Raw genomic sequence first — 115343 nt, 5'->3', positions numbered from 1 at the left:
ATACCGCTTTCCACCAGTCGATGCCCCGCCATGCGTTTATCTACGCCCTGCCCTACAGCCTTTACCGGGACCACGGTATCCGCCGCTACGGAATGCACGGCACCAGCCACCGCTTTGTGACCGAGCGCGCCGCCGAACTGCTCAATTTGCCGGTAAATGAGGTCAATATCATTTCCGCGCACCTGGGCAACGGCGCCTCGATTACTGCGGTACGCGATGGCCACAGTGTGGACACCAGCATGGGCCTGACACCGCTGGAAGGACTGGTCATGGGCACCCGCAGTGGCGATGTGGACCCGGGGCTACTAATGCACCTGGGCAGCCGCATGGATTTCTGCCTGAAAGAAATCAACGACCTGCTCAACAAGAAAAGCGGTTTACTCGGCATTTCCGAGCTCAGCAACGACTGCCGAGCCCTGGAGCAGGCGGCCGCCGAAGGCCACAGTGGCGCACAACTGGCGCTGGATATTTTCAGCTATCGGCTGGCGAAATATATCGGTGCGTACCACGGCATACTGCCGCAGGTGGATGCACTGGTGTTTACCGGTGGTATCGGTGAAAACTCCAGCCTGATCCGTGAAATGGTGCTCGCCCACCTCACAGGTCTCGGCTATGAAATCGACAGCGAGCGCAATACCCGTGCTCGCTTCGGCGAAGAAGGTCCCATCTCAAGCGATCAGTCCGCCGTCACTTTGGTCATTCCCACCAACGAAGAGTGGGTCATCGCCCGGGATGCGGCGGAACTGGTGCCCCCGGATACCCCCAACCACGACCCCAGCATCCGGGAATGACGAAGGAATAACCCATGTCACGCACAATTATGCTGGTGCCCATCAGTGTCGGGGTAGGTATCACCTCGGTCAGTATCGGCATACTGCGCGCCCTGGAGCGCAATGGTGTCGGCGTCAGCTTTTACAAGCCGATTGCGGAAAGCGTGAAGCAGGAAAAAAATCGCGATCGCAGCAACGAAATATTGCGCAAGGCATCCAGCCTGAAAGTGCCGGATTCCTTCAGCATGAACCATGTGGAATCACTGATCGGCCGCGGTGACCTTTCCGACCTGCTGGAAGAGATACTCGCGCGCTACCAGGAGGGTGCCAAGAAAGCCGATGTCACCATCGTTGAGGGACTGGTACCCAATGCGGAAAATCAGTTTGCCAGCCAACTCAATCTACAGATCGCAAAAACCCTGGATGCAGATATTGTGCTGGTGGTCTGCCCCAATCTGGATTCCACACAGCAATTGAAAGACCGCCTGGAAGTGGCCATGGCTACCTTTGGCGGCGCCAAGGCTGGGCGCGTTGTCGGTTGTATTGTCAACAAGGTAGGCGCGCCCTCGCAGGTACCGGATGCTCCCGGTGCGGATATTACCGGCGTGTTTGAAGGCCCCAGGGTGCGCCGCGGCAATCTGGAGATTCTCTCGCTGTTTGGCAAAAGTCCATTGCCGATTATCGGCTGTATTCCGTGGAACGCCGATCTGGTGGCGCCGAGGGCGAAGGACCTGGCGGATCATTTCCAGGCGGAAATCATCAACTACGGAGAGCTGGATACCCGGCGTTTGCACAGCGTGACCTTCTGCTCGCGCTCTCTGGGCAATATGATCTATCGCTTTGAGCCCGGCTCCATGCTGGTGACTTCGGGCGACCGCCCGGATGTGATCGTCGCTGCCTGCCTTGCCGCGATGAACGGTATCAAGATCGGCTGCCTGTTGTTGACCGGTAGTTATTACATAGAACCCATGGTGCGCAAACTCTGCGCACCCGCGATGGAAACCGGGCTGCCGGTAATTCTGGTCAATACCAATACCTGGCAGACGGCGCTGCAATTACAGTCCTTCAATACCGAAACCCCCACCGACGATATGGAGCGTATCGAACGGGTGCAGGACTTTATTGCCGGTCACCTGGACAATCACTGGGTGGAGTCCCTCGGCCGCGATTCCAATCGCCCCAAACGATTGTCGCCCCCGGCCTTCCGCTTCCACCTGACCGAACTCGCCCGCCGCGCCAACAAACGCATCGTACTGCCCGAGGGCGACGAGCCGCGCACGGTAAAAGCCGCGCTCATCTGCGCTGAGCGCGGCATTGCACGGCCGGTACTCTTGGGCGACCCCAAGGAAATCCACCGGGTTGCGGAACAACAGGGACTGTCGCTCAACGACAAAGTGGAAATCATCGACCCGAAAAACGCCCGCAACAAATACGTCGACCCTATGGTCAAGCTGCGCAAAAGCAAGGGGCTGACGGAAATCGTAGCCAAGGAACAGCTACAGGATAACGTGGTGCTCGGCACCATGATGTTGGCAGAAGATGAGGTGGATGGCCTGGTTTCCGGTGCGGTGCATACCACTGCCAATACCATCCGCCCTGCCCTGCAACTGATCAAAACGGCTCCCGGTGCCAGCCTGGTATCTTCGGTATTTTTTATGTTACTGCCGGATCAGGTGCTGGTGTACGGCGACTGTGCCATCAACCCCGATCCCAATGCTGAGGAGCTGGCGGACATCGCCATTCAATCTGCCGATTCTGCAAGTGCCTTTGGGATAGAACCGAGAGTGGCCATGATCAGCTACTCCACCGGAACGTCCGGTACCGGCAGCGATGTGGAAAAAGTGCGTGAGGCAACCAAGCTGGCACAGGAAAAGCGCCCGGATCTGGTGATTGACGGGCCGCTGCAATACGACGCCGCCATCATGGAAAATGTCGCTGAAAAAAAAGCACCGGACAGCCCGGTGGCCGGGCGTGCAACGGTCTTTATTTTCCCCGATCTCAACACCGGCAATACCACCTACAAAGCAGTGCAGCGCAGTGCTGACCTGATCAGTATTGGGCCCATGCTCCAGGGCATGCGCAAACCGGTCAATGACTTGTCGCGGGGCGCACTGGTGGACGATATCGTTTACACCATCGCACTCACGGCGATTCAGGCGAGCCAGCTCAAATAGTCTCGAATCTACACATCGGCTGAGAGGTCGGGACGCCGCTCTGATGGCTCGGCCACCTCTCCCAGCGGTCGGTTGCGATCCACAAACCGCAGCAGCGCCCCGGCAACCAGATATGCTTCCAGCCGGTGCTCAAAGGTATCACCGTACTCAAAATCCATGCGTGCCAGGCAGTCGTGGATGCCCTTGTACTCCGGTGCCCGACTTTTGCAGGCGACCAGTCCTTTGCGCAGTACCGGCCACAAGTCCCAAATCTTGCGGCCCTCTTCCTTCAGCGCTTTGAGGCCGATGGCCAGTTGCGCTTCCTCCCGGGTGAGATCTGTACCCAGGGGGTAGTAAGGCAACAGGGTCAGCCGATGTCCCTGATTGAACACCGCCTGGATATGATCCGGGGTGTTATTGCTAAAGTTTTCCGGGATAACGTAGTCCGCTTCCACCTTGCCGGCTGCCCTGGCCTTTTCGAGCAGCTCCTTCTGAAAGCGTGAATCCGTAATGGCGAGCATGGTGACAATCACATCGCGGTCGGTTTTGCCGCGCAGGTCGGCAACGCCGTACTCGGTTACCACTATGTCACGCAGGTGACGAGGAATGGTGCAGTGGGGGTATTCCCACACAATGTTGCTGCGAATTCGGCCATCGCTAATGCGCGTACTGGCGAGTGCAATCACTGAGCGACCACCGGGCAGTTCATGTGCCTGGGCAACAAAATTGTATTGGCCACCAACCCCACTTACGACCTGACCGTCTTCCAGGCCGTCGGAGATCACCGCGCCGTTCAGGGTGACCATCATCGCGGAGTTCACAAAGCGCGCCTGTTGCCGCTGGGCAACTTTAAGGGCGTGCCCTTTTTGCAACTCGTTAATGAAGTCGATGCCGGTCATATTGATGCCCTCCAGCTCACTCGCCGGCATGGCACGCAGCGCGCGGTACATGCCCGTAGAGCCCAGATAGAAACCACCGTGCAGCCAGATTCCTCCTGACAGTTTCTGCCCCTCACAGCGACCCATCAACTTCTTGCGGCCGACGCTGCTATGCAGGTCACACTCTTCCATCTCACCGTGTTCGTCGAGAAAACGATGGCCACGCCAGCTATAGCTGGGATCCACGATGCCAGCGGACTGGAGAAAAGCCGTATCCGCTTCCGTCAATGGACACTGAATACGGCCAGCCTCCCGCAATGCAATCAACAGGTCTTCGCCAACGGTGTCTGTGGCTTTATCTTCATTCAATATTCGCTGCACGGCCGCATCCGCGTAGACCGCGCGTTTCAGGACTCCGGCGCGGCGCAGATGCAAAAAGCCTTCCGGTACCATTTCGCTGGCGCCGTAGATGCCCCGCTGAAACACGCCGAGTTCCAGCGGCAATTTGCACAGTGCTTTATCAGTATCCAGGTTCAGGGAAGTCAGTATGTCGCGGTAGTCCAGGTTGCTGCAGTGACGCAGGCGCAACACATGGCAAATGGCATCGCCCAGGGCACCGATACCCACCTGCAGGGTACCGCCATCCTTCACCAGGCCGGCGATATGAAAGGCCAGGGCGTAATCCGTCAGGCGAACAGGAGGATTGGGGGCGGGGAAAATTTCGCGATTGAAATCCTCTCCCTCAAGCAGAAAATCGAACATGGCAGGGGCAACCCGGGCGTCGCCACCCATGAACGGCAGCTGCGGATTGACTTCGCCCACCAGGGTGATGGGGGGATAACCCCGCTCTTGCGCCAGCTCCAGTAGCGGCAAGGTCAGATCCGGATTGCCACTCAGGCTCAGATCACCACTGCCGTCCGACGCCGGCGACACCATCTGCGCCACCACATTAACACCTCGGTCAAGCAGATCCCGGGGTACATGGGTGTAATTGGCGCTGACATAACTCTGCTGTGCCGACGGGACTCTCAAGAAGCTGCCGGGCTGGATAAAAAACTCACAAACCTCGATATTTTTTGGCAGCAGCCCCTTGCGGCGCGCCCGGGTGTAAGCCAGATCCTGGTAGTCTGCGTACAATCGGTCGAGCAATGGCTGCACAAAACGCCGCTGTAATTCATTGCCAGCGCCAGGACGCTCCAGTGTCAGCGCGGTAAAGATGGTCAGGGATATCTCAGGATCCTGTTCCGCCCGGGCATAGAGGGCGTTGGCAAACTGGTTGGCTTTGCCGATACCCAGAGGCAAACCGAGAACGATGCGTTTGCCTACTTTCTCCAGTACCGCATCGACGCAATCTACGACTGCATTGAATGTTTCCGGTTGTGCCATTGCAGACTCTTTCCTAGCTGTTACCGACCTTCGCCAGCCGCCATGGATGGATTGCTTATTTCAGTGAGTCGAAGTGATCCACCTGTATCGCCTTGTCCACGGCAGTCGCTGTCACCTTGATCCTGGCCGCTTCCTCTGCAGAGATCAGGTTCTTCTCCACCGCTTTATCGATGGTGGCCAGGTTCAACGGACGCAGGCCACCCTTCTTCATTTTCTCGCGTATAGCATCTGTCTCATGACTGCGGAGAAATGCCTGCTCGACAATATCGATACCGTCGCCACTGGTGCCGGGGAACACCCCGCTGGTCAGGCGGTCCCGGGTTTCCGACGGTGCCATAATCAGTTCCGCGCAAGCCCGTGCCTGGCGATCCGACGCAGAGCGGATGCTATGCCCCCAGGGCATGGTCAAAAACTGCATCAACTGGCCGACAAAGCGCATGGGAAAATTGTGGAACACCTCGATCAGGCTGACCTCGATGTTGTGGAAGCCCGCACGCATGGCAAATTCCAGCAGCGGACGGTCCTCCTTCGGGCTGCCGTCATCGTGAAAACGTTTGAGCGTGGCACTCATCAGGTAAAGCTCACTCAGCACATCCCCGAGACGCGACGAAATGAGTTCTTTGCGCTTTAACTCACCGCCCAGCGACATGAGTGAAATTTCTGTGACCAGCGTGAGTACCGCCGAGTAGCGGTTCATCTGTCGATAGTATTTTGCCGCGTCGCCTACACCATGGGGACTACTGGCAAGTAGCCCGCCGGTCCACCCGTGGAAAACAGCGCGACAAAAAGTTTTAAGCTGGAACAGGAAATGTTTGGGCAGCAGAGCATCCAGTTCTTTGATACCCGCCTCATTGTCCGGGTTGGTGGCGGCCTCCATTTCCTTGAGCAGGTAGGGATGACAGCGGATGGCACCCTGACCGAAAATCATCAGGCTGCGCGTCAGAATGTTTGCTCCCTCAACGGTAATCGCCACCGGCACCGCCCGGTAAACGTTACCCAGATAATTCAATGGCCCATCCATGATCGCCTTGCCTGCGTGAATATCCATGGCGTCGTTGATGGATTGGCGCAGACCGTGGGTCGCGTGCGCCTTCATGATCGCCGAGACCACAGCCGGCTTGCGCCCCTGGTCCAGGGCTCTGGTAGTGGTTTTGTGGGCCGAATCGAGTACATAGGCGATGGCTGCAATCTCAGCCAGGCGGCGCTGTACCCCTTCAAACTTACCGATGGGAATACCAAACTGCTCGCGGATATGCGCGTAGGCGCCGGTGGTGCGCGCTGCCAGTTTGGCGCCGCCGGTCGACAGCGATGGCAGTGAGATGCCCCGCCCCGCGGCCAGCGCACTCATCAGCATATGCCAGCCGTGGCCTATATTTTCCTGACCGCCGATGATCCAGTCCATGGGAACAAACACATCTTTGCCCCAATTGGGACCATTCATAAAGGCCTGCATCGCCGGCAGATGGCGTTGACCAATGGTTACCCCGGCCGTATCCGTCGGCACCAGCGCCACGGTAATGCCCAGCTCCTCTTCCTCGCCGAGAATATGATCCGGATCGTAGAGCTTGAAAGCGAGGCCTAGAATCGTCGCCACCGGCCCAAGGGTGATGTAGCGTTTGTGCCAGTTGACCCGCATCCCCAGTGTTTTCTTGCCTTCGTATTCCTGGTAACAGACCACCCCGTTGTCCACCATGGCCGCCGCATCGGAGCCGGCCTCGGGACTGGTGAGGCCAAAGCAGGGAATCTCTCGGCCATCCGCCAGTCGCGGCAAAAAGTGGCTTTTTTGCGCCTCGGTGCCATGGGCTATCAAGAGCTCACCGGGTCCCAGGGAATTGGGCACCATTACCGTTACACCAACACTGGTGCTGCGAGTGGAAATTTTGGTGACAATCTGCGCGTGGGCGGTGGGAGAAAAGCCAAGCCCGCCAAATTCTTCAGGAATGATGATGCCAAAGAAGCGATTCTTTTTGAGAAAGTCCCAGATCTCCGGTGATATATCGTGATCGACATAGGAAACCTGCCAATCATCTACCATCTTGCAGAGTTCTTCGACGGGGCCATCCAGAAACGCCTGCTCTGCATCGGTCAACTCGGGGGGGCCCATTTTCAGCAACTGATCCCAGTCCGGTTTGCCTGAGAGCAATTGCGCGTCCCACCAGACCTCGCCCGCCTCCATGGCTTCCCGTTCGGTGTCTGAAATGGGAGGCAGAACTTTCTTGATCCATTTCAATAACGGTGCAGTGATCCACTTCTGGCGCAGGCTACTCATTATTTATCCTTGTCTGACGATGACGAATGGCACCTGATGCACAAAACAGCGGCGCAACGCAGGATCACGTTGCAGTACATTCAGGGTTCAAAGAGATGTTTGCCTGCAACTATAGTCCGGAAATAAAGACTGCAACTTGTGGCAACAGCGACCGGAATTTGGCCTCAGGCAAGAGCCAGAGTGCCAATTCCACAGAAAATGATCAATGCCGCGACCATTCGGCGAACAGAAAAACGTTCGTTCAGTAGTAACACCGAGATCACCGAAGCGAAAAGAATACTGACCTCACGGGTCGCAGCAACGGCCGCCACCGGCATCATGGAAGTGGCCCACAGTGCGATGCCAAAACCACCAGACGCCAACACGCCGGAAAATGAACTCCGCACAAAATGGGTCCGGGCAAACGCCAACCCTTTCAGCGGACGGGTGAGTAATACCGCGAAAATGACACCGCCGCCGGACAAGATTTCCAGCCAGGCCACAAAACTGAGGGGGTTGGGTACACTCCGGACCCCCGCGGCCCCAAGGGTGGTGTAACCGGTTATGGCGATACCGGTACCGAGGGAGTAAAGGATTCCGGAGCGGCTGACACGCAGCTCCTTCATGATGAGTGCGAAAATGCCACAGGTCACCAGCAACACGCCGGTGATCTGTAGGGGCTGCAGGGTTTCATCCAGGAACAGGAGCGCCGCGGAAGCCACCATCAACGGCGTGACACCACGGGCGATCGGATATGCGGTGCCGTAATCCAGCGCCCGGTAGGAGCGAGAAAGCAGGAAAAAATACAGGTACTGGAACAAGGCGCCGCCCAGCAGGAACGGCAGTGCATTTTTGCTGGGTAATGGTAGTTGTGTCGCCAGCGCCGCGCCTACGAGCAGGCCAACACTGCGAATCATCGCCAGCTGCAGGAAACCCTCTTCACTGTGCTTGACCACCGCATTCCAGATGGCATGCGCAAGCGCAGATAACAGGACCAGTGCGAATAAAATAGATTCCGTTATTACCAATTTACATAAGTGATTGGGGAGAAACTATCACGCCGTTATTATCAGCGTACAAATACTCTCCAGGTTTAAAGGTGACGCCGCCAAAAGTCACTGCAAGATTGCGTTCACCGATCCCTTTTTTATCGGTCTTCATGGGGTGGCTTCCGAGCGCCTGTACTCCTAACTCTAGTTCAGAAATGGCATCCACATCGCGGATACAGCCGTACATCAGGATCCCCTCCCAGCCATTCTGGCAGGCTTTTTCCGCCAGTAGGTCCCCAAGACAGGCTCGGCGCATGGAGCCGCCGGCATCTACAACCAGCACTTTCCCTCGTCCATCTTCCGCCACCAGCTCCCGCACCAGAGAGTTATCTTCGAAACATTTGATGGTGACTATCTCGCCTCCAAACTGCTCCCGGGCCCCGTAATTTATGAACATGGGCTCAACTACCTGTACCAGGTCGGGATATTCATCACAGAGGTCAGGGGTAGAAATGACGGAAGTGGCCATGATTGAGGCTCCTGTGTAGTGAGAGATCCGGGAGATGAATTTGCACGTTGCGATGACAATACAAAACGGCATCTTAGCCGGTGGCAGGAAGCGGCACAGCCCGACAATAAAAATGCCGGGTATTACCCTGATGGATAATCCCGGCGCAAGGCTTGCCAAATAAAGCAAAAGCGTCTGCGAGCAAGCAATCTGACATTCTGAATAGTTCGCTATCCATGCGGGAATGATGATCCGGCCATCGCCATGCCCAATTCTTTACCCTTCCCTGTGTTCACGCTATCGAATAGCTACGACCTCTTAATAGCTCACGGAAACCGGCATACCGACGCGGGCATATTGGAAAAACTTCCGAGCCATATGCGGGGGCATGCGTACACAGCCGTGGGATGCGGGATAGCGCGGTACATGTCCGGATGCATGCAGACCGATACCGCCGTTGAAACGAATGTAGTGATTCATTTTCGCACCGCGGTAATAAGTACCGGAAGGACGGCGGTGTTTACGGGTATCCACGTCGGCTTTCACCACCCGACCGGTACTGCGATCGACATAACTCCCATAAATACTCGAGCGGTGGTTCGGGCGTTTTGCCAAGACACGGAATTTGCCAGGGCTGGTACTGAAGCCTTTTTTACCGGATGAAATCAGTGAAACACCCACCAGGCGGCCACCTTTGTAGAAGTAGGCTTTTTGCTCCGACAAGTTAATACGGATGGACGGTGAGCCTGAAGAGTTCATGGCCGCTTGATCGTCGAACCAGTTGGCACCGGTGTTTGCATCAGCAAGGGACGGCCAGAGCCCGCCCATCAATGTGGCAATCAATAGAACCAGCATCACCATCCAGGAACAGCGCACACGATGTTCGAAACCACCGTTAAATGCATGGATCGTCGCCGCCATACCACCGCCACCCGGCGAACTGGCGACGGACATCAATTCTCGACTGCCGTTGTTTGGTCTGTACGACGAACTTCTTTGCATCTTGACACCTCTATCACTACCTCAATCAATAACCCCTGCTTGTGTAAAAAAGGCTGGCTAATGGAAAAAAGCTGGCTCGATCAAACACATTGTCATCCTGATGGCCGAAAGGCGCAGGACACAAAGACAGAGACTGTTTCGATTCTATTGATTGGGGGTTAGGTGCTTAGATTGATTTCAATGGGGTCTGCCCGCTTTTATGGAAATTGGCAATCGCCTTAAGGTTTGACCCGTTGAACCACAAGGTTGTGAACCGCAATCCAGGTACCATGGGTTCATCGAAAGTGCCTGTAAAGTAGAAAAATATTTCTGCTACGCCCATAAAAAAAGCGACCAAAATGGTCGCTTTTTTAAGAGTCAAGCCGTGCCGGCATCAATTAACCGGCATTTTTGATCTCAGACTTTCTGGTTGGCGAGATATAACCAGGTATCCACTGCGGTGTCCGGGTTAAGAGACACGCTATCGATCCCCTCTTCCATCAGCCACTGTGCAAAGTCCTTATGGTCAGACGGGCCCTGGCCACAGATGCCTACATACTTGCCGGCCTTTTTACAGGCGCGAATGGCCTGCGACAGCAGGATTTTCACCGCCGGATCGCGCTCGTCAAACAACTCCGCAACCAGCCCGGAATCCCGGTCCAGCCCCAGGGTCAGCTGAGTCAGGTCGTTGGAACCGATCGAGAAGCCATCGAAGTACTGCAGGAACTCGTCCGCCAGCAACGCATTGGACGGCAGTTCACACATCATGATGACCTTGAGGCCATTCTCACCGCGCTTGAGGCCGTTCTCTTCCAGCAGTTCGATAACCTGGCGGGCCTCGTCCGGCGTACGCACGAAGGGCACCATAATCTCAACATTGGTGAGCCCCATTTCGTCGCGTACTTTCTTCAGTGCTTTACACTCCAGCGCGAAACACTGACGGAAATCCTTGGAGCGGTAGCGCGCGGCACCACGGAAGCCCAGCATGGGGTTTTCTTCACTGGGCTCGTACATTTGACCGCCCACCAGGTGTGCGTATTCGTTGGACTTGAAGTCCGACAAGCGCACGATCGTGCGGTTGGGCGCGAAGGCCGCAGCCAGGGTGGCAATGCCTTCCACCAGCTTTTCTACGATGAAGTCTTCCGGGCTGGCGTAACCACCGATGCGATCGCGAATGTTCTTCTGCAGGTCTACCGGCAGGCGATCCAGCTCCAGCAGCGCCTTGGGGTGAATACCGATCATGCGGTTGAGAATAAACTCCAGGCGCGCCAGGCCAACGCCCTGGTTGGGCAGGTTGCTGAAGGCAAACGCACGGTCGGGGTTACCCACGTTGAGCATGATTTTGAACGGCAGGTCCGGCATATCGCTCACTTCCGTGAGAGAACGCTCGAAATCCAGCTGGCCGGCCATCACAAAACCGGTGTCCCCTTCCGCACAACTCACGGTCACCGGAGTCCCGGTGGCCAGCTTCTCGGTAGCGTCACCACAGCCAACGACCGCGGGAATACCCAATTCACGGGCAATAATGGCCGCGTGACAGGTCCGCCCACCACGGTTAGTAACAATGGCACTGGCCTTCTTGAGCACCGGCTCCCAGTCCGGGTCGGTCATATCGGTGACCAGTACTTCCCCGTCCTGCATCTTGGCCATATCTTCCACCGACTCCAGCACCCGTACCGGGCCGGCGCCAATGCGCTGGCCGATGGCGCGGCCCTCACACAAGATGTCGCTACGCTCGTGCAGCTTGTAGCGCTCGATACTGGTACCGGTATCGCGGGAGCGCACGGTTTCCGGACGCGCCTGAACAATAAACAGCTTGCCGCTGTCACCGTCTTTGGCCCATTCAATGTCCATGGGACGCTGGTAGTGCTCTTCGATACGGCGAGCCTGGATCGCCAGGTCGGTCAGCTCTTGGTCGCTCAGGGCAAAGCGCAGGCGATCCTGCTCCGGTACCGGTACGGTTTTGACCGAGCGCCCACATTCGCCGCTCTCGTCGTAGATCATCTTGATCGCTTTGCTGCCACGGTTGCGACGCAGAATGGCGGGACGGCCCGCTTCCAGGGCCGGCTTGTAGAGGTAGAACTCGTCCGGGTTTACCGCGCCCTGAACCACCGTCTCACCCAGGCCATAGGCCGCGGTGATGAAGATGACATCGCGGAATCCGCTCTCGGTATCCAGGGTAAACATCACCCCGGACGCGCCGGTCTCACTGCGCACCATGTGCTGAATACCGGCAGACAGGGCCACGCCCACATCCGCGTAGCCGGTGTGCACACGGTAGGCAATGGCGCGATCGTTGTAGAGTGAGGCAAAGACTTCTTTGACCGCTTCAAGCACCGCGTCGATACCGCGGATGTTCAGGAAGGTCTCCTGCTGGCCAGCGAAGGAAGCGTCCGGCAGGTCCTCTGCAGTGGCAGAGGAGCGAACAGCAACGGCGGTCTCACCGCCACCCAGGGCCTGGTAACCCGCGCGGATCTCTTTTTCCAACTGCGTGGGGAATGGGGTATCCAGCAGCCACTGGCGGATCTCTTCGCCTGCCGCCGCCAGCGCAGTGACATCTTCCACGTCCAGACCCTGGAGTCGCTCGGCGATTCGGGTGTCCAGCTGGGCACTGGCCAAAAACTCGCGGAAAGCGTCTGCGGTGGTGGCAAAACCACCCGGCACGCTGACTCCTGCGCCGGAAAGCGACGAGATCATTTCCCCGAGCGATGCGTTTTTACCGCCGACTTTGTCAACGTCCGCCATGCCCAGCTTCGCGAAATCGAGTGTGTAAGTGGTCAATGGATTGCCCTCTGCAACTGCTGTTTCTGGCGGCAGATTATAAGGATGGGTTTTGTAAATAATACCCCGCAAACTCCGGTAAAAATGCGCTATTTTTGTTGTAATTCTCCTACAAAAATCTGTGAAACTTACTTCGGCGCCCACGCTGTTACTCAGCATAAACTGCAGAAAGTAGCGCCTGTGGCCAGCATTCCGTCTGGGAAAAAACACGACTGCTGATATACCATTGCGCCAGGTCGTACCGCATGCGTGGCAAGCGCCTTAGTAAATACGCAAGAGTAAATACGCAAGGAAGTAACATCATGAATGAGCAAAGCGGCAACAACCCACCGGGTCAGGTGACTCCGTATAAAAAACGCACCGCTTTTTTTATTTCCGACGGCACCGGCCTTACCGTGGAGGGCATCGGCCACAGCCTGCTGGCACAGTTCCGGGATCAGCCGGTTGAGCAGGTGACGCTTCCCTATGTGGACTCCGAGGCGCGCGTCAATCAGGCGTTACAGCGTATTGAGCAGGCCGCTAGCGAGTCCGGTTTACAACCCATCATTATTACCACCATCGTTTCCGAACAGATCCGAAAGCAGTTACACCAGAGCTCGGCCCTGATGCTGGATGTCTTCGAAAGCTACCTGGCGCCGTTGGCCAATTTGTTTGGCAAGGACCCCACGCGGGCGGTGGGACTTTCTCACGGGATCGCCAACGACAGCCGCTACAGCGCGCGTATCGACGCAGTGCACTTCGCCATGGATAACGACGACGGTCGGCGCACCCGGGAGTTTGAAAGTGCCGATGTGATTCTGGTGGGTGTTTCGCGCTCGGGTAAGACCCCTACCTGTTTGTACCTTGCCCTGCAATTCGGTCTGCGCGCAGCCAACTACCCCATTACCGAAGAGGACATGGATTCGACCTCGCTGCCGAAAATACTTCGCCCGTTCCAGCACAAATTGTTCGGCCTGACCATCGACCCGCGACGCCTGATGAGCATTCGACAGGAACGTCGCGCCAATAGCCGCTACGCCTCTCCGGAGCAATGCGAGTTTGAAGTGCGCCAGGTAGAGCAGATGTTGCGGCGGGCACAAGTGCCCTACCTCGACGCCACTGAACTCTCTGTTGAGGAGTTGGCCACCCGCCTGATGTCCCAGGCCGGGATAGAACGCAAAATCAGCTAAATTTAACGGAAGAAATCGGTTAAAGTAGCGCCGCCCAAAAGGCGCACTTTTCAGCCCTGGGGCCCGAAAGAAACCTGAGCGGGGATCCCGCCGGAAGTTTGGTTGACGTTTTGCACATTATCTCCCTGCCCTATTCCACCAATACCGGTGTAGCCTTTGCCGCACTGGCAGACCTTCCCTGTCCGGTTTGGCTGGATTCCGGGCAGCCCGGTGCCCGCGGTGGTCGCTTTGACATTCTGAGCGCCGACCCCATCAATAACCTTACGCTTACCGCGGATGACCCGGCCCCTTTCGAGGCACTGGACGACCTCCTGTGTGAACTGGCTCCCCAGGAAGTGGACCAGCAATTGCCCTTTTGCGGTGGCGCCATTGGCTACGCGGGATACGAACTGGGCAGCAGCGGCAACTACCTTCCCCCAGACACACGCAAAACACCGCTACCCGCCGGCCGGTTCGGGCTCTACACCTGGGCACTGATCGTTGACCACCAGCTGCAGGCGAGCCATCTGGTCTTTCACCCCGCGTGTACGGACATTCAAAAGCGCGACCTGGAAGCCCGTTTTCGCGCGCTAGACTGGCGCCAGCCACCGCGCTGTAGTGAGGCCTTCCAGTTGCGCTCTCCGTTTCGGCATGAGTTTGAGGCGGACAACTACCAACAGAAAATTCGCCGTATTCTCGAATACATACAAGCGGGCGATATTTATCAGGCCAACTTTACCCAGCGCTTTAGCGCCAGTTTTGAAGGCAATCCGCTCTCCGCCTATCTGGCACTGAGAGAAGTGGCTGCAGGCCCCTTTTCCGCATTCCTGTCTCTGCCCGAGGGGCAAATTTTAAGCTTGTCTCCGGAGCGTTTCATTCTCGCGGACGGCACCTTTTTGCAGACGGAGCCGATTAAGGGCACGGCACCGCGCAGCGAGGACCCGGCGCGAGACACGGCACTCGCGCAAGCATTGACCGCGAGCCGTAAAGATCGCGCCGAAAACCTGATGATCGTGGACCTGTTGCGCAACGATTTTGGCAAGGTGTGCCGTCGCGGCACTGTGCGAGTACCGACGCTGTTTGAGCTGCAAAGCTTTGCCAATGTGCACCATCTGGTGAGCACCATTACCGGCCAGATACCGGAAGACTTCGGTTTTGCTGACGTACTGGCAGCCACCTTTCCTGGCGGCTCGATTACCGGTGCCCCTAAAAGACGGGCCATGGAGGTGATACGCGAGCTGGAGCTGAGCCCAAGGGGTGTTTATTGCGGGAGTATTGGTTACATCAGCAGCTGTGGTCGTGCCGATAGCAATATCGCGATCCGGACCCTGACCGCCAGTAATGGCACCATCCATTGCGCAGCCGGTGGCGGTATCGTGGCCGACTCCGACCCTGCAGCCGAACACCGCGAGTGCCTGCACAAGGTGCGTTTACTCCTGGAAACCCTGGAAAAGCGGTTTTCCTGACCATTTGCAGCGGTCTGCCTCTCGCCAGCGCCCTCCTCCCAAGAGCCTGGTGCAGCCAGTTGCTCCGGTTATAAATCTATCGCCCTTGGGTATTTCCAATGGTTTTCCAACTCTGCTAGATTCCGCGCCAACCTATATTGTCTCAACGACAGACACTCCTACCCGGTAACGAATGCCGGGCCGCGAATCATAAGGCCGTGTTTCATGCGCATTACCCTGGTCAAAAAAATACTCGCCGACGGCGCACTCTGTGCCAAGTGCAACGATGTACAGCAGAAACTCCAGGAAAACGATCAGGAAAAATTTCTGGATGAGGTGCTTATCGCCGATGAGCGAGATCCGGAGAGTGCCGGCATGCAATTGGCGCAGCGCCTCAATGTACAACGGGCCCCTTTCTTCGTTGTGGAAGAAGAAGGCAAAGAACCCGAGGTCTATACGGTGTACTTCAAATTCGTGAAAGAAGTGCTGAACCGGTAAGCCGTCGCGCATCTCGGTAAACCCCAAAACAAAAAGCCCGGCTGAAACTGCCGGGCTTTCTAGTTTAATTGTTTACTTTTTGTTTCGAGCTTTTCGCAACCACGGATTCAGGAAACTGAATCAGTAGACGGGCAATTCGATATGCGAGAAGAGCTCGTCTACCTCCGCCCGTGACGAGGCCTGCGCAGCCTGCTCCACCAGTTCACGCGTCAGGTGCGGTGCAAACTGCTGGATAAACTCGTACATAAATCCACGCAGGAAGATCCCTTTGCGGAACCCGATCTTGGTCACGCTGGATTCGAACAGTTCACTGGCATCCAGTGCCACCAGGTCACTGTCTTCGTCTTCCACGGCGGCCATATCCGCGACAATACCGATACCCAACCCCAGACGCACATAGGTCTTGATCACATCCGCATCCGCTGCGGTGAAGACCACCTTGGGAGACAACCCTTTTTCCAGAAAGGCTTCGTCCAGCTTGGAGCGGCCGGTAAAGCCAAACACATAAGTGACGATGGGATACTTGGCGACCTCCTCCAGCGTGAGCTTGGAAAGCTGACACAGTTCGTGGCCGCGAGGCACGAGAATGCAACGGTTCCAGCGGTACACCGGCATCATCACCAGATCACTGAACAACTCCAGGGCTTCGGTGGCAATTGCGAAGTCTGCCGTCCCGTCTGCAGCCATCTCAGAGATCTGCATCGGCGTCCCCTGATGCATATGCAGGGACACTTCCGGATAGCGTGCGATAAAGCTCTTGATGACCGTGGGTAACGCGTAGCGTGCCTGCGTATGCGTGGTGGCAATGGCAAGGCTACCGCGCTTGTCATTGCTGAACTCCTGCGCCACCTGCTTGATGTTTTCCACCTTGCGCATGATTTCGCCGGCGGTCTTTAGAATGGCCTCTCCCGCAGGTGTCACTCGCGTCAGGTGCTTGCCACTGCGCGCAAAAATCTCCACACCCAGTTCGTCCTCAAGCAACCGGATCTGTTTACTGATTCCCGGCTGCGAGGTGAACAGACTTTGTGCCGTGGCAGATACATTGAGGTCGTGGTGAGCCACTTCCCAGATATAGCGCAGCTGCTGCAGCTTCATAGCCTCTCCCTGTCGAAAACTGGCAATGGCCTGTTAATACGCAACAATGCTCATTTTTGCGCCAGCAGTTGGTTATAAAAACTTGGTGACATTATTCGGGAAAAGCATAGCAGCGAAACGACTGGTGAGCCAATAAGGGTCTGCACCAGCATTTCAAAAGCGAGGAATTGGTTACGAAAAGTGACTTTTCGGGGAGAGAAGCACGCCAACCTGCAAGGATTACAGAAAATAGTTCTCAATTCCGCCAGGATTTACCCCAGACTCAGTCTTCCAGATTGGCAACGCCGTGGGGAACATGGCCGGTGGCGACATGGGCTGCCGCAGAGGCACAGTGATTGGGCTGGTCGTCAAAAAAGACATCGGCACCAAATGCCCCCAGAAACTCCCCTTTTGGCAGTCCGCCCAGGAAGATGGATTCGTCAATACGGATATTCCAGGCGCGCAGAGTCCGTATCACCCGCTCGTGTGCAGGGGCTGAACGGGCAGTGACCAGAGCCGTTCTGATCGGGCATTGTTCCGGCCGAAACTCCGATTGCAATTGCTGCAGCGCCTCAAGGAAGCCCTTGAAAGGCCCGCCCTGCAAAGGCAGGCGCGCCGAGGCGCGCTCTGCGGTCGTAAAGGCGGCCAGGCCATCCCGCTTGAAGATCTGCTCTGCTTCATCAGAAAAGATCACTGCATCGCCATCAAAAGCAAATCGCAGGGTGTCATCGCCGCGTTGGCGGGCACCTCCGGGGATCAGGGTCGCCGCAGCAATCCCCTGCTCCAGCGCCCGCCGCACATCGCTGCCATCGGTGGACAAGAACAGGTGGCAGCCGAAAGGCGCGATATAGCGGTAAGGGCTACCGCCGTTACAGAAGGCCGCGCGACTGATATTCAGCCCATAATGTTCGATGGAATTGAAAACACGCAGCCCGGTATCCGCACTGTTGCGCGACAGGAGGATGACTTCCACCCTGGGCTCGCCGTCCAGTCGGCTGTTGATCTGAAGAAATTTCTCCACCAGGGAAAAGGCTTCCCCCTTGGGCAAGACGTCGTTCTCTCGCTCTATTTGGTAGGCTGAAAACGCCTCAACACCCTGCTCTTCGTAGATCTGGTGGCTTTCACGCAAATCGAACAGGGCCCGCGAGGAAATGGCGATAATGAGCTTATTCGTAGGTTTTGCCTGCGCTTGAGTGGCCTCACTCATGGTCATGCAACGCCCTCAAGGCGCCTCCACATCATCCAGCCCGGAGGGCTTTTCATCATTGCGGTGGGACTCAAGTAACACCAGCAACATATTCAGCAAATCTTCTCTGGTGCGCTCGGAGCGCACGCCCTGCTGATTCACGATGACCAGCATCATGGCATGGCAGGTTTCCAGGGTAGCCCTGGCAAGCCGGTTGGTTTCGTTCGGAGGACAGGTGAAACCGAGGCGACGGAACATATCCACCAGATGATTGATCACCATTTCATCGTGGCGCTCATCCAGTTCGTGGAGTTCGGGAATACCCCACATGGCCTGCACCAGTGGCAATAAACCGCGCTGCTCCCGGTATACCGATACCCAGCGCGAGACCAAATCATCCAGGAATGCCTTGAGGCTGAGGTTTTCCAGGTCGGCCGCCGCCAGCTCATCCAGGCGCTCGGTCAGGCTGGCCAGCCACTGCTCGCCCATGGCGTAGAGAATCGCGTGCTTGTTGGGAAAGTAGTGGTAAACCGAACCGACAGAGACACCCAGTTCTTTGGCGATGAGGATTGTGGTGAGGTCGTTGAGCCCCACCTGCTCCAGCAGGCGACCGGTGGTATCGAGTATCTGCCGGGCCCGTTCACGGGCGCGGGCCTGTACCGGCTCCCGCCGGGGTGACAACTGATTTTTACGGCGTTTCTGTTCTGCTGTCGACACTGCTTGATCCTTTCAACTGAAGGGCCTTTTTATCACAAATTGTCGACCCATTAACAAAAAAACCGGCGGAGTTCGCCGGTTTTTTTGCTCATCCTGTGAGATGAAAGAGACTCGTTAGAAGCGGTAATCCAGGCTGACCCCCGCAACACGGCCACGGGACGGGTCTGTCTGGGTTGCTGGCAGGTTGTAGTCCGCCGCCGCGTAACCCCAGTGGTAGAACTCTTCGCCAGTCAGGTTCTCGACGTAAACGCCGGCGGTCCAGGTTTCTGCCGGAGAAGTCAGAGACGCACGCAGGTTAACAACCCCGCGGCTGTCCAGTTTCACTTCGTCGGTGTTTTCCAGGTCGGAGAACTGCTCACCGGTGTAGGTGTACTCGCCGGTCAGCGCCATAGAACCGAAGCCGATGTCTTTGGTGTACGTCAGCACAGTCGCGGAGGAAAACTCCGGAGAAAATGCCATTTTGTTGCCATCGCAGGCATCACACAGCTCTTCCGGAGCACCGCTGAATTCGGTGTTCAGCCAGGCAAGGCCCATGTACAGGTCCAGGTTGTCGGTGATCAGCCAGCGCGCATCCACTTCCAGACCCTGACCTTCGCTCTCACCCACGTTGCGGGTAACCGCCGCAGCGCCAATAAAGAACGCCTGCTGCAGGTCCTCATAGGTGTACTGGAAGGCCGCCGCGTTCAGTGCCAGTCGGTTGCCCAGCAGGCGAGCTTTTACACCCAGCTCGTAGGAAAGCACCTGCTCTTCATTGAAGTTGTTGGGCTCCGCGGTAGAACTGTCCACGGTCCACTCGTAGTCTTCCAGCCAGGTGTCTTCATCTTCGGCAAATGCCGGATCGGTTACGCGATAGGTCAGGTAGTCGAAACCGCCGGACTTGTAGCCGGTCGCCACACTGGCGTAAGCGGTGACGGACTCAGAGAAATCGTGATTCAGGGTCGCGCGACCGGAAACATTACTCCAGGTGTTATCACCGGTGATAGGACCATCGGTAAACATGGCCTGGTAGTTCCAACCGCCAGTCCAGGTGTCGGGCCAGGGGGAGTCTACGGTGTATTTCTTCTGGTCTTCGGTATAGCGAATGCCCAGGCCGAGGCTGGTGGCGTCGCTCAGGTCGAAGGTAGTGTTGGCGAACACACCCCAGCCAGAATACTCACCGCGAGTGAAGGACTCTTCAACGGACATGCCGTCACCGATCATGACATTGCCGGGGATTGCCATACCGGCAGTCGGCGCGTATTCCCAGGGATCGCCACCGGTCCAGAAGGCATCGTCCATTTCGTCAGGATACGCCAGAGCCAAATCGGCACAGGTCGCCGAAGAATCCACATCCAGCTCGTAATCCACTTCCATGGCACCGGCACAGATAAAGTCTTCCGCGTCCACACCGGCGAAGTAAGCGTCCAGGTCTTCCTGGTAATAGCTGGCACCCAGCACCCAGTTGAAGGGGCCTGAATTATTCGAGGTCAGGCGGAACTCCTGACTGAAGAAGTCACCGGACTGGTCGCGCACGAAGGTATCGATCGGCAGCTCGGTGCCATCGAAGTCTTCGACGTAGGTGTAATCGTGGGTCTTGTAACCGGTAATGGAGGTAAAGGTGGTGCTGTCGAAATCGTGTTCGACGGTCAGTACCGCGTCACCAATTTCCGACTGGTCGGTACCCTGCTGGTCGTTGTAGACCTCATCGTAATCGCCGTCGGTGCCAAGCGCGCGGTAGATGGTGCCGTCGCTCATGCGATCTTCATACTGGGCAAGCAGGGTCACAGTGGTATTTTCAAACCCGGTAAATACCCCAGTGAAACGCATCGCGTCCGCTTCACTGGCGCCGAGCTTGCGGCCACCGGCGAGGTTTTTCACATGACCTTCCTGCTCCTGGTGCATACCAGCGATACGGACTGCAAAATCCTCGCTGACCGGCATGTCCACGGCACCCTCAAAATCCGCACGTCCGTACTGGCCGGTGCTTACAGAGATTTCGCCACCGAAGGTTTCACCTGGCTTGCGAGAGGTCATGGAAATAGCACCGGACGCCGTGTTGCGGCCGAACAGAGTGCCCTGCGGGCCCTTGACCACTTCCACACGCTCGAGGTCGAACATGCTCGGTGTCGCACCGGTGCGGCTCTGGTAAACGCCGTCGAGGAATACCCCCAACGCAGGATCACTGCCGGAGCCAAAACTGTTGTTGTTCACACCGCGGACAGATACAGAGTCGAAATAAGAATCTGTGGTTTCACCGGAAATACCCGGTGTCATCGCGAACAGGTCCTTGAAGTCACTCATGTTGGAATTTTTGATGGTGTCACCGGTAAAGGCACTGACGGACATCGGAACGTCTTTCAGTGACTCTGCACGCATCTGCGCAGTTACGGTAACTTCCTCAATTTCTGGCGCAGCGGCGGCAACACCGCTGAAGGTAAATACTGCTGCACCAACTACGGCGCTGACAGCAGAGGCCAGCAGGTGTTTTCTGGCCAAAATCGGCTGATCAGATAGCGTCATCGTTACTCCCCGTGGGTTATTTTTATCGGGTGTCTGCCTATTCATACCACTCAGGACGGACCCGGCAATTGAAGTGACCGGTTTGTTATCCCACAAACCGAACAATTATTCAATTATGGTTTAGCTAAAAATTGAACGAGTGCCTCCAGACGCACGCTCAGCAGGTTTTAGAGAAACCACTGAAGTTACCGGCCCAGCTTATCCTTCAAGCTGTAATAGAGCATTCCCGCTACCAGCCCGGGCCAACGCAGCAGCGTTCCACCTGGGAAGCTGGGCGTCGGAATGCGCGACAATACATCAAATCTTTCCTCTGTGCCCGCAATCACTTCAGAAAGGATTTTCCCGGCAAAAGTGGCCGTAGGGACACCGTGCCCCGAGTAGCCCTGGCTGTAATACACATTGGGTTCCAGCCGGCCGATACTGGGCATGCGGTTGAGGGTGATCGCCAGGGTCCCGCCCCAACCGTAGTCGATGCGGGTACTGGCCAATTGCGGATAGATTTCCAGCATGTACTTGCGCACGAAGGCGCGAATATCCTGAGGGAAACGGGAGGTGTAATTCTCGCCCCCGCCGAAAACCAGCCGGTTATCACCGGACAGCTTCCAATAATTGATCACAAACAGCGTGTCTTGTAGCGCGTAGTCGTTCGCAATCAATTCCCGTGCCAATTCTTCTGGTAGTGGTTCGGTCGCCAGCACGAAGTTATTGATCGGCATGATGCGCCCGGCCATCCGGGGTTCCAGGTTCCCCAGGTAGCCATTGCAGGCCAGTACGACATTTTTGGCCTTCACCTGGCCTGTAGCAGTGTTGACCACACAGGGGTTGCCACCGTGGTAACTGGTGACGCGACTGTGCTCATAAAACTGCACCCCGGCCTTTGCCGCTGCGGCCGCCAATCCAAGGGCAAAGTTGAGCGGATGCAGGTGCAGTGACCCGCTATCAATCTGGCCACCATAAAAGCGCTCCGACCCCACCAGTGAGCGCACCTCGTCTTTGTCGGCATAGCGCATCTGCTCGTAACCGTAGCGCTGGTTCAGTACATCGACTTCTTCTTTCAGCCAGGCATCGTGACTGGGCTTTGCGGCCAGGTGCATGATGCCCCGTTTCAGGTCACACTGAATCTGGTGCTTGTGAATCAGCTCCTCGACAGTCTGCACAGCCTCCAGCCCCATATCCCATAGCTGCCGCGCGGTTTCCAGGCCCAACATAGCCTCCAGGTCTTCCTGGCCTTTGCGCTGCCCTACCCCAACGTGCCCACCGTTACGCCCGGAAGCGCCCCAGCCGATACGCTCTGCTTCGAGCACCACCACCTTGAAGCCGCGCTCAGCGAGATGCAGCGCTGAAGAGAGCCCGGTATAACCCGCACCAATAATGCACACATCTGCTTCAACCGTCTGGTCGAGCGCACTATATGAGGGCGCATCATTGGCGCTGGAAGCATAATAGGAATCGGTGTGGCCGAGCAGTTTGGTCACGGTTCCGCTGGCAGACATGGATAACTCTCCGAAAAAGGGTTGGTCTACGGTTTTACGGTGAGCCCATCTGTTATTGAGCGACCCACCGCTACTCGCACTCGGGCCCTCGACGAACCCCACGCAAGAAAAAACCGAAGCATTATTCAATATTTCTTGAATGATAATTCGGTTTCTTGCCATAATCAAAGTCCGCCGTGCGATCTACAACAAAAAAGTTGCCCCGATCCGATGACGACGGCCTCTCGATCCCACTATTTGCGGGATGAGAGCGGGATATATACTAATGAACCCCATCCGGGGAAAAGGCCTTCTATTAACAAGGTGTACCATGGACAAGATTACCCAGTGGCTCGCAGAACACTCAATTTCCGAGGTCGAGTGCCTGGTACCGGATATGTCCGGAAACGCACGGGGCAAATTTACCCCCACCGATAAATTCCTCACCGAAGACAGCCGCCTGCCTGAAAGCATTCTGGTGCAGACAGTTACCGGTGACTACGTCGACGAACACAATGAGCTGGTAGACCCGGCAGATACCGACATGCTGCTGGTACCTGATCCGGACTCCATCCGCCTGAACCCCTGGGCCAATGAGCCTACCGCGCAGATTATTCACGATTGCTACACCCGGGATGGCAAGCCCCACCCCATCAGCACACGGAATATTCTCAAGTTTGTTCTCGAAAAATACGCAGAACAAGGCTGGCAACCAGTGGTTGCACCGGAGGTCGAGTTCTACCTGATCAAACGCAACCTGGACCCCGACGAAAAGCTCTCGGCGCCCGTCGGACGCTCAGGTCGCACAGAAAAAACCCGACAGTCCTACAGCATTGATGCCGCTAACGAGTACGAGGCCATCATCGAGGATATGTACGATTTCTGTGAAGCCCAGGGCCTGGACGTGGACACCCTGATTCACGAATCCGGCACCGCGCAGATGGAAATCAATTTCCTGCACGGTGATCCCCTGAAGCTGGCAGACCAGGTATTTACCTTCAAGCGTACCGTGCGTGAAACCGCGTTACGCCACGGTATCTACGCCACTTTCATGGCCAAACCCATGGAAGATGAACCCGGCAGCGCCCTGCACCTGCACCAGAGTGTGATCGACGTTAAAACCGGCAAAAATATTTTTGTCGATGAAGATGGCGTGGAGAACGATATCTTCATGCACTTTATTGGCGGCATGCAGAAATTCACCCCGGGTTTCATTACCTTCTTCGCGCCGAACGTAAACTCTTACCGCCGGTTCACACCAGAGATGGCCGCGCCTACCAGTTTGCACTGGGGTTATGACAACCGCACCACCGGATTGCGCGTACCCGACAGCTCCCCCCAGGCCAAACGTCTGGAAAACCGCTTCCCCGGGGCCGACTGCAACCCTTATCTGGCGATTGCAACCTCTCTCGCCTGCGGTTATCTCGGCATGATGAACAAGGTCAAACCAAGCAAGCCCTACGAGGGCGACTGCTCACGTGAACCGATTACCCTGCCTCGTACCCAGGAGCACGCTCTGAGCCTGCTGGCGGAGTGTCCGGAAGCGGTAGAAATGTTTGGCGACACCTTTGTGCGCGCCTGGGCTGCCATCAAGCGCGACGAGTACGAAGAGTTCAACCGGGTAATCAGCTCCTGGGAGCGTGAATACCTGCTGCTGAACGTTTGATTCGCACGCTGTAGCGGCAGTTTCAATTCGTCACAAACAAAAAACCCGGCATTTGCCGGGTTTTTTGTTGCTTACTGAGCACCCATCATTTGTGATCCGGGTCTTTCCAGTAATCTTTCACCGTGTCCTTCATCTCCCGCGCCAGAATGGAAATACCAAACAGGTTCGGCAAAGTCATTAAGACTATCGCCACCGCTGACAAATTCCAGATCACGGTAGTGTCTTCAATGGCCGCCCAGAAGAAAGCCACCACATACACCAGCCGGTACGGCATAACAGCCTTGGGACCGAACAGGTAAATCATTGAACGGTCACCGTAATAGGACCAAGCAATCGCGGTAGAGAAGGCAAACAGCAGAATACCCAAGGTTACAATGTAACTACCGTACTCTCCGAAGAAACCTTTCTGGAAAGCCCGGTTGGTCAGCGCCACCGAGTGCAGCAGGGAGTTCCCCCAGACATCCACATTCGGATTCACCAGACGTCCATCGTTCACATTGAGCACACCGGAGTAATTGTCACCAGCTACCCGGAACTCAACGTTTTCTGCCACCGAGCGAGAATTAATTACGGTAAATTCATTTTTGTTCAGCGGCAGGCCATCAGCCACCACAATGGTGCCGGTAAAAGTACGCACATCACTGTCGAGGCCGCTCAGGAAGCCGAACAGCTGCTTCACATTACCCTCATCCTTGTCATCGTAAGTGCCGGCGACCACACGCATGTCCGCGCGCTCGAAGCGGTTCATATGCTTCTCGGTCCATACACCGGAAGAAAGAATCACCAAGCCGGTCAGGGTACAGATGATCAAGGTATCGATAAATGGCTCGAGCAGGGAAACCATACCTTCCGATACCGGCTCATCGGCACGCGCCGCGGCGTGCGCAATAGGTGCAGAGCCCTGGCCCGCTTCGTTAGAAAACAGACCCCGGTTTACACCGCGGTTGAACGCATATGCGAAGCTCGCCCCAAGGAAACCACCGACGGCGGAACTGCCGTTGAACGCATCAGAAAAGACGGACGCAAATGAAGGGATGATATTTTCGTAGTTATACAGGATCACCGCCAGGGCGCCGACGATGTAGAGCACCGCCATTACCGGCACAATGGTGGAGGTCACCTTCGCAATACGGGTAATACCACCGATGATCACCAGGCCCAGTAGTATGGCCAGCACACCGCCAGTGAGCATCTTACTGAGGCCAAAAGTGTCGTACATCGCTTGGGCGATATTATTCACCTGCGGCAGGCTACCAGTACCAAAGGAGCTGATCACAGTGGCAATGGCAAAGATAACAGCCAGCCATTTCATGTTCAGGCGGCGCTCCATATAGAACATGGGGCCACCGGCATAAAAGCCGTCTGCTGCTTTAATACGGTATTTGTGTGACAGGGTTACTTCGACAAATTTGGTCGTCATCCCCAGGAAGGCCGTAACCCACATCCAGAACAGCGCGGCGGGACCACCAAGGAAAATTGCGAGGCCCACGCCACCGATATTACCGGTGCCTACGGTACCAGACAGTGCGGTTGCAAGCGCTTGGAAGTGAGAGGTATCGCCTGGGTCACTGGGTTTGTCGTATTTGCCCTGTACGATTTTAATCGCATGGCCAAAGTAACGGATTTGTGGAAAACCCAGATAAAGAGTGAAGAAAAAGCCTACACCCAAAAGTACCCATGGAAACCAGGGCGCAGACCCCAGCAAACCATCCAGGGTCAACAACAACTGATTGAACGATTCCAAACCAACCCCCACTGCAATTATTCTGTGTAATTAATCACCAGGTTGCTGCGATAAAATACAGCGACTCAAACCTGGCTTCTGCAAGTGCCGGGCAGATTAGCAGCTTCCCCTCAGGGAGAACAGTAATCCGCCAATCATCAGCAGCATAGTCCTTATTTCTGCCAAGAATTAAACAAAAAACTAATTTTTTTGCCAAATTCGGCAATTCTGTCGCAAAACTTGTCGTCAGTCATCGGCAATCCTGCCGCCTCAATCCTGAGGCAGCCCCCCTGCTCCCCCAGGCTCCGCATAAATTCGGCCCGGTGTGGAAAGACCCCGAACTGCCCTCCGGTATGTACAAAAACCAGATTGCGCACACCAGCGTACTTTCCGGACTGAATATCCTGCAACAAACCGTAAAACGCTTTTCCGGTGTATACCGGATCCAGCAAAATTCCTTCCAACCGTGCAGCTTCAGCAATGGTCCGGTACACCTCAGCGGTTGCCAGACCATAACCGGGCCCGATGTAATTGTCGTCGACACGAATTTTGCTGGGATCAAACGCGCAGGACTGCGTGTAGCGCGTACGCCAGTCTGCAATGTCTGCGACAATTTTGTTGACGAAGTATTCTGTATCGTCGCAAACGGCGTAGCCGGTGACCGTGGTTTCCGCGCCCAATAACTGGCACCCCAGTGTCAATCCGGCCTGTGTGCCACCACTACCACTGGCACATATCACCTGCTCGGGGGCAAACCCCAGTCGCCGGCAGTCCTCCAGCAACTCCTCCGCGCCGCGGATATAGCCCCAAATACCCAACCCATCACTACCGCCGGTGGGAATGGCAAGCGCCTTGTCTCCCCGTTCCTGATAGTACTGCTCCCAGTGTTCAAACAGGGATGGCAATTGATCCAGGTATTTGCGCAGCGGATAAACCGAAACCTCTGCACCGGCCAGGTAATCCACCAGCAAATTGCCATCGGCCTGTTGCTCCTCTTGCTGCAGCTGTCTGCCGCCTCGAAGAATCAAGTGAGCCCTTAAATCCGTTTTTGCCGCAGCCAGCGCGGTTGCCCGGCAATGATTCGACTGAATACCGCCACAGGTAATCAGGGTGTTGCAATCGGTGGCCTTCGCCTCGGCAATGATAAATTCCAGCTTGCGGAGTTTATTGCCGGACAGGGCGCTTTCGGTAAAGTCGTCGCGCTTGATCCAGATTTTCGGCCCCCCAAAAGGTAGCGAGTACTTTTCGCTAATTCTTGGGAGTGGCTGGAGTGGTGTGGGCAGGTTAGCCAGCGGTTCCCTGGCTGGGTACTGGATACTCAACGGCGTTTCCCCTTTCTTCAATTACAAAAAAACCCGGTTGATACCGGGTTTTTTACGATCACTCAAGCCACTATCGACCTGAAACGATCAGATATTCTTGATGGTGCCTTTGGGCAGTACCGCGTGTACCGCAACCTTCTGGAACTTGAGCTTCATATTTTCGCCCACTTCCAGAATCAGGTAGTCATCGTCTACTTTTTCTACGCGCCCCAGCATGCCGCTGGTGGTCACTACTTCATCACCTTTTTTAAGCGCACCAACCAGTTCCTGGTGCTCTTTCTGGCGCTTGCGCTGCGGACGAATAATAAACAGCCACATGAACACAAACAGGCCACCGAACATCAGCAGAGTGATCAGCGGGTTCCCTTGAGGAGCCGGAGCTGCCTCTTGTGCCATTGCAGCAGGAATAAAGAAATCCATGGTCTAAACCTCGATAGAGTCAGTCAAAAATCTGGGGCCAACTCTAACGGCTTTGACAAAATGAGGCAATCCAGAGCACCGGTTACCCGGTACACTGGATTACGTGATGCGAGGTTTTTAGCCGATAGTCCGCTTAAAATCGCTGGCGAACCTGACGGCGATATCCTGTAGGCGACATGCCGGTCCAACGCTTGAAGGCGCTGGTAAAGCTGGTTCTGTCTGAGAAATCCAGGATTCGGGAAATACCATCCACGCTGAGAGCAGTGTCCTTAAGGAAATGCACCGCATGGCGGAAGCGAACGTGATCGCGCAAAGAGGCGAAACTCAGGTTGTGCTCCTGCAAGCGACGCTGCAGGGTCCGGGTGGACATACTGAGGTCCGAAGAGACCGGACGAATTGCCAGAGATGCCTTTCCAATCCGTTGTTCCAGCACGTCGATGACACGAGCGGCGATACCGAAGCTGGTTGCCTCCGGTGGCGCCAGCAACTGATCAAGAATGTTCGGATCCCCGGACAGTCTTGCCTGCTGCAGTGGTTTGTCTTCTGAGAGCGAAGCTTGGTCTGGCTGAATATGGTTCATAGCTGCTCCTTGATGGGTTCCTTGAGCCGCGGTTTATTGTTCTACGCCCGCTTCCTGCGAGTCCCTATTTACCACCGCCAGCAAAAAGTCATATAAGACAGTTGCTGACTACTACTTGGGTGCGGGGGCGCACCTGAAAACAGGCATCGAAGCCTACCCAGAAAGATTACTTTTTGTACTACTTCCTCGCACCACACGCAATCGTTCTGGGCCAGACGGTTGGGCGGCGCTCCTTTACACAAGCCAGTATAGACCATCTGTGGAGAATGCAAGGGACGACAGTAAATTTTTTTTAATCAGCGCACAAAAAGATACTGCCGCCATGTCCCGGGTCACATTTAGTGACAGTGTCGCGCGGAGCTGATCACACCAGGTTTTCGTCGATCCACTGCAAAACATCGTCGTGGTGGGTTTTGGTTTTGACCTTATCGATGATGTGTTGCAGGCGGCCGCTCTTATCAATAATAAAGGTGGTACGCAGCAGGCCCATATACTCCCGCCCCATAAACTTCTTCAATCCCCAGCAACCGTATTTGTCGGCAACCTTATGGTCTTCGTCGGCCAGCAAGTCAAAGTTCAGGGTGTGCTTTTCGATAAATTTCTGCAGTTTACTTTCCGGGTCCGGGCTCAGGCCGAAAACCACAGTATCTCGCTTGGCAAACTCCGCTGCGCTGTCACGAATTCCACAGGCCTGCGTGGTGCATCCCGGCGTGAGTGCCTTTGGATAAAAGTACAGAACAACGTTTTTCTGATCGCGAAAATCTTTCAGCGCAACCTTCTCGCCATTCTGGTTATTCAGGCTGAAAGCCGGTGCAAGATTACCGATTTTAGGAAATGCCATAGTCCCTCCCCTGCTATTTATTCATTAAAGGAACGCATTATATCCAATGACGGCCTGAACTTCTGATAGATCAGAAGTCCAGCAGCTGGAAGCTTTTTTCCTTGCGGGCTCGCAGGCCCCGACTCCCCAGCTTTTCGACCAGCGCCGCTTTTTCCGCGTCTGTCAGAAATTCACCGACCTCCAGACAACCCTCGGGTCCGGTAAAGGTAACGCTAGCGGGTTCCGATGGCGTTGCCCCCATGCGTACCAATACCGCCAGGCTGTGGCGATCAAACTCGGTGTGATAACTGGGGCGCTTCAGGTTTCCCCGGCCGCAATCCAGCACTACCCGGTCATCATTGATCCGGATCACCTCCCGCCGGGTCCCTTCCAGGTAGACATAGCCGAACAGCACGGCCAGCAGCAGTACCTCGAGAAATGCGAAGGGAATTACCATCCAGGCACCTGCGAGCGCAAAGGCGACACTGATACCAAGGGACACCGCAACAAGGGAAATAAACACCCAGAGGTTGCCTGCCAACGATAGGGACTGATTGGGCGCAAGCAGGATGCAGGCCCGGCGCGCACCGGCGCCACCGACTTCTTTGACCATGGTACATCTTCCATCACTGTGCTGGTTTCAGTGTAGGACAGCGGAGTTTCGAACCAAGAGTCACGTGCCCTTACCCAGCTTCTATACTGGGCAAGCTGGTTCCCGGCGCTTGCCGAACCTTGCTGGCCTTTGCCCCGGATACAGGGCTGGATTTTCCCGCGCCCAGCGGGCAAGATGCCGGCGTCTGATTTTCCGGAATGCGTGACCAAAAGCCACGCCATGCCGAATGTATATAACCGCGTAAGCCGCCGCTCGAAAGCCCTCAGGGTTCCGCGTGGGCCCAAGGCGAAGCGGCACACCAGCCCGCGCGTACAACAAGAGCACCATCATGCAAGTTGAATCCATCGACACACTCCTTAAATCCAGCCAGCGAGAAGGCGAGACCACCCGCGTACAGGGCTGGATTCGCACCCGCAGAGACTCCAAAGCCGGCCTGTCGTTTCTGGCCGTGCACGATGGCAGCTGCTTCGATCCCATCCAGGTGGTTGTAGAGTCCTCCGTCAACAACTATCAATCGGAAGTCCTGCGTCTGACGACCGGTTGCGCCGTGGATATAGAAGGCACCATCAAGCCCTCAGAAGGCAAAGGCCAGGCCATCGAACTGCTGGCCTCCTCAGTGACCGTGGTGGGCTGGGTGGAAGACCCGGACACCTACCCCATGTCGCCCAAACGCCACACCATGGAACACCTGCGCGAACATGCCCACCTGCGCCCGCGCACCAATGTGAGCGGCGCGGTTGCCCGGGTGCGCAATTGCATTGCCCAGGCGATCCACCGCTTCTTTCACGAGCGCGGCTTCAACTATATACACACGCCAATCATCACCGCCTCCGACTGTGAAGGCGCCGGCGAAATGTTCCGCGTCAGCACGTTGGATCAAACCAATCTTCCGCTCACGGACAAAGGCGATGTTGACTACGCCGAGGACTTCTTCGGCGAAGAAACCTTCCTCACCGTGTCCGGCCAGCTGAATGTTGAGAGCTACTGTCTCGCCCTTTCCAAGGTCTACACCTTCGGCCCGACTTTCCGTGCGGAAAACTCCAACACCACACGCCACCTGGCGGAGTTCTGGATGGTGGAACCGGAAATTGCCTTCGCCGACCTGGCGGACTGTGCCAATCTTGCAGAAGAAATGCTGAAGTATGTTTTCCGCGCGGTCCTCACCGAGCGCCCGGATGACATGGCCTTCTTTGCCCAGCGTATCGACAAGGACGCGATTAGCCGCCTCGAAAACATCATCGACAACGACTTCGCGCGTATCAATTACTCCGATGCCATCGAGATTCTGGAAAACTGCAAAGAGAAGTTTGAGTTTCCGGTTTCCTGGGGTATCGATCTCGCCTCTGAGCACGAGCGCTATCTGGCCGAGAAACACTTCAAGAAGCCGGTTATCGTGTTGAATTATCCGAAGGACATCAAAGCGTTCTATATGCGCATGAACGACGATGGCAAAACCGTCGCTGCGATGGATGTACTGGCTCCGGGGATTGGCGAAATTATTGGTGGCTCCCAGCGCGAGGAGCGCCTCGACAAGCTGGATGCGCGCATGGATGAGATGGACATCCCGAAAGAACACCTGGACTGGTACCGCGACCTGCGTCGCTACGGCACGGTGCCACACGGCGGTTTTGGTCTCGGATTTGACCGTATCGTTTCCTATGTGACCGGCATGGGCAACATTCGTGATGTGATCCCCTTCCCGCGTACACCGCGCAATGTGAAGTTCTAAGCGGTGACACGCTAGACGGCGAAGCTCCTGGGATTCTCCAATCCCAAGAACAAAAAAACCCGCACACTGTGCGGGTTTTTTTGGCTTTAAACTTGGTAAAAGTCAAAGCTTACGGCAGCAGGTGTGCAACCGCATCGCGCTCTTCAGCCAGTTCGGTCTCGGTAGCGGTCATCTTCTCACGGGAGAAATCATTGATCTCCACGCCCTGAACGATTTCCCAGTCGCCGTTTTTGCAAACAACCGGGAAGGAGTAGATCAGGCCTTCCTGAATTCCGTAGGAACCATCGCTGTATACACCCATGCTGGTCCAGTCGCCTTCGGCAGAACCCAGTGCCCAATCGCGCATATGGTCGATGGCAGCATTGGCAGCGGAAGCTGCAGAAGAAGCGCCACGCGCCTTGATGATGGCTGCACCGCGTTGCTGAACAGTCGGGATGAAGTCGTTCTCGTACCACTCCTGCTCAACTTTACCCATGGCGTCTTCGCCGTTTACCTTGGCCTGGTGCAGGTCAGGGTACTGGGTCGCAGAGTGGTTGCCCCAGATGGTCATGTGGGTGATGTCGTTCACGGTGGAATCGGTCTTGTTCGCCAGCTGAGTCAGGGCACGGTTGTGGTCCAGACGGGTCATGGCGGTGAAGTTGCGCGGATCCAGGTCCGGCGCATTGCGCTGGGCGATCAGTGCGTTGGTATTGGCGGGGTTGCCGACAACCAGAACTTTCACGTTGCGCGCAGCAACATCGTTCAGGGCCTTACCCTGAGCAGAGAAGATAGCGGCGTTGGCTTCCAGCAGGTCTTTACGCTCCATGCCGGGACCACGCGGACGAGCGCCAACCAACAGCGCGTATTCAGCGTCTTTGAAGGCAACGGTCGCGTCGTCGGACTGCACAATGCCCGCCAGCAGCGGGAAGGCGCAATCTTCGAGCTCCATGGCAACGCCTTTCAGCGCTTCCAGTGCAGGAGTGATTTCCAGCAGCTGAAGAATGACCGGTTGATCTTTACCGAGCATTTCGCCGGAAGCGATGCGAAACAGCAGCGAATAGCTGATCTGGCCGGCGGCGCCGGTAACTGCAACACGAACAGGTGCTTTCACGATTAATCTCCGTTGTTTTCAGGCGCCTGCATTATAGGGCTTTGCAAATTAATTTCATTAGCCTTTAGTCGGTAACTGACCAAATTTGTCAGACCAAATTCGTCGTAGAGCCTGGATAACGAGTTTTTAGGGCTTCATATAGCTGTACACTGAAGTTTTCTGCTGAACTGTCCAAAATTTGTGCAAGCTCGGCGAGATGCTCATTGTCTTCTCGCCCACTCCAGAGTTTCTGATAGCTGCCGTCTTTGTAGCCGTGATCCTGGCGAAAACGATTCAACACATTTTTGCCAACATAGCGGAGGTACAGGTCTTCAAACGGCATTTCGCAATCGCTCATTAATTGCGCAAAACCGACCAGATCAAATTGTTTTTCAACCAGAGTATTGCGAGTAAAGGATTCCAGGTTTTCACGGAAATCCCCAGCCACCGGGCGCTCACTGGATAACTGCTGCTGCATTTTTTGCGCAACCGCTTCCGGCGATCCCTGCTGTAATTCGAGGCTGAGCCCGAAGTGCCAGATATCCACCAACTCCAGCTTCACCTGCTCCATTTCCGGCTGCTGTTTTTTCCACCACTTCCAGCCGTAGTGATCCAACAATTCGGCACTTTCAACCCAGATTGCACGGTACCAGGGAAAATTCTGAGCGCGCCAGTTTTCATTCACTAGCGTATTTATCTCGTCCTGCAGAGATAACATCGTGTGTAATTGCTGCTGCAACATATACAGTTCCTGATTGTTCAATCGGCGCGCACTCAGGCGGCGCGGGGGAAAAGACGGTAGAAGTTTTCGCTGGTACGTTCAGCCAGTTCTTCATAGGCCAGCCCGCGCAAATCGGCGATAAATTCGGCAACCTCGCGCACATAGGCTGGAATATTGGGCTTACCGCGATACGGTACTGGCGCCAGATACGGTGAATCGGTTTCCACCAGCAACCGGTCCAGTGGCACCTGGCGAGCCACCTCTCGCAGTTCTTCGGCATTTTTGAAGGTGACGATGCCAGAGAGTGAAATGTAATAGTTGAGGTCCAGTGCCGCCTTGGCCATCTCCCAGCTTTCGGTAAAGCAGTGGAGTACGCCGGCATGCTCACGGCTTCCGTGGCTGCGGATCAGGTCAATCGTGTCTTCGCGGGCATCCCGAGTATGTACGATCACCGGTAAGCCAACCTGCCCCGCTGCCTGCAAGTGAGCAATAAAGCTCTGTTGCTGAACCTCTTTGGTTTCGGTGCTGTAGTAGTAATCAAGACCGGTTTCCCCCAGGGCAACGACTTTAGGCCTGGTCGCCAGTTCTTTGAGGGTATCCACATCTGCCAGCCCGGAATCTACATCCAAGGGGTGCACCCCAACAGAGCACACCACGTCGTCATAGCGCCCGGCAATACCGACTACATCGTCGATGTTGTCGAGACTGATCCCGACACACAGAAATTTACCCACGCCGCGGCTGCGCGCCAGCGAGAGTACGGCATCCAGATCGCCGTCAAATTGATCGAGTTTCAGTCTGTCGAGGTGACAGTGGGAATCTACCAGCATGAATCGGGGCCTTTGAATCCGGACCTTCTGAGAACACCAGCCAGAGGTGCTCTAAAAGGCGCAGAGAATTGAGCTGTGGATTATACAGATAGGAAGCTTGTGGCGCGCGGCGGGTATCGGAATTGCCAGTGCCAATGCAAAGGCGAAAGGCCCTCCGAATGAGGGCCTGACACGTGAGCTTACAGCGTGTGGGTAGGACGACTGGACTCGAGAGAGCCCGCCAGCAAGGTTTCGATCTTGCTCTGCGCGGTATTTTCTTTGTCGCTAAATTGAATACCGATGCCCGGCGTGCGGTTGCCCTGTGCACCGCTAGGAGTAATCCAGACTACTTTACCGGCAACCGGGAGTTTTTCCGGCTCATCCATCAGGCTCAGGAGGAGAAAAACTTCATCGCCCAGGTTGTAGGTCTTGTCGCTATTGATGAACAGGCCACCATTTTTCACAAACGGCATATAGGCCGCATACAGCACGGATTTGTCCTGGATTTTCAGTGACAGGATGCCATTGCGCGCACCGCCCCCCATACCTTTCATACTCAACCCTGTATCGTCTACTGCCAATGGACTGGCGTATTTGCTCTTGTTATTACGCCCGGCAACGTCCTTCGCTGCGGGGCGGGCTGTCGCGATAAGTTACCCCGAGGACCAGAGGCTGTCTACCGCCTGACTCACGGTTATCGAAAAAGCGCCGCCCAACGAATGAGCAACTCTTCCATCAGCAATCGCTTGTTGGGGTTACTGTTACCGGCAAGCAAGCCCCTTGCCTTCAGCAATTGATCGTAAAATCCGAACAACGGGCGCAATCCCTCGTGACCGTTACCCGGCAGCCTCTGCAACAGCGCCATAATCTCCCGGTCTGCGGGCTGGTCCGTGCTACGCACTTTCAACATCTGGGCCAACCAGCTTTGCCAGAACTGCAGCAAAAGGTTGAGGTCCACCCCCTCCCCTGGCGACTCCCAGCGTCCGGCCAGAGTCACAGGACTCTCGTTGCCGCGGCTCAGCGTCGTCAGGTCCCGTAAAAACTGTTCGCGCAGCTCTCGGGATTCCGGCTCCATGAGGTTGACCGCCAACAGCGGCGCCCCTCCGGCGAGGTTTAGTGCACTGGTGGCCTGGTCACCTTCCACCCCGCTATCGCTCAGCCAGCGCAATGCGGCCTGCTGTGGCGGCACGGGAAATGCGATGGTCTGGCAGCGACTGCGGATCGTCGGTAGCAGCCCGGAAGGGTTGTCGGTAATTAGCAGGAAAATCACGGAACCGGAAGGTTCTTCCAGGTTTTTCAGTAGCGCATTCGCCGCATTGATGTTCATCGCCTCGGCGGGTGCCAGCCAGACGACCCGGGCACCTTCTCGCGCACTGGTACGGCCGACAAATTCACCAAGCTGGCGAATCTGCTCGACTTTGAGCGGCCCCTGCTCTTTCTCCGGAACAACGCGGATAAAATCGGGGTGAGAGCGCGCAATGCGAAGCTGGCAGCCACGGCACTCCCCACAAGCCAAGCCATGGCGAGGCTGATCGCACAGCAAGAGCGCGGCAAAAGCGTCCGCAAAACGTCGCTTTCCCAGCCCGGGTTGGCCACTGATCAGTAACGCATGGGGGCAGCGGCCCGCAATCCACTGGGCACCGAGACGCTGCCACTGAGATGCCTGCCAGGGAAGTGGTGAAGGAATTGGCAGTTGCGGTTCCGCTACCGGAACTTCTTCCTGCCCCTTGGGTGACTTGGCCTTCGCCTTACTCATACGGCACCCGCAATTGTCACCAGCACCTCTTCCAGCTGTCGTTGCACCTCCGATAGAGAGCGCGCAGCATCGATAACCGCATAGCGTTCGGGGGCAGCTTCCGCCCGCGCCCGATAAGCTGCACGCACTTTGTTAAAGAACGCCAGCTGCTCGCTTTCGAAACGATCCGCTGCACCGGTAGAAGCCGCGCGCTGCAGGCCAATCGCCGGGTCAAGATCCAGAAGTAAAACCCGATCCGGACGCAGTTCGCCCTGCACCCGCTGCTCCAGCTCTTCAATGAGCGCACGATCCAAGCCGCGACCACCACCTTGATAAGCATAGGTAGCATCGGTAAAACGGTCGCAGATCACCCACTTCCCCGCCGCCAGCGCGGGCTCGATAACCTGGCTCAGATGCTGTGCGCGGGCCGCAAATACCATCAGTAATTCTGCAGTGGGGTCAACCGCCTCAGTGCGCTTTGCCAGCAGCAAACCGCGCAATTCTTCAGCCAGCGGAGTGCCGCCCGGCTCCCGGGTTTGCACATATTCAATGCCACGACTCTCAAGCCACTGGGTGACAAAGCGCAGATTGGTCGACTTCCCTACGCCCTCGCCACCTTCCAGGGTGATGAATTTGCCTCTGGTCTGATTTGACATGCATTCACTTACAATCTGGGCGGACGTGTGTTCTTAGCGTCCACATTCTTGGAGTCCACGATTAAAAACCACCGAATGACCGGCACAATCAATCACTGTTTTTGACGTCTGCCGGGCTGGAGCGATAGTCCGATCGACGCTTCAATTGATACTCACGCACCGCGCGATTGTGCTCCGACAGCGACGAAGAAAAATGGTGGGAGCCATCTCCCTTAGCCACAAAGTACAGGCTATTCCCCGCTTTCGGGTGCAAGGCTGCGTGAATCGCCTCCTTGCCAGGTAACGCGATGGGCGTCGGTGGCATGCCACTGATCACGTAGGTGTTATACGGTGTGGCGCCACGCAGGTGCGCCCGCGTTAAATTGCCCTCATAGCGATCACCCAGGCCGTAAATAACCGTAGGATCCGTCTGCAGGCGCATGCCTTTGCCCAGACGCCGGACAAAAACACCGGCGATTTCATCGCGCTCCCAGGGAACCCCAGTCTCTTTTTCAACGATGGAGGCCATGATCAACGCCTCGTAGGCGCTACTGTAGGGAAGTCCGTCTGAGCGTTGCTGCCACTCCTGCTCAAGTACCATCTCCATTCGCGTGAATGCCTGCTGCAACAGGTCCAGATCCGACGCGCCGGAACGATATACATAGGTATCGGGGAAGATGCGCCCCTCGGGGTTTCCGTCTATTGCCAACGCTGAGGCAGCGGCTGCAACAGATTCACCGGCTGCGGTGTGTGTAATCTTTTTCGCATTGCGAATTTGTGTCAACGCCTGGCTGAAGGTCCAGCCTTCCACTAACGTCACTCGATACAGGGTGACATCACCGCGATTCAACCGGCCCACCAAGTCCATCGCATTGCTGCCCGCGGGAATCATGTACTCCCCCGGATGAATACTGCTCTGGTCTTTGAACCTTGCGTATAAACGAACCCAGCGGGGTGAACGCAATACGCCCTCGGATTCAAGGCGATTCAGGATGCGGGAAAGGTTACTGCCCGTTTCAACATCGATGCGCAGCCCGTCGACAGGAACTGACAGGGGCTTTACCAGTGCATTTTGCGCGTGCCAGAAAGCCGCCGCACCGACGATCAACCCCAGGAAGAAAAGCGTAAAAAACCAGCGCAACCAACTGCCACCGAAATTCTTTTTAGCCCGACCAGAGGACGCTCGATTACGAGGAGATTTAGCCCCGGACGTTTTCTTTTTTTTATCTACCACAGTGCCTCTTTTTATCTACCTGGGAGTCTCTCTTTATCGACAAGGGTGCCTATCTTTATCGACAAGGGTGTCTCTACCATAAATTTTCGGCGATCAATTGCTGCAAACACCCTGTGGCAGGACCGGTTGCCAGCACCGCCTCCCCGAAGCCGACCACAGGAACCACACCGCGCACACCGTTACAAACTGCCAGCTCATCGGCCAGAGCAAGATCCCGGAGGGAAAACCTATCTTCGCTGATTTCCACGCGACCGGCCAGCCAGCCAAGCATCACCCCTCGCACCCCGCAAACGTCGAGGCTCGGAGTCATCCAACGCCCGGCTTTGTGCAGCAACAGGTTCGAACGCAAGCACTCAATGACCAACCCATCGGCATCCAACAGCAACCCTTCTTTGAGCGGCGCATCCGCCTCTGGTTCCGGCTGAAGCGCTGCTTCTCCCCCGGCCTGATCATAAATTTCGCGCCGCAACAATTTACAGCCCGGCACGACGGCTGGCGCCTCACTACTTCGCGTTTTCGCCAGTAAAAAAGGAGACGCGGAGGCCGACGGATCCAACCGTGTTTCGCAGCGCTGCAGCACCACTCCCCTACCCCAGGGAGAAACCGCCTCAAGTGGCACCGCGTAAAAGTCCCAACGCACACCTTGATCAAGCAGCCCGTAGCGAAAACGTATGCTTGCACCGTATGGCCAGCTCGCCGTCATCTTGGCAAGCTGCTGTGCACTCTGCTGAATCTGAGCAAGCTCCGAGGTACCTACCGCCGCACAACGCGCAAAACGAGCCATGTGCAGAGACAACAAAGGAATTGTGCCGGATTGGGCACGCATGGTTTCCAGCAGACCCGCAGAGAAATCAGCGTCGGCCGGCAACGTTTCAACGGCACCTGCAGCAGTGTAAGAAACAGGTGTCGGCAGCTTTACCATGGGAGCAGTCGGAATGTTGGACAAGAGGTGGCCCCGGCAAACTCACTAAAAGCTACCGGGGCCTTTTACAGACTCAGGCGTCGCATTAAACCCGCTGGAAAATCAGCGAACCATTGGTACCGCCAAACCCGAAAGAGTTGGACAGCACGGCGTCGATCTTCATTTCCTGTGCGGTGTGTGGAACCAGGTTGATACCTGTACAGTTCTCATCCACATTATCCAGGTTGATCGTAGGTGGAGCCACCTGATCCATGATCGCTTTCACGGAGAAAATCGCTTCAATCGCGCCGGCAGCACCGAGCAGGTGGCCAGTCATGGATTTGGTGGAACTCACAGCAACCTGGTCCAGGCTGCCTTCAAAAACGGAACGCACAGCGGCGATTTCCGCCTTATCACCCAGGGGCGTCGAGGTGCCGTGGGCATTGATATATTGAATCGCCGAAGCGCTGAGATTTGCATCCTGCAGAGCATTCGCCATCGACAAGGCTGCACCAGCACCATCCTCCGGCGGAGAAGTCATGTGGTGGGCATCGCCGCTCATGCCAAAGCCGCTCAATTCAGCGTAGATTTTCGCACCGCGCGCTTTTGCGTGCTCGTATTCTTCCAGCACCAGCACACCGGCACCTTCACCCAATACAAAACCATCGCGGTCTTTGTCCCACGGACGGCTCGCCGCCTGAGGGTCGTCGTTGCGGGTAGAGAGTGCGCGCGCTGCACAGAAGCCCCCAAGCCCAACAGGCGTGGTTACCATTTCTGCGCCACCGCAAACCATCACGTCCGCATCACCATACTGAATGGTGCGCAATCCCAAACCGATCGCGTGGGTACCAGTGGTACACGCAGTGGTAGTGGACAGATTCGGCCCTTTCATGCCGTATTTAATCGACAAATTGCCGGAAACCATGTTGATGATGGCACCGGGCACAAAGAAAGGAGAAACCCGACGGGGCCCCTTCTCGGCGATCAACAACGCATTGTTTTCAATCGCAGCAATACCACCCATGCCAGAGCCGATACAAGCACCAACACGCGGGGCATTCGCTTCAGTAATTTCCAGGCCACTATCTTCCACAGCCTGAATACCGGCGCTCAGGCCGTACTGCAGGAAAATATCCATCTTGCGCGCTTCTTTGGCCGCAACATGAGGCTCGGGGTCAAAGTTTTTTACCGTCGCAGCAAAACGTGTGGTGAATGCTGAAACATCAAAACTATCAATAGGCTCAACACCACTCTTGCCTGCCAGCAAAGCGGACCAGGTCTCTTCAAGGGTATTGCCCAGCGGGCTGACAGTGCCCATCCCGGTAATAACTACTCTTCTACGCGACACTTGCGCCTCCCCCGAAATCAATCAAACACGCCGGAAAAATTATTTGCTTACCGGTCGCTTTTACAAGGTTCAAATAGACGGAGAGCCGCGCTATGCAACATAGAACGGCTCTCGCAGTACAACAGTAACGGGTAACGGCTACCCCTTACTTAGCTATCCAGCAGGAATCAACCAAGGTTCTGGTTGATGTAATCGATGGCCAGCTGAACAGTGGTGATTTTTTCTGCTTCTTCGTCAGGAATTTCAGTTTCGAATTCCTCTTCCAAAGCCATTACCAGCTCAACTGTGTCGAGGGAGTCAGCGCCCAGATCTTCAACAAAGGATGCTTCAGGTTTTACATCTTCTTCCTTCACGCCCAGTTGTTCAGCAACGATCTTTTTTACGCGCTCTTCAATGCTGCTCATGATTCAATTTAACTCCTAGTGGATAAAAATCTGTTTTGGTCACTGTTTGAAATATGTCCACATCATGTGGTGATTCAGTAACCGGCTAACACAGCTTATGGTTAATGCGAGGCGGCATTGTACCCTGATTTTTTCGGGATGTAATGCACCGCCTCCCAGCAACCTTTGAATGATAAAAAATTCTTTATCAATCAATCACTTATGGCAATTTTCTCGAAAGAAAATTAGCCCATATACATGCCACCATTCACATGAATGGTCTCTCCGGTCACATAACCGCCAGCATCGCTGGCCAAAAATGCAACAACAGAGGCAATCTCTTCCGGCGCACCCAGTCGGCCCAACGGGATCTTTCCGAGCAGTACATCGCGCTGCGCTTCTGGCAGCACTTTGGTCATGTCGGTATCAATGAAACCCGGAGCCACGGTGTTGACGGTAATTCCACGAGAACCAACCTCGGCCGCCAGCGCGCGAGCAAAGCCCCCCACACCAGCCTTGGTTGCAGCGTAGTTGCTCTGGCCAGCATTGCCCATGCTGCCAACAACAGAACTGATATTGATAATGCGTCCCCAGCGCGCTTTGGTCATATCCCGCAAGCAGCTTTTGCTAACGCGATAGACTGCCGTGAGGTTGGTATTCAGCACGGAATCCCACTCATCATCCTTCATCCGCATCAGCAGATTGTCCTGGGTGATACCGGCATTGTTCACCAGAATTGTCGGAGCACCGAATTCCGCCTTCACGGATTCAAGAACGGCTGCAATACTCTCGGGGCTGGTGACGTCCAGCTCCTTGCCAGCACCTTTGACGCCCTTCTCCGCAAAACGTGCAGAAATTTTTTCAGCGCCGCCGGCACTAGTGGCAGTACCAATTACGATAGCACCCTGCGCGCCGAGCAAATCGGCGATTGCAGCGCCAATACCGCGGCTAGCACCGGTAACCAGCGCCACCTTACCTTCCAGTGAAGTTGTATAAGACATATTTTCTCCAGACATCCCTTTCGCGCCACGACCCTATTTGGTGCGCACCAGCGAAATAGGTTCCTCAAATTATTTTGCAGTGGAAATTACGGCTTCTGACAGCTGTGCCGGCATTTCAATATTGACAGCCGTCAAGCCACGGTCAATTCGCTTGGCCAGTCCCGCAAGAACCTTGCCCGGCCCACACTCGACCAGTTGACTGGTGCCGGCCGCAGCCATCGCCTGGACGCAGGCCGTCCAGCGAACCGGGCTGTAGATCTGCTCGATCATCAAGGCTTTGATTGCCGACGGGTCTGATTCGGGTTTGGCATGCACATTGTGAATCACCGGGGTTTCCGGCGCATGAAAGACAGTAGCTTCAATCTGCGGTGCCAGCTTTTCTGCGGCCGGGCGCATCAGCTCAGTATGGAAAGGTGCGCTTACTGGCAGCGGCAGTGCGCGCTTGGCGCCCGCAGCTTTACAGGCCTCAATAGCCCGTTCAACTGCACCGGCGCTACCGGCAATCACCACCTGGCCCGGAGAGTTGTAATTGACCGCAGCAACCACCTCACCTTGAGCCGCTTGAGCACAAGACGCTTCGACCACCTGATCATCCAGGCCAATCACCGCAGCCATGGCGCCCTCACCTGCAGGTACAGCCTCCTGCATCAGACGACCGCGCTCGCGCACCAGGCGCACCGCATCTTCAAATGCGAGCACACCGGCACACACCAGTGCGGACCATTCACCGAGGCTATGGCCAGCCATACGTGCAGGAGTAACGCCCCCCTGCGACAACCAGGCGCGATAAAGCGCTACGCTGGAGGTCAGCAGCAGTGGCTGAGTTCGCTCAGTGAGATTGATATCTTCCTGGGCGCCATTCTGGCAAAGATCCCAGAGGTCATACCCCAACACGGAAGAAGCTTCGGAAAAGGTTGCGCCTATTTCAGGAAAGGCCTGGGCTGCTTCTGCCAGCATACCGATCTGCTGGGAGCCCTGGCCGGGAAATACAAACGCCAAAACTGGATTGGTCATGGAACATCCTTCAACCAAATAATGGGAGCCTTAACTGGTTGGGACCGCGCGACTGCTCAATGACCATTCACATCGGAAGACACCGAATGATTGAACAGCTCCAATTAATCGCAACCCGTCTGACGCTGGGCCTGCTGAGCCATGGCTCGCCCTAATTGATGCGCGAGATCAGACTCCGCACACTCTTTCGCCGTCAGCATGGCGCGGTAAAACGCTTCGCTACTGGCACCGCCATGACTCTTGATGACGTTGCCTTTCAGCCCCAAAAAGCTGGCGCCATTATAGCGACCGGGTTCTAGCTGTGCGCGCCATTTTCGCAACAGATTTATGGCTAATTGGCCAAAAAAGCGCTTGATCGGCGCTTTTTTGTCGATCGTAAATGTTTTTTGACCTATGAGTCGTATGACGCCCTCGGCGGACTTCATGGCGACATTACCCATCAAGCCATTGCATACGACCACATCCACGACACCGGTAAAAATATCGTGCCCCTCGACAAATCCCACGTAATTAATCGAAGGGTCCGCCTGCAGTAACTGCCCCGCACGACGAATTTCCTCGGTACCCTTGTGCTCTTCAGCACCAATATTCAGTAGCGCCACGGATAGCGCATCTCTGCCGGAAAAAACGCGCTGCGCCTCTACGCCCATACGCGCGAACTGCACCAGGTCTTCAGCGCCACAGTCGATATTCGCTCCGAGGTCGAGCAAAAAGCAGGAGCCGTCGGCCGTAGGCAGGGATTTACCCAGTGCGGGGCGCCGAACCCCCTCAACGGTTCCGAGCATGCTGCGCCCGAGGGCCAGCAGAGCGCCGGTATTCCCGGAGGTAACCATAGCGCCACACTCACCGCTGGCCACCGCCTGCAGCGCTCGCGCCATGGAGGATTCCCGCTTGTGCCTTAAAGCCTGAACCGGGTTGCACCCCTGGGTAATCACCTGGGCACAGTCAACGACCTCGAGGCGCTCACGCACCGAAGGGGGTTGCTTGATAAGAAGGGATTGCAGTTGGGAGCGTGGGCCGAAGAGCTTGAGCTCTGCCCGAGGGAAGCGGATAAGAAATCTTGCACAGGCCGGAACGACAGAGCGGGGACCTAAGTCCCCGCCCATCGCATCCACGGCCAATCGTAATTGGCTGGACAAAGCTTACTCTTCTTCGGAAGAGCCGCCGACATCAATCACTTTACGACCACGGTAAAAACCGTCTTTGGTCACGTGGTGACGGTGGTGCTTTTCACCAGTAGTCGGATCCACGGACAGAGTCGGTCCGCTCAGTGCATCGTGAGAGCGACGCATACCGCGACGGGAACGGGTTTTTTTGTTCTGCTGAACAGCCATTTGGTGCTCCTAAACATAACTAACAGTTAACACCGGAACCGGGGCGCCTACCGGCGAGCCCAAACCCTTCAAACAGCCCTCAAGACTTGTTTGACGAACCCTTCAACTGTTCCAGTACTTTAAAGGGGTTTTCTTGTTGCCCTGCCGCCTCAGACACCTCAGCACCACTTTGGAATGTATCTTTGGAGACGCATTCCTCGTCGTGATAAGCCACCATTGGCAGGTTGAGCAAAATCTCATCCTCCAACACCTGATACAGATCCAGCTCATCGCCTTCCTGTATCACCGGATCCAAAGTTTTGGGCAATGCATTGCCCTGCTCTTCAGACCACACAAAGCCCCAGGCCACATCGGCCTCAATCTGCTCACTCACCGGCTGCAGGCAACGCTGACACAACAGCTCAACTTGCAGCTGAATGTGCCCGGTGGCCACCTGATGACGCTGCAGGTCGCGGGCAAACGCCAGCTCAACCTTTACATCACCAATTACCGACTCGGTGGACGAAACCAGACGCGGCAAAGCATCCCACGGCACAGTACCGTCCAATTGCTGCTCACGCTGCACCAGTTTTCGTGCATCAATGCGGCGCGGAAGCGCAGATTTATGGGGGGGTATCGACATAAGCGCGCAATTCTATGGACTCACCCGAGCCTTGTCAAAACAATTCAACCACCGCATGATCATTCGCCGGAACGCCCGCCGTAACGGGGTTTCCGCCAACACCCAAAGCCGAACCCGGTACATTGCCGCGACAATCACAACAACCCAGACACACCAGGACAGCTGCCACCATGCGCCGACTGATTCTAGCCTCAAGCTCCCCCTATCGCCGCACACTGCTGGAGAAACTGGGATTGCCTTTCGAATGCGCCGCGCCCCATATAAATGAAGAAGCATTGCCCCAGGAGAGCGCAATCGCGCTAGCCAGCCGACTAGCCACCGAGAAAGCACTGGCACTGACGGGTCAATTTCCTGACGCACTCATCATCGGCTCCGACCAGGTGGCAGAGTGCCAAGGGAAACACCTGGGAAAGCCCGGCACCGAAGAAAACGCGGTAGAACAGCTGCTTTTCTGCTCCGGCCAGGCGGTCAACTTCCACACCGGACTCTGCCTGGTAGACGCGACCAACAACACCCACACCACTCTGTGCGAAAAGTTCACGGTAATCTTCCGCCAATTGAACCGAACAGAGGCTGAGCGCTACGTGCAGCTCGACAAGCCACTGGATTGCGCAGGGTCGTTTAAAGCGGAAGCTTTAGGGATAGCACTATTCGAAAAAATGGAAGGGAATGACCCAAACACACTTATCGGACTACCATTAATTCGACTAATTGAGCTGCTGCGCCAATATCAGATGGACCCGCTGAAGGCGCAATAGACACGCTCAGCAGCCCACAAGCCACCCATCAGGCCACAAGCGGAGGCCAGCACAACAACTCGCCGAAATGGTCAATGATCTGCTGTGGGCGGCACACATCAAGACGTTCCCGACTGTGCACACCATAACTGACACCAATGGCGGGCATATTGATTGCCGACGCCATTTTCAAGTCATACTCGGTATCTCCCACCATCACCGCGTCGCCAGCACTGCATCCCATCTCAGCAAGAATCTCACGCAGCATCAGCGGGTCCGGCTTGGACGCGGTCTCATCAGCACAGCGACTGGCGGCGAACAAGTGCCCCACTCCATGCTCTTCAAATTCGCGCTCAAGTCCGCGCCGGCTTTTACCGGTCGCAACCGCCAACCGGTGCCCAGCACACAGAAGCTGGTCCAGTGTTGCCAGAACACCATCAAATAGCGGCAAAGGCTCGGCCCGGGCCGCCAGCCACTCTTCCGCATAAAAAGAGCGCAACTGATCCCGCTGCTCGCTGTGCGCCTCGGGAAACAGGGAGGCGATCGCCTCTGGCAGACCGAGACCAATGATATTGCCGATCGCCGCAGGCTCCAGCACAGGCAAACCAACCCGGTCAGACGCTCGCTGCATACAGGCAACGATGCGCGCCTCCGAATTGCAGACAGTCCCATCCCAATCAAGAATAACCAGCACTCAACTTCCCTCTATAAGCTTCGCCCATCAAGCCGGCAAGGCGTTAACCTATGGCTTGCGCAGATTCGACAGCACCACCTCCAGCTCGGCAGGCAGGGGCGCTTTAACATCAACCCTAGTTCCATCGGGCAAGGTGCACCTTACTCCGGCAGAGTGCAGAAACAGGCGCTTCAACCCCTGCTCACGAAATGCCGCATTCACCTCATCCGCGGTGTATTTGGTGTCCCCCGCCAGCGGGCAACCCACAAACTGCGCGTGCACACGAATCTGATGAGTACGACCGGTCACCGGTTCCGCAGCGACCAGGGTAGCCCCAGGGAACCGCTCTTCGACCTGAAAGCGCGTCGTCGACGGCTTGCCGTCGCCGTCCACCACCACCATGCGCTCACCACTTTTCAGGGTGTTTTTCTTCAGCGGCGCCTCGACCAGCTTGCGGCCACGAGGCCACTTGCCTGCCGCCAACGCCAGATAAGACTTACCCAGCTTGCCCGCACGCAACTCGGACTGAACATGCAGCAGCACCGAACGCTTGCGCGCCACCAGAATGGCCCCACTGGTATCGCGATCCAGCCTGTGCACCAGCTCCATAAACGGACTCTTCGGGTACATTTGGCGCAGGGCCTCAATCAACCCGAGACGAACGCCGCTGCCACCATGCACCGCCAGACCGGCAGGCTTGTTGACCACCAGCAGTCCACCCTTGTCATACAGTATGGACGCCTCAAGCAGGCGCCGCAGCTGGTCACCTGCAACCGCCGGCGCCGACTCCTCAGACATGCGGATAGGCGGCACTCGCACCTGATCACCGCCCTGAACGCGGTACTCTGCCTTCACCCTTCCTTTATTAACGCGCACCTCCCCCTTGCGCAGAATCCGGTAGATCCGCGAACGGGGGACTCCCTTGAGTCGCGCCTGCAGGAAATTGTCGATCCTCTGGCCGGCCAGCTCTTCAGGCACAGTGAGGAACTGCACGCCGACACCACTCTGCAGTGACGGGCGACCGCCGGCATCACTTGCGGACTCACCAGACTCCTTCACTTGAGGATCCTCCTGAGAAACGGCTTGAGAATTTACCCGGCGGGAGGTGCGGGGGTTACGGGGGGACTTTTTTGGGGGGTTGCTTCGCATGGGGCGCATGATAGCCGCAAGCCAGGGGCTTTTGAAGCGGCGTGATTGATGCTGAATTGGCACCGTGGTATATTCGGCCGGCCTGAATTGGGGCTGGTTTTCGGCGGTGCACGGTTTTTCTGCTATACAAAAACTCAGGTGCCGCTCTTGAGAAAATACCGCCAGTCGGGCCGGTGCGCGGATTGCCGCGTTATCAACAAAACTTTGTCGGTGAGACTCCTCGAGAGCGCGTCGCAAGATGGTGCCCAGGGAATGCAGCCAAAGCTGTCACTCCTGAAGCTCTCGCCGACCTTACCCCGCCAAATGCGGGATTTTTGCGAAGGTAAGACGGGCTGACGCCCGCAGCGCTTGAAAACAAACTCGACTCGTTACATCACGCTCTGAGAATCAGACGCCAGCGACCGTACTGGCCCCCGGCGCGCCGCCAGAGATGCCAATGCACTCCAGGGCCGTCGGTAACTACCAGGCATTGACCACAAGGGCCCAGCCACGAGCCGGCCCCAGAGCCAGAAGAAAGATGTGACCCATGCTCCCCCAAACCGGGAAGCAGTTGGGACCCGCCCCAGTACTTATCGGGGCCGGCCCAACAGGATTTGAATGCTGTACTGACTTCGTCGGCATTCAGAGTTAACAAAGTATGCAGCCCCACAGGCACCCGTTTGAGGTGACCCCTGTCTTGAGGCGCATACGACCACGGCGATGAGTGACCGGGCATCCCCCGCTGCCACCGCCGTACCCTCTCAAGCCCTGCGAGCTTCAGCGGTGTTTTACCTTCGCGCAATTGCAAGGATAAAACTAACGCATGAAGAGAATGCTGATCAACGCAACCCAGCCGGAAGAGCTGCGCGTTGCCCTGGTCGATGGCCAATGGCTGTACGACCTCGACATCGAAAATCGCACCCGCGAACAGAAAAAAGCCAACATCTACAAAGGTAAAATCACCCGCGTAGAACCCTCCCTGGAAGCAGCCTTTGTTGACTACGGCGCAGAGCGCCATGGCTTCCTACCCCTGAAAGAAATCTCCCGCGAATACTTCAACAAGTCCCCGAAAGACATCGATGGCCGCATCAAAATCAAAGATGTAGTCAAAGAAGGGATGGAAGTCATCGTACAGGTGGACAAAGAAGAACGCGGCAACAAGGGTGCCGCCCTCACCACCTTCATCAGTCTCGCCGGTCGCTACCTGGTACTGATGCCGAACAACCCGCGCGCGGGCGGTATTTCTCGCCGCATCGAAGGCGACGAGCGCAGCGATCTGCGCGACGCCCTGTCCAGCGTGGAAGTGCCTTCCGGTATGGGCATCATCGTGCGCACCGCCGGCGTTGGCCGCAGCGGCGAAGAACTGCAGTGGGACCTCAACTACCTGCTGCAACTGTGGACCGCCATCAAGAAAGAAGCGGACGAGTCCAAAGCACCCCACTTCCTGTTCCAGGAAAGCAACGTCATCATCCGCGCCATTCGCGACTACATGCGCGACGACATCGGCGAGGTGATCGTCGACGATAATGGCGCCTACCAGCTGGCTGCAGAATTCGCTCGCCAAGTCATGCCGAACTACGCCAACAAGGTGAAGTTCTACGACGATAATATCCCGCTGTTCAATCGCTACCAGATTGAAAGTCAGATCGAGACCGCCTTCGAGCGCGAAGTGAAACTGCCCTCCGGCGGCTCCATCGTAATCGACATTACCGAAGCGCTGATCGCCATCGACATCAACTCCTCCCGCGCCACCAAAGGCGGTGACATCGAGGAAACTGCGCGCAACATCAACCTGGAAGCGGCAGACGAGATCGCTCGCCAGCTGCGCCTGCGCGATATGGGTGGCCTGGTGGTCATCGACTTTATTGACATGCAGAACAAGTCCAACCAGCGCGAAGTTGAAAAGCGTATGGAAAAGGCGCTCGGCATGGACCGCGCCCGCGTTCAGGTTGGCCGTATCTCCCGCTTCGGCCTGCTGGAAATGTCCCGTCAGCGCCTGCGCCCGTCTCTGAGCGAAACCACTCACCGCGTCTGCCCCCGCTGTAGCGGCCAGGGCACCATTCGCGGTACCAAGTCACTGGCCCTGTCCATCCTCCGACTGGTGGAAGAAGAAGCGAAGAAAGAGCGCAGCGCAGAAATCCGCGCGATCACCCCGGTGAACGTCGCCACTTACCTGCTGAACGAAAAGCGCAAGGCCATCTCCAACATTGAGGCCCGCAACAGCACCCGTGTGGTAGTGGTCCCCAACGCTGACCTGGAAACTCCGCATTTCGAAGTACTGCGCCTGCGCGACGACGACTCCGGAACCCTGGAAACTTCCTACAAAATCTCCGGCACCATTGAAGAAGCCGCAGACAAGAACAAGGAAGATGAGCCACTGCGCGCCCCTGCCCAGCCGGCAGTGCAGCAGATCGCCCACACGGCACCGGCCCCCACCCCGGCCGCCAAGCCCAAAGCGAAAGCCAAGCCACAGGCCGATGAAAAGCCTGGCCTCTTCAGCCGCCTGATCAGCGCCATCACTGGCCTGTTCAGCAGCGAGGAAGACGACGACCGCAAGAAACACAAGAAGTCCAGCGGTCGCGGCAAGGGCTACCAGCAGCGCAACCGCAACCAGCGCGGTGGCCGCGGACGCGGACGCAACCAGCGCGGCAACCGCCGGGACGACCAGCGTCGCGACGAACGTAGCGAAGAGCGCAAAGATGACAATCGTCCCAAGCGCGGCGACAAGCGCCGTGACGACAGCGAAGCCGCCGAGCGCCGCAGTGACAACCGCATCGATACCCGTGACAGCAACCGCGATAGCGGGCGTGACGGACAGCGCGATGGTCAACGGGAAGGCCAACGAGAAGGACAGCGTGAAGGACAGCGCCGTAGCCGCCGACGTCGCGGCGGTGATCGTGGCGAACGCCGCAACGACCAGCAAGGCACCGCCGCAGAAGTCGAAAACACCAATCTCGACAATGCAGCAGCCACTGTAGATTCCAGTGATGATCAGCAGCGCCCTGCCCGTCGCCCCAGCAATGTACGCGCCCGCCCGCAGCCCCGTCGCCGCGGCCGTCGTGGTGACAGCAGTGCAGAAGGCAGTGAAGAGGCGAGCACCCAGGCCGCTACCGAGCAGCAGGAACTGAACCGCGAAGTCAATGAAGCCATTGACACCGCGGAGCGTGAAACCGGCAACAAGCCGACCAAACGCGAACAGCCTGTCGCCAGCACTGAGACCAAGCCGGAGCGCAAACGCGAGCCAAAAGCGAAAGTCGAAGAGCCGACCGCAGAAGTTGCCCCGCAAACGCCATGGGCCGATGCCAAGCTGAAATCCGAGCAGAAAGCAGACGAGCCCAAAGCTGAAACCGCAAAAGCCGCGGAGTCCGCCGAAGAAGCGACTGCAGCCAAGCAAGAACCGACCGCCAAAACAGAAGCGGCAGCTCCTGCTCAAGCCGAAGCACAAACGGTAGCGCAAGCGGAAGAAAAGGCGCCAGAAGTAATAGCCGAGCCCGAAACTGCCAAGCCAGTAGCAGAAGCGACACCAGCCATTTCCGAGGAAGCACCGGCTGAAAATACTGAAGCCGAAATTGCTAGCAGCGAAGTAGAGCCAGCGGTAACTGAACAGCCTCAACCTGCTGGTACTGCTGAAGCAGCTAGCGAACCAGTGACCGCTGAAGAAGCAGAAGCAGTGGCTCCGGCCGCTCCGGTAGAAGCCGCACAGCCAGCGGTCGCCTCTACCGGCGGCAAACTGACACGCGCCAGCAATGACCCCCGAATCAACCCCAAACCACTGGGCGAGTTCGAAGTCATCACCGCGCGTCCAGAAGTTGGTGAACTGCGCCCGCTGGATACTGCACAACCAGCGGATATCGAGCACAGCCCGCGCCCATTGCAGCGCCCTGCCAACGACCCCCGCGTCAAGCGCAGCGCGCCAGTGGAGAGCACCGGAGATTCTGCGGAAGCCGGCTGAGTTCTCAACCAGTAAAGACAGTGGGTTAGCTGTTCAAAAATGCAGCTAACCCATTGAACTTACTAAAAAAATTGCCTGCGCACTTGTACCGGGAAAACATGCCGGTATAATGCGCCGGACAAATTGGTGGGGTGGCTGAGTGGTCGAAAGCGGCGGTCTTGAAAACCGTTGACTGTAACAGGTCCCAGGGTTCAAATCCCTGCCCCACCGCCATATTGAAAACCCGGCTTTATGCCGGGTTTTTTTATGCCTTCACTTGCAGATTTCCCTGCAGTTCCTCAGCGACCAAAACCGGCGTTACGCGAACCTCCGCGTGCAACGCTATAAAGAAAGGTTCATTGAGTCGCACCAGCTCTCCTTGATGCTTTGCCTCGAAGATAAACAGCGCGGCGCGCTTCCCTTCACGCACAAAAAAGTACGCCGCTTCCGGCTTTGCTTCCTTCTCGAAATCCTCAAAAGCTTTTTGCAAACTCCCGTCACTGACGGCCGCGTTCCCTTTCTCCACCGGAATGACCACTTCCATCATTAATCGCATCTCACTTCCCTCACTGAAGAACGCCCATAAAAAACCATAGGAGAAGGTTCAGAGCATTAACGAAGCTTGTTGTGCCAGCGCGTGAAGAGTTCGTGATTTCTGCCGATACTGCTGTGAGCAATGAACAAAGCACCTGACACCACCGCCATCACGTCCCCAATGGTCGACACCGACAGTATCCTGTCGTTCGCTATCGCCCTGGGGCTCGGCCTGCTGATAGGTCTGCAGCGGGAGCGCACTGGCGACCGCCTGGGCGGCATCCGCACCTTCCCCCTGATCGCACTGTTCGGCGCACTGACCGCAGAGCTCAGTCTCTACACGGGAATGAGCTGGCTGATGCTCACTGGCCTGCTTGCGATGACGGTATTGATCCTGCTTGGGAATGTGGAGCGTCTGCGCGGTCATGACGACTACAGTGGTGTCACCACAGAAGTGAGTGCACTGCTGGTGTTCTTGTTAGGCGCCTTCCTGGTCCTGGGTGACAAAACGGTGGCGGTCGCGGTTGGCGGCACCATTGCCGTGCTACTACATTTCAAGCCCGGCATGCACGCCTTCGCCGAAAAGCTTTCGGAAAAAGACCTGCGCTCAATCATGCAGTTTGCAGTGCTGTCACTGATTATTTTGCCGATACTGCCGAATCGCACCTTCGGGCCCTATGACGTGCTCAACCCCTTTTCAATCTGGCTTCTTGTCGTGCTCATCGTGGGCATCAGTCTTGGCGGTTATGCCGCTTATAAACTAGTCGGCGCGAAGGCGGGCACGCTGCTAAGTGGCCTAATCGGTGGACTTATCTCTTCAACTGCGACGACGGTGACCTACGCCCGACTTGCCCGAACACAGCAGAAAGCGGTAGGCCTGGCAGCCCTGGTGATACTGATCGCTTCGACCAGTATGTTTATTCGCATGTTCGTGGAGGTAAGCGTCGTTGCACCGCGCATGCTCGGCGCATTACTGCCACCACTGATTACGCTATTCACGTTAAGCCTGCTGGTCTGCGCCCTCTCCTTCTGGCGGATACAACAGCGGGAAAGCGCCATGCCCGAGCCCAGTAACCCGGCAGAATTAAAACCAGCCCTTATTTTTGGTGCCCTGTACGCTCTGGTGATCCTTGCCATTGCCGCCGCCAAGGAGCACTACGGCCACCGCGGCATCTATATCGTTGCCTTGATTTCAGGATTTACCGACGTGGATGCAATTACGCTTTCAACCGCCAATCTTGCCGGGTCTGGCAATCTCGCCACCAATACCGCTTGGCGAGCCATGGTAATTGCGAGCCTTGCCAATCTGGCTTTCAAGGCGGGCGCGGCGGGATTTCTCGGGGGGCTTCCCCTGCTTCGACAGGTTCTCACCCTCTTTGCCATACCTTTTTTCGGCGGTATCGCCTTGCTCTGGTTATGGCCATAGCAGAATTCTGAATAGCGTCACGCCACGAGTATTTCACTCGAATATATAGCGCCTGATGTAGACACACCCGTCACTGTGTTAGCTAGTCTTAAAGGTACAAACATATCGACCCCGATTGGCTCTTTGGGATTCAACCCCCAAAATGCAGACTCCACCGGAACATTATGGCGTGAAATTTTCCCCGATCTGGCTACTCATCATCAGTGTCGTCACAGTCGCTGTGGTTCTGGCAATCTTGCACTATTTCGATCTGGACGATCGCCTGATCGAATTGATGCAATGGATGGACACCCTCGGCTGGCAAGCGAGTATCTGGTTCATTCTGGTGATTGCTGTCGCCATTGTTTTCCTGTTCCCCGGGGTGATTTTTACCATGGGGGCAGGTTTCGTATTCGGGGTGATCAAGGGGACCATTTACGTGGTTGTGGGCACAACACTGGGTGCAGCCATCGCGTTTCTGATTGCCCGCTATCTATTCGGTACACGCACCTCTGCCTGGGTGATGTCCAAAATCAAGCCCGACAATCTCGGCGAGATTGTGCGTGACGAAGGTTGGCGCATGATCATGCTGACGCGCATGGTTCCGCTATTCCCGTTTAAGCTTACCAACTACTTTTTCGGGTTGACGCCACTGAAGTTTCGCGACTTTGTACTCGGCACATTTATCGGCGTAATTCCCATCACAGTGAACAATGTCTATGTCGGCTCTATCGCCGCGGATCTCGCGAGCATTGGCAGTGAGCGCGTCGAGCGGACACCGACGGAATGGACCCTGTATGGTCTGGGATTTGCATTTGCGGTATTCGCGATTATCGGCCTGACCCGCATGGCGCGCCGTGCACTGAAACAAAAAATCGACAAAGGAGACCCCTAATGCCCTGGATGAAATGGCTTCCCTGGCGGTTCTTCGTACGCAAGTTCGCCACCGCACACGGCTTTCTCGACCCACTGGCGGTGATGGCGCGGTTGCAGCGCTTTGCCGAGCCCTCGGAAGTCAGTGAGCCCATCGAGCTCCTGCGTGCCGGGGTAATTTTTCACGCCCGCGCGCTGATGAACAGCAAAGTCATCCAGCACAATCTGGATTGGGTCTGGCCCTACTGGATCGAGCGCCAGTTTGACCCGGCGGATGTGTCGTTTATCCCCCGCGCCTTTTCCATTACCCACTGCAACCTCAGCCACCGCAACTGGACCGCGGTGGGCGTTCCGGGTAGCGAGGAAATGCCGATTGTTGACCCGCGCGGCCTGCTGGTCCCCCATTACGATGGCTGGTCTGTCGATAGCTGGGTCATCGGCGATGACGAGGTTGACCTGTATCCGTCCAAGTGCCAAGAAGGCCAGGTTACACAAAAACTGGACTTGAAAGACGGCGTTGCGGTCGTCACCGAATCCGCCAACGACCGCAGCCAGCTTGCGAGCCGGGTTTGGGCGGAGCTGGACACAGGCAATAACAATTGCCATATGCAATTGCGTGCAAGTCATCAACAGGGCGGCTGGCTGGTGGTTGCTTTGCGCCCCTGCAACCCCGAAGGGGTCGCCTTCATCAATAAGATTTCGCTGGACAGCAATCGCAACAGTTGGACGGTGGATGGGAAAGACCGGCTGTATTTTGACCGCCCGGTTGATCGGCACCACGCCTCAGACTACCGCAAAGGGGATATTGCTCTGCACCTGCGGGATCAGGGCAACGAAACCCATACGGAATGCGAAGTCGGCATGGCGACGGCCGCCGCGCTGTTCCGTATCGAGCCCGGCCAGACTGTCGATACACTGATCAGTATTCCACAGCACTGCAAACTGAACAGTGCCAATGCCCGGGATGACTGGAAAGCAAACCTCGACCAGCACTGCACAATGTCGGTCCCGGATGCAGAAATGCAGTTTCTGTACGATGCCGCGGTGCGCACACTGATCCTGCACTCTCCCCACGATGTGTATCCCGGCCCCTATACCTACAAACGGTTCTGGTTCCGTGACGCGGCTTTTATGATCCAGTCTCTGCTCCACGCAGGACTGCTGGACAGAGCCGAGCGGGCCCTGGAGCGTTTCCCGTCGCGGCAAAAGCGCAACGGCTATTTTCACTCCCAGGACGGCGAATGGGACTCCAACGGTGAGGCGCTCTGGATTATCGATCAGTACTGCCGGATAACCGGCAACAAGCTGAAACAGGAGTGGCTGGACCCGGTGTTACGGGGCTCCCAGTGGATTCACAACAAACGCTTACCCAAAGACGGCAGCCTAACCGGCGGTCTACTACCCGCCGGTTTCAGTGCAGAGCATCTGGGGCCCAACGACTGCTATTTCTGGGACGACTTCTGGGGTATTGCCGGGCAACAATCCGCGGTGGCCATCTGCCAGCGTGAAGGCCATACCCTCGATGCAGATACCTTCCAGGCACAGGCCGACGACTTTATGTTGACCGTCGATGACGCGTTGCAAAAGTGTGCCGCCCGCCTGAAACGCCCGGCCATGCCCGCCTCCGCCAATCGTCGGCTCGATGCTGGTGCCATTGGCTCCATTGCCGCGGGTTACCCTTTGAAGCTTTACGATGAAGACGATCCCCGCCTGTTGGATCTGGTGGAATTTCTGCTGGAAAACTGCTTTGTATCCGGGGGCTTTTTCCAGGACATGATCCACTCCGGGATCAACGCCTATCTTACCATTCACGTTGCCCAGGTATTGCTGCGCGCGGGAGATCCGCGCTGCATTGAGCTAATGCGCAACGTCGCCAAACTTGCCTCCCCCACCGGCCAGTGGCCGGAAGCCATACACCCGCATTCATTCGGCGGCTGTATGGGCGATGGCCAACACGCCTGGGCCGCCGCCGAATGGGTCACCATGCAGCGCAATTGCTTCGTACGCGAGGAAGGCGATACCCTGATTCTCGCGTCCGGTTTGCCGCCGGAGTGGTTAAGCGATATCAATGCCCAGGAAATGATCTGCTTCGGGCCGGCGCCTACACATTTCGGCACCATCTGGATAGAGATTATTCCGGGAGACACCCCACGTATTTCCTGGCGCGGCAAGTGGCACAAAAAAGCGCCCCCCATTGAAGTGCGCGCGTTTGGGTACCACCATGTAACCCCTGAGCGTTTTGTAAAAACTGTGGAGCTGCAGCCCAAGTGAACATCGTCATGCTCACCAACACCTATCTGCCCCACGTAGGCGGTGTAGCGCGGTCGGTCGATGCCTTCTGTCGCGAATACCGCAAACGCGGCCATCAGGTATTGGTTGTTGCACCGGAGTTCTCAGAAAAAATCGCCAATGAAAAAGATGTTGTCCGCATTCCTGCCATCCAGAACTTCAACGGCAGCGACTTTTCTGTTGCCCTGCCCCTGTCACTGGAGCTGACCGAAAGGCTGGATTTTTTTGAACCTGACCTGGTGCATTCGCACCACCCCTTTCTTTTGGGTATGACCGCGTTGCGTATTGCCCGCAGCCGTGAAATTCCGCTAGTTTTCACCCACCACACACTCTATGAGCGCTACACCCACTATGTACCGACAGATTCCGAAGCGCTAAAGCGTTTTGTCATTGAGTTGGCGACGCGTTACGGAAACCTGGCAAGCATGGTATTCGCTCCCAGCGAAAGCGTTGCCGACCTGTTGCGTGAGCGCGGTGTCCAGTCTCCCGTAAACGTCGTGCCCACCGGGGTTCAGTTGGATAATTACCGTAACGGTGATGGCATGGCAGCGCGTCGGCAATACGGCATTCCCGAATCGGCCTTTGTTGTTGGCCACCTCGGCAGGCTGGCCGCGGAAAAGAATCTCAATTTCCTGTCCGAAACTGTCCTCGAACTGATGCAACGAAATACGGATATCCATTTTCTGGTAGTGGGCACTGGCCCCATCGAAAATCACATCCGCACACTATTTGAAGCCCAGGGCCTATCCGATCGGCTACACCTGACCGGCACCTTGCAGGGCAACGCCCAGCGCGATGCCTACAGTGCAATGAATGTCTTTGGCTTCTCCTCCACCAGCGAAACCCAAGGTATGGTACTCACGGAAGCCATGGCCGCGGGTGTACCCGTCGTTGCACTGGATGCCAGCGGTAGCCGCGAAGTAGTGGAAGATCGTGTTAACGGTCGACTGGTCCTCAAACACTCTACCCGGGAACTACTTGCCGCCCTGCAATGGGTGCACGACCTGCCCAATGGAGAATACGCCAACCTCCGCCAGGCTGCGCTGGCAACGGCCGAGCGTTTTTCCATGGAAAATTGCGCCACCAAAGCCCTGGAACATTACCAGTCGCTGGTACATCAACACTGGCCTCTCGACGACTCCCTCTACGCCCAGTGGATGCGACTGAGGAATATGATCGGCGCACAATGGGAAATCCTGGAAGGTGTGACCAGCGCAGCCAGTGCCGCCCTGGACCTGGATCACTTGGGCGGCTCACACCATTCCGATCGCTCGGGCAACAATCATCCTTGAAGATGGCCCCCTGAAGTAAAGAGATGAATCGCGCCCCATGATGACCCGTATCGAGAGCACCTTGCGCCGCTGGCGCCGCCGCATCAGCCGTAGCGAATGGCTCGCGCGCATGCTCAAGTTACAAATCAATGAGCGTGACCCCGATGCCCCAGCTCTGGTCCTGATTCAGGTAGATGGCCTCGCGCGACCACAACTCGACAAAGCGTTGGCAGAAGGCAAGATGCCATTCCTGAAAAAGCTGATCGAGAAAGAGCACTACCACCTGGATCATATGTACTCCGGAGTACCCGCCACCACCCCGGCGGTACAGGCCGAGATTTTTTACGGAGTAAAAGCGGCAGTACCGGCCTTCGGCTTTATGTCGTCCGATTCGCAGGAAATGCTGCGAATGTACGAATCCAACGCTGCCAATAAAATCGAGAAGCGCCTGACAGATGCAGGTCACGAACCGCTGTTGCAGCAGGGCAGTTGCTACGTCAGTGTATTTCGCGCCGGTGCCGATAACGACGAATCCCACTTCTGCCCGGCATCCCAGGGCTGGGGACCTTCGCTCAAGCAAGCCGGCCCCCTGGCCTTGCTCATCCTGCTGCTGGCAAACCTCTGGAGCCTGATACGCACGGGCGCTCTGGTGTTGCTGGAGCTGGTGCTCTCTATCGCCGACTTTATCCGCGGCCTTACTGACGGGCAGGACTTTATCCGCGAACTGATGTTCATCCCCACCCGCATCGCAATCACTATCCTGCTGCGTGAGCTCTCTACTGTAGGGGTCAAAATCGACATCGCCCGCGGCCTACCGGTGATTTACATCAATTTCCTGGGGTACGACGAACAGTCTCATCGCCGCGGCCCCAGTTCCAAATTCGCCCACTGGACCCTGAAAGGCATCGACGATGCGATTGCACGCATCTGGCGCGCCGCTCACCGCTCGTCCCGTCGCCACTACGACGTGTGGATTTACTCAGACCACGGCCAGGAAGACAGCACCCCCTACGAAACATTACACGGGCGCAGCTTTGCCGACGCAGTGAGCGAGGCCCTGTCAGGCCTTCCGCAAAAGCCCCAGGGTTACAGCGCCAGCAGCAACCACGGTGTCCAGCTACAGCGGGTACGCCTATTCGGCGGGCAATGGGTTCAGAAGCTCTTCCCCATCAAGCCCCCTGAGAGTCATCGCGAGGGCGAAGCCCCCATGGCACTTTCCGCCATGGGGCCGCTGGCACTTTTGTACAACATCCACTGCAAGGACACGCCACCATCCGAGATCGCCCGCTTGATCGTGGAAAAGACTCAGGCGCCCATGGTGTTGTATGAGGACAAAACCAGCACTACCGTGACCGAAGAGGGAGAAACCCTGAGCAAGGTCCGCGGCTGGTGGCGACACGGCGCCTTTTCCCTGCCGGAGGATGGCCACAAGGTACTGGGGCCCGACCACCCTTTCGTGGACGAAGCCGCCGAGGATTTGGCCAACCTTTGCCGCCACCCGGATGCCGGCGATTTTGTTGTCAGCGGCTGGTGTGCGGGTAATGAAAGTATCAGTTTTGCAATCGAATGTGGCAGCCACGGTGGTGCGGCCCCCAACGAAACCCATGCCTTCGCACTTATGCCCGGGGATATTCACTTCCCCGGCAATGGTCGCAAGCACTGGCGGCCCCGGGATATTCGCAATGCGGCACTGGCTTTCCTGAAGGCACATCCGGCGCAGGAATTGAAATCACCACCGGCGATAATGGTCGCCCCACAACCGGCGGATAACACGCAACCCGGGAGTGGGTCCGCTACTCAAGCTGCTCCGTCACCCGAACAGCCAGCAAACCAACCAGCTCCACATTCAGCAGTGCCACCAGCGGAGAAAACGCGAGCTACAAAAAGCCGTCGAGCGGAGCGCAACCGTGAAAACCTGCGGGTGATGACCTACAACGTGCATATCTGCAAAGGTATGGACGGCAAGCTATCACCGGAGCGGATAGCCCGCGTCATCGCCCGCTACTCACCGGATATCGTCGCTTTGCAGGAAGTGGATGTACGCCGCCAGCGCACCGGCGGCGTCGACCAGGCCCACCAGATATCCAGGCTGCTCTCTATGGACTGCCACTTCCAACCAGCCATGCACATAGAGGATGAGCGTTATGGGGACGCCATCATGTCACGGCACCCCATACGGCTGATCAAGAAAGGGATTCTTCCCGGGCCACCGGAGCACTCACGACATCACGGTCGTGCGGAACCCAGGGGGGCCCTGTGGATGGAACTGGATTTTCACGGTACCCGGGTACAGATATTCAATACGCACCTTGGCCTGGCGAAGGCCGAACGGATGCGGCAGATCGACGCACTACTGGGACCGGAATGGATGGGCAATGGCGACTGCGGCCGCCCGCGCATTCTCGTCGGCGATTTCAATGCCCTCCCCGGTTCTGCTGAAATCAAGCGGTTGAGCGCAGTGCTTGATGACGCCCAGCTCAAACTACCCGGGCACAAACCGAAAGGGACATTTTTCAGCCGCCTACCCAAAGCGCGCATCGATTACGTGTTTGTGGAACAGGCACTGGAGATCAACGATATCCACGTGCCGCGCAGTGAGCTGACACGATTGGCATCCGATCATCTGCCGCTGATCGTGGACATCCGGTTGCCGCTTACAAAATCCGACACGGAATGACTGTGTCGACAAATTCCGCCTACTGCAGCAGCGCCCGCACCTGCTCTTCACGGGACGCCCGCATACCCGCGGTTCGCCCCTCTTCGATAGCAATCTCCAGCGGGATACCCTGCCTGGCCCGATAAATGGCCCAGACAGCGCCAACGCGGTTCCCAGACGCGCAGTGCAGCAATACTGGCGCTGCATCGGCGTTTTCCAGGATCTTGCCCAACTGGGCAATCAACTGATCTGACGGCGCGCCTTTCGAGACCGGCAGGTTCACATAGACCATTCCGGCGGCTTCCACCGCAGTCTGCTCTTCGGCTGTCCCCTCTTCCGGAGTCCGCAGGTCCACAATGGTCTTGAATCCCTTGTTCTTCAGGCTCTCCACCTGTGCCAGATCTATACTGCCACCAGTGGCTAATTGTGGGCGCAGGCGATTGTAATTCAGCACCTCCGCCCCCATCTTGTCTCCAAAGGGAACCTGGCTGGGCGCTTCGGTACTGGAATAGCCGGTCGCCGCCCAGAAAAGCGCGAACAGCGCGACACCCAGAGAAGTCACCTTACCGGGCTGAAAGGCGAGAAAACGCCGTGTGAACAGGGTTTTGAGCAATATCATTTCTGATCCTCGGTGGTGCACGCTAATTTGCCCCAAATTATTACAGATCGTCGAACACAGCGCCTACTTGAAGGTCTAAAGCGCTGGTTATATGATCCCGGAAGATTTCATATTCACTTGCAGGAGACGCTAGATGCGCCAAGAAGTCTATACACAGTCCGGAGCACTGGATCGCTCGGAATCCGCCAAGGTATTGCGTAACACCTACGCACTACTGGCAATGACTGTTCTATTCAGTGCAGTCACTGCCGGCATTTCCATGGCCATCGGCATGGGCCGCGGCATGAGCCTCATCTGCTCCATCGCCGCGATCGTACTGGTCTGGTTCGTACTGCCCCGTACCGCCAACTCCGCCTCTGGCGTGGGTGTGGTGTTTGCCTTCACCGGTCTGCTGGGCGCTTCTCTCGGCCCGATGCTGAACCACTACGTTGGCCTCGCCGGCGGTGGTCAAATTGTAATGCAGGCGCTGGGTACCACCGCACTGATCTTCTTTGCCCTGTCTGCCTACGTGCTGACCACCCGTAAAGACTTCAGCTTCATGGGCGGTTTCCTGTTTGTCGGCCTGATCGCGGTACTGGTCTGCGCCCTCGGTATGATGATCGCAAGCTTCTTCGGCTTCTACATGCCGCTGGCAAGCGTCGCCCTGAGTGGTGTAATTGCCCTGCTGTTCTCCGGCTTCATCCTGTACGATACCAGCCGTATCGTGAACGGTGGTGAGACCAACTACATCATGGCCACCACCTCGCTGTACCTGAACATCCTGAACCTGTTCACCAGCCTGCTGCACATCTTCGGTTTCGCTTCCGGCGACGACTGATCAGCGGACTGAGACAGTTCACACAGTGCCCCGCTCCGCGGGGCATTTTTTTATCGGTAACGCCCTCACATGCAATTCACTCTCGTCGTCTACGGCGCACCCCACGCCTCAGAAGGTGCCAGCACCGCACTGCGCTTCGCGCGAGCCGTACTAGATTCCGGCCACGGTATCTATCGCGTATTCTTTTACAGTGACGGCATTCAAAATGGTAGCGCACTAGCAGCACCCCCCCAGGATGAAACGGATTTGTTGCAGCATTGGCAGCAACTGCAGGGTGAACACGCGCTCGAGCTCAGCGTATGTATCGCTGCCGCCCAGCGCCGCGGGGTGCTGAGTGAGACGGAAGCCTCGCGCCTGGAAAAGCCCGCTGCCAACCTGGCGCCGGGTTTTGAGCTGGCCGGCCTGGGACAGCTGGCGGAAGCCACTGCACTCAGCGACCGCGTTATCACTTTCGGAGGTTGAAGTCTTGCCCCAGGTAAAATCGATTCTCGCCGTCTGCCGCCATGCGCCCTACGGTCACACCATCGCCCGCGAAGGACTCGAAGCCATCCTAGCGTGTGCCGCAATGGACCAGGTCCCGGAAGTGCTGTTTATCAATGACGGCGTCTTCCAATTACTGGAGCAAAGCCCGGATGCCATTGGCGAGAAGAACTTGCGCAGGAACCTGCAAGCCTTGCCCATGTTTGGTGTCGAAACATTGCACATTTGCCGCCGAAGCCTGGAAGATCGAGGGATCAATCTCGAAAACATCGAAATCCCTGGCGCCGAAATCGAACTACTGGAAAATCCGGGGGCTTTTATTGCCCGCTTCGATCAGGTATTGAGCTTTTGAAATGACATTACATATCGTTAACCAGTCACCTTTTGCCGGAAGTGCACTCCAGGACTGCCTTTCCGCCTGCATAAATGGCGATGCGCTGTTACTTATTGAAGACGCGGTCTACGCAGCCCATGACCCGGCACTGGTACAGCGAATGAGCGGCGCCGTGTACTGCCTGAAGTCCGATGCGATCGCCCGCGGGGTATCCGTCGATCCCGCAATCCAAACGATTGATGAAGCCCAATGGGTTAACCTCTGCACCCAAAATAACCCCATCGTCAGTTGGTTCCGGTAAGTCCAAAATGAATAGTTTTATAATTGAAGGCCGAGAAATCCCCGTGGATAAAGAGGGCTTCCTCCGCAATCTGGCTGACTGGAGCCCGGAAGTTGCGAAAGCCCTCGCGGCACAGGAGAATATCGAGCTAACAGACGATCACTGGGATGTCATCCACCTGTTACAGGCATTTTACAAAGAATTTGAACTATCACCGGCCATGCGACCGCTGGTGAAATATGTCGGGCAACACCTGGGAGCCGAGAAAGGCAACAGTATTTTTTTGATGCAATTGTTCCCCCCGAGCCCCGCAAAAATTGGCAGTAAACTGGCCGGACTGCCCAAACCTACCAATTGTCTATAACTGCCATTTTCGATCCAGCTCCAATCCACTCCAACTCAATTCAACCCAACCTAATCCAATCTCATACACAGAGTACTGCTGAGAGCAGTACTCTCGTGCCAAAAAATCCTGCCTGAATTACATCAGAATTACATTTAAGTTACTTTAAAAATAACTGGTACTGCAGCATCAACTAACGAAAAAGAAGAGCACTAAAGTACTAATTAATTCGATAAAAATTACGAATCGCCCGCAAAACAACAATGAAATAAATTTTTCCGAAAACGATAAAAGCTTTGCGATTGACAATGCATTTTTGCACTCATAGTATTCGCGCGAATTTATAGGCACCACAAAAAATAAAGAGTATTTCTTTACAGAATTCTTAACATTTTTATACATCGCGCAACATAAATTGGGTACAAAAGTCCCAAGAACCAAAAGGACAGGGTTCATGAAAGGCTATGTTTTCTGGCTTAGCGCCAATCGTGGCAAAGTACTGCTTATCGCGTCCTGCCTTTTCATCGTGGCAATTTCAGGTGCCCTAAACCTGAAATTCAGTACGGATTTCCGTGTCTACCTTTCTGCGGACCATCCTGACGTACAGCAAATCGATCTGGTCGAAAGAAAATACACCAAGAACGAAACACTCTTTGTTGGAATCAGTCCGACCAGTGACAGCGCCTATTCAGAAAAAACACTGACTCTCGTTGCAGAACTCACCAGAGCACTATGGCAAACCCCCTATGCCAGGAGGGTGGACTCCCTAACAAACTTCCAGTACAGCCATGCGCAAGACGATGACATTTTTGTCAGAAACCTGTACAAGCCCCAAAACAATAGCGCCTCGCAAAGCACGATTAATGAGAAAGTTCGCGAGATTGCTCAGACGGAGCCACTCATAAAGAATTTTCTAGCCGGGGAAGATGGGCGTGCACTGGGTATTCAAATTACCCTTCAGCTCAGCGACCAGCTCGATCGAAGAATGCAACAAACACCGGAAGCCGTCACCTTCGTGCGGAACCTGATTGAGCGCACCCAGGCTAAACACCCGGATTACGAATACTTTCTCGCGGGCTCTGTGTTGATGAATCAGGTCATGGGGGAAGCCGCACTACAGGACACGCTATACCTGGTTCCCTTCGGGTATCTGGTGATTATCCTACTGATGGCATTCCTGATGCGTAGCTTTATCGGTATCGCCCTGACATTGGGGACCGCAACACTCAGCAATGGCTTTGTATTCGGGATCATCGGATGGACAGATCCAATTCTGGCACCTGTTGCTGGCTTTGTCCCCAATGCCATTCTCGTTATCGCAGTCGCTGACTGTATTCACCTGCTGACCACCTACTACGCAAAACTCTCGAGTGGTGAATCGGTCGAAGAATCACTTGCCAGCGCGCTATCGCGAAATTTCAACGCAATCACACTGACCTCAATCACAACCATTATCGGCTTTCTATGCCTGAATTTTAACGAGTCCCCACCCTATCGGGACTTGGGAAATATGATCGCCCTAGGCTGCCTGTTCGCCTATGTGATTTCAGTCGTAATCGTCCCAGCGCTGTTACTATCCCTGCCTATATCGCGCCAACCCCGCGCGCCGACCTTAACGCAGTTTATGCCGCGGCTCTCAGCCCATATTGTCCGCCGTAGTAATCCATACTTCTTTCTCGGTTGTGCAGCGCTCGGTGTATTCTGCTATCTGGCCACGTACAATCAGTTCGAAGATAACTGGAATAATTACTTCGACCATTCGTTCCAACTCAGGCAGGATTCGGATGCTATCAACCGCGATTTAACCGGGCTACACCGGGTGGACTTCGATATCGAAGTCTCAGGCACCAGTTCGGCAACGATCACGTCGGTTGAGTATCTCCAGTTTGTCAGCCAGTTTTCCGAATGGCTTAGAACACAAGCCGAGGTACGTTACGTATCCGCAATACCGGACACCATTGCACGTCTCAACAAGAACATGCATGGCGACGATATTACCCAATTGAAACTCCCTGATTCTGACAATCTCAGTGCGCAGTACCTGTTGCTCTATGAAATGTCGCTACCTTACGGGCTGGATCTCACCAACCAGGTGGCCTTTGACAAGCGCGCCTCGCGCGTAACCGCCATTCTGGACAAATCAACCTCTGAGCAGCTGCTAACATTTTCAGCCCGTGCACAGACATGGTCGCGCCAAAACGGTCCGGACAGTGTGCAGGTATCCAACCCCGTAGGCCTGGATGTGGCGTTTGCCAATCTTTCCCGCTCGAATATCAAAAGCATGCTGTGGGGAACCGCCCTTGCATTTACCCTGATCTCCCTGCTCATTGGTATTACATTCCGCTCCTTTATCTACGGTTTCATCAGTATCTTTTCCAATGTCACTCCCGCCATTGTGGCTCTGGGTATCTGGGCGGTTACGGCTTCCACCATCGGGCTTGCCACCTCTGCGGTCATTTCGATGGCAATTGGCATCATCGTTGACGACACCATTCATTTTCTCAGCAAGTACCGATACGCACGTAATGCACTCAATTATTCACCGGAAGCGTCCATCGAGTATGCACATCGGGATGCCGGCACTGCGATCCTGACAACATCCATTATTCTCGCTGCCGGTTTTCTGGTGCTGGGACTATCACCTTTCGAGCCTACCTCGCAAATGGGAAATCTACTGGCTCTGACTATTGTGACGGCGCTTGTCATCGACCTGGTGTTCCTGCCCTGCCTGCTCCTCAAGCTGGATCCGCAAAAGAAGCCAAAGCCTTCACAAGCCTCCCAGAACGAATCACTCGCCGGAGAAGCATCTTGAAGATCAACACTTACTCCAAGCTTCGGGAAGAACTGCATCGCCGGGGACTGTTCACACAGAACAGCTCCCTCTCAGCCGCACTGCTTGTAATGGAGCCGGCCATTTGCGCGGGCTCAATCTACTTTCTGTGCAGATCGGAGATCCTCAGCGTTTCCTATCTATTCTGGTTAGCCGTAGCTGGCATCTCCATGTTCCGCTGTTTTTCCCTGCTGCACGAATGCGGTCATCGCGCCATGTTTCGCAGCCAGCGGAGCAACACACTGGCCGGCTACTTTTTGAGCGCCTTCTGCCTGGTGCCTTTTACACCCTGGCGAGAATTACACCTGCAACACCACAAATGGGTGGGCGTGATCGACCGGGATCCAACCCAGGCAGGGCTTCTCAAGCTACGAGAGGCATCCTTCCTAAAACGGCAGGCATTTCGCTGGGTTTGGTGGTTTTGTGTTCCCATCCCCTCAATTCAATTGATTTTCTCAGTGTTCTGGCTGCACCCGTTCAAAAAAAGTACCACCCGAAAGAGTCGAAACAGCGGACTGCTATCTCTAGTAGTGTGCCTTGTCCCCCAAGTCACACTGGGACTTACAATGGGCATGTCAAACTGGTTGAGCTACATCCTTCCAGCCATCATCTTCTACTTTTTCTGGTTTGAAGCCATTAACTTCACCCACCACTCCGGCATTTTTCCTTTCACATCGAAAACTCGGTCGACGCCTATACCATTGCATGAGCAGGACAGCGTTTCCAGAACCTCCTCTTTTTCAAAATTGCTCTCAACGGTGCTGGCATACAACTTCAACTTTCACACAGAGCACCACTACTTTCCTACGGTCCCATGGCACAACCTGCCCGAAGTGTATTCACTCGTTCAGGCATCCGGGGATCTCGGCACTTATGAAGACGTCCCCATGCTGGGGTTTTCTGCCAAGCTACGACTTTCAGACCCCGTAAAAATCTACATTGATCCGGTAAAGAACCTACAGGTGTAAGCAAACTATGAAACTCGAGTTTGAAAGTATTATCGATCGCCCCGTAGAGGAAGTCTTTGAATTCTGTGCATCCAGAGCCGGATTCCTGTCGCATTTCCCCTATAGAACAAACTGGATTTCCGGGCCGGAATACTGGCATAGCTGTGGCGAGCGATTACGCTTTGTTTTCTATATGTTCGGGCTTCCTTTCACTTATGAAGCAGAAATCACTGAATTTGAACCCAATAGCCACTTCGTCGATGAAATGCGAAAAGGGCCTTATAAGTATTTCCGCCATGAACATCATTTTGAGGATTTGGGTGGAAAAACCCGATACCGCGATGTACTCGAATTTTCCGGGGGGTTTCTTGGCCTTGCAGACCCCTTCATTTGCTCACCGATAACAAAAAGCACCTTTGCAAAGCGCCATGCGCTTATGAAAAGAGAACTTTCCCCCAGCAATCCCTGAGGAAAACATGATCAAGGACGTTCAATGTAGCTCAGCAACCATCGAAGAACGGAAGGATATACTTTCGATCTTTGGACAATCTTTTGTATCCTCAGATCCAGAAGCTCATATCGAATCCTACCTTCGGTCTGTGGAATGCGTTCTTATTTATTACCATTTAGGAAACGCAAGCGCATTTTTGTTCTACCAGAAAAAATGTACTAATGGATTCCAGGTCCTCCACTTTAGCCTCAGCGGGAAAACCGACAAAAGTCCCCGTGGGGTACAGCGAAAACTCGGAAGCTACTTATATTTTCGCTACCTTTTCCAATGGACCAAGTTGTTCACGACCAGTGCACTCTGCACCGTATCAAATAACCCCAGAAGCTATCTGAACATGCGCGCCATCGCACCCAGAATATTTCCGGACATACTAAACCCGACGAAATCATTCCCCAATAGAGCGCTATACCGAAAAACTGCTGAAAACCTCAACCTGAACAACCTACAGGATAACGGGCTTATACCCGGTCGCTGCCAGAACCTTGGGTTTCGTATACGCAATGATCAGACATCCCTTCAGTCGCTCGATAGTCGCGGGCTCAAGATCATGGAGTACCTGAATAGCGACGCGGATAATGGCGTGTTTGTCATGGTTTGCGTGAGACCTTGGATCGATATTCCACTGACAGTCATCAATCAGCTCCGGAAGTCCATCCTGAAATTTCTACGGATAAACCCCAAGCATCATTACCAATCACCGGCGTGATGGGGGAAGAAGCCGTACCAATAACCAATTCTATATATTGCAAACCCGAATATTCACGGAAAGAATCATGGGAAACAGAAAAGTCAAATTAGTCGACTTCCATTGTTCGGATTATGGAATACCGATTACCAACGAAAAGCTTTATGAAAAGCTCGAACAGTGTACGCGCAACGGACTCGACAACGAGTCGCGCGAACTCTACAGAAAGCTCCTTCTGGAAAGCCCACAACGCGTTCGGCACTTGAGTCACGATATTGAAGTACTTTCTCGCACCAACTGCCGGGAACAACGCCTGGCGCTATACGAGAAAACCATTCGCAGCCTGATGACTGACGCCATCAATGGTCTTTTCAAGAAAACCGGAAAATCCGCCAAAGACATCGATTTTATTGTTGTCACCAGTAGCGTCGGGAAAACCATGCCCAGTGCGGCAAGTATCGTCGCCAGTGCATTTTCATTCCCCTCCCATGCGGTCACCCTGAACCTTGGCGACATGGCCTGTTCCAGTGGGCTGGCTGCACTGGATGCAGGTATTCGCTTCCTGAGATCAGAAAATCGGCCGGCACGCTGCCTGGTGATCGCCCTGGAGGCTGTCAGCAATTTGTTTAATCAATCTCAGGATGGTGTCATACCAAATGTGGTATTTGGAGAGGGCTGCGCAGCGCTGCTTATCAGCACCTACCGGGAGCCCGCACTTTACGGTATTGACGAGAGCGTGCGCACCATCAGCTCAGGAAACCAGGAATTTGAGGCCATTCGCTACATTGAGGGGAGCGGCGGTCCCGCCATACGGCTGTCAAGAACCTTACCGAAAGTTGCTGCCCGGGGCATTGAACAAAACCTGAGGATCCTGGTTCCCAAGATCGCCTCAACCAGCGAGAAAATTCATTACGCCGTCACAAAGAAAGTCCCAGACTGGCAAAGTAAAATCGATTACTGGGCCCTGCATCCAGGTGGCACCGCAGTGCTGTCGGGGCTGGCAAAAAGCCTGAAGCTGTCCAAAGGAGATTTGGCGTTCAGTTTTCGCGTCTTCGAGCAACGCTCAAATATGAGTTCGCCCTCCATTTTCTACGTACTGGATGAAATTGAGAAGACAGGGCCCAAAACCGGCAAACGTGTATTCATGATGAGTTTCGGTTCCGGGTTTAAAGTCAATTCCATGATCCTGACACGTATTGCACGCGGTGCACCCCAGCCGACGACCGCATTAAAAATACTCCGCGATGGAGATTGCCTGAAAATCAATCTTCCCAACCAGGCGGAGAGCAGTCCGCAAAACCAGAATTTCAGCGGTCTTGGGTACACGCAAGAGGATGATCCGGCACTTGCGGTAAAACAGCTGTGGAAGCACACGCTGGGAGTCGATCGAATAATCGTCTCTCCCTGTGTCTTGCCACTGCTCGCAAACGACAAAATCCTTCGATTCATTCGTGAAAGTTATCGCCTGCTGCTTCCCGGTGGCAGCGTGGAAGTACCGAGCAAGAGCGATCACGACAAGACGTCTACGGAAAATTTAGCGTTTTTCGCCAAGCTGAAATCCGAGATTCAATCTGTTTCCGCAGATTTTAATTCCGAAGCACGCAAAATCTCAGTCGGTGCTTGAAAGTAAGCAGTACCGCCGTCAAAAGGACGAACTATGAATCAGCGTAAGTTTATGTGCATTTTGTGTGGATTTGTGTACGACGAGAAATTGGGGCGACCTGAAGAGGGCATTCCAGCAGGTACCGCATGGCAGGATGTCCCGGAAAGCTGGACATGCCCGGATTGTGGCATGTCGAAAGGCGACTTTGATATGACCGAAATCTAGAAAGGAATAAGGAAGAACCTAACCATGTTGAACTTAACTACGCGCTTGCGCTCAAGACAGAACACGTCGTCCATGGGGGCCGGTATGGTCAACACGCTTGCACGTCTGACATTATTGCTGATCGCAGTTACCCCAGCCTGGGCAGAAACGGTTGCTGACCAGCGGGGCTATCAGATCGCTGAGCGAACGGATCGTTCAGACCGGGGCTTCCATTCCAGTATTGCCGATCTCACCATGGTGCTCCGCGACGCGTCTGGAAATGAGTCAACAAGAGCGCTCACCATACAAACCTTAGAAGTGAGTGATCCCCTACTGGGCGACAAGAGCCTGATTCTCTTCAATACGCCCGCCGACGTTCGCGGTACCGCATTACTGTCCCATTCGCGGATTTTAGAGCCAGACGACCAGTGGCTGTATTTACCCGCACTCCGTCGCGAAAAGCGTATCAGCTCTGCCAATAAATCCGGCCCATTTGTCGGCAGTGAATTTGCATTCGAAGACTTTACTGCGCAGGCACTCGAAAAGTACGAATATCAGTATTTGCGGTCGGAGCCGTGCGGCGAATTTGTCTGCGACGTCGTAGAACGACGCCCCAAGTATGCAGAGTCTGGTTACACCCGCCAAATTTCCTGGACAGATCAAAACCGCAGCCAGATGGTGAAAGTCGAATTTTACGACCGCCGTGACACTCTGCTAAAAACGCTGGAGATGGAAGATTATCGACAGTACGAGGGCAAATTCTGGCGAGCGCACCGTTTGACAATGGTCAATCACTTGACAGGTCGCAGCACCGATTTGGTGTACTCGGACTATCGTTTCGACACCGAATTCAGTGACCGGGATTTTGAAAAATCCGTACTTCGCAGGATTCGTTAGATCATGGCTTTGACTAAGACCGCTTCACGCTATGACGCCACTGCCCTGCGAAGTGCCCTGCTGAGCGCCCTGCTGAGTATCCCGGTGTCAGCCAGCTCGGCGGAAGTCAGTGCAGAAGGCGGCATAGACATGCGCAACTTCTTTGCGTCACCGGCATTTGACCGCCAACGAGATACGAATCCGCTGTCCGTACATGTTTCGACGGTGATTCGTGCAGACCACAACGAAAATCAGTTTACCGCCATTCCCTATTATCGCCATGATTACGTGGACCCCGAGAGGACCCACAGTGATCTCCGCGAATTGAGCTGGCGCCGTACCGCGTCTGACTGGGAACTTTTACTTGGCATTGGAAAGGTATTCTGGGGAGTCGCCGAGTCCCATCATCTGGTGGACATCATCAACCAGACGGACACCGTCGAAGACCCCGATGGTGAGTCCAAGCTGGGCCAGCCTCTCGCCAATTTAACGCTGTTTCGAGATTGGGGCACCCTGGAACTCTATGCACTGCCCTACTTTCGCGAGCGCAGTTTTCCCGGGGTTGAAGGTCGCCTTGGTTTTGCACTCCCGGTGGACGCCGGCTCCCCCCGTTACGCGGACTCCCGAGAGCGAAACCATCTGGACACTGCTCTGCGTTACAGTCATTACTTTAATGGCTGGGATCTGGGTGTTTCCTGGTTTAGTGGAACCGATCGGGAAGCGGCACTGATTCCAGACATGACCACCAGTGTACTGCATCCCTACTACCAGCAAATCGAGCAGTTAAGCCTCGACCTGCAATACACGCAAAACGCCTGGCTATGGAAGCTGGAAACCCTGTACCGCCGTGGCTATAGCAAAGATATGCACGCCCTGGTTGGCGGACTGGAGTATTCGAACTACCAATTCATGGGACACAGGGGGGATCTCGGGTTAATCCTTGAATACCTGTATGACAACAGAGACATCACGGATCCACTCACACCGGTTTCCGCATTTAACAATGACATTTTTATGGGGCTGCGCTATGCCCTGAACGACCGCCAGGACACTTCGGTTCTGGTAGGCACTATTTGGGATCCAGACAGCGGTGAGACGCTGTTTTCACTGGAAGCAGATCGTCGCCTGGGGCAAAACCTGACATTTGCAGTGAAAGGCCGCACTTTTTCGGGCGGCGGCGGTGTCTTGAACAGTTTCAGGAGCGATGACTACCTGGAGTTACAGTTGAAGGTCCACTACTGAGCCCGGAAAGCACTCTGAACCTCCTCAGGCCTGCACAATCACCCGCCGCTTCCCGCGGTGATGGCGGTGCTCCCACAGGTAGATACCCTGCCAAGTGCCCAGCAGCAGCCGGCCGTCCTCCATGGGGATACTCAGGCTGCAGGCGGTCAGCGACGCCTTGATATGTGCCGGCATATCATCTGGCCCTTCCAGGGTATGGGTGTACAGGGGGTCATTCTCCGGCACCAGGCGGTTCAGCCAGTTCTCAAGATCCACCCGCGCACTGGGGTCCGCATTCTCCTGAATTAGCAGGCTGGCCGAGGTGTGCTGGATAAACAGGGTGCACAGCCCACTTCCAAAGAGGTTCTGACTGGCCAGCCAGTGGTTCACCTCATCGGTAAATTCGTGCAGTCCCTGCCCGTTCACTACTATTTCCAGCTTTCCCAGTGCCATTTCACTCTTCCTCACTCATCAAATCACAACCGTTTATCTGGAGGCTGCATCCGCTATAATCCGCGCCCCTACCCCCAATGATCGCGCGCCCTAATCCGGTCGCCCCCTGTAACAGAAACGGCTCAGCACATGGCTCTTCACCGCGTAAATACCGACGACTACCAGCAACAACTGGATCAAAAGGTGGCCCGCCTGCAGCAGGCCTATGCGCCTTTTACCGAGCTGACCCCGGAGGTATTCCCCTCCCCGCCCAGCCACTACCGCCTGCGCGCGGAGTTCAAAATGTGGCAGGAAGGCGGCCGGGTGGATTACGCCATGTACAAACAGGGCGAGTACAAAAAGCCGTTTGTTATCGAGGAGTTTACCGTCGGCTCCGAGCGGATCAACGTATTGATGCCGCCATTGCTAGACGCCATTAACAACAGTGAGCTTCTGCGAAAGCGCCTGTTCTGCACCGAATTCCTGACAACCCTGAGCGGCGATGCGTTGATCACGCTGATCTACCACAAACCGCTGGGTGAAGAATGGGAAAACGAGGCGCGCACGCTGCAGGAGAAACTGGGCGTGCCGATCCTGGGTCGCTCACGGAAGCAGAAACTGGTGCTCGACCGGGATTACGTGATCGAAAAACTGGAGATCGACGGCAAAAGCTACCAGTACAAACAGGTAGAAGGCAGCTTTACCCAGCCGAATGGTGACATCTGCCGCTCAATGATTCAGTGGGCCAAAAGCTGCTGCGAAAATGCCGAGGGCGATTTACTGGAGCTCTACTGCGGCAATGGCAACTTCACCATTCCCCTGGCGGAGCATTTCGACAAGGCGCTGGCCACCGAAATTTCCAAAGTTTCCGTTAACGCTGCACAGGAAAATATCGCGGCAAACGGAATAGAAAACTTGCACATCCTGCGCCTGTCTGCGGAGGAGTTCACCCAGGCCATCGACAAGGTCCGTCCCTTTCGCCGCCTGAAAGATTTTGATCTCGACAGTTACGACTTCTCAACCGTACTGGTGGACCCACCCAGAGCCGGTCTGGATGCCGATACCTGCGCAATGATCGCCCGCTTCCCAAAAATTCTGTATATCTCCTGCAACCCGCAAACGCAGCTGGAGAACCTGGAAGAACTGACCAAAACCCACCGCATTGAGCGCTTTGCGATTTTTGACCAGTTCCCCTATACGGATCACACCGAATCCGCCGTGCTTTTGGTTAAAAAGTAAAAGTCAAAAAACGAACTTTTAAAAACCAACTTTTAGAAGTTGCGGCCAAGAATCCGCTTGGCTGCATCCAGTGCGAAATCCCGGTAATCGTCTTCCACCCGCGCCATTTCCTTTTCAAACGCAAATTTTTCCTTGCGCGAAAGCTTCTTCCAGTCCTCAAGGATCGGGATGTGGCTGGTTTTATCCGCAACCTGGTAAAACGCCACAAACTCCTCTTTCACTGCCGGCTCAACCTGCAGGGAATCCAGCAGCACACGAATCCGCAGTGAGGCTTCGGTCAGGCCCACCCCGTCATCGAGCAGGGTTTTGGCGATGATCTGAATACTGGTGTTCACCCGATCCCGCTGCGCATCCGCTGCCGCTTCCAGCTCCGCCAGCTGCGCCTTTTGCCGCTTTTGCGCCTTGCGTAGTTCCAGGCAGTAGTAAGTCGCAATCGCGGAAAGGGTAAAAATAATCAGTCCGGCGATTACCAGAATCCAGACAGGTACTTCGGTCATGGGTTCGGTCATGGAAAAGATACCTTCAACAACGCCAGCCCCAGGCTGGCGGTAACAATCGAAAACAGGGTGCTGAGCGCAACGATATTCGCCGCCAACTGGCTATTGCCACCCAGTGCGCGCGCCATGATAAAGGACGCAGACGCCGTAGGCGTAGCGGCGAGTAAAAACAGAATCGCCATCGCCTGCCCATCCAGCTGAAACAGCCAACCAACCCCCAGCAATACCAGCGGCACGATCAGCAATTTAAAACCGCTGGCGGCAAAGGCGCCAAAAGAACTGCGCCGGAGCATGCTGAGATCCAGGCTGGCACCGATACACAACAGTGCCAGTGGCAGGGTCACCGAGGCAAGATACTCACCGGTCTGCACCAGCATCTGCGGCAATTTGAGCCCTACTGCCTTGGCCACCAGCGCCAGTACGATGGCGACAATCAGCGGGTTGCGGGCAATGTCTTTTGCCAGTTTTAACCAGCTGAACTGGGCTTTCTGGCTGTACACCGCAAACAGTGCAACCGCCGCGGCGTTGTAGAAAATAGTGATAACCGCCATCAGCAGCGCCGCCTGTGCCAGCCCACCAGGGCCGTAAGCATTGGCCGCCCATGCCAGGCCGATAATCCCCAGGTTGCCGCGGAAAGCTCCCTGGATAAAGGCACTGCGGTCGCCGTGTTCGAGAGAGCGCGCCGTCAACCAGGCCAGTGGCACGGTGAGCACAGTACCGATCAGCCCTGCCGCCAGTAGCGGCCACTCATCAGTGACACGGGCATCGGACCCGAAAATATTGAAAAACAACAGCGCCGGCAGCGTTACCAGAAAGACCAGCTTCGAGGCGTCGTCCACAAAGGACTCACTCAGCAAACCTTTTCTCGCCAACCCGTACCCCACCAGCAAAGTAAGGAAAATGGGGCCGGTAACCGACAGCGCAAAATTGAAGGTTTCCCACATAGATCAGGTTTCGCTTTCGGCAGTTTCTTCCACCGCGTCCATGTCTCGCTCTGGTGCTGGCAGCTTGTGGCTGTCTTCGGCGCTTTCGCGCAGATCCGCGGCGATTTGCTTGCGGGTCTTGGCCCCCAGCTTGCGCAGGCTGTCGATGCGTTTGACCGCATTGCCGCGCCCGGTGGCCAGTCGCTTGTAGGTTTCCTGGTAGGCCTCGTCAGCCTGGCGGATACGGCTGCCCAGGTTGTCGAGGGATTCCAGCACCAGCGCGAACTGGTCGTGGAGCTTGCCCGCCTCATCGGCAATTTTCTCCGCGTTCTTGTTCTGCTTCTCGTAGCGCCAGATATTTTCCACGGTGCGCAGGGTCGCCATCAGGGTAGTCGGGCTGACCAGCACAATCTGGCGCTCATAGGCGAAGCGGAACATTTCCGGATCCGCCTGCATGGCCAGCATATAGGCCGCCTCAATAGGAACAAAAATAAACACGAAGTCGAGGGTGCGCACCCCTTCCAGTTGCTCGTAGGCTTTTTTGTTAAGCCCGGTGATATGCGCGCGGAGTGAGTTCACATGCTGTTTCAGTGCCGCAGTGCGCTCCTCGTCGGTCTCGGCGGAGGCATAGCGCTCGTAATCCACCAGAGAGACCTTGGAATCGATAATCAGGTCTTTGTTTTCCGGCAGACGCACGATCACATCCGGTTGGCGGCGACGACCGTCGCTGGTGAAGCTCACCTGGGTTTCGTACTCGCGGCCCTTCTGCAGGCCGGACTCTTCCAGCAAGCGCTCCAGCACTACTTCGCCCCAGTTGCCCTGAATTTTGCGGTCACCCTTGAGCGCGGAGGTGAGGTTGAGCGCCTCGTCACTGATGCGCTGGGTCTGCTCCCGCAGCGCCTTGATCTGGCCCATGAGGCTGTTGCGCTCGGCGTTCTCGCGGTCGTAGACATGCTCCACCCGCTTGCGGAAATCGCCTAACTGGCGCTCCAGCGGGTCCAGGCTCTTGCGCAGGCTGTCTTCGCTGCGGCGCTGGAAGGCCTGCTGTTTCTCTTCGAAGATGCGGTTGGCGAGGTTCTCAAACTGCTGGGTCATACTGGCTCGGGTCTGCTCCAGCTGCTGCTTCTGCTCGGCCAGCGCGGCCTCCCCTTTCTCCACCAGCACCTGATAGCGGGCCAACTGGGTCGATTTGGAGTCCAGCTCTGTGCGCAACTGCTGAACATCCAGCTCATGGCGGGACTCCTGCTCGCGGCTACTTACCAACTGCGCCACCACCACCTGATGCTCCCCCTGTAGCGCCTGCAGCCGCCGGCTTACGGCACCACGGCTGAGCCACGCAGCAAGGCCCACCAAAAACAGTACCAGTGCCGCTGCCAACACCGCTTGCTCAAGTGTGACCTGGAGAGGAAACGAAATCATAGAAAACTCTTAAACTTATTGGGGAAGGCCCGGATAACCCGGCCGCTGCGCTGCGGGCGAAATGACCTGCCAGTCCCGGCGCTGAATGCGGTATTCTTGGCCCGATTTGCAAGCCCCTCCACTATTACTGGGGATGCAGAATTGAGGGAAACAGGTTTTCGTTATGCCCAATGGAAGCGGCCATTCTAACAAGGCCCCCAGCGCATTGATATTCGATTCCGGCGTCGGCGCCATCAGTATTGCCCGCGAGATCCGCCGGCAGATACCCGCGCTCACCCTGCATTTCGGGGTCGACAACGGCTTCTACCCCTACGGCACCAAAAGCGAGGAAGAACTGCGTCCACGCATCGTCGAACAAGCTTCAGCGATGATGGAAGCCACCGGAGCCGATATCCTTGTGGTTGGCTGCAATACCGCCAGTACCCTCGCCCTGCCGCAGCTGCGGGAAACACTTCAGCAACCGGTGGTGGGGGTTGTTCCGGCAATCAAGCCCGCGGCCCAGGAAACCCAGAGCGGCGTCATCGCCCTGATCGCCACCGAGGGCACCGTCAACCGCCGCTATACCCATGAGTTGATCGAGCAATTCGCCAATGACCGACGCGTGATCAATGTACCGGCACCAGAGCTGGTACGTCTGGCAGAGGCGAAGCTCCGCGGAGAGACGATTTCCGCAACGGATCTTGAGCCGGTGCTACAGCGCATATTCCACACTGCCGGTGGCGATAAAGTGGACATTGCGGTGCTCGCATGCACCCACTTTCCGCTACTGCGGGAAGAATTGGATCAGTTCGCTCCCCGCCGCATTCGCTGGCTTGACTCTGGCCCCGCCATCGCCCGGCGTGTGCAGTGGTGGCTGCAGGAACTGAACCTGGCGCTGCCGGAAACTGCGGGTGCCAGCCAGTTACTGAGCAGCGCACCCGATTCAGACCAGCAAATCGCCCTCGCCTTCGCTGAGTTCTCGCCAGCCCAGCAAATGCCAGTCAGTTAACTGTCGATAATTTAGCCCGCCAACGACCGTTGACAGCCTCGCCGCAAACCGCGACTGTTAACCGTCACACCCTACCGCAAAATTTTAAGAATTAGGCTCGCCTTTTCATGCTGCAACCGGCATTCCCCGTCCTGGAAATCCTCGCGCAACTCCCCCCGGGAGGCCTGCTGCTGACCCCAAACAACCGACTTCGCAACCGCTGCCAACAGGTCTACGCCAGCGAACAGCCCGCCGCTTCCAGCTGGACACCGCCGGCGGTCGAGTCCATGCAGGGCTGGCTGGATAAATTGTGGTTCACCCTGCAACAACAGGGCTGGGCACCGGCGATGCGGCAAGTATTGAACAGGGAGCAACGCCAGCTGTTGTGGCAGCGGGCATTTGATGAAGCGCTGGAAAAGGAATTGCTCAACAGCCTGCAGTTGTGCCGCGACGCCGATGGCGCCCTGGCGCAGTTGCTGCAGTGGCAATTGGTGGACGATCTGGAACAGCTGGACAGCGCCATCGAACCGCTACTGGAACAATTCGCACTGTCGTTGAGTGCCAATGAATTCCCGCTGTTTCGCATGATCCGCGCCTTTGCCGATCAACTGCGACAGCACAACGCCATTACGCCGGATCAGCGAGACCAGCGCATACTGCAGGCCTTCAGCGAGGGCGCGCTGCCAAAACTGCCGCAGATCGATACTGCGGGCTTCGCGCAGATATCGCCGCTGTATCATTCCATTATCGAAAGTGCGGCAGAAAATATGATCGATCGCCCGGCAACCAAACGCCAGGCACAGATCACCAGTGCGCCCTGCAGCAATCTTGAAGAAGAGCTTTACCAGGCTGCACGGTGGGCCGCACAAAAACTGGAGGCCAGTACGGCGAACAACAGCCGCGACAGCGTCGGTATTGTGGTCAACAACCTCGGTCAGTGCCGCGCCCAAGTGGAATCTATTTTTGCACGGGTGCTGGAGCCGCAGTTTCTCGACCCGGCACAACCGCGCTACACATTGCCATTCAACTTCTCCGCCGGTACACCGCTGGCGCAGACCCCCATTGGCGCTGCAGCACTGCAACTGCTGGAACTGCTCGCTGACGAATGGGATTACTCCCAGTTAAGGAACCTGCTGTTCAGCCCATTTTGGGGCAATGAGCAAGAACTCTGGCTGCGCAGCGCCCTGTTCCGCCGGCTGCAGAAACTGGAACTGCGCAGGGTGACCGGTGACTCTCTCCGATACTGGGCAGAGCGCGTTACCGAAGAGTTAAAGCTCGAATCTGCCCAACTTCCGCGTCAACTGGAACAGATCGGCGACCGCCAGCGCCGCTGGCAGCGCGCTCCAGCCGAAGTCTGGGCCGCGCGTTTTTCTGAAATTCTCGCCACACTCGGCTGGCCGGGGCAACGCAACCCGGACAGCCAGGAATACCAGCAACTGCTGCACTGGGAGAGCGCGTTGGAAAACTTCGCGACCCTCTCTGCGTTTTCCGGCACCCTGTCCGCATCCCAGGCGCTGCAGCAACTGCGCCAGGTTGCCAGCCGCACCCCCTTCCAGGCGGAAACCCGCGATGGCCCTCTGCAGATTCTCGGCGTACTGGAAGCCGGCGGCCTGGCCTTCGACCACCTGCGTTTGGTTGGCTTTGGTCAGCAACAGTGGCCGACAGCCCCATCGCCCAATCCGCTGCTCCCGATCCAGTGGCAAAAGCACTGGAAAATGCCCCGCGCCAGCGCCGAGCGCGAGCTGGAACTCGCCCGCGAGCTCACCGACGACTTGCTGAATGCCAGCGGCGACATCGTGGTCAGTTACGCATGCGAGGAAGATGGCGTTCATCAGGGGCTGAGCAATCTGTTCGGCGAACGGCAAGAATCTGAAACCTTCGGCAGCGACGGCCTCACCGAGCACAACCAACAACTGGCCAACGCCATCGAATTGGAAAAAGTGGCCGACACCAAACTGCCGCCGTTACTGCCCATCGAGTGCGAACGCGTGCGCGGTGGTGCCTCAGTATTAAAAGCTCAGGCACTCTGCCCGCTCAACGCGCAACTGCGCTACCGCCTCGGCGCCAGCGGTTTTATGGCCCCGAGTATCGGACTCAGTCCCGCGGAGCGCGGCAATGTGGTGCATCAGGTGCTGGCGGAATTCTGGCAGGCCTGCCGCGACTCCACGCGCCTCAATGCGTTGAGCGAAGACGAACGCAACCAACAGATTCAAACCGCCATCGCCAATGCCCTGCGCGACGTCCGCAAAAAGCACGGGCACCTGCCCGCCGGATTCTGGGCAATGGAACAACAGCGGCTGCTGCGACTGATGAACCAGTGGCTGGAATTGGAATCCCAGCGCCCGGCTTTCACCGTCGAAAAAATTGAGTGGGGCCAGCAGGTAACCATTGACGGACTGCAGTTCAACCTGCGACTCGACCGCCTCGATCTGCTCGCTGGCGGCGAACAGCTGGTGATCGACTACAAAACCGGTACCCCCAGCATTAACGAATGGCTGCAGGATCGGATTCGCGAACCGCAGCTGCCGCTCTACGCCCTCTTCCAACCGGAGGCACGTGCCATCGCTTTCGGCCAGGTGCGGACCAGCGATTGCAAATGGAGCGGCTGTGGTGAACTGGAGCAGCCGATTAACGGCATCAAGGCGGTGGCCGACACCCAGAAAGATGCCCCTTACACCACCTGGCAGGATCTCAGCGATTACTGGCAGCGGGGTCTGGAACTGCTTGCTGGAGAGTACCGCGGCGGCGTCGCCTCCCTGCAGTTCGACCGCCCACAGGACAACACCAACCAGAGCGAGCTCTGGCCGCTAAACCGCTGGCCGGAGAGAAACATGGCAGAGCAGGCAGCACAATGAGCGAAGTAGTATCCACCCAGGCCGTCTCGCAACCGGTCGACGCCAGCGCCCGTACCCGCGCCCTCGATATCACCCGCAGTTTCGCGGTCTCTGCCCCGGCGGGCTCCGGCAAAACCGGCCTGCTCACCCAGCGGGTGTTGAAGCTTCTCGCCAGCTGCCAGCAACCGGAAGAAGTGCTGGCGATCACCTTTACCCGCAAAGCCGCGGGCGAAATGCGCGAGCGCTTGATCGAGGCACTGCAAATAGCACGCGACACCCAGAGACCCGACAACCCCCATGACGCCATTACCTGGGATCTCGCCAGCGCATTGCTGGCACGGGACCGCGAACTGAACTGGCAACTGCTGCAAATGCCCCAGCGCTTGCGCATCCAGACGATCGACGGCCTCTGCCGCAGCCTCGCGAGCCAGCTGCCCATCGAAAGCGGACTCGGCGCACCGGGGGAGCCTCTGGAGCAAACCCAGGTCGCATTTGAAATGGCCGTGGTCAATCTGCTCAAGTCCCTGGATGACGACACCGCGGATATTGCGCTGCAACAATTGCTGTTGCACCTGGACAATGATCTCGGCCAGCTCAACAAGCTGCTGCAAATTCTGCTGGAAAAACGCGACCAGTGGCTGGGCCCGCTGCTGAGCGTGGGACAGGAAGGCGCGCAGGATTATTTCCACTTTGCGATCGATGAGCTGGTGGCCGATCGCCTGACGCAACTGGCCGAGTGTCTCGCCATTTACCAGGGAGAACTTCTGGAGCTGGCGGACTTTGCCGGCGCCTATTTGCGCGACAATGCCGTTGCGCATCCTCTGGCGGCCTGCGCCGGAATCGACGAATTGCCCGGTACGGATGCCTGCGCCCTGCCCCTGTGGCTGGCACTGATCAATATGCTGGTCACCGACAAGAATGGCCCGCGCAAACGGGTGGACAAGCGCCACGGTTTCCCCACGGAAAAAGAGTTACCCGGAGCCGACGCCTACAAGCAACGACTCTACACACTGTCTGCAGAACTCAGTGAAAATACCACGGTGACCGAAGCCTTCGACGAGACCCGCAACCTGCCAACGGGGCTACATCAGGAACAGTGGGAACTGCTGCAGGCGCTGGCGCAAGTGCTGCCGCGACTCGTCGCGCAATTGAAACTGGTCTTCCAGCAACTGGGGGCCACCGATTACACCGAGGTGGCGCAGGCCGCATTGATGGCCCTCGGCAACAGCGATGCGCCTACCGACCTGGCGCTAAAACTGGATTTGCAAACCCAACATATTCTGGTGGACGAATTTCAGGACACCTCGCAGATGCAATTGCAGCTGCTGGAAAAACTCACCGCCGGCTGGGAACCCGGTGACGGCCGCACCCTGTTTATCGTCGGCGACGGCATGCAGTCCTGTTACGGATTCCGCAACGCAAACGTGGGTATTTTCCTCGACGCCCGCGCCCGCGGTATCGGCCAGGACGACAATCGGGTTGAGCTGGAACCGCTCGATCTACAGGTGAACTTCCGCTCGGAAGGCGCAGTGGTGGAGTGGGTCAACGATACTTTCCAGCACGCTTTTCCGGCACAAGACAACATCAGCCGCGGTGCCGTGCGCTACCTGCAATCCCACGCATTCAAGAGCACTAAATGGCCCGCCCCTGCGGTCAATTTCTACGGCTGTGTCAACGACGAAACCCGGGACCTGGAAGCCGAACAGGCCGTGCGCCTGGTGCAACAATTACGCGAACAGGACCCCGAGGGCCGAATCGCGATACTGGTGCGCAAGAAAAAACACCTGGGCCGCGTACTGCCCGCACTGAGCGCCGCCGGTATTGCTTTCCAGGCGCCGGATCTGGCGCCACTGGCGAGCAAAATGGTGGTGCTGGATCTGCTCAGCCTTACCCGCGCCCTGCTCGACCCCAGCGACCGTATCGCCTGGCTCTCGGTATTGCGTGCTCCCTGGTGCGGACTGCAGCTACCGGACCTTTTCACGCTGGCAAATTGGGGCAACGGTACTGATAACGATTCAGGCAGCCGGGGGCCCATGGACAGCAGTGCGCGTCCACTGCTACAGGCACTCGCGGAAATCGACGCAATACCGATGCTGAGTGAAGACGCCCGCCAGCGCCTGCATCGCAGCGCCGTACCTTTACTGCAAGCCTGGCAGCAACGCGGCCGCAAACCGTTGCGCACCTGGGTTGAAGGCCTGTGGCTGGCCGTCGGCGGCCCCGCCACCGTGGCCCACAAAAGTGAACTGGACAATGTGCAGGACTTTTTCCAGTTACTGGAAAAATTCGATACCGGCAGCACCATTGCCGACTGGACCCAGTTTTACAACGCACTGGAAAGGCTCTTCGCCCGCCCCGGCCAGGACGCCAGTGTGCAGGTGATGACCATTCACAAATCCAAAGGCCTGGAGTTTGAACACGTACTGATTCCCGGACTCGACCAGGGCGGCAAGCCCGGCGGCGACCAGTTACTACGCTGGGCCGAATGGCTCAACAGCGAAGGTGAGAGCCGTTTTATGCTGGCCCCCAAAAGCGCCCGCGGCGACAGGGACCCGCTATTCGACTACCTGCGACACGACAACAGCGAACGGGAGCGTTTAGAGGGAACCCGCCTGCTCTATGTCGGTTGCACCCGCGCCATCCGCTCCCTGCACCTGCTCGCCTGCGTCAAACGGGATGAAAAGAAAGGCACTCTGAAGGCCCCAGGTGCTGCCGCCCTTTTGGCCAGCATCTGGCCGTCCATTCCCAAGGAGGAAGCAAGTAACTGGTGCCACTGGCCGGAAGCCCCGGAACAGCAAGAGGGAGAATTGCGCAACCGCAAAGACCACGATTATTTGCTGCGCGTCCCGGAATCCTGGCAGAGCCCGGCCATCCCTGACCGGGAATGGCTGGCTCAGTACCGCACACCGGATTACCAGCCAACAGAGACCAGCGAGCCCAACCTCCCCGACATGGGTCAGGTTGCCCTGCGCTGGTTCCGCCACGCCGGCACCGTAGCCCACGAGACCCTGGCCACCCTCAGCGAAAACCCGGCTATGCTGACCAAATCACCGGCCGCGCTGAGTGAACAGCTGCGTCCGCTGTGGAAATTGCGCCTGGCGCAGGCCGGGCTGAGCGGCAGCAACCTGGAGAAAGCACAAGAGAAAGTGGAACAGGCGGTGTTAAACACACTGAACTGTGAAACCGGGCGCTGGTTGCTGGACGCCAGCCACCGCGAGTCCGCCGCAGAGCTGGAATTACACAGCGGCGGCCGCCAGCTGCGACGCAATATCATCGATCGCACGTTTATTGATGAGAACACCAGCACCCGCTGGATCATCGATTACAAAACCGCGGAACCTGTCGCGGGCGAGGCTCTGGATACGTTTATCGAGCAACAGCAGGAAAAGTACCGAGGACAGCTGGAGAACTACCGTCGGCTGTTTTACCAGCGCGGTGAGAGGTCCATCCGCTGTGCCCTCTATTTCCCGCTGCTACAGCAATTGGTGGAACTTCCACCGGATTGACTGCAGGGAAACTTATCCTACACATGGCAGTCGGATCACGACATGGTGCAAATCTATCCCCCGCGGCAGCAAAACGAAATGACAGATATTGCGCTCAAGCACAAAAGCCGTGACACATAAAACTGTTTCAAATGAAACCCTAGCCCTCTCCTGTGGCACTGGGTAGCATAACTGCCCCGTAGCGCACGAGCCGCGGGCATGGACGCGATTAAATTATTCAGAAAGTAGCGAATTATCATCATGACTACGCAGCAGTTCGACGACCTGAACGTCGTCTCCCAGGACATCCTGATCACCCCGGAAGCGCTGAAATCGGAACTGCCCGTCAGCGCGGCTGCAGAAGCTTCAGTAGCCGCCGGCCGCGCCGCAGTGCGCGATATTCTGGACCGCAAAGACCACCGCCTGATGGTCGTCATCGGCCCCTGTTCCGTTCACGACGTGGACGCCGCGATGGACTATGCCCACCGCCTCAAGGAACTGGCCGACAAGGTCTCTGACACTCTGCTGATCGTGATGCGCGTCTATTTTGAAAAGCCCCGTACCACCGTGGGCTGGAAAGGCCTGATCAACGACCCGCACCTGGACGATTCCTTCAAGATTGAAGAAGGACTGCATATCGGCCGCAAACTGCTGCTGGATATCGCCGAACTTGGCCTGCCCACGTCCACCGAAGCACTGGATCCCATTTCGCCCCAGTACCTGCAGGATCTGATCTCCTGGTCCGCCATCGGCGCCCGTACCACCGAATCCCAGACCCACCGCGAAATGGCCAGCGGCCTCTCCTCCGCTGTGGGCTTCAAAAACGGCACCGACGGCAGCCTGGAAGTAGCCATCAACGCCCTCCAGTCCACCGCTAATCCGCACCGCTTCCTGGGTATCAATAAGGAAGGCCAGGTCGCCATCATCCACACCGCCGGCAACAAATACGGCCATGTGGTACTGCGCGGCGGTAACGAAAAGCCGAACTACGACTCCGTAAGCGTTGCCGTGTGCGAGAAAGAACTGGAAGCTGCCGGCCTGGTGCCCAACATCATGGTCGACTGCAGCCACGCCAACTCCAACAAAAACCACGAACTGCAGCCGCTGGTCGTCGACAACGTTTCCCACCAGATCCTGGATGGCAACAAGTCCATCATCGGCATCATGGTGGAAAGCAATCTCAAGGCTGGCAACCAGAAGATCAGCGCAGATCGCAGCCAGATGGAATACGGCGTATCCGTAACCGATAAGTGTATCGATTGGGAAACCACCGAATCCCTGCTGCTGAACATGGCCGAGCAACTGCGCGGGACGCTGAAAGCTCGCTAGGGATAAGGCACGCAACGGCTGAGAACCAGCCGAACAAAGCTCACAAAAAAGCCGGCATTGCCGGCTTTTTTGTAGTTAAAATTCATGCCTGTACAGAACAGCGGTTACAGCAGACGAGAACAATGAGGTAAAACCCATGGAAAACGACAACACAACCATCACCCGGAACGAAGAAGCCGGCAACGTATGGCTGGCTCAGGCCACAGCGCAAAACGCAGACGTGACCGACCACGGTATCGCCCCAACCATACTCGACTCCGAAGCAGAAGTTGGCCAAGCCATGCTGAACGAACTGCTCGAAACCGCTGCCGCCAAAGAAGCTGATATCAACATCGCCCTACTCGGCGGCCGCGGCGCACAGGCCCTGCACCGCTTGCTAGGAGAACTGGCCAAATCCTCAGAACACGACGAACTACTCGGCCGCCTGAACGTATTCACCCAGGACGCCCTGGCCCCAATGAGCATGAGCAATTGCTTCAGTTTCGTACGGGACTTCGAGCGTATTCTGGGCCCTGACTTCTTCAAAAAGATCAAAAGCTTCACACCGATGCAGACGGATACCGACGATCTGGAAGGCGGTCTTGTGAAGTATCTGAATAAACTAGAAGCCCTTGGGGGCCTGGATATCTTCTTTATCGGTCACGGTCCGGAAGAAAATCAGGCATCCCACCTCGCCTATATCAAGCCCTACTCCGGCGCCCAGAGCAATCATGTTGCCGGGATAATCCCGATTTCCAGCAGCATCCTGGAGCACCATATCAGCAAGTTCAAAGCTGGCGGCAGCGCGGTTAATGAGCAAGATGAAGCCGAATGCCGCTCCGCACAGTACATCCTCACCCTCGGTCCAGCGGCGATTCTGCAGGCGAAGAAAGTGGTGCAATCCGTCGTCGACGCCGATACCGCACCGGCCAAGGTGCAGACCTATGCGAATGTGCTGAATACCCGACTGAACTCAGATAGAGAGGAAGCCCTGAAGCAACTGAATACGAACCCGGGGTTGTGGATCAGGCTACACCCTAATACCAGGTCTTTTGTACTGCCAAATTTGGGCATTTAAATAACGCCAGGATTAGCTAAAAAGGGCCATTTGCTTATTGGTCAATCCTTTCAAAATACAATGATTTCAATGGGTCGGCACTGCCGGCCCTTTTTATAGCTGAAAACCTCAAGAAGCAAGATTTAGACAGGCATAAGACCAATGGTACTGGCCAGCAAATTGATCACCTTGCCCTATATCTCGGTAAATCGATTGTTTTTCCGACTCTCCCTTATAAATCAGTTAGTTAGAAATTTTGATTTAAGGGGGATATGGGGCGTGACGAACATATTCATCAGTGGCACAATCTTCGTAATTTGCGCTAAAAGCCTGATATTAACGGCTAATACACCATTTGGATTGAATTAAATAGTGGGCAGCAGGATATGTTCCACCCTGCCTAGTATCAAACTGTTATGGCCTTAGGATAGAAATGTGAATGTACGCAATATTCTTATAGCTGGTATCTCAGGCGTATTGGTATCGTCTAGCTTTGCTATTTCAATTGCAGGTCCAGATCATTTTGCTAGCTTTCTCGGATATATTGTTGCGATATCACTAATATCATTTGTTAGTGGTGCTTTTGTTAAATCTTCTATTCCTGCTTGGTCAGCGTTCACAGGAGCTATTACCGCTCTTGTATGTTGTGCAATAATGCTATTTTTAGCAGTGTCCAATATATGAGGTTCGTACTTTGCCATAACAAGGCGCAGCAACGGACCTCCGACAATTGTCATCTTTTGTGCGCTTCGCAGCACAAAAGGCGCCAATCGCCTCCGGCCGCTGTGCGCGGCGTTAGGATTAAAAGGAATTTTAAGTAGATGAGCGAAGAAAACAAAAGTTTAGATTTGCTTGGGGTAAAGCCCATTGCAGACTCAGTTAATACAGTGACTACTGGTACTGTTAATGGTGCGTCGGCATTCTTAAGTAGAATTTGTTTACCTGCAGCTGAGGAGTTTGGTCTTCTTCTAAAGGATAAAGTCAGTTCTTGGAGAGCTAAAAATGCAGTTGAGATTGCCAATAGAGCTCAGTCACTCTTGGAGGAGCAAGTTCAAGGCTTAGTAGTTTCCGCTCATCCGCGCATAATTTATTCAACTCTCGAAAATGGATCGTGGGCTGAAGACGATTTTATGCAGGGCTTATGGGCTGGATTATTAGCATCATCTTGTACTTCAGATGGAAAAGATGAAAGCAATATTATTCTCATAAATCTACTTTCTCAGTTAACTTCAGGTCAGGCAAAAATAATTTCTCATGTTTGCCAAAACACAACTACTTATATGGGTAAAGCCGGCTTTATTTTCTCCGATGAATTTTACATGGAGGCAGATGATTTGCTGGAAGTGTCAGGGATTGACGATATTCATCAATTGGACAGAGAGTTAGATCATCTTCGTGGTTTGGAATTAATTAGCGAAGGTTTCGATGTAAATAACCTTAGAGCAAACGTAACTCCACACTCTTTGTGTCTCCAGTTATATGCCCGATCGCAAGGTTATGTGGGCTCGCCAATAGATTTTTTCGGAGCAAAGGAAAAAAATCCTAACAAATCAATGCAGCCGACCGCTAACGCGTCGGCTGATTGAGGCGTTAAATGTCATGAGAGATTTAGAGGCTATCTTCAGAGAAATTGAGAAAGTGCCCGATTTCATGGGGCATACTATTGATAGTGTCTCGTACCGCAATGGATATGGGGATACACCACTCCATATTGTCTCAAATTGGGGTGATGTTGAGGCAATAGAGATTTTGATTTCAGCCGGCGCAGATATAAATGCAGTTGGAGAGTCAGGTTTTACGCCCTTGCATTGTGCTGCTGAACAGAACAGGCCAAAAGCCATCGAAGTTCTTTTGCGGCTTGGAGCTAATATACTTAAAGACGAAGATGGCTCAACCCCTATGGAAATAGCCGAGTTTCTGAATAATAGAGAGGCAACCGTTGCACTCGAGAGAAATATTTAACAAACACAGGCAGTTTGCGCCGGCCCTACGGGCCTCTGCGGGACGGCCTACGCTACGCTTCGGCCGCCCCTGCTGTGGGCGTTCAGGCTGCAGAAAAACTCGAGCATCTCTCTAGCGGATAAATTTTTGTGTGGAGAGTGCCCCGAAATACTTTTCACCATGCAAAGTAGAACCAGAATTCGCGTAGAACCGCCGCTTTCTGCATGAAATATGAACAGCAATGAGAGACTGGAGTTTTTCTACAGCCTCGTTAGGTATCAGAATGAATTTACCTCAAGAGCTTAAAGATTTCTTAAGCAACGACAGTCAATTGAAATATGATTTTTCTGAAAGTGAATGTGGAGCGATACGTCTACTTTCCCTTAATCAGTTGCGAGAAGATGCCATAGATGTCGAAATGGCTGAGTGCTTCTACTCCTCAGAAGAGCAGCATCAGTGCGGCCCTTGGGGTAAATACCAAATTAAGGTGGTAAATTTAGTTGCTTCCTGTGACGGGTATACTTCGGAGTACATTCTACTTTTTATTCCAAAGGAGAATGTTTTCGGTGCATATGACGCAGATCACTCCTCGCTTATTATTTTTCCTAATGCAAAGTGGGCAGATATAGTAAAGTCGCCTCTAAATTATATAAACGCTCAGTGGGATGGGGTGGATGGAATATTTGCCCAGGAGTTTGATCCGCGGGAGAAATATGAAATCAGCTACGAGAATGCCTAGGTGCCCTTCATAGGAAGACGGGCACAGCAATGGCCAAACTAATGCAAAATGACCCACATCCGCTAGTAGCCATCTTAGCTAGATTTAGGCACCGTGCCGAAATCAGCTAATAAAACGCAGCAAAGGGACGGCTTACCTTATGCAAGAATTCAAGATCGACAGAAAACACATTACGCTAATGAAAGGATGCTTAGTAGTTTTTATAGCATTTTTGGCGTTAGGATTTTCTTTGCCTTTCCTTTCTGGCGAGAACGAAGGAAATCAAAATAGCACACTCATAACTACAGCAATGTGCACAGTGGTCTTTGGGTTCTTTTCAATTCTTACATGGCGGACTTTAAAAAGGCTACCATTCGCAAACGTTGCAGCTGATGACGACGGAATTTGGCTTATACACATCGGAAAAGATAAAGGACTAATCGCCTGGGAGAAAATCCATAGAGTAAAAGAAAGACCATACATGCAACGTCTAGATCTGCTGGGCACCGATAACCAAGAATTGCTTAGGGTTGAGTATCAAATACTGGAATTTGAAGTGCTCCGGGAAGTATTAAATGAAAGGGCTGGCGAGCAAAACATAGATCTCGATCGGTCTAGCTTCTCTAAAGGGCCGTTATACCATTTATTTTATATGGCGTGCGTTATCGGCTTTACTACATTAGGCCTCTATGTAGGAAAAGACGGTAGCCCTATATTAAGCTATGGTGCGATTAGCGTTCTAGTTGTTTTCATCATCTATGAATACCTAGCAACAACAACGGGCGTCCAAGTCACTACGAATAGTATTATCGTGGCCTACCCTTTCACCACCAGAAAGGTTCTATTCACCGATATTGATGATATTGTAATTGCTGATGAATACCATAAAGGTAATCGAATACCAGAAGTTTGGATAATTGCCAAGAATGCAAAAAATCCTTTTAGGCTGAAGCAGCTTGGCGCTGATTCTAATCTCGTTTATAAGACTCTGAAGAGGGCAGCAAAATTATGAGCCGAAACCCCTCTAGCAAGGCGCTGCTATCAGACAAATTTTCCGCTGCACTCCAAATTCTCTGAAGAGAGCGGCGCTAGTATTTATGAAGTACATAGAACTCAAATACCGAGAAAACGGAGTCACTCAACAGATATAACAATACGAGACATTTCGGTTTCAAGTTGTACTGCAAGCCTTGCCCTAAAAATGTTATTTGGTAAAGCTTTTGGTGGTGCTAAATCTTGGCTTTCACCGGAAAAAACATGGGAGACGCAACCATGCTCCTCTGCCCTTTGGGCCTCCGCAAGCGTAAAGGATTACCAGTGAAACCGTTGATATTTCGTACGAGAATTCTCATATTTTCCTGCGCCACCTCGCCGGATGCAATTAAAAGAAGAGAGATTGAAGCCAGTTTTCTAAGTTTTAAAGGAGAAAAAGGCTCTTGGTCTAAAAGCGTTGAAGTTCTTGGCCGCATAAAAAGAACGGACACCGGCACTCACACTAAGGAAGGAGCTATAGCAAACTATTCCAATACAGGCATGATCGTTTCGTACAATCCTGATCAGTACTGCACCGACTTGTATGCCGTTTATGAAAACTGTCAAGGCAATACATGCCAGTACCAATTCGAAGACCGAGGAGGACTCTGTGAATAGCCTTCACAAGGTGTTTAGGGGCATCTTCCCTTATTGAATTACATCTCCTGCATCCGATTAACCCCCTGCACCATCTGCTTGATCTCCTGCTCCTCCAGCGACTTCAGCTCTTCCATCAGCTCACGGGTTTCCTCAATATCCGCTCTACCGTATAGATAGCGGTAAAGCTCGATCACCTGATCGTGCCGGTCGGTGACAATACCCATAATCTCTTCCGGCTCAAGGTCCTGGAAAGGCGCGTCGCAGTGCTCGCTGTGCAAAATGGGGTGCTTGTCCATGTAGTCGTAGCACCAGGTGTCCAACGCCCTGGTGTCCGCGGTTTCGACGAAGCCGGCGACGGTCTGCGCCAGTTCCTGTTCGTGCACCGCCAGGTATGCCAGTAGCATCTGGGAGCGGGTGTTTTCGTTCTTGCCGGCACAGTGTTGCAGGCAGTCAGATAGATTCTTGTGGAACTCCCGGGTCCACACCAGTACATCTCTCAGGGTTTCGACTTGCACCTTCACCTCCACCATTAATGAAATCGGCGCGACAAAGGTCGCGTAGGTTATTCTCCCGCCAGCGGGTTGCAGGTAAAGATCGCAGGGCCGCGGCTGGGCTTTTTGGTAAAGCTAGCCCGATTTTGCGAATCAGTAGATATTTTCAGCGCCTCTCTACAACCTTGGTCTAGTGGCCCTCTCCCAACCCGCGCATATGCTGGGATGGCAAACGTCTTCCGCGCGATTTGCCTGCAGCCTAGCGCGTATATCGTTTGTGCAGTCAGAACATAATTCAAATAATGAAGGTACTAGCGATGAATCATCAACGAACGTCCAATACGGGCGTCCCTGCCCTATTTCTGTTTTTTCTTTCGACGCTCTTTGCCATGGCGGCCAGCGCCGGTAGCTGGCAGCAAAGCCAGTCCATTGGTGGCTTCAGTTCCGTGCATGTCTATACGCCGGATTCGGTATCGCCCATCGGCAACGGCAAGGCCCTGCTGATCGTGTTGCACGGCTGTGTGCAGCCTACGGACAATTTCCTTACTGCCAACCTGGAAGAGGCGGCGGAGCAGTACGGATTGGTCGTTGCGGTGCCGGATGCCATGAACAAGGCCGGTTATAGCTGCTGGTCCTACTGGCAGGGAACCAAGTCGCGTTCTGCTGGCGATTACAAGAATCTGATTTCACTGGCCAACACCATGAGTGGCGACGCCAGCCGCAACATAGATCCGGATCAGGTGTATATCGCCGGCCTTTCATCCGGCGCGGCTTTCGCCAATACCACCGCCTGCCTGGCGCCAGACGTATTTGCCGGTATGGGCATCAGTGCCGGCCCGAGTATCGGCACCAGCTCCAACGGTGCGCTCGGCCCCTGCGAGCAGGCAGACGTGACGACACGCTGCAACACCTATGCCGGTAGCTACCAGAACCACTTCTCGACCCAGATCGCGTCCATCGCCCATGGCGATGCGGATACCACGGTGAACCAGTGCTACAACGCGCAGAACTCCGACGGCATGGCCGGGGTTTACGGTGTGGCGAAGCTGTCAGGCACTAATACCATCAGCGAGTCCGGCAACCTCACCGCGGAAGAAACCCTGTGGCAAGACGGTCGTGTTTCCATGCTGTGGCTGAATGATGTGCCCCATGCCTGGTCTGGGGGCACAGGCGCAACCGGTGGCTATATTTCGGCCAACAGCATCAACTACGCGTCCTATCTCGGCCAGTACTTCGCCGCCAATAACAAGCGTGTTGACCGTAACTCTGGGCCGGCGATTAGCAACCTGACAGCCAGCGAAAGCAGCAGCCTGCTCACGATCAGCGGTACGGCGCTGGACGCTGAGGGCAGTGTGGCCGGTGTTGCCATCACCATCAGCAATATGGACAGCGGCACACCGGTAGAGGTGGAAGCCCTGAGTGTATCCTCGGTAGATGCAGCCGGATTCTTCAGCGCAACCAGCTCCAGCCTGGCCGATGGCCTCTATCAGGTGACCGCGGTCGCAACCGACAACGAGAGCGCGGAAGGCGATGCCGCCAGTATTACCACTCGCGTAGGCCCGGAGCCGCCGGCTACCCCACCGGTGCTGAGCAATACCGCGGCCAGCGTCAGTGGCCAGTGCGCGACCGTGACTGGCACCGTGGTGGATGCGAACCAGAATCTGCAAACGGTTGAGGTGGCCTTTGCCAGCGGCAATGTGACCGCCAGTGTGTCCGGGAACAGCTATTCCGCCCAAGGCTGTAACCTGCCAGGAGGTGACAACACCGCAACGGTTACTGCGACCGATGCGACCGCCCTTTCCAGCCAGGACAGCGTCACCTTCAATATCGATGCCGGCCAGACCGGCGACTACAACTTCCATATCAGTGCCGGCCATATCACCTGGGGCGTGGGTTACTCAGCCTGTTACCTGGCGTTCGGCACCAATCCGTTCACCATGCGCGAGTATCCGTCCGGTAGTGATTGCCAGTGGGTTGCCGATGGCGACAGCAGCTGCGCCGGCCCGGTCCAGGCCTGTTCTTCTGGCGGCGGCAGCGGTGAACCAGCCACTGACACGGACGGTGATGGCGTCGAGGACGCGCTGGATAATTGCCCCAACGCGGCCAATGCCGATCAGGCAGACAACGACGGCGATGGCATCGGCAACGCCTGTGACAGCACTCCGGACGGTGAGCCGGTAGATAGCGATGGTGACGGTGTAAACGACAGCGCGGACAACTGCCCGGCCGTTGCCAATGCGGGTCAGGAAGACAACGATGGCGATGGCATCGGTAATGCCTGCGACAGCACTCCGAACGGTGATGTCACTTGCACCGAGTACACCGCCAGCAACTACAGCCATGTGCAGGCCGGGCGCGCCACCACCAACGGCAGCTACGCCTATGCGGCCGGCTCCGGCGATAACCTGGGTCTGTACAACGTGTTCGTGACCAGCACACTGGCAGAGACCGCCGCTGGTTATTATGTGAAAGGCAACTGCCCCTGATTACGTCTTTGTCAAAAGTGCAGTAAAACGAAATCGGCCGTAAACTGTTGGCCGCCCGCCCCCACCTGATGGGGTGCGGGCGGCTAAACACCGATCGCGAAGTTTTAACGCGACCGATTCGGACCAAAGGCTACTGCCGACAAGGACATGCGATGCTCAAATTCCTGCTCTGGCTGATACTGTTCGTTCTCTGCTGGCCGCTTGCACTGCTGGCACTCCTTCTCTGGCCACTGGTGTGGCTGTTGACGCTTCCGTTTCGCCTCATCGGCATCACTTTCGAGGCCTTGTTTGCCTTCCTGCGCGCACTGCTTTTGCTGCCGGCCCGGGTCCTTGGCCATAAGCCCGCACAATAAGTGCGGCGACTACCACCGACTGTTTGATGCACGCTCAACCATCTCGCTTGCGTTGAGCGAATACCTTTCCAGTACAAAAGCTGAAATGTAATGAAACAAGACGAAATCAAAGCCCTGTTTGATCAGCAAGCAGCCAACTACGATACCCAATGGGCCAAGACGGCGCCAATTCGCGACTGCCTGCATCTGCTGGTGGATTCCATCTTTGCCGGACTACCCTCCGATGCGCGCATCCTCTGTGTGGGCGTAGGAACCGGTGCGGAGATGGCCCATCTGGCGCAACAGAATCCGAAGTGGCAATTCACCGCGGTCGAGCCATCTGGCCCGATGCTGGAAAAATGCCGGGAGCGCGCCGAAATGGCAGGATTTGCCGGCCGCTGCCAGTTTCACGAAGGCTACCTGGATACACTGCCGGAAATGCACGCACACGACGCGGCCACCTGCTTCCTGGTCTCGCAATTTATTCTCGATCACCAGGCGCGCGCCGGGTTCTTTCGCGAAATCGCGAACCGCCTGATGCCGGGTGGTCTGCTCGCGAGTTCGGACCTGGCATCGGACGTCAATTCACCGGAGTATGACGTTCTGCTACACGCATGGATGAACATGATGGCCGCGGCCGATTTAACCCCCGAGGCCGTGGATCGTATGCGCAAGGCTTACGCCAATGACGTCGGCGTCCTGCCGCCGCAGCGCATCGCCGAGATCATCGCGTGTGGCGGCTTCGAGCTCCCAGTGCAATTTTTCCAGGCAGGGCTGATCCACGCCTGGGTATCCAGACGCATTTGAGGGTTGCGTTGAAATGACACCATTCGGCAGTTGCCACTGCGGCAATATCACCCTGGAGGTCGCCACACTCCCCACAGAAGTCACCAGCTGCAATTGCTCTCTGTGCCGACGATATGCGGGGCTCTGGACCTACTACGCGCCCGGTGAGGTCACCGTCCATTACCAGCAGCCGGTAAAGCACTTTTATATCTGGGGTGACCGGGATATTGAGCACCATAGGTGCCACAATTGCGGTTGTTTGACACACTATGTAACAACGGATAAATGTCCGGTGAAACGGATCGCGGTCAATGCGCGGATGGCGGAACCGGAGTTACTGGAAGGATTAAAAATCCGGCAGGTGGATGGTGCTTCTTTTTAGGCCAATGCACCAATGCACCCTGCCCGCTTGAGGAAATTTCTGATGTCCGACGTACAACTCACCCAGATCGTCTGCCCCAGCTGCACCGCACCGAATCGCGTGCCCCACCAGCGCCTGGGCGATGGCCCCCTGTGTGGCAAATGTCGCGCGCGATTGCTTAGCGGCCAGCCCATTAATGCCACCGATGCCAGTTTTCGTCGCTTTATCGACAAGAGTGACCTGCCGGTAGTGGTCGATTTCTGGGCCACCTGGTGTGGCCCCTGCCAGCAGTTTGCGCCGGTGTTCAGCCAGGTGGCCACGGAAATGACGACACGGGCAGTGTTTGTGAAACTGGATACAGAAGCCAATCAGCAGACGGCCGGCACATTTCAGATTCGCTCTATTCCCACGTTGATGGTGTTCCATCGTGGCCGCGAAATTGCGCGGCTTTCGGGCGCCCTGCCCATGCCGCAATTCATACAGTGGCTGGGACAGAATCTGCCGTCCAGCTAATACTTGTGTACCTTTTCCGGGAAAAACTCATGTGTAGTAAAGATCGATTGGCGATACCGCAATGCATGCGAACGCTGCCAATGTGTATCGCGTTGATCGCTGTATCGCCAATTGCTCAAGCGGTCTCTTTTGTTTCTTTTGATAGCCGTACAATGGCTTTGGGCGGTGCCGGAACCGCATCAGCACGCCCCAATGAGGCGGGGATCTTTAACCCGGCTCTACTTGCGAGTGCTAAATTCGATCGCAACCCCGGCTATTTTTTACACGCGAATGCCGGGGTGAGACTGCTGGATCGCAACAACTTTATCGATCGCGTGGAAGCGCTCAGTGAAAGCGGTGAACTGGAGTTTGATAGCAACCTCGGTTCCATGCACGATCTGTTTGCAGACGGCAACTTGCAGCCGGACGATATTCGCAAGGTAACAGGACAGTCGCGCGACCTGCTCAATGAACTGGAGTCCCTGTCGGACGCCCCCTTGCGGACCGCCGCTTCCGCCGGCTTTTCCTTTGGTAAGCAAACCGATCGCTGGAGTTTTGCCAGCGGCTATCGGCGCTACCTGGTAGTGGGCGCGCAGGTCAAGATTTCGCCGCTTGATGTACAGCGGCTAAATCAAATGTTTGATACCGTCGACGCCGTCGCCAATGTGCTTGAGGGCTCCCAGTCTCTTGATCGCCTGTTGCGCGAGACCGACTTTGACGACGTCATCAGCCTGATCGAGCGCGATGTTGACGCGGGCGAGATCAGTGACGAGTTACGAAATTATCAAGACATTCCCAGCGTGAGCGCAGTCATTAAAGCTATTGAAGAGCTGCGATTCGACGTGGAATCACTGGATGAATACATCGATCTCGAAGGCTTGTTGAATGCAGCGGTTGCGCAAAACCAGGGCCGCTCACTGGAAGAACTCGGCCTGGATGGTATTGAGATACGCGATTACCTGCGTTACCAGATTCCCGAGGAATTTCACTCTGCCGTCGAGTTCTCTGGCGCGGAGGTGGAGGAATTCGCACTCAGCGCCGCAACTGACCTGGCATTTGCGCCAGACTGGTCGCTCGGTGTCACACTCAAGCAGCAATGGATCGAGGCTATAGGATTCTCCCAATCCATCCAGAATATTGATTTCGATGCTTTTCTCGACGATTCCAATCGCAGGAGCCACAGCCGGGCGAATATCGATATTGGCTTGGACTACGACATCAACCCCTATTGGAATATGGGTATTGTGGTTAAAAACCTTATCCCCTTCGAGGTCGAGGCCCCCTACGGTAAAGGCATAGTGATAGACACCATTGCCCGTGCTGCAGTCGCCTATCAGCGCAAAGACATCACCTGGACCCTGGACTACGACCTGACGCGCAACGAGCCCTTGGGGTTTGATCCGGACAAGCAGTACATCGCCACTGGCGTAGATTGGCGTATATTCGCCGGTAACCATCTGCGTTTGGGGTACCGCTACAACCTCGTTGATGAGACAGGTACGCCCTCCCTGGGTATGGCATTTGGGGGCGAGACCTTTTTTGCCGACTTCGCCGTTACCGCGTCAGACCGCAATGATGAATACGGATTAGCCTTACAGACCGGTTTACATTTCTGATTGGCCCAATGCACTGCCGCTTTCCCCAAATCCCCGGCTCCGAAATCCCGCTATGCGATATCAGTAGCCATCGCCATGGCGTGATCGCGCGGCATTGGGAAACGTGCGTGGTGGCCCGATCAAAGGCGTTTTTACCGGTGTTGCGGCGCCCGGGACAATCACAATGGAGTTTTCCCCGGGATTGATGTCGTAGAGCGCCGGTCCGGCCTTTTTCCAGTTGTTCATCAGCCAGATGTTCCCGGACGGATCTATGCCGCCGCCGGTGAGGCGATCCAGTGCATCGCTGGTGTAGCCGGTGGGCGGTGATATAGGATCGCCCAGCGTACGCCCCTGCGGGCATTTGCCGGAGCCGCAGAAGTGGGAAATCGCGGTATCGCCAAACTGCGTATCTTCGGTGACATCTTCCACCGGTGACTTACCAAAATTGAACACCCAGAGTGAGTCGGCGCCGTCTACGGCATTACCCCATGGCAAGCCAAGGCCGCCCTGATTGGTAATTTGCGTGGGCGCTCCGCCATCGGCCGGGAAGAACACAATCGAAGGGCTGGGGCCGTTCTGGGGCTCGTAGGGATCGACACAGGGAATTCTCACCCCGCTGGTACTGTTCACCCACATGTTGCCCTTGCTGTCGCCAGAAATTCCAATGGGGTAAGAAATATCGACCATTGAAGTATCTTTCACTTCAATCTCACCCTCCACATTTAGCATGTACACCTCACCGGAGTTATTGCCGGTTACCCAGGCGCGGCCTTTGGGATCTATGGCAATCGCAAATGGTTTCAGGTTCGGCGCTTCCGGGGTTCCCGCGCCGGGCAGCGGAAAATTTTTCGCCAGTAGTGGATTGCCATTCGGAATCAGAGTGACGGTGTCATTGCCACAGTTTGCAATCCAGATATTTCCGTCCCGATCCGACACCGTTCCCTGGGGCCACCAGATATTTCCATTGGTGAAGCCGCTGTCCGAAGACAAGGGCTTGCCATTGGGAAGAAACAGCGAAACGCTGTTGTGTGTCGCGGGTATCTTGTTTGCGGGATCTGGAGGGATATTGCCGTTTGCGCAGCTGGGTGCTTCAAACCCATAGTTTCCCACCCACAGCAGGCCTTTCGGATCCAGGGTAACGCCAAAGCCCGCACCACTGAGGCCACCACCGGTAAATGGCGACCCGGGGAAGGTTTCCCCCCAGGGGAAGAACTTCAACAGTCGCTGCCCGGTACAGGCAAATTCATCGGGGGGCTGCGGCGTGTAATTGTTGATGACCCAGGCGTAGCCCTGCTCATCGATGGCGACATTGCCGGGGCCGTTCATTAAATTGTCGCTGTCCTGGTCCGTGTAAAAGCCACCGGTAAACTTGATGAACAACAGCCAATTGGTGGGTCTCTCCGTCAGCGCCGGCTGGTAGACAGGGGAGACCAGAGACAGGAGGTACAGCGGGTCATCCGCCGCCGAGGGGTAATTGGGGTAAGCGGGGAATTTAACGATATTGGCCATCGCCTCAAGCACAGTCGTGGTAGCGGGTTCTCCTGGATGGCTGGTCGCAGCAAACAGCGCATGGCAATTTATCGCATTCGCCACACATCCTGCGATCATATTGGTCAGTGAATTGAAGGTCGCAAAGGTCGAGGTATCAGTGCCATTCGGTGAGCGACGCAACACCTCCCCGACCTCGCCCGTTTTCGGATTGGCCATATTCTCGGCCATGCGAATGGCATTGCGCATGCCGTAGGTATTGCCGCGTATCTTGCGCCCCTGTACAAACTGGGCGAAGGCCGTGCCCGCCGCCACCGTGGTGCGTTCGTTGACAACGACGTTGCCGGGCCATCGCTTTCCGCTATCTACCGCTGTGGCGAGCATGACCGGCCCCCGCTCTGCGATTACAAACAGTACCGGCCCCTTGTTGTATGGCAAAAAGCCGGGCGGCCGATAGTGTATTTCAAACTCGCCCGCCGCATCGGTATAAGTGGTTGCAATGACACGATCAAACGGCAAGCCGGCGACATAGCTGGCATACAGAGATACCTTGTAACCCCGCAGTGGCGCGCCATTGCCTTTTACGATGCCACGAAGTGTTTTCCTTTTCGGCAGCCACTGACCGATTGGCCCCGGAAGCTTGTGATCTTCCCAGTAGTTGCCAGCATTGTGAGAGGTTTGCGGAGGTGGCTTGTGGTCGTGGGAGCCTGCGTCGGCGCCCTGCCCCCACGCTTTTACGGCTACACCCGAAAGAATGATCAGCATGAGGGCTATAACTGTGACAGCAGCCTTTGTAGGGGCCTTTATAAAGGCCTTGCTGCTGCACCTGGCGCGACACCAATCCCTAGCGACAAACATGAACCTCACTCCTTTACTACGCAGTTCACTGTCGATAAATCCGTTCAAAAAAGTATGGCACAGGATTAACTGTACCTGCCCGGGAGCGACAATGTTCTATCTAACAGAGCAGTGAAACCTTTTAGTTCGCCTGGTGTTCCTTAATCATTTTGGTAATTGATTTGGCAAGGTCGTTGGGGATCGGGAAATGCAGGTTGTACTGGGCGATCTTCCACTGGCCGTTTTGCTTGATCAACACCCCACTCCCTCGACATTCGCCATAGGCGGCGTTATCCAACAGCTCATCAAACCAGGCCACATCACCATGGATCACTACGGTTCTATCTCTCGGTACATAAGTCCAGCCCTTCCCCTGATCGAAATAGGGCTTTGCATACTGTTTGAATTCTTCCAGGGTCCAGCGCTCTGACGCATCGGTGCCAATAAAGACGCCGTCTTTGCCAAAAAGACCGAAGTAAGTATCCGCGTCTGCGTTCGCCGCAGCCTTGTGAAAGGCATCCAGCTGGGAAGAAACCGCCAACGTATCCTGATCGCCGGTTTCTGCTGTGTCGCCCCATACCGGATAAGCCTGCATCACAGCCAGAAAAATCACTACCCACACCGCCATCCAGCGTCTCGCGTTAATCGCCATATTCTCTTCTCTCCGGATTTTGTTATTGCTAATTCACTATATTTAACAACCAAAACTGCAGTAAATGCTATACCAATGAAAACCCGGTCAATGGAACATCGGGATTGGAGCCGACCATGGAAAATGAACAGAAACTCAAGTATTTGAAAGTCGCGCTCGTTGTATTCGGCGTTTTCTTTATTTTCGGAATCTACGCGATGATGATGTGGGTGTGGCCCTCGGGCTGGGGCTGGACACCGAGGCAGCCAGAATACGAGCAGATGATTATGGGGGTCTACGCCACCCTCGGGGTCTTTTTGATCCTGGCGGCGAAAGACCCGCAGGCAAACCGGAGCCTTATCTGGTTCACCATCTGGTCGAGTATTGTGCACGGCGCCATTATGCTGGTGCAGGCACTGATTGATGAGACTGAGCGGGCGAATTTACTCGGTGATGTGCCTGCACTCTTCCTGGTAGCAATCATACTGTGGTATCTGATGCCAAAGCGCGAGACGGTCCACTAAAACTTCGCAACAAGTCCAACCGACACGCTTGACAGGAGGGGTGCCCGAGGGTGTAGCGTCACTTCCGGAAACCGCGCCTTGGCGTTTCACACCTGAGAGCTTCCAGTGAGACTGGCCTCGGGACCACTAAATTGATCAAAAAATGACACAAGAAAACAAGAAATATCAATTCAAAGACAAACTACTCCGCCCCCAAAAGTCAGGCGATGGTAACAACTGGGCATTCGTGGTACTGCCCAAAGAAGCCAGCGCAATACTTCCCCGGCGCGGCCGAACCTCGATCAATGGCAGCATCAATGGCGAGCACTTTCAGGCGCTACTGGAGCCGGACGGTCAGAAGAGTCATTGGCTGAAAATTGATAAAACCTTGCTGGATGCCTCGGGCGCCACTTACGGCGACATCGCCCAGTTTGAAATACAGCCGGTAGACCAGGAGCCGGAACCCGAAGTGCCTGCGGACCTGAAAAAGGCACTGGCGGCCTCTCCCGAATCCCAGGCCAACTGGGAGGCTACAACGACGATTGCCCGAATCGACTGGATCCACTGGGTAACATCCGCAAAGCAGGCAAAGACTCGCGACAAGCGTATCCTCGATGCCTGCAATATGCTGGCTGAGGGTAAAAAGAGAGTCTGCTGCTTTGACACATCCGGCTTCTACAGCAAGGCGTTCAGCGCGCCTAAAATCGAGGAGTAAGCCGCGAAGTAAGTCGCGGACTAAGTCGCGGAGTGAGAGGCTAAGCTGTATGGCCTATCAAGAGCGCACCGTCCTCTAAGCCAGGTACCACAGCAAAATGAACAGCACTGCAAACCAGGCCAGCAACCACAAACAACGCCGATACCAGTTGTAGTGCGCCTCCTCCCACAAGTGGTGCCGAATGGCCGCGGCGTAGAGATCACTGTCCCTCGCCATGCGGTGTCCCGCCCCATTTCGCGCCCAGATCAACGAAGCCAGAAGTGCAACCAGTACCGCCAGTACAAAGCCAATCACATTCCACCAAAGCCACGAGATCTCAGTTAGAAACAGCCAGCAGATACCATTGCCCGTAATACCGGCGAGCAAGCCGGCAATAGCATGGTCTCCGCGCACCCGGTGCGTCAGGAATCCGAGCGCGAATACCGCGAGAATCGGCCCGTTGGCCAGTGAACCGATCTTGTTGATGGCCTCGAGTACTGTCGGCGCAATATCGCCGACAAAAAATGCCATCACCAGGGTGACTCCACCCCAGAGAGCGGTAATCCCCCGCGACAGAATCAGTTCTTTGTGCGCCGTCCAGTGACCGCGGTGAAAACGCCGGACGAAGTCTTCCATGGTGGTGGCGCTCAGAGAATTGAGCACGGAATCCAGTGACGACATGGCCGCGGCAAACAGGGCGACCAGACTCAAACCGACCAATCCCACGGGCAACGCATGGATCATGTACAGTGGGACAGCGAGGTTAAACTCCGGGCCCTCACCCGAGTCCGGAAGCGCGGCGACAAATTGCGGATGCTGTGCAGCGTAAACCGCAATTCCAACACCGACCAGGCAATAGAGCAGGACCAGAGGAAAGCGCAGCAGTCCGTTGATCAACAGCGCATTGTTGGTCGCATCGATATCCCGGGTACTCAGCTGGCGCTGTACCTGGCTCTGATCACATCCGTAATAAGAGACGTACAGAAACAAACCACCGAACAGCATGGGCCAGAAAGCAAAGGTCTGGCCATCACCAAACCCGTGATGGGCAAAGTCCAGGGTGGTTTTGCGCGCGTCAGAAAACGACTGCCACATCGGTGCAAATCCCCCACTGGCATCCACCAGCATCAGCAATACCACCAGCAGCATCACCGCCAGTATCAACAGTTGAATCACATCGGAATAAATGACACCGCGAATACCGCCCATCACGTCGTAGACCACGGTAAACACCCCTAGCAATAACACTGAGGCCGCAAAACCGAGCCCGGTGATCAGGTCAATCACCAGTGCGATGCTATAAACGGTAACCGCGGTGGCAAAGGCCCGCACAAAGAGAAACAAGCCGCTCAGGGTGAGCCGTGTGGTGAGATGAAACCGCTGTTCGAGGTAGGCGTAGACCGAGACCAGCTGCAGATGCCTGAACAGCGGCATCACGCAGAGAATCAATACGATCATTGCCAGTGGCACCGCCAGTTCGTACTGCAACCACAGCATGCCTCCGCCAGCCGCGAAGGCGACAAATGCCGGAGCACCCAGAATACTGTTGGTGGAACACTGGGTAGCCATGATCGAAAGACCAACTGGCCAGGGGCCTACATTGCGCCCCGCCACATAGTAGTCTTCGCGGCTCTCCTGGCGGCGCGCAAGCCAGTACGCCATGACCAGCAGGCCCACGCAATAAACGGCGATAATCGCCCAATCGATCCCCGTAATGCTCTGGTTCATCCCTGCCCTGCTTTTCGCAATGATTTATCTGGGAGACCCGGCCACGGCCCGCAACGACTGACTACATGCTAATGCGCTGCTTCCAGGCCGGATACTCCACGTTCAGGAAATTCTCCGGCCAATAGCCGTACCAGCTGTAGCCGGTGCGTCGCTCCAGGTCCACTTCCGACAGTTGCGACACACGCCGACCGTCGCGATTGGCCAGAAATGGCTTGCTGCTCTCAAGATCGTAAAATCTGGCCCAGATGGGTTTCGCGCGCTCGTCTTTTACGACCACCAGATCGTAGTCTGCGGCGTGATAATCGAAACGCTGTCCCTTTGCTTCGACCCGCTCGATACGAAAGCCCTCCAGTTTCACCGAGGCCAGCCAGCGGGCACCGCCGTGGACCGCCGCAATAACCTCCGCAGAAGGATTTTCAATCGCCATCAGGTATTCCAGAACCGGCACCGTCTCCCAAGCAAGAATGCCGGGAAGTTCGTAGGCCCGACCCTGCGCAGGCTGCAGACTATCTTCGTGGTACTGCCCCGCCCAACCGGTAGGCACACCATCAATCTTTACCTGTAATTGCAGCAACAACGCATCGCCTTTGGCTACGGCGGTGGCCGCCCTCTGTTGTATACCGGTATCGATGTAGTCAAAGGGCACCCGCCCCTGCGCAACCTTGCGCAAAAAGGTCAACACGCCGGGCATGACTTCGTCTGCCATGGTGATATGCCGGTAATAGGCGCGCTCGGTCCGATCGGGCGAGTGCGCCCAGCCGCCATTGGGGTACTGGCGATCCAGGGTATAGCGCAGGCCTTTCAGAGCGGCGTCGCGATAACGCGGATTGCCGGTCTGCTTGTAGACTTCTGAGAGGTATTCAATTTGCGGGTAGATATTTCGGTTATCGAAGCTGGCATCAGGCAGACCCTTATCAGCCAGTGCCTTTGCCCGCTCTTCCGGTGCGACCACCCGCAACGGGTGCTTGTTGGTAGGCCATCCACCGCTATCGCGCTGATACAACAAGAGGTTGTCGGCAATCTGCTCGATGTCCGTCAGCGCATAGTAGGAAACGCTGTTTTCGCCGGTGCGGTCATTCCAGTGTTTGATCGCATCGTAGAAACCGTCGATGGAAATGGGTTGGTAGGCAGACGCGGTTGTATACTGACTCCCGGTCGAGTGTGGCGCCTGCTCGGCGAGGCAAGCAGAGGATACTACACTGCCCAGAATAGCGGCCGCAAAACAAAAGCGGCCATATCGGTATAAATTTAAATTCTTCACCATCTTATGGTCCGTCGCCGAGCCCTATTGTTTCCGTGCCAGCAGCCAAACCTTTTCCTGCGCCGGGCATTTGCCTTTCAGGCCGCCGGGCACATCCACGGTTTGCAATAAATGCAGCGCATAGTCGCTCGTATAAAGCTGGGCGACCTCCTGATCGCTGACGCAGAATGGTGGCCCCGGCATGCGTTGCTGGTCGTATTCAAAGGTGATCAGTAACTGGCTGGCACTGCCGGTGAGCGCTACAAGATGCCGGGCATATTGCTGGCGGGTGGTTTCAGGCAAAGCCACCAGTGCTGCGCGGTCATAAATCGCATTCACAGGCCCCAGAGCTTCCGCCGTGAGTTCGAAAACATCGCCGACAAAAATATCTATGCCCTTGGCGCTGTACAATTTCAGTGCGCCGGAAACCTCAACCCTGGGCACGATACTGAGTTGCTCGAACAACTGGATCACGGCCATTTCACTCAGTTCGGCGCCGGCGACAGAAAAGCCTTTGTCCAGTAACCAGGCGATATCCAGTGTCTTGCCACAAAGCGGTAAAAACAGTCGATCTCCCGGTGCCAAGCCGAGTTGATCGTAGTGCTCGATCAGCAGGGGGTGGGCTTCACTGTTGTGAAAACCAATTTCATTTCTCTGCCACTTATCCAACCAGAATGATTTTTCCACAATCGTATTCCACTGCTCTGATTCAATTAGTCTGCCACGACTGCTTCAATCGCGTTCCGCTGACCCGCCGAGCCGAGTAGTTCAGCTGGCATTTCCAGATTCCAAACTCGCGGGGGCCGTCTGTCTTTACCGGCTGCCCCAGGACGACTGGGATCACCGATTACCTGCATTGTGCCGTCCTGATATTGCACATCAACGATGGTACCCGCCTTGAATGAAAAACGAGCCAGGTCGATACCATCGGGGTATGCGGGGGTGTAAGCCCTCAAAATGGAATATCGCGGCCTGCTGCAATCCCCGCCGAAACCGTAGCTGACCACACCGCGATAAATCGCCAGTAGCACACCTTCAAATCCGCTTGGCGTGAAGGTTTTTGGAGGCCTGGAGAACGTAAAATAAGGATTTTTTTCCAGCAACCGAGTTTCAAAATTTTCGCGAGAAACCTGCCAAAGCATGGTTTCCGGGTACTTGTGCGCACCGGAATCCCCGGCGACCAGAAACCAGTCTTCATTTAAACCGGCCACATAGCCAAATCCGGTAAATGGCGTGCCCCCGAAATTGACCAGTTCCCTGCCGATACGGTCGCCTTCGCGTAAATAGATGCGACTTTCCGACAAAATCCACGCAGCGTCCTTCTTGGGGTCCGCCAGGGCCAGCACGCCTTTGCGAGGGTCTCCATCGAAGTGGGAATCATCCGCTTCCAACAGGCCATCCGGGCGAAGCAGCAACGACTCCGCAGCCGCTACAGCGCCCGCTCTCGGTGCATACTCATACTCCAAAGGCGCCAATTGATGGGCGGACTCTGATACCCGGACGCCAGGCGATAAAACCCGAAACGTTTTGTCTTTTAATAACGCCAATTCGGTAAATTGCTTTACAAAAGCCATACGGACAAAAGCGTAGACAAACAAACAGAAAACGGCGGCTACAACGCCCCCAAAACCCATGCCGATCCATTTCGCTATTTCCATTGAACGTCCTTTTCGGGCTTCCACCCACTAATCAACTTGCCATAAATGCGCCTGATATTACCTCATCTTCACGCTTCAGCACTTTGTGTTGCTCTTCACTGAGACCGGATTTCCAGTAGCTGGAGATATACCGGTGACTCGCTGCGACCGGGCGCTCGCTGCGGAAATACTGGCGCATTTCTCGCATGGTGGAGAACTCGGTGGCGCACCAGATGGCAGGGTTCCCCTCTAGCCAGGAAATCTGCCGCAGCTGCTGCTGTAATGCCACGCCCGGCGCCCGCGCATCGCGATTAACCACCCAGTGGATCTCTAGATTCGACGGTGCCTGCAATTCCTGACGGTCGGACTCGGACGCGATTTCGATTACCGCGTGGCCACGCGCATCCTCCGGTAACAAGGAGAGATTCACGCTGATCGCGGGCAACGCCGTCATATCACCCAGAAACAGGAGCCAGTCCCCATCCGGGTTGATCAGCTTCCTCGCGCCGGGACCGGCTACATGGATACGTTGGCCAGGTTCCGCTTGCTGCGCCCAGGCACCCGCTGGGCCAGGGTGTTCGTGAATCACAAAGTCGATATCAATTTCATTTTCTCGCTGATGGCGAATGGTGTATGTACGCATCAGCGGCTTCTTGCCTTCCCCCTGCTCAAACAGGAGTTTTACATAAGCGCTTTCCTGATCTTTTGGAAAGTCCTGCAACTCTGGACCACCCAGGGTGACCCGCAGCATGTGCGGGGAAATGCGCCGGCTGGTGATGACTTCGAGTTCCCTCGACTTGGGCTTGGGATTGGGATTGGGTTTAGGCCCCGGTCTCGACATATCAATTACCTCCATCAGGTTCACAGCTCAGGTTTTCCACCATGCGCGCGCTCAATTCTGCAAACTGTTTCAGTTCCGCATCACTGAGGCGTCTGGTCATGGCCGCCGCAGTTTCACGTTCTGCCTCCAGCAACTGGCGCATCACCTCACTCCCCTTTTCCGTAGGGAACAACAGCTGACTGCGCCCATCTTCCGGATTCGGTCGCTTTTCGATCAAGCCTTCCATCAGCAGCTCCTTGAGAACACGGGTAATCTGCGCCTTGTCCCGATGCATACGCAGGGCAATGGATTGGGCCGTGGAATGCGGATTCCGGCAAATGCCCTTGAGCGCCCGCATATGGGTAATCGGCAGGCCGAGGGCCCGCTGAGTCACTTCCGCGCGCAACCGCGACTTATAGACATGTACCAGGCGATGCAAAGTGTCGCTTAGCTGGGAATCACTGGAGTTTCTGTTTGGCATGGTGAAAACACATTCAACTTAGTTGACAGCATCAACCATACGCCGAATAGATGACAGTATCAACTAAACCTGTGAACCATTGGCCACATACCACCAGCCACCACTGGGCGACCTGCTGGGCTTCGCGCCAAACACCGCAAATGGAGCCCGACACCACCGCCAATGCCAGGAAGCATTGCTATCTTTCTCCTTGTCCGGCGCTTGTCCGGGATCCAGAGGGCTATAGAAGAAGGAGCTGCTGTGCTCAAATCGAAGACTGCCACCAGACACCTAACCCTCGAGTTGCCGCTTGTCTGCTTAATTGCCTTTGCACCGGTGCTGAAGGCCTCACCGGTATTCTTTATCGACACGCCCGCCATTCTCCGCGCGGCGCTGCAGGAAACACTGGAGAAGTACCCGGATCTCACCAAAGACGACTTTGTGGTGGAACACGACGCGGTGCGCTTTTCCTGCAACGCCGACGGCAAGCGCTATCGCGCCGAGGAAGCCGCCACTCAGTGTCTGAAAGAACCATTTGCCGCTTCCCCCTGCCAGGCGGATGTTCGCTTGATTCTGAAAAAAACAGCAACGGAAAGTGTGATTGCCCGTGAAGGCGGCCTCTGTGAAAGAACCGCCGAATACAAAGCCGTGAAAATCCGGTTCTTCGAAGATGGACACATCGATACCGATCGCCACGACATTACGCTCAGAGAGAGCGAGACTGCACTCTGTAGCGATAAGGGCTTGTTTACCGACCTGAGCGAACTGATCGCCGAACACGAACTGGCGCTGGAGCAGGAATTCGGGTCCACAGGCCAACTACACGAGGCATCACCATGACATGCTCTTTGAATCCAAGGCGCCGCACGTCAACCCTGGCCTTGCTCGCGACTCTAATCACTACATCGGCGACCGTGGAGGCGGAGCAATCCCTATATGCCGTCGATCAAGAACAAATATTCAAGCGGGCAGTCGCAGCCGCGCTGAAGGTGTCCCCCCAACAAGACCCGGACCAACTGGGCGCACTGGATACAGACCTGCATGTATTTTGTAGCAATCGAAAAAACTGGCGGCTCGTGGACCCGGCCACCCTCGAAATACCGGAGCAGAAAGAGTCCACCACACTTTGTCACATGACGCTGAACTTGATCGACGGTCCTTCAATCCACACAGAGATACAGGATCGCAGCACTCAGAATGGTGAGGAGCACTGCCAGACCAGTGTTGATTGGCAGGGGTTTGTAGTGACCGTATTCGCTAACGGTGACACCACCGCACTGCCGACCAGTGGCAGCGGCAGCTATGGCCGCGCCTGCGCCAAGCCGCCACAATTTCAGACCGTCGATGAAATCATTGCCGAATATCGACAAAAGGCACCGCCGCCTTAAAGGATGATAGTTGGCAGCGAGAGACTGCAATTGACCGCTGTGGTGCAAACTATACGATCCCGTATACTCCCGCCCCATGTCAGAACTACCAATTTCCGGGATTCTTCCCCAGTTACGCCACACGCTCGATGCCAACTCCAATGTGGTGCTTCAGGCCCCGCCCGGCGCCGGCAAGACCACCGCCGTCCCCCTCGCCCTGCTCCATAGCAACTGGCTCGGGGAGCGCAACATCATCATGCTGGAACCCCGTCGCCTTGCCGCGCGCTCGGCTGCTGCACGTATGGCCGAACTACTGGGCGAACCCTTGGGCGCCACTGTCGGTTACCAGATTCGCGGTGACCGCAAAGTTGGCAAGCAGACCCGAATTATCGTCGTCACCGAGGGGATACTGACGCGTCTGCTGCAGGCAGACCCGGAGTTGTCCGACACTGCCCTGGTCATCTTTGATGAGTTCCACGAGCGCAGCCTGCAAGGTGACCTTTCCCTGGCGCTCTGCCTCCAGTCCCAAGAACTCTTTCGCGAAGACCTGAAGCTGCTGGTGATGTCCGCCACACTCGACACCCACGCGGTCGCCGGGCTTCTCGGCGAGGCACCGGTTGTTACCAGCGAGGGCCGCGCTTTCCCTGTTGAAATTGACTACCTGCCGCACCAGCAGGTACCGGACGACCCACGTCAGATCCCGCAGTTGATGAGTCGGAAAATCGGGGAGCTGATGGAACGGGAAGATGGCAGCCTGCTGGCCTTCCTTCCCGGTGTGGGTGAAATTCGCAAGGTCGAAAGACTGTTGCTGGAAGCGCTGGGGAATCGCTCGGATACGTTGATCGCTCCGCTCTACGGTGATTTGAGCAAACAGCAGCAGGACGCCGCCATAGCGCCGTCACCGGGCGGCCAGCGCAAGATAGTACTTGCGACCAATGTGGCAGAAACCAGCCTGACCATCGAAGGCATTCGCATGGTCGTCGACTCCGGCCTGATGCGGGAATCCCGCTTTGATCCAAATACCGGAATGAATCGACTGGTGACAACCAGTATTTCCCAGGCTTCCGCCACCCAACGTACCGGCCGCGCCGGCCGCCTGAGTGAAGGCGTGTGCCTGCGGCTCTGGAGCGAGTCCCGCCAGCGACAGCTGCCGGCAAAGAATACCCCTGAAATTCTGCTCAGTGATCTGGCACCGGTGATGCTGGAGCTGGCCCAGTGGGGCGTAAGCGAGGTCGGAGAACTGAATTGGCTCGACCTGCCGCCACCCGGGCCGACCGCCCAAGCCCAGGAGTTGCTTCAGGAGTTGGGCGCATTGGACGATCAGCTTCGTATTACCAACCACGGCCAGGCCATGCTCGCACTGGGCACCCACCCGCGCCTGGCACATATGATGCTGCGCAGTGTCGATCTCGGCCTTGAGGACTGGAGTTGCCTGCTCGCTGCCCTGCTTTCTGAGCGCGATATTTTTCGCGGTGAACAACGCTGGGATAGAGACATCCACAAGCGCATGGAAGTACTGAGCGGCACCGTGAAAAACCACAATGCAGATCGCGGGGCGATTCAGCGCATTCGCCAACAGGCGAAAGCCTGGCAAACACAACTGGATAATGCCAATGTCCGCGCACAACAAGAAAGCCCCCGTCAAATCCGGCCAGATCAAACGGAGGTCACCGGAATTCTGCTCGGATTCGCCTATCCGGATCGCATTGCCAAAAATCGGCACGACCGCGAACGCCGCTTCCTTCTTGCCAATGGCCGTGGTGCCCACTTTTCACACGATGATGAATTGGCGCTGTCCGATTACCTGGTAATTGCCGATCTCGATGGACAGGGACGCGATGCCCGTGTCCAGTTGGCCGCACGAATCGGTAAAGACGCGCTGTACGAATATTTTGAAGACGACATCCGCACCGAAGCGTCAGTGCGCTGGGACGAATCCGCCGGGCGCGCGGTTGCCAGCGTACAGTCAACACTCGGCAAGCTGGTGCTGGAAGAAAAGGCGGCAACTGACATTTCCCCCGAGCTGCTCAGCCGGGCACTGCTGGACGCCATCCGCCAGCAGGGCTTGCGCGTCCTGCCCTGGGATAAAGAGTCGGAAAGCTTGCTAGCGCGTGTGCGTTTTCTGCAGTCACAGAAAGAACCGTTTCCAGACTTGCTGCAGGACATCGAGGTCCCCGATTGGAGCGAAGACAAGTTACTGGCCTCCCTGGAACATTGGCTACTCCCACACCTGAATGGCTTCAACAAACTGGATCAGCTCAAGCAGCTCGACCTGAAAAATATTCTGCTCACGCAATTGGACTGGACGACCCAGCAACGCCTGGATCAGCTTGCACCCTCACATATCCAGGTTCCCAGCGGTTCGCGAATTGCCATTCAATATGCAGAAACCCCACCGGTTCTCGCGGTGCGCCTGCAGGAAATGTTCGGGCTACCAGAGACTCCCGCGATTATGAATGGCCGCTTTCCGCTCATGATCCACCTCCTGTCCCCCGCGCAACGGCCGGTTCAGGTTACCCGTGACCTGGCGAGTTTCTGGAAGAATACGTATCAGGAAGTAAAGAAAGAGCTGCGCATCAAATACCAGAAACATTTCTGGCCGGATGACCCCACTACCGCACAGGCAACGAGCAAAACGAAAAAACGCATGGACGCACGCTAGCCCTCTCTCCCCCCACTCACAGCTGGGACCAGCGTCCCAGCTGTGAGCCCTTTCAGACCAACTGTTACACCTGTGCCAAATTGAAATTCGCTCCTGACTGAGTTCGATTGAAAAGTTGCGCGACTGCTGCAAAGACAGCGATGTCATTATTAGGGAAAAGCCCGCGCCAATCTTCTGCAATTCCCCGTGCCACTTTCAAAATCAGAAAGATCTGGGACGCCTTCACGCCATTTTCCCCGGATATTTTCGGGGCCTGCGCAATTCAGCAATTTGCACAGAACACACTCAAAACAACAATGAGAAGGCGAACATGAGAATCTCGAAACACCTTGCGCACTTAAAAAAAATCTGCGTGCTGGCCACGGGCATATCGGCAGCCCTCCTGTATGGCCAGGCCCAGGCAACCATCTTTCAGGCTGAGGATTACAACGCCTTTTACGACACGACACCCGGCAACACCGGGGGCGCTTACCGCGCCGATGATGTGGATATTGAAGTCACTACGGATTCCGGCGGTGGCCACAATGTCGGCTGGGTAGCCGCCGGCGAATGGCTCGCCTACAACAACCTCAATATTCCAGCGAGCGGTGACTACATCATTCGCTTTCGCGTCGCCAGCGCGACCGGAGGTACCCTTTCCAATGATTTGAACGGCGGCTCGATTGTTCTCGGCAACCTGACGGTTCCAAATACCGGTGGCTGGCAAAACTGGCAAACGATTTCCCATCGGGTGCACATCGACGAGGGCACCTACAGCCTGGGAGTCTATGCGGCCACTGGTGACTGGAACCTAAACTGGATCGAAGTCGTCGCTGACAACCCCGGCAATGGCGTAGCCACCGTGTACCAACACTGCAACTTTGGCGGTTGGTCAACAAAGTTGGGCGTCGGCAGCTACACTCTCGCCAGCCTGCAGGCACTCGGTTTCATCAACGACGATGCCTCCTCCATCCGTGTTGCCTCCGGCTATCAGGCCACGCTCTATGAGCACGACAATTTCACCGGTAATTCGGTAACCGTCAGCGCAGACGATGGCTGCCTCAACAACGAGGGCTTTAATGACAATGTCACTTCTGTTGTGGTGAGCCCCGCGGCAAATAACGGCCTAGTGTGGGGAGATGAGTTTGACTCGATCAACTCTGCAAACTGGACCTTCGAAACTGGCGGCGGTGGCTGGGGTAATAGCGAATTGCAGTACTACACTGCCGGCCAGAACGCATCCGTTCAGTACGATGCGCAAGCGGGCAGTAATGTACTGGTGATCGAGGCACGCAGAGAAGGCGGGTACAACTGCTGGTACGGTGCCTGCCAGTACACTTCAACCCGGATGATTTCTGCTGGGAAGAAAGAGTTCCAGTACGGTCGTATCGAAGCGCGTATCAAGCTTCCGCAAACCCAGGGCATCTGGCCGGCGTTCTGGATGCTGGGTGGCAATATTCGCACCGGAACCCCCTGGCCGAATTCGGGCGAGATCGACATCATGGAACACGTCGGCTACGAGCCCACCCTCACCCACGGTGCACTGCACGGGCCGGGATACTCGGGCAATACGCCAATCATGGGTACCTACAATGTAGGACAGAACGTCGATGCCGGTTATCACGTTTACGCGGTCGAATGGAACAGCAACGGTATCAGCTGGTTCGTCAACGGAAACAACTTCTACAATGCCTCCCGCGCTCAAGTTGAACAGTATGGCCCCTGGGCTTTCGATCACCCTTTCTTCATCTTGCTGAATGTAGCCGTGGGCGGAAGCTGGCCCGGCAGCCCGGACGGCAGCAGTGTATTCCCACAACGTATGTATGTGGATTACGTGCGGGTTTATCAGTGACCGCGAGCTGGCGAAGTACCGGCGATTTTTGTTGATTCAAACTTGAAGTCATAAATTCAGTGCAAAAAAAACCGCGGCCAAGCCGCGGTTTTTTGAAAAAATTTAATCCGATTACTCTGGAACTCAGTAGTACGCCTGAGACTTATCCGAGTGGTCGGTAATGTCTTTCACGCCGGCCAGCTCCGGGATTTTTTCCAGCAGGGTTTTCTCTACGCCCTCTTTCAGGGTCATATCCACCATGCCACAGCCCTGGCAGCCGCCACCGAATTTCAGTACGGCGTACATATCTTCAGTCACCTTTTCCAGGCTCACCTGACCACCGTGGGAGGCGAGCCCCGGGTTTACGTCGCTGTACAGGACGTAGTTGATACGATCTTCGATGGGGCTATCGTCGGTGACCTTGGGCATACGGGAGTTGGGCGCGCGGATGGTAAGCTGGCCACCCATTTTGTCTGAGGAGTAGTCGACCCGCGCTTCGTCCAGGTATGGCACGCTGCGGCCTTCAAAGTACGCTTTGAAGCCATCCAGCTGCATTTCCAGATCGCCCTCTTTCTCTTCACCCGGGCGACTGTAGGCAATGCAGGTCTCTGCATTGGGCGTACCGGGGTTAGACACGAACATGCGAATGGCAATGCCTTCGCAGTCCTGCTTCGCCAGCAGGTCACGCAGGTATTCCTGGGCGGATTCGGTAATGGTGACGTTCAATTCGGACAGCTGTTCTGACATAAACCTTCTCAAATAACCGAGCTTCTAGCTTCGACCTACAGGTGACGCCAAGCTCAATAACCAAGCTCAGCGGTCGGGTATTTTACGCGCAACTGCAGCCAAGATAAACCGTACCCGAAATCAAGCGGTACAGCGGGTCAGCCGACGGCACCCAGCAGCGCCCTGGCGGTCGCCTCTGAAGAAGCCGGATTCTGGCCGGTAATCAGTAGCCCATCGGTACAGATGTGACTCTGCCAATCGTCGCCCTTGGAGTATTCCGCGCCCCGCTCTTTCAGCATGTCCTCGACCAGGAAAGGCACCACGTCGGTCAGACCCACCCCATCCTCTTCGCTGTTGCTGAACCCCGTTACCCGCTTGCCACTGACCAGCGGCTCCCCACTCTCGTCGACAGTGTGCCGGAACACCGCCGGCGCGTGACAGACGGCGCCAACCGGTTTGTTGGCCCTGTAGAACCCCTGAATGATGGCGATGGAACGCTGGTCTTCCGCCAAATCCCACAAAGGACCGTGTCCGCCCGGATAAAAGACGGCGTCGAACCAATCGGTATCCACATCGTCCAGATTCTTGGTGTTTGCAAGGGCCTCCTGGGCTACCGGGTCAGTCCGGAAGCGCCGGGTGGCGGGCGTCTGGGCATCATCCGCGTCACTTTTCGGGTCCAGCGGGGGCTGGCCGCCTTTGGGCGAAGCGAGGGTCAACTCCGCGCCGGCGTCCACGAACACGTAGTAAGGCGCGGCAAATTCCTCCAGCCAGAAACCGGTTTTCTTGCCGGTATTCCCGAGCTGGTCGTGAGACGTCAACACCATCAGAATTTTCACAGGGCCTCCTCGCAAGCCATACCGATATCCCCCAACTGTAGGCTGTGACGGGCTCGTTGGTTACCCGGAAATTACGGTATCCCGCTCTACCCTCGCTCTCCCCGCTCCCTCCCCGGCAACCGCCGTAGAACATTTGGTTACATCGTTATGCGCAGACAGTCTGTATAAGTCCGCGGAGAACCGGATACGGCGCCGCTTTATGCTAAGATTGCCGCCTTTTTCGATCCCCGGTTTAAGGAAATGACCATGTCGGACGCCCGGTCTCAGCAGTCCCGTGACCAACGTATCAAGCAGCTTCACAACGCCCTCGCGGAGCGCATCCTGATCCTGGATGGCGCCATGGGCACCATGATCCAGCGCGAGAAGCTTGAGGAAGCGGACTACCGCGGTGAACGCTTTGCCGACTACCCGTCCGATATCAAGGGCAACAACGACCTGCTGGTCCTGACCCAGCCGGACCTGATCGAGCGTATCCACCGGGACTATCTCGAGGCCGGTGCCGATATCATCGAGACCAACACCTTCAATGCCACCCGCCTATCCCAGTCCGATTACGACATGGAAGACTTGGTGCCGGAGTTGAACCGTGTGGCTGCCGAAGTGGCCCGCCGCGCTGCAGATGCCCTGTCCACCCCGGACAAGCCGCGCTTTGTTGCAGGGGTACTGGGCCCGACCTCCCGCACCGCCAGTATCTCGCCCGATGTGAATGACCCGGGTGCGCGCAACGTCACCTTTGATGCGCTGGTGGAGAACTATATCGAGTCCACCAACGCACTGATCGACGGTGGCTCGGACATCATCCTGATCGAAACCATCTTCGATACCCTGAATGCCAAGGCGGCCATTTACGCGCTCAAAGAGGTGTTTGATCAGCGCGGTTTTGAGCTGCCAATCATGATTTCCGGCACCATTACCGATGCCTCGGGCCGTACCCTGTCCGGCCAGACTACCGAAGCCTTCTACTATTCCGTGGGTCACGCCAAGCCGCTTTCCGTGGGCCTGAACTGTGCCCTCGGCGCCACCGAGTTGCGCCCCTATGTAGAGGCCCTATCCGGCGTCTGTGCCGAGCACGTTTCTGCCCACCCCAATGCCGGCCTGCCGAACGAATTCGGCGAGTACGACGAAACGCCGGAAGAAACCGCGGCCATCGTCGCCGAGTTTGCGCGCAGTGGCTTTATCAACATTCTCGGTGGCTGCTGCGGTACTACCCCGGAACACATCCGCGCGATTGCCGATGCGGTCGCGGATGTAGC

At 55.8% G+C, this 115343-nt stretch carries 102 protein-coding genes and 1 tRNA gene (2 of these 103 running past the window's edge); 51 read left to right on the top strand and 52 right to left on the bottom strand.

What is annotated here, in order from left to right; translation table 11 throughout:
• On the top strand, nt 1-791 hold the 3' portion of the coding sequence (locus GRX76_RS12580; protein ID WP_160153637.1) for an acetate kinase. The gene continues 445 nt to the left of window position 1, outside the view; only the last 791 of its 1236 coding nucleotides appear in the window; its start codon lies off the left edge, out of view; its stop codon occupies nt 789-791.
• A 14-nt stretch (nt 792-805) separates the two neighbouring features.
• Complete coding sequence (gene pta, locus GRX76_RS12575) at nt 806-2944, top strand: phosphate acetyltransferase (protein ID WP_160153636.1); 2139 nt, start codon at nt 806-808, stop codon at nt 2942-2944.
• 8 nt (nt 2945-2952) lie between these two features.
• On the opposite strand, the gene GRX76_RS12570 is transcribed toward pta, so the two are convergent.
• From GRX76_RS12570 to ppsA, 6 genes are all read right to left on the bottom strand, one after another.
• Nucleotides 2953-5187: an acetyl-CoA hydrolase/transferase C-terminal domain-containing protein gene (locus GRX76_RS12570; protein WP_160153635.1), complete on the bottom strand. Its 2235-nt coding sequence runs from the start codon at nt 5185-5187 to the stop codon at nt 2953-2955.
• A gap of 55 nt (nt 5188-5242) precedes the next feature.
• Complete coding sequence (locus tag GRX76_RS12565; protein ID WP_160153634.1) at nt 5243-7456, bottom strand: acyl-CoA dehydrogenase; 2214 nt, start codon at nt 7454-7456, stop codon at nt 5243-5245.
• A 164-nt stretch (nt 7457-7620) separates the two neighbouring features.
• Nucleotides 7621-8463, bottom strand: a complete 843-nt coding sequence (locus GRX76_RS12560) for a DMT family transporter (RefSeq protein ID WP_160153633.1) — start codon at nt 8461-8463, stop codon at nt 7621-7623.
• A 1-nt stretch (nt 8464) separates the two neighbouring features.
• On the bottom strand, nt 8465-8953 hold the full coding sequence (gene rraA, locus GRX76_RS12555) for a ribonuclease E activity regulator RraA (protein WP_160153632.1): 489 nt from the start codon (nt 8951-8953) through the stop codon (nt 8465-8467).
• Nucleotides 8954-9250: 297 nt separating this feature from the next.
• A complete protein-coding gene (locus GRX76_RS12550; RefSeq protein WP_236250349.1) occupies nt 9251-9886 on the bottom strand; it encodes a L,D-transpeptidase family protein in 636 nt (211 codons plus the stop codon).
• Between the two features lie 444 nt (nt 9887-10330).
• Complete coding sequence (gene ppsA / locus GRX76_RS12545; RefSeq protein ID WP_160153631.1) at nt 10331-12694, bottom strand: phosphoenolpyruvate synthase; 2364 nt, start codon at nt 12692-12694, stop codon at nt 10331-10333.
• 302 nt (nt 12695-12996) lie between these two features.
• On the opposite strand from ppsA, the gene GRX76_RS12540 reads away from it, so the two are divergent.
• From GRX76_RS12540 to GRX76_RS12530, 3 genes are all read left to right on the top strand, one after another.
• Nucleotides 12997-13863, top strand: a complete 867-nt coding sequence (locus GRX76_RS12540) for a pyruvate, water dikinase regulatory protein (protein WP_160153630.1) — start codon at nt 12997-12999, stop codon at nt 13861-13863.
• 110 nt (nt 13864-13973) lie between these two features.
• Nucleotides 13974-15308 carry an aminodeoxychorismate synthase component I gene (pabB, locus tag GRX76_RS12535; protein ID WP_236250348.1) on the top strand — a complete coding sequence of 445 codons (1335 nt, stop codon included), beginning with the start codon at nt 13974-13976 and terminating at the stop codon, nt 15306-15308.
• Nucleotides 15309-15512: 204 nt separating this feature from the next.
• Complete coding sequence (locus GRX76_RS12530) at nt 15513-15785, top strand: hypothetical protein (RefSeq protein ID WP_160153628.1); 273 nt, start codon at nt 15513-15515, stop codon at nt 15783-15785.
• Between the two features lie 120 nt (nt 15786-15905).
• Here the strand turns inward: GRX76_RS12530 and cysB are convergent, their stop codons facing one another.
• The 5 genes from cysB to GRX76_RS12505 all read right to left on the bottom strand — a co-directional run bounded on the left by cysB (nt 15906) and on the right by GRX76_RS12505 (nt 22754).
• Nucleotides 15906-16880, bottom strand: coding sequence for an HTH-type transcriptional regulator CysB (cysB, locus tag GRX76_RS12525; protein ID WP_160153627.1), 975 nt, complete (start codon nt 16878-16880; stop codon nt 15906-15908).
• Nucleotides 16881-17142: 262 nt separating this feature from the next.
• On the bottom strand, nt 17143-18066 hold the full coding sequence (locus tag GRX76_RS12520) for a 5'-nucleotidase (protein WP_160153626.1): 924 nt from the start codon (nt 18064-18066) through the stop codon (nt 17143-17145).
• A 15-nt stretch (nt 18067-18081) separates the two neighbouring features.
• Nucleotides 18082-18762 carry a TetR/AcrR family transcriptional regulator gene (locus GRX76_RS12515; protein ID WP_160153625.1) on the bottom strand — a complete coding sequence of 227 codons (681 nt, stop codon included), beginning with the start codon at nt 18760-18762 and terminating at the stop codon, nt 18082-18084.
• A gap of 114 nt (nt 18763-18876) precedes the next feature.
• Nucleotides 18877-21261 carry a TonB-dependent receptor gene (locus GRX76_RS12510; protein WP_160153624.1) on the bottom strand — a complete coding sequence of 795 codons (2385 nt, stop codon included), beginning with the start codon at nt 21259-21261 and terminating at the stop codon, nt 18877-18879.
• A gap of 185 nt (nt 21262-21446) precedes the next feature.
• Nucleotides 21447-22754 (bottom strand): FAD-binding oxidoreductase, encoded by a 1308-nt coding sequence (locus GRX76_RS12505; RefSeq protein ID WP_160153623.1) that lies wholly within the window; start codon nt 22752-22754, stop codon nt 21447-21449.
• A 310-nt stretch (nt 22755-23064) separates the two neighbouring features.
• On the opposite strand from GRX76_RS12505, the gene GRX76_RS12500 reads away from it, so the two are divergent.
• Nucleotides 23065-24399, top strand: a complete 1335-nt coding sequence (locus GRX76_RS12500; RefSeq protein WP_160153622.1) for a glutamine synthetase family protein — start codon at nt 23065-23067, stop codon at nt 24397-24399.
• A gap of 85 nt (nt 24400-24484) precedes the next feature.
• Here the strand turns inward: GRX76_RS12500 and GRX76_RS12495 are convergent, their stop codons facing one another.
• From GRX76_RS12495 to GRX76_RS12470, 6 genes are all read right to left on the bottom strand, one after another.
• Nucleotides 24485-26143 carry a sodium:alanine symporter family protein gene (locus GRX76_RS12495; RefSeq protein ID WP_160153621.1) on the bottom strand — a complete coding sequence of 553 codons (1659 nt, stop codon included), beginning with the start codon at nt 26141-26143 and terminating at the stop codon, nt 24485-24487.
• 152 nt (nt 26144-26295) lie between these two features.
• A complete protein-coding gene (locus tag GRX76_RS12490; RefSeq protein WP_160153620.1) occupies nt 26296-27444 on the bottom strand; it encodes a D-cysteine desulfhydrase family protein in 1149 nt (382 codons plus the stop codon).
• 87 nt (nt 27445-27531) lie between these two features.
• Nucleotides 27532-27864 (bottom strand): preprotein translocase subunit YajC, encoded by a 333-nt coding sequence (gene yajC / locus GRX76_RS12485; protein ID WP_160153619.1) that lies wholly within the window; start codon nt 27862-27864, stop codon nt 27532-27534.
• Between the two features lie 133 nt (nt 27865-27997).
• On the bottom strand, nt 27998-28444 hold the full coding sequence (locus tag GRX76_RS12480; protein ID WP_160153618.1) for a helix-turn-helix domain-containing protein: 447 nt from the start codon (nt 28442-28444) through the stop codon (nt 27998-28000).
• 364 nt (nt 28445-28808) lie between these two features.
• Nucleotides 28809-29285, bottom strand: coding sequence for a thioredoxin-dependent thiol peroxidase (gene bcp, locus GRX76_RS12475; protein WP_160153617.1), 477 nt, complete (start codon nt 29283-29285; stop codon nt 28809-28811).
• 70 nt (nt 29286-29355) lie between these two features.
• A complete protein-coding gene (locus GRX76_RS12470; RefSeq protein WP_160153616.1) occupies nt 29356-29877 on the bottom strand; it encodes a DUF2244 domain-containing protein in 522 nt (173 codons plus the stop codon).
• Between the two features lie 328 nt (nt 29878-30205).
• Between GRX76_RS12470 and asnS the strand changes: the two genes are divergently transcribed.
• Nucleotides 30206-31606 carry an asparagine--tRNA ligase gene (asnS, locus tag GRX76_RS12465; protein WP_160153615.1) on the top strand — a complete coding sequence of 467 codons (1401 nt, stop codon included), beginning with the start codon at nt 30206-30208 and terminating at the stop codon, nt 31604-31606.
• A gap of 109 nt (nt 31607-31715) precedes the next feature.
• On the opposite strand, the gene GRX76_RS12460 is transcribed toward asnS, so the two are convergent.
• From GRX76_RS12460 to GRX76_RS12390, 15 genes are all read right to left on the bottom strand, one after another.
• A complete protein-coding gene (locus GRX76_RS12460; protein ID WP_160153614.1) occupies nt 31716-32696 on the bottom strand; it encodes a malate dehydrogenase in 981 nt (326 codons plus the stop codon).
• Between the two features lie 88 nt (nt 32697-32784).
• Complete coding sequence (locus GRX76_RS12455) at nt 32785-33417, bottom strand: dUTP diphosphatase (RefSeq protein WP_160153613.1); 633 nt, start codon at nt 33415-33417, stop codon at nt 32785-32787.
• A gap of 32 nt (nt 33418-33449) precedes the next feature.
• Nucleotides 33450-34226 carry a TatD family hydrolase gene (locus tag GRX76_RS12450; protein ID WP_160153612.1) on the bottom strand — a complete coding sequence of 259 codons (777 nt, stop codon included), beginning with the start codon at nt 34224-34226 and terminating at the stop codon, nt 33450-33452.
• 179 nt (nt 34227-34405) lie between these two features.
• Nucleotides 34406-34759: a PilZ domain-containing protein gene (locus tag GRX76_RS12445; RefSeq protein WP_160153611.1), complete on the bottom strand. Its 354-nt coding sequence runs from the start codon at nt 34757-34759 to the stop codon at nt 34406-34408.
• A gap of 140 nt (nt 34760-34899) precedes the next feature.
• Complete coding sequence (locus tag GRX76_RS12440; RefSeq protein ID WP_160153610.1) at nt 34900-35961, bottom strand: DNA polymerase III subunit delta'; 1062 nt, start codon at nt 35959-35961, stop codon at nt 34900-34902.
• A complete protein-coding gene (gene tmk, locus GRX76_RS12435) occupies nt 35958-36596 on the bottom strand; it encodes a dTMP kinase (RefSeq protein ID WP_160153609.1) in 639 nt (212 codons plus the stop codon). Before tmk ends, GRX76_RS12440 begins: the two co-directional genes overlap by 4 nt.
• Before the next feature lie 88 nt (nt 36597-36684).
• Entirely contained in the window at nt 36685-37716 is a 1032-nt protein-coding gene (gene mltG / locus GRX76_RS12430) for an endolytic transglycosylase MltG (protein WP_236250347.1), read from the bottom strand.
• A 166-nt stretch (nt 37717-37882) separates the two neighbouring features.
• Nucleotides 37883-38755 (bottom strand): aminotransferase class IV, encoded by an 873-nt coding sequence (locus GRX76_RS12425; RefSeq protein ID WP_160153608.1) that lies wholly within the window; start codon nt 38753-38755, stop codon nt 37883-37885.
• 61 nt (nt 38756-38816) lie between these two features.
• Entirely contained in the window at nt 38817-40058 is a 1242-nt protein-coding gene (gene fabF, locus GRX76_RS12420; protein ID WP_160153607.1) for a beta-ketoacyl-ACP synthase II, read from the bottom strand.
• 167 nt (nt 40059-40225) lie between these two features.
• Nucleotides 40226-40462, bottom strand: a complete 237-nt coding sequence (gene acpP, locus GRX76_RS12415) for an acyl carrier protein (protein WP_010130751.1) — start codon at nt 40460-40462, stop codon at nt 40226-40228.
• Nucleotides 40463-40686: 224 nt separating this feature from the next.
• The gene (gene fabG, locus GRX76_RS12410; protein WP_160153606.1) at nt 40687-41442 is read right to left on the bottom strand and encodes a 3-oxoacyl-ACP reductase FabG; all 756 of its coding nucleotides are present in this window, start codon (nt 41440-41442) and stop codon (nt 40687-40689) included.
• Nucleotides 41443-41511: 69 nt separating this feature from the next.
• Nucleotides 41512-42456 (bottom strand): ACP S-malonyltransferase, encoded by a 945-nt coding sequence (fabD, locus tag GRX76_RS12405; RefSeq protein ID WP_160153605.1) that lies wholly within the window; start codon nt 42454-42456, stop codon nt 41512-41514.
• A gap of 104 nt (nt 42457-42560) precedes the next feature.
• Nucleotides 42561-43571, bottom strand: coding sequence for a phosphate acyltransferase PlsX (gene plsX / locus GRX76_RS12400; protein WP_255461869.1), 1011 nt, complete (start codon nt 43569-43571; stop codon nt 42561-42563).
• Nucleotides 43572-43598: 27 nt separating this feature from the next.
• Nucleotides 43599-43790 carry a 50S ribosomal protein L32 gene (gene rpmF / locus GRX76_RS12395; protein ID WP_043316110.1) on the bottom strand — a complete coding sequence of 64 codons (192 nt, stop codon included), beginning with the start codon at nt 43788-43790 and terminating at the stop codon, nt 43599-43601.
• 79 nt (nt 43791-43869) lie between these two features.
• Nucleotides 43870-44412 (bottom strand): YceD family protein, encoded by a 543-nt coding sequence (locus tag GRX76_RS12390; RefSeq protein ID WP_160153603.1) that lies wholly within the window; start codon nt 44410-44412, stop codon nt 43870-43872.
• 170 nt (nt 44413-44582) lie between these two features.
• On the opposite strand from GRX76_RS12390, the gene GRX76_RS12385 reads away from it, so the two are divergent.
• Complete coding sequence (locus tag GRX76_RS12385) at nt 44583-45170, top strand: nucleoside triphosphate pyrophosphatase (protein ID WP_160153602.1); 588 nt, start codon at nt 44583-44585, stop codon at nt 45168-45170.
• 28 nt (nt 45171-45198) lie between these two features.
• On the opposite strand, the gene GRX76_RS12380 is transcribed toward GRX76_RS12385, so the two are convergent.
• Both GRX76_RS12380 and rluC read right to left on the bottom strand, forming a co-directional pair.
• Complete coding sequence (locus GRX76_RS12380) at nt 45199-45843, bottom strand: HAD-IA family hydrolase (RefSeq protein WP_160153601.1); 645 nt, start codon at nt 45841-45843, stop codon at nt 45199-45201.
• Nucleotides 45844-45891: 48 nt separating this feature from the next.
• Nucleotides 45892-46881, bottom strand: coding sequence for a 23S rRNA pseudouridine(955/2504/2580) synthase RluC (gene rluC, locus GRX76_RS12375; RefSeq protein ID WP_236250346.1), 990 nt, complete (start codon nt 46879-46881; stop codon nt 45892-45894).
• Between the two features lie 892 nt (nt 46882-47773).
• On the opposite strand from rluC, the gene rne reads away from it, so the two are divergent.
• Together rne and GRX76_RS12365 are read left to right on the top strand one after the other, a co-directional pair.
• Complete coding sequence (gene rne, locus GRX76_RS12370; RefSeq protein ID WP_160153599.1) at nt 47774-50902, top strand: ribonuclease E; 3129 nt, start codon at nt 47774-47776, stop codon at nt 50900-50902.
• Nucleotides 50903-51027: 125 nt separating this feature from the next.
• Nucleotides 51028-51115: transfer RNA gene (locus tag GRX76_RS12365), tRNA-Ser, on the top strand.
• Between the two features lie 31 nt (nt 51116-51146).
• On the opposite strand, the gene GRX76_RS12360 is transcribed toward GRX76_RS12365, so the two are convergent.
• A complete protein-coding gene (locus GRX76_RS12360) occupies nt 51147-51437 on the bottom strand; it encodes a hypothetical protein (protein ID WP_160153598.1) in 291 nt (96 codons plus the stop codon).
• Between the two features lie 120 nt (nt 51438-51557).
• Between GRX76_RS12360 and GRX76_RS12355 the strand changes: the two genes are divergently transcribed.
• The 5 genes from GRX76_RS12355 to GRX76_RS12335 all read left to right on the top strand — a co-directional run bounded on the left by GRX76_RS12355 (nt 51558) and on the right by GRX76_RS12335 (nt 59930).
• On the top strand, nt 51558-52841 hold the full coding sequence (locus GRX76_RS12355) for an MgtC/SapB family protein (RefSeq protein WP_201276807.1): 1284 nt from the start codon (nt 51558-51560) through the stop codon (nt 52839-52841).
• Nucleotides 52842-53010: 169 nt separating this feature from the next.
• Nucleotides 53011-53715 carry a TVP38/TMEM64 family protein gene (locus GRX76_RS12350; RefSeq protein ID WP_236250345.1) on the top strand — a complete coding sequence of 235 codons (705 nt, stop codon included), beginning with the start codon at nt 53011-53013 and terminating at the stop codon, nt 53713-53715.
• Nucleotides 53715-55964, top strand: a complete 2250-nt coding sequence (locus GRX76_RS12345) for a hypothetical protein (RefSeq protein ID WP_160153596.1) — start codon at nt 53715-53717, stop codon at nt 55962-55964. The genes GRX76_RS12350 and GRX76_RS12345 overlap by 1 nt, the downstream gene beginning before the upstream one ends.
• Nucleotides 55961-57274: a glycosyltransferase gene (locus GRX76_RS12340; protein WP_160153595.1), complete on the top strand. Its 1314-nt coding sequence runs from the start codon at nt 55961-55963 to the stop codon at nt 57272-57274. The genes GRX76_RS12345 and GRX76_RS12340 overlap by 4 nt, the downstream gene beginning before the upstream one ends.
• 37 nt (nt 57275-57311) lie before the next feature.
• A complete protein-coding gene (locus GRX76_RS12335; protein ID WP_160153594.1) occupies nt 57312-59930 on the top strand; it encodes an endonuclease/exonuclease/phosphatase family protein in 2619 nt (872 codons plus the stop codon).
• 19 nt (nt 59931-59949) lie between these two features.
• On the opposite strand, the gene GRX76_RS12330 is transcribed toward GRX76_RS12335, so the two are convergent.
• Complete coding sequence (locus GRX76_RS12330) at nt 59950-60528, bottom strand: beta-lactamase hydrolase domain-containing protein (RefSeq protein ID WP_160153593.1); 579 nt, start codon at nt 60526-60528, stop codon at nt 59950-59952.
• A gap of 133 nt (nt 60529-60661) precedes the next feature.
• Here GRX76_RS12330 and GRX76_RS12325 point away from each other — a divergent pair, with 133 nt between their 5' ends.
• The 12 genes from GRX76_RS12325 to GRX76_RS12270 all read left to right on the top strand — a co-directional run bounded on the left by GRX76_RS12325 (nt 60662) and on the right by GRX76_RS12270 (nt 71680).
• Nucleotides 60662-61345 (top strand): Bax inhibitor-1/YccA family protein, encoded by a 684-nt coding sequence (locus GRX76_RS12325; protein ID WP_160153592.1) that lies wholly within the window; start codon nt 60662-60664, stop codon nt 61343-61345.
• Between the two features lie 69 nt (nt 61346-61414).
• Nucleotides 61415-61807, top strand: a complete 393-nt coding sequence (gene tusD, locus GRX76_RS12320) for a sulfurtransferase complex subunit TusD (protein WP_160153591.1) — start codon at nt 61415-61417, stop codon at nt 61805-61807.
• A 4-nt stretch (nt 61808-61811) separates the two neighbouring features.
• On the top strand, nt 61812-62177 hold the full coding sequence (tusC, locus tag GRX76_RS12315; RefSeq protein ID WP_160153590.1) for a sulfurtransferase complex subunit TusC: 366 nt from the start codon (nt 61812-61814) through the stop codon (nt 62175-62177).
• 1 nt (nt 62178) lies between these two features.
• The gene (tusB, locus tag GRX76_RS12310) at nt 62179-62460 is read left to right on the top strand and encodes a sulfurtransferase complex subunit TusB (protein WP_160153589.1); all 282 of its coding nucleotides are present in this window, start codon (nt 62179-62181) and stop codon (nt 62458-62460) included.
• Nucleotides 62461-62467: 7 nt separating this feature from the next.
• Entirely contained in the window at nt 62468-62803 is a 336-nt protein-coding gene (locus GRX76_RS12305; protein ID WP_160153588.1) for a TusE/DsrC/DsvC family sulfur relay protein, read from the top strand.
• A 433-nt stretch (nt 62804-63236) separates the two neighbouring features.
• Nucleotides 63237-65594, top strand: a complete 2358-nt coding sequence (locus GRX76_RS12300; RefSeq protein ID WP_160153587.1) for an RND family transporter — start codon at nt 63237-63239, stop codon at nt 65592-65594.
• Nucleotides 65591-66580, top strand: a complete 990-nt coding sequence (locus GRX76_RS12295; protein WP_160153586.1) for a fatty acid desaturase — start codon at nt 65591-65593, stop codon at nt 66578-66580. The genes GRX76_RS12300 and GRX76_RS12295 overlap by 4 nt, the downstream gene beginning before the upstream one ends.
• Nucleotides 66581-66587: 7 nt before the next feature.
• Nucleotides 66588-67028: an SRPBCC family protein gene (locus tag GRX76_RS12290; protein WP_160153585.1), complete on the top strand. Its 441-nt coding sequence runs from the start codon at nt 66588-66590 to the stop codon at nt 67026-67028.
• 815 nt (nt 67029-67843) lie between these two features.
• A complete protein-coding gene (locus GRX76_RS12285) occupies nt 67844-69379 on the top strand; it encodes a 3-oxoacyl-[acyl-carrier-protein] synthase III C-terminal domain-containing protein (protein WP_160153584.1) in 1536 nt (511 codons plus the stop codon).
• A gap of 33 nt (nt 69380-69412) precedes the next feature.
• Nucleotides 69413-69583, top strand: coding sequence for a rubredoxin (locus tag GRX76_RS12280; RefSeq protein ID WP_160153583.1), 171 nt, complete (start codon nt 69413-69415; stop codon nt 69581-69583).
• Nucleotides 69584-69607: 24 nt separating this feature from the next.
• Nucleotides 69608-70459 carry an outer membrane lipoprotein-sorting protein gene (locus GRX76_RS12275; RefSeq protein ID WP_201276806.1) on the top strand — a complete coding sequence of 284 codons (852 nt, stop codon included), beginning with the start codon at nt 69608-69610 and terminating at the stop codon, nt 70457-70459.
• A 3-nt stretch (nt 70460-70462) separates the two neighbouring features.
• Entirely contained in the window at nt 70463-71680 is a 1218-nt protein-coding gene (locus GRX76_RS12270; protein WP_160153582.1) for a hypothetical protein, read from the top strand.
• Nucleotides 71681-71704: 24 nt separating this feature from the next.
• Here GRX76_RS12270 and GRX76_RS12265 read toward each other — a convergent pair whose 3' ends face one another.
• Entirely contained in the window at nt 71705-72112 is a 408-nt protein-coding gene (locus GRX76_RS12265; protein WP_160153581.1) for a secondary thiamine-phosphate synthase enzyme YjbQ, read from the bottom strand.
• A 129-nt stretch (nt 72113-72241) separates the two neighbouring features.
• On the opposite strand from GRX76_RS12265, the gene trmA reads away from it, so the two are divergent.
• Nucleotides 72242-73330: a tRNA (uridine(54)-C5)-methyltransferase TrmA gene (gene trmA / locus GRX76_RS12260; protein ID WP_160153580.1), complete on the top strand. Its 1089-nt coding sequence runs from the start codon at nt 72242-72244 to the stop codon at nt 73328-73330.
• Between the two features lie 32 nt (nt 73331-73362).
• Here the strand turns inward: trmA and GRX76_RS12255 are convergent, their stop codons facing one another.
• The 3 genes from GRX76_RS12255 to rmuC are packed head-to-tail and all read right to left on the bottom strand — an operon-like array spanning nt 73363 to nt 76169.
• Nucleotides 73363-73839, bottom strand: a complete 477-nt coding sequence (locus tag GRX76_RS12255) for a DUF2489 domain-containing protein (RefSeq protein ID WP_236250344.1) — start codon at nt 73837-73839, stop codon at nt 73363-73365.
• Nucleotides 73836-74771, bottom strand: coding sequence for an AEC family transporter (locus GRX76_RS12250; protein ID WP_160153579.1), 936 nt, complete (start codon nt 74769-74771; stop codon nt 73836-73838). The genes GRX76_RS12255 and GRX76_RS12250 overlap by 4 nt, the downstream gene beginning before the upstream one ends.
• A 3-nt stretch (nt 74772-74774) precedes the next feature.
• Nucleotides 74775-76169: a DNA recombination protein RmuC gene (rmuC, locus tag GRX76_RS12245; RefSeq protein ID WP_160153578.1), complete on the bottom strand. Its 1395-nt coding sequence runs from the start codon at nt 76167-76169 to the stop codon at nt 74775-74777.
• A 163-nt stretch (nt 76170-76332) separates the two neighbouring features.
• On the opposite strand from rmuC, the gene murI reads away from it, so the two are divergent.
• The 5 genes from murI to GRX76_RS12220 all read left to right on the top strand — a co-directional run bounded on the left by murI (nt 76333) and on the right by GRX76_RS12220 (nt 85838).
• Nucleotides 76333-77157 (top strand): glutamate racemase, encoded by an 825-nt coding sequence (gene murI / locus GRX76_RS12240; RefSeq protein WP_160153577.1) that lies wholly within the window; start codon nt 76333-76335, stop codon nt 77155-77157.
• Between the two features lie 107 nt (nt 77158-77264).
• Nucleotides 77265-79991: a PD-(D/E)XK nuclease family protein gene (locus tag GRX76_RS12235; RefSeq protein ID WP_160153576.1), complete on the top strand. Its 2727-nt coding sequence runs from the start codon at nt 77265-77267 to the stop codon at nt 79989-79991.
• A complete protein-coding gene (locus GRX76_RS12230) occupies nt 79988-83473 on the top strand; it encodes an exodeoxyribonuclease V subunit beta (RefSeq protein WP_160153575.1) in 3486 nt (1161 codons plus the stop codon). The genes GRX76_RS12235 and GRX76_RS12230 overlap by 4 nt, the downstream gene beginning before the upstream one ends.
• 240 nt (nt 83474-83713) lie before the next feature.
• Nucleotides 83714-84781: a 3-deoxy-7-phosphoheptulonate synthase gene (locus GRX76_RS12225; protein ID WP_160153574.1), complete on the top strand. Its 1068-nt coding sequence runs from the start codon at nt 83714-83716 to the stop codon at nt 84779-84781.
• Nucleotides 84782-84917: 136 nt separating this feature from the next.
• Nucleotides 84918-85838, top strand: coding sequence for a hypothetical protein (locus GRX76_RS12220; protein WP_160153573.1), 921 nt, complete (start codon nt 84918-84920; stop codon nt 85836-85838).
• A 497-nt stretch (nt 85839-86335) separates the two neighbouring features.
• Here GRX76_RS12220 and GRX76_RS12215 read toward each other — a convergent pair whose 3' ends face one another.
• Nucleotides 86336-86554, bottom strand: coding sequence for a hypothetical protein (locus tag GRX76_RS12215; RefSeq protein ID WP_160153572.1), 219 nt, complete (start codon nt 86552-86554; stop codon nt 86336-86338).
• An 84-nt stretch (nt 86555-86638) separates the two neighbouring features.
• Here GRX76_RS12215 and GRX76_RS12210 point away from each other — a divergent pair, with 84 nt between their 5' ends.
• From GRX76_RS12210 to GRX76_RS12190, 5 genes are all read left to right on the top strand, one after another.
• A complete protein-coding gene (locus GRX76_RS12210) occupies nt 86639-87403 on the top strand; it encodes a hypothetical protein (RefSeq protein WP_160153571.1) in 765 nt (254 codons plus the stop codon).
• Nucleotides 87404-87416: 13 nt separating this feature from the next.
• Entirely contained in the window at nt 87417-87779 is a 363-nt protein-coding gene (locus GRX76_RS12205) for an ankyrin repeat domain-containing protein (protein ID WP_160153570.1), read from the top strand.
• Nucleotides 87780-88041: 262 nt separating this feature from the next.
• A complete protein-coding gene (locus GRX76_RS12200; RefSeq protein ID WP_160153569.1) occupies nt 88042-88497 on the top strand; it encodes a hypothetical protein in 456 nt (151 codons plus the stop codon).
• A gap of 139 nt (nt 88498-88636) precedes the next feature.
• Entirely contained in the window at nt 88637-89488 is an 852-nt protein-coding gene (locus tag GRX76_RS12195; RefSeq protein WP_160153568.1) for a hypothetical protein, read from the top strand.
• 245 nt (nt 89489-89733) lie between these two features.
• On the top strand, nt 89734-90126 hold the full coding sequence (locus GRX76_RS12190; RefSeq protein ID WP_160153567.1) for a hypothetical protein: 393 nt from the start codon (nt 89734-89736) through the stop codon (nt 90124-90126).
• A gap of 38 nt (nt 90127-90164) precedes the next feature.
• Here the strand turns inward: GRX76_RS12190 and GRX76_RS12185 are convergent, their stop codons facing one another.
• Entirely contained in the window at nt 90165-90623 is a 459-nt protein-coding gene (locus GRX76_RS12185; RefSeq protein WP_160153566.1) for an ATPase, read from the bottom strand.
• A 293-nt stretch (nt 90624-90916) separates the two neighbouring features.
• Between GRX76_RS12185 and GRX76_RS12180 the strand changes: the two genes are divergently transcribed.
• The 6 genes from GRX76_RS12180 (at nt 90917) to traF (ending at nt 96672) form a co-directional block, all read left to right on the top strand.
• Nucleotides 90917-93085, top strand: coding sequence for a PHB depolymerase family esterase (locus tag GRX76_RS12180; RefSeq protein WP_236250343.1), 2169 nt, complete (start codon nt 90917-90919; stop codon nt 93083-93085).
• Between the two features lie 152 nt (nt 93086-93237).
• Nucleotides 93238-93438, top strand: a complete 201-nt coding sequence (locus GRX76_RS12175; RefSeq protein ID WP_160153565.1) for a hypothetical protein — start codon at nt 93238-93240, stop codon at nt 93436-93438.
• A 90-nt stretch (nt 93439-93528) separates the two neighbouring features.
• Complete coding sequence (locus GRX76_RS12170; RefSeq protein WP_160153564.1) at nt 93529-94224, top strand: class I SAM-dependent methyltransferase; 696 nt, start codon at nt 93529-93531, stop codon at nt 94222-94224.
• A gap of 13 nt (nt 94225-94237) precedes the next feature.
• Nucleotides 94238-94585, top strand: coding sequence for a GFA family protein (locus tag GRX76_RS12165; protein WP_160153563.1), 348 nt, complete (start codon nt 94238-94240; stop codon nt 94583-94585).
• A 42-nt stretch (nt 94586-94627) separates the two neighbouring features.
• The gene (gene trxC / locus GRX76_RS12160) at nt 94628-95077 is read left to right on the top strand and encodes a thioredoxin TrxC (RefSeq protein ID WP_160153562.1); all 450 of its coding nucleotides are present in this window, start codon (nt 94628-94630) and stop codon (nt 95075-95077) included.
• Nucleotides 95078-95106: 29 nt separating this feature from the next.
• The gene (gene traF / locus GRX76_RS12155; RefSeq protein WP_370463923.1) at nt 95107-96672 is read left to right on the top strand and encodes a conjugal transfer protein TraF; all 1566 of its coding nucleotides are present in this window, start codon (nt 95107-95109) and stop codon (nt 96670-96672) included.
• 60 nt (nt 96673-96732) lie between these two features.
• On the opposite strand, the gene GRX76_RS12150 is transcribed toward traF, so the two are convergent.
• Complete coding sequence (locus GRX76_RS12150) at nt 96733-98904, bottom strand: hypothetical protein (RefSeq protein ID WP_160153560.1); 2172 nt, start codon at nt 98902-98904, stop codon at nt 96733-96735.
• A 214-nt stretch (nt 98905-99118) separates the two neighbouring features.
• Entirely contained in the window at nt 99119-99628 is a 510-nt protein-coding gene (locus tag GRX76_RS12145) for a nuclear transport factor 2 family protein (protein ID WP_201276805.1), read from the bottom strand.
• Nucleotides 99629-99744: 116 nt separating this feature from the next.
• Between GRX76_RS12145 and GRX76_RS12140 the strand changes: the two genes are divergently transcribed.
• Both GRX76_RS12140 and GRX76_RS12135 read left to right on the top strand, forming a co-directional pair.
• Nucleotides 99745-100131: a DUF6632 domain-containing protein gene (locus GRX76_RS12140; protein ID WP_160153559.1), complete on the top strand. Its 387-nt coding sequence runs from the start codon at nt 99745-99747 to the stop codon at nt 100129-100131.
• A gap of 142 nt (nt 100132-100273) precedes the next feature.
• Nucleotides 100274-100825 carry a YdeI family protein gene (locus GRX76_RS12135; protein ID WP_160153558.1) on the top strand — a complete coding sequence of 184 codons (552 nt, stop codon included), beginning with the start codon at nt 100274-100276 and terminating at the stop codon, nt 100823-100825.
• Between the two features lie 75 nt (nt 100826-100900).
• Here the strand turns inward: GRX76_RS12135 and GRX76_RS12130 are convergent, their stop codons facing one another.
• The 6 genes from GRX76_RS12130 to GRX76_RS12105 form a co-directional block, all read right to left on the bottom strand.
• Nucleotides 100901-102532, bottom strand: coding sequence for a sodium:solute symporter (locus GRX76_RS12130; protein ID WP_160153557.1), 1632 nt, complete (start codon nt 102530-102532; stop codon nt 100901-100903).
• Between the two features lie 61 nt (nt 102533-102593).
• Nucleotides 102594-103796 (bottom strand): pectate lyase, encoded by a 1203-nt coding sequence (pelA, locus tag GRX76_RS12125; RefSeq protein ID WP_160153556.1) that lies wholly within the window; start codon nt 103794-103796, stop codon nt 102594-102596.
• A 21-nt stretch (nt 103797-103817) separates the two neighbouring features.
• Complete coding sequence (gene tmpT, locus GRX76_RS12120; RefSeq protein WP_160153555.1) at nt 103818-104459, bottom strand: thiopurine S-methyltransferase; 642 nt, start codon at nt 104457-104459, stop codon at nt 103818-103820.
• A 26-nt stretch (nt 104460-104485) separates the two neighbouring features.
• Entirely contained in the window at nt 104486-105430 is a 945-nt protein-coding gene (locus GRX76_RS12115) for a hypothetical protein (RefSeq protein WP_160153554.1), read from the bottom strand.
• Nucleotides 105431-105461: 31 nt separating this feature from the next.
• Nucleotides 105462-106250, bottom strand: coding sequence for a siderophore-interacting protein (locus tag GRX76_RS12110; protein ID WP_160153553.1), 789 nt, complete (start codon nt 106248-106250; stop codon nt 105462-105464).
• A 1-nt stretch (nt 106251) separates the two neighbouring features.
• A complete protein-coding gene (locus GRX76_RS12105; RefSeq protein ID WP_160153552.1) occupies nt 106252-106710 on the bottom strand; it encodes a MarR family winged helix-turn-helix transcriptional regulator in 459 nt (152 codons plus the stop codon).
• A 240-nt stretch (nt 106711-106950) separates the two neighbouring features.
• On the opposite strand from GRX76_RS12105, the gene GRX76_RS12100 reads away from it, so the two are divergent.
• The 4 genes from GRX76_RS12100 (at nt 106951) to GRX76_RS12080 (ending at nt 112549) form a co-directional block, all read left to right on the top strand.
• Nucleotides 106951-107529 (top strand): hypothetical protein, encoded by a 579-nt coding sequence (locus tag GRX76_RS12100; protein ID WP_160153551.1) that lies wholly within the window; start codon nt 106951-106953, stop codon nt 107527-107529.
• Nucleotides 107530-107678: 149 nt separating this feature from the next.
• On the top strand, nt 107679-108077 hold the full coding sequence (locus tag GRX76_RS12095) for a hypothetical protein (RefSeq protein WP_160153550.1): 399 nt from the start codon (nt 107679-107681) through the stop codon (nt 108075-108077).
• 76 nt (nt 108078-108153) lie between these two features.
• Nucleotides 108154-110718: an ATP-dependent helicase HrpB gene (gene hrpB / locus GRX76_RS12090; protein WP_160153549.1), complete on the top strand. Its 2565-nt coding sequence runs from the start codon at nt 108154-108156 to the stop codon at nt 110716-110718.
• 310 nt (nt 110719-111028) lie between these two features.
• On the top strand, nt 111029-112549 hold the full coding sequence (locus GRX76_RS12080; RefSeq protein WP_160153547.1) for a family 16 glycosylhydrolase: 1521 nt from the start codon (nt 111029-111031) through the stop codon (nt 112547-112549).
• 123 nt (nt 112550-112672) lie between these two features.
• Here the strand turns inward: GRX76_RS12080 and nfuA are convergent, their stop codons facing one another.
• Nucleotides 112673-113275 (bottom strand): Fe-S biogenesis protein NfuA, encoded by a 603-nt coding sequence (nfuA, locus tag GRX76_RS12075; protein ID WP_160153546.1) that lies wholly within the window; start codon nt 113273-113275, stop codon nt 112673-112675.
• 137 nt (nt 113276-113412) lie between these two features.
• Entirely contained in the window at nt 113413-114090 is a 678-nt protein-coding gene (locus tag GRX76_RS12070) for a type 1 glutamine amidotransferase domain-containing protein (protein WP_160153545.1), read from the bottom strand.
• Nucleotides 114091-114336: 246 nt separating this feature from the next.
• Here GRX76_RS12070 and metH point away from each other — a divergent pair, with 246 nt between their 5' ends.
• Nucleotides 114337-115343 carry the 5' end (the start) of a methionine synthase gene (gene metH, locus GRX76_RS12065; protein WP_160153544.1) on the top strand. It continues 2701 nt past the right edge of the window, so the window shows 1007 of its 3708 coding nt (coding positions 1-1007); it begins with the start codon at nt 114337-114339; the stop codon falls past the right edge of the window.

The sequence above is a fragment of the Microbulbifer sp. ALW1 genome (assembly GCF_009903625.1).
Classification (GTDB): Bacteria; Pseudomonadota; Gammaproteobacteria; order Pseudomonadales; family Cellvibrionaceae; genus Microbulbifer.
This window is presented reverse-complemented; position numbering and strand designations above follow the sequence as displayed.

Coding starts and splice junctions, on each gene's coding strand:
- tusB (WP_160153589.1), top strand. CDS start 62,179: ATGACATTACATATCGTTAACCAGTCACCTTTTGCCGGAAGTGCACTC.
- rne (WP_160153599.1), top strand. CDS start 47,774: ATGAAGAGAATGCTGATCAACGCAACCCAGCCGGAAGAGCTGCGCGTT.
- GRX76_RS12205 (WP_160153570.1), top strand. CDS start 87,417: ATGAGAGATTTAGAGGCTATCTTCAGAGAAATTGAGAAAGTGCCCGAT.
- GRX76_RS12105 (WP_160153552.1), bottom strand. CDS start 106,710: ATGCCAAACAGAAACTCCAGTGATTCCCAGCTAAGCGACACTTTGCAT.
- nfuA (WP_160153546.1), bottom strand. CDS start 113,275: ATGTCAGAACAGCTGTCCGAATTGAACGTCACCATTACCGAATCCGCC.
- GRX76_RS12220 (WP_160153573.1), top strand. CDS start 84,918: ATGGAAAACGACAACACAACCATCACCCGGAACGAAGAAGCCGGCAAC.
- GRX76_RS12500 (WP_160153622.1), top strand. CDS start 23,065: ATGGACAAGATTACCCAGTGGCTCGCAGAACACTCAATTTCCGAGGTC.
- GRX76_RS12290 (WP_160153585.1), top strand. CDS start 66,588: ATGAAACTCGAGTTTGAAAGTATTATCGATCGCCCCGTAGAGGAAGTC.
- GRX76_RS12520 (WP_160153626.1), bottom strand. CDS start 18,066: ATGAGTGAGGCCACTCAAGCGCAGGCAAAACCTACGAATAAGCTCATT.
- GRX76_RS12140 (WP_160153559.1), top strand. CDS start 99,745: ATGGAAAATGAACAGAAACTCAAGTATTTGAAAGTCGCGCTCGTTGTA.
- GRX76_RS12300 (WP_160153587.1), top strand. CDS start 63,237: ATGAAAGGCTATGTTTTCTGGCTTAGCGCCAATCGTGGCAAAGTACTG.
- trmA (WP_160153580.1), top strand. CDS start 72,242: ATGGCTCTTCACCGCGTAAATACCGACGACTACCAGCAACAACTGGAT.
- GRX76_RS12170 (WP_160153564.1), top strand. CDS start 93,529: ATGAAACAAGACGAAATCAAAGCCCTGTTTGATCAGCAAGCAGCCAAC.
- hrpB (WP_160153549.1), top strand. CDS start 108,154: ATGTCAGAACTACCAATTTCCGGGATTCTTCCCCAGTTACGCCACACG.
- GRX76_RS12225 (WP_160153574.1), top strand. CDS start 83,714: ATGACTACGCAGCAGTTCGACGACCTGAACGTCGTCTCCCAGGACATC.
- GRX76_RS12305 (WP_160153588.1), top strand. CDS start 62,468: ATGAATAGTTTTATAATTGAAGGCCGAGAAATCCCCGTGGATAAAGAG.
- GRX76_RS12190 (WP_160153567.1), top strand. CDS start 89,734: ATGGGAGACGCAACCATGCTCCTCTGCCCTTTGGGCCTCCGCAAGCGT.
- GRX76_RS12285 (WP_160153584.1), top strand. CDS start 67,844: ATGGGAAACAGAAAAGTCAAATTAGTCGACTTCCATTGTTCGGATTAT.
- murI (WP_160153577.1), top strand. CDS start 76,333: ATGCCCAATGGAAGCGGCCATTCTAACAAGGCCCCCAGCGCATTGATA.
- GRX76_RS12215 (WP_160153572.1), bottom strand. CDS start 86,554: ATGACAATTGTCGGAGGTCCGTTGCTGCGCCTTGTTATGGCAAAGTAC.
- GRX76_RS12570 (WP_160153635.1), bottom strand. CDS start 5,187: ATGGCACAACCGGAAACATTCAATGCAGTCGTAGATTGCGTCGATGCG.
- GRX76_RS12540 (WP_160153630.1), top strand. CDS start 12,997: ATGAATGAGCAAAGCGGCAACAACCCACCGGGTCAGGTGACTCCGTAT.
- GRX76_RS12250 (WP_160153579.1), bottom strand. CDS start 74,771: ATGTGGGAAACCTTCAATTTTGCGCTGTCGGTTACCGGCCCCATTTTC.
- GRX76_RS12270 (WP_160153582.1), top strand. CDS start 70,463: ATGGCTTTGACTAAGACCGCTTCACGCTATGACGCCACTGCCCTGCGA.
- GRX76_RS12550 (WP_236250349.1), bottom strand. CDS start 9,886: ATGTCCGTCGCCAGTTCGCCGGGTGGCGGTGGTATGGCGGCGACGATC.
- traF (WP_370463923.1), top strand. CDS start 95,107: ATGTGTAGTAAAGATCGATTGGCGATACCGCAATGCATGCGAACGCTG.
- GRX76_RS12445 (WP_160153611.1), bottom strand. CDS start 34,759: ATGAAAGGTATGGGGGGCGGTGCGCGCAATGGCATCCTGTCACTGAAA.
- GRX76_RS12135 (WP_160153558.1), top strand. CDS start 100,274: ATGACACAAGAAAACAAGAAATATCAATTCAAAGACAAACTACTCCGC.
- GRX76_RS12230 (WP_160153575.1), top strand. CDS start 79,988: ATGAGCGAAGTAGTATCCACCCAGGCCGTCTCGCAACCGGTCGACGCC.
- GRX76_RS12175 (WP_160153565.1), top strand. CDS start 93,238: ATGCTCAAATTCCTGCTCTGGCTGATACTGTTCGTTCTCTGCTGGCCG.
- GRX76_RS12510 (WP_160153624.1), bottom strand. CDS start 21,261: ATGACGCTATCTGATCAGCCGATTTTGGCCAGAAAACACCTGCTGGCC.
- rmuC (WP_160153578.1), bottom strand. CDS start 76,169: ATGATTTCGTTTCCTCTCCAGGTCACACTTGAGCAAGCGGTGTTGGCA.
- GRX76_RS12360 (WP_160153598.1), bottom strand. CDS start 51,437: ATGCGATTAATGATGGAAGTGGTCATTCCGGTGGAGAAAGGGAACGCG.
- GRX76_RS12200 (WP_160153569.1), top strand. CDS start 88,042: ATGAATTTACCTCAAGAGCTTAAAGATTTCTTAAGCAACGACAGTCAA.
- GRX76_RS12110 (WP_160153553.1), bottom strand. CDS start 106,250: ATGTCGAGACCGGGGCCTAAACCCAATCCCAATCCCAAGCCCAAGTCG.
- GRX76_RS12505 (WP_160153623.1), bottom strand. CDS start 22,754: ATGTCTGCCAGCGGAACCGTGACCAAACTGCTCGGCCACACCGATTCC.
- GRX76_RS12355 (WP_201276807.1), top strand. CDS start 51,558: ATGAACAAAGCACCTGACACCACCGCCATCACGTCCCCAATGGTCGAC.
- pta (WP_160153636.1), top strand. CDS start 806: ATGTCACGCACAATTATGCTGGTGCCCATCAGTGTCGGGGTAGGTATC.
- GRX76_RS12335 (WP_160153594.1), top strand. CDS start 57,312: ATGATGACCCGTATCGAGAGCACCTTGCGCCGCTGGCGCCGCCGCATC.
- GRX76_RS12275 (WP_201276806.1), top strand. CDS start 69,608: ATGTTGAACTTAACTACGCGCTTGCGCTCAAGACAGAACACGTCGTCC.
- yajC (WP_160153619.1), bottom strand. CDS start 27,864: ATGGATTTCTTTATTCCTGCTGCAATGGCACAAGAGGCAGCTCCGGCT.
- GRX76_RS12145 (WP_201276805.1), bottom strand. CDS start 99,628: ATGGCGATTAACGCGAGACGCTGGATGGCGGTGTGGGTAGTGATTTTT.
- rraA (WP_160153632.1), bottom strand. CDS start 8,953: ATGGCCACTTCCGTCATTTCTACCCCTGACCTCTGTGATGAATATCCC.
- GRX76_RS12130 (WP_160153557.1), bottom strand. CDS start 102,532: ATGAACCAGAGCATTACGGGGATCGATTGGGCGATTATCGCCGTTTAT.
- GRX76_RS12480 (WP_160153618.1), bottom strand. CDS start 28,444: ATGAACCATATTCAGCCAGACCAAGCTTCGCTCTCAGAAGACAAACCA.
- GRX76_RS12180 (WP_236250343.1), top strand. CDS start 90,917: ATGAATCATCAACGAACGTCCAATACGGGCGTCCCTGCCCTATTTCTG.
- fabG (WP_160153606.1), bottom strand. CDS start 41,442: ATGTCTTATACAACTTCACTGGAAGGTAAGGTGGCGCTGGTTACCGGT.
- GRX76_RS12195 (WP_160153568.1), top strand. CDS start 88,637: ATGCAAGAATTCAAGATCGACAGAAAACACATTACGCTAATGAAAGGA.
- GRX76_RS12385 (WP_160153602.1), top strand. CDS start 44,583: ATGCGCCGACTGATTCTAGCCTCAAGCTCCCCCTATCGCCGCACACTG.
- GRX76_RS12345 (WP_160153596.1), top strand. CDS start 53,715: ATGCCCTGGATGAAATGGCTTCCCTGGCGGTTCTTCGTACGCAAGTTC.
- GRX76_RS12450 (WP_160153612.1), bottom strand. CDS start 34,226: ATGCTGGTAGATTCCCACTGTCACCTCGACAGACTGAAACTCGATCAA.
- GRX76_RS12280 (WP_160153583.1), top strand. CDS start 69,413: ATGAATCAGCGTAAGTTTATGTGCATTTTGTGTGGATTTGTGTACGAC.
- GRX76_RS12235 (WP_160153576.1), top strand. CDS start 77,265: ATGCTGCAACCGGCATTCCCCGTCCTGGAAATCCTCGCGCAACTCCCC.
- asnS (WP_160153615.1), top strand. CDS start 30,206: ATGCAAGTTGAATCCATCGACACACTCCTTAAATCCAGCCAGCGAGAA.
- GRX76_RS12455 (WP_160153613.1), bottom strand. CDS start 33,417: ATGTTGCAGCAGCAATTACACACGATGTTATCTCTGCAGGACGAGATA.
- tmk (WP_160153609.1), bottom strand. CDS start 36,596: ATGTCAAATCAGACCAGAGGCAAATTCATCACCCTGGAAGGTGGCGAG.
- GRX76_RS12330 (WP_160153593.1), bottom strand. CDS start 60,528: ATGATATTGCTCAAAACCCTGTTCACACGGCGTTTTCTCGCCTTTCAG.
- rpmF (WP_043316110.1), bottom strand. CDS start 43,790: ATGGCTGTTCAGCAGAACAAAAAAACCCGTTCCCGTCGCGGTATGCGT.
- fabD (WP_160153605.1), bottom strand. CDS start 42,456: ATGACCAATCCAGTTTTGGCGTTTGTATTTCCCGGCCAGGGCTCCCAG.
- GRX76_RS12530 (WP_160153628.1), top strand. CDS start 15,513: ATGCGCATTACCCTGGTCAAAAAAATACTCGCCGACGGCGCACTCTGT.
- GRX76_RS12390 (WP_160153603.1), bottom strand. CDS start 44,412: ATGTCGATACCCCCCCATAAATCTGCGCTTCCGCGCCGCATTGATGCA.
- GRX76_RS12080 (WP_160153547.1), top strand. CDS start 111,029: ATGAGAATCTCGAAACACCTTGCGCACTTAAAAAAAATCTGCGTGCTG.
- pelA (WP_160153556.1), bottom strand. CDS start 103,796: ATGGTGAAGAATTTAAATTTATACCGATATGGCCGCTTTTGTTTTGCG.
- GRX76_RS12115 (WP_160153554.1), bottom strand. CDS start 105,430: ATGGAAATAGCGAAATGGATCGGCATGGGTTTTGGGGGCGTTGTAGCC.
- tusD (WP_160153591.1), top strand. CDS start 61,415: ATGCAATTCACTCTCGTCGTCTACGGCGCACCCCACGCCTCAGAAGGT.
- acpP (WP_010130751.1), bottom strand. CDS start 40,462: ATGAGCAGCATTGAAGAGCGCGTAAAAAAGATCGTTGCTGAACAACTG.
- GRX76_RS12470 (WP_160153616.1), bottom strand. CDS start 29,877: ATGGTCAAAGAAGTCGGTGGCGCCGGTGCGCGCCGGGCCTGCATCCTG.
- GRX76_RS12265 (WP_160153581.1), bottom strand. CDS start 72,112: ATGGCACTGGGAAAGCTGGAAATAGTAGTGAACGGGCAGGGACTGCAC.
- GRX76_RS12325 (WP_160153592.1), top strand. CDS start 60,662: ATGCGCCAAGAAGTCTATACACAGTCCGGAGCACTGGATCGCTCGGAA.
- GRX76_RS12565 (WP_160153634.1), bottom strand. CDS start 7,456: ATGAGTAGCCTGCGCCAGAAGTGGATCACTGCACCGTTATTGAAATGG.
- trxC (WP_160153562.1), top strand. CDS start 94,628: ATGTCCGACGTACAACTCACCCAGATCGTCTGCCCCAGCTGCACCGCA.
- GRX76_RS12255 (WP_236250344.1), bottom strand. CDS start 73,839: ATGACCGAACCCATGACCGAAGTACCTGTCTGGATTCTGGTAATCGCC.
- GRX76_RS12440 (WP_160153610.1), bottom strand. CDS start 35,961: ATGAGTAAGGCGAAGGCCAAGTCACCCAAGGGGCAGGAAGAAGTTCCG.
- GRX76_RS12165 (WP_160153563.1), top strand. CDS start 94,238: ATGACACCATTCGGCAGTTGCCACTGCGGCAATATCACCCTGGAGGTC.
- bcp (WP_160153617.1), bottom strand. CDS start 29,285: ATGGCATTTCCTAAAATCGGTAATCTTGCACCGGCTTTCAGCCTGAAT.
- GRX76_RS12210 (WP_160153571.1), top strand. CDS start 86,639: ATGAGCGAAGAAAACAAAAGTTTAGATTTGCTTGGGGTAAAGCCCATT.
- cysB (WP_160153627.1), bottom strand. CDS start 16,880: ATGAAGCTGCAGCAGCTGCGCTATATCTGGGAAGTGGCTCACCACGAC.
- GRX76_RS12150 (WP_160153560.1), bottom strand. CDS start 98,904: ATGCTGATCATTCTTTCGGGTGTAGCCGTAAAAGCGTGGGGGCAGGGC.